This window comes from Microbacterium oleivorans, assembly GCF_013389665.1.
In the GTDB taxonomy this organism is placed as follows: domain Bacteria; phylum Actinomycetota; class Actinomycetes; order Actinomycetales; family Microbacteriaceae; genus Microbacterium; species Microbacterium oleivorans_C.
The window spans coordinates 2,613,102-2,727,098 of sequence record NZ_CP058316.1 but is presented as its reverse complement, the minus strand read 5'-3'; the positions used below and the strand labels follow the sequence as shown (position 1 = coordinate 2,727,098).

Below are 113,997 nucleotides of genomic sequence, written 5' to 3'. Positions count from 1 at the left end.
CGTGCCCGTCGACGTCGACGAGGAGGTCTCCGATGCGCAGCGACTCGGCCGCCGCCGAGACGGCCGGACGCAGCCGGGTTCGGATGCGGGCGACGAGTTCCTTCGGGTTGAAAGGCTTGACGATGTAATCGTCGGCGCCGGACTCGAGACCCCGCACGACGTCGGCCGTGTCGGTACGAGCGGTGAGCATGATGATCGGCACGCCGGACTCCGCTCGGATCTGCGTGCAGATCTCTATGCCGTCCACCCCCGGGAGCATGAGGTCGAGCAGGATCAGATCGGGCTTCTCGGTGCGCCAGGCCTCGACCGCCGCCGCGCCGTCGGCGCAGAAGGCGGTGTCGAATCCCTCGGTGCGCAGCACGATGCCGATCATCTCCGCGAGCGCGGTGTCGTCATCGACCACCAGGATGCGAGAAGTCATGGGCGGCATTCGTCTTTCGGCTCGGGCTCGCGCGCGACGTGCGCTCATTCACCGTACCCGACGCCCGACCGGTCGAGTCCGGGTGCCTCGCGCGGACGTATGACACGATGGGTGCGACCGAGCCGACTGTTCCAGGAGTGCATCGTGACGGCCTACCCCTCGTGGACACCTGCCCCGCGGCCCGGGATCATCCCGCTGCAGCCTCTGTCGTTCGGCATCATCCTGGGGCGGTCCTTCGCGGCCCTCCGGCAGAACCCCAAGGTGCTGCTCGGGTTCGCGCTGGTCGTGCAGACCCTCGCGGTGCTCGTGACCACGGCCGGTGTGGTGGCCGTGGGCTTCGCGACCTTCGGTCGTCTCGCGTCGCTGCGACCCGGCACCGACGAGTTCGAGACCGTCCTGGCCGGATCCATCGCGATCAGCGGCGTCACGGCGCTCGTCCTCTCCCTCGCCGCGGGGGCCCTCGGCGTCATCGTGCAGGGCATCGTCGTCAGCGAGGTCGCGCAGGCGGTCGTGGCAGAGAAGCACACCCTCTCGACCCTGTGGAGTCGGGTCAAGCCCGTCGCCTGGCGCCTCATCGGATACACCGCGCTCGTCTCGCTCATCGTCGCGGTGGTCCTCGGCATCCTCGCGACCGGCATCGTCCTGCTGGCCCTGAGCGCCGCTCCCCTCGCGATCGCCCTGACGATCCTGCTCGTGCTGTCGGCGATCCCGCTCAGCCTGTGGTTGAGCACGAAGCTCCTGCTGGTGACCTCGGCGATCGTGCTCGAGCGGGCGACGATCCTCGGAGCCATCGGCCGGTCGTGGCGGCTGACGCGTGGTCGGTTCTGGCCGACGCTCGGCATCGTGGTGGTCATCTCGCTGACCTTCAGCGTGCTCGCCCAGGTCGTCAGCATCCCCTTCTCGTTCGTGACGATGGGTCTGACGGCCGTCATCACGCCGACCGGCGATCCGGAGCCCGGCGAGATCATCGCCCTGCTCGCCGGCTCGTTGCTCGCGCAGGCGTTCGTCACCTTGATCCAGACGATCGCCGTCATCGTGCAGTCCACCGCGGGCGCTCTGGTCTACGTCGACTGCCGCATGCGCCGCGAGGGCCTCGACCTCGATCTGTCGTCGTACGTCGATCGACGCGATGCGGGCCAGAGCGATCTGCCCGACCCGTACCGTCAGCACGTCGGTCGCGATCTCGCCGTCCGCTGGCAGCAGCCGGTCGCCCAGCCGGGCGGCTACGGAGCGCCGCCCGCGTACCCGGCACCCGGCGGGTACGCCTCCCCCGTCCCGAGCGGAGACGGTTCCCCGGCGCCGGGCGAACCCACCCCGACGGCGCCGGGACCGGATGCCCCCGCATCGGAAGGCACCGCACCGACCCGCCCCGCCGCGACCGAGTGGACGGCGCCGGGCTCCGATCGCGCATGACCTCGACGCCGCCGCCGATCGCCCCCGACCCCGACGAAGCCCGTCGCTGGGCGGAGGAGGAGCTCTCGGGCGCGCTCTATCGCGAGGCCGAGCCCACCCCGATCGACCGCTTCGCACGCGGCGTGGTCGACACCATCGCGTCGATCTTCGCCGGCCGCGTGCCCGACTCCCTCGGCCCCTGGCTGGCCGTCGGGGCCATCGCCGTCGTCCTCGCGCTCATCGTCGTCGCGATCCTCATCTGGGGACGCCCCCGGTTGGCGGCGCGCTCACGGGCCCCGCTGGCCCTCTTCGGAGAGGATGAGGCGCGCAGCGCGGCCGAGTTGCGCGCCGATGCCGAGGCATGCGCCGACCGCGGCGCCTGGGACGAGGCCATCGTGCTGCGCGTCCGCGCGATCGCCCGCGGTCTGGTCGAGCGCACGATCCTCGATCCGGAGCCGGGCGCGACGGTGCACCGGTTCGCCGCCGACGCGGCGCGCGCGTTCCCCTCCTACCGGGTCGAACTGACGTCGCTGGCGCGGAGCTTCGACGACGTGCGGTACCTCCGCAGGCCCGGCTCCGCCGAGGCCTACGCGGCGGCGCGCACCCTGGACGCACAGCTCGCCGCAGCACGGGCGGAGGTCCTCGCGTGAGCGCGGTCGACACATCCCGCGCCCGCCGCGGTCGCTCGGGGCTCGCATGGGTCGGCATCGCCGCCGGCCTCGTCGTGGCCGGCATCGGTGTCGCCGCGATCGCGGGCATCGGCACCATGCCCGCGCAGGGGCTGCTGGATCCCGAGGCCGCCGGACCCGACGGCTCGCGCGCGATCGTCGAGGTGCTCCGCGACCGCGGCGTCGAGGTCGCCGTCGCGCGCGACCGGGCGAGCGCCGTCGGCGCGCTCGAGCGCGCCGACGCCATCCTCGCCATCGCCGACACCGCCCCCCTCGACGACGACACGCTCGAGGAGCTCCGCGACGCGGCCTCCGGTGTCGTGCTGCTCGAGCCGCGCAGCCGCGACCTGCGGCTCCTCGTCGGGGGTTCCGCGTCGGCCGGATTCGCCGACGCATCGGCCGACCCGCTGTGCGAGCTGCCGGATGCCGCGACGAGCGGTCCGGTGCGCCCCGGCGAGGTCTTCTCGGGTGACGGCGCCGACATCGCGTGCTACCCGGCGGCGGGCGGCTACGGTCTCGTCGGCCGCGGCTCCGGCGCGGACCGGGTGGTGGCGCTCGATGCGACGGCGCTCCTGGTGAACCAACGGCTGTCCGAGAACGGCAACGCGGCGCTCGGGCTCAATCTGCTCGGCGGCACCGGCCAGGTCGTCTGGTACGTGCCGGCTCTCGGCGACGGCTCGCTCGTCGCCGCTCCCTCGCTCGGAGAGCTCACCCCGCCCTGGGTGACGCCGAGCATCCTCCTGCTCCTCGCCGCCGCCGCGACCGCGGCGGCATGGCGGGGGCGGCGGTTCGGTCCGCTGGTCGCCGAGAACCTGCCCGTCACCGTCCGCGCCTCCGAGACGACCGAGGGACGCGCGCGCCTGTATGCCGCCGCCGCCGATCCCGTGCACGCGCTGGACCAGCTCCGCCGCGACAGCCTCCGCCGCCTCGGTCGACTGCTGGGCATGGGCGCCGCCGACGCCGGTGCGATCGCCGATGCCGCGGCCGCCCGCCTCGATGCCGAGCGCGCCCGCGTCCGCGGCATCCTGCTCGATGACCTTCCGCACACCGACCGAGAACTCGTCGACGCCGCCGACCGGCTGCGCGAGCTCGAGACGGCCGTGCTCCGAACCGTCCGTCCCGAAAGGAACACCCCATGAGCGAGACCGCATCCGGCGACCTCCGCGAGGCGATGAACCGTGTCCGATGGGAGGTCGGCAAGGCCGTCGTCGGTCAGGACGGTGCGGTGACCGGCCTGCTCATCGCGCTGCTCGGGCGGGGCCACGTGCTGCTCGAGGGTGTGCCGGGCGTCGCCAAGACGCTGCTCGTCCGCGCGTTCAGCCGCGCGGTGGGGCTGGACACCACCCGCATCCAGTTCACCCCGGACCTGATGCCCGGCGACGTCACCGGCTCGCTGGTGTACGACGCGCGGACGGGCGAGTTCGAGTTCCGCGCCGGCCCGGTGTTCACCAACATCCTGCTCGCGGACGAGATCAACAGAACGCCGCCCAAGACCCAGGCGGCCCTCCTCGAGGCCATGGAGGAGCGCCAGGTGTCGGCCGACGGCGAGTCCCGTGCGCTCCCCGACCCGTTCCTGGTCGCGGCGACCCAGAACCCGGTCGAGCACGAAGGCACGTACACGCTTCCGGAGGCGCAGTTGGACCGCTTCCTCCTCAAGCTGCGGATCGACGTTCCGGGCCGGGACGACGAGATCGCGGTGCTGCGCCGCCACGCCGACGGGTTCCGCCCCGGCTCGCTCGAGACGGCGGGGGTGAGCGCTGTCGTCAGCGCCGCCGAGATCCGCGCCGCGCAGCAGTCCGCCGCCGCCGTCGAGGTCTCGGACGACGTCCTCGGCTACGTTGTCGACCTCGCGCGCGCCACCCGCGACTCGCCGTCGGTGCAGCTGGGTGCGAGCCCGCGCGCGGCCACCGCGCTGCTCGCTGCGGCGAAGGCGTGGGCGTGGCTCGGCGGCTACCCCGCGATCACGCCGGACCACGTGCAGACGATGCTCGTGCCGGCATGGCGTCACCGCCTCCAGCTGCGTCCCGACGCCGAGATCGAAGGCGTCTCCGCCGACACGATCCTCACGTCGGTGCTGCAGCAGACCCGCGTCCCGATCTGAGCCGGCGATGTACGTCTCGGGTCTGTTCGCGCTGCTGGTCGCTGTCGGCGTCGTGCCGGTGGTGCTCGCCCCCGCGGCGGGCTGGGACGCGGCGTGGGCGGCGACGGCCTGGGCCGTGCTCTGCATCGCGCTGATGATCGTCGACGTCGCGGCCGCCGCGCCGCTTCGGCCCGTCGTCGTCGAGCGCCGCATCCCGACCCGGGCGCGCCTGGGCGAACCGGTCGAGGCGACGGTGCTGCTCCGCAATGACGGGCGCCGTCCGCTTCGGGGACGCCTCCGCGACGGCTGGCAGCCCACCGCCGGTGCCGGTGACGCGCGGATCGACGTCGAGGTCCCGGCCGGCGAGCGGAGGGCGTTCGTCCTGCGCCTCCTCCCCCGCCGACGGGGCGAGCTGCGCACCGGGTTCGTGGCGCTGCGCAGCCGCGGTCCGATGGGCCTCGCGGGCCGTCAGCGGGTGGCCCCGGCGCCCGGCGCGCTCCGGGTGCTGCCGCCGTTCGCCTCGCGACGACACCTCCCCTCGCGCCTGGCGCGCCTTCGCGAGCTCGATGGCAACACCAGCGTGCAGGTGCGTGGCCGGGGCACGGAGTTCGACAGCCTCCGAGAGTACGTGCGGGGCGACGATGTGCGCTCGATCGACTGGCGTGCCACGGCGCGGGCGGGCACGACCATGCTCCGCACGTGGCGTCCGGAACGCGACCGGCACGTCGTCATCGTGATCGACACCGGACGCACCAGCGCCACGCGGGTCGGTGACGGCGTGCGACTGGATGCCGCGATGGAGTCGGCGCTGCTGCTGAGCGCACTCGCGGCGCGCGCCGGAGACCACGTGCACCTGGTGATGTTCGATCGTGCCCGGCGGGCTCGGGTGACCGGCGTCGACGGCGCACGGCTGCTCCCGGCCCTCGTCGACGCGATGGCACCCGTGGAGCCCACCCTCATCGACACCGACTGGAGCGCCGTGCTGACCGAGGTGCGCTCGCTGACCTCGCGTCCCTCTCTCGTCGTGCTCCTCACCGCGCAGGACTCCCCCGAGGCCGCTCGCGGCTTCCTCGGGTCGCTGCCCTCCCTCACCGAGCGCACGACGGTGCTGGTGGGAGCGGCGATGGACGCGCCCGACCCGGCCCCGGGGGCGCGGACGGCCGAGGACGTCTACCGCGAGGCCGCCATCGCGCACGCCGACCGCGACGTCGAGCGCGTCGCGGCGGCCGTCCGCCGGGCGGGTGGCGAGGCGCTGACCGCGACGCCCGACGCGCTGCCCCCGGCCGTGGCCGACCACTACCTCGCGCTGAAGGCGGCCGGCCGCCTCTGACCCGCGCCCTCGCACACACAAACGTTCGGGGCGGTCTGCTCACCGCGGGGCGTGAATTACACGCCCCGAGGTGAAGCAGCCGCCCCGAACGAAGGGTGGACGCCGCTCAGCGCAGGTCGAACCGGTCGAGCTCGGTGACCTTGGTCCACGCGGCGACGAAGTCGCGCACGAACTTCTCGCTCGCGTCATCCGAGGCGTAGACCTCGGCGATGGCGCGGAGCTCGGAGTTGGAGCTGAACAGCAGGTCGACCCGCGTGCCGATGCCGATCTCGGAGCCGTCGGCGTTCACGCCGCGGAAGGCGTGCGAGCCGGGGTCGAGCGGCTTCCAGGTGGCCCCCAGATCGAGCAGCTTCACGAACACGTCGTTCGTGAGTACGCCGGGCCGATCGGTGAAGACGCCGAACGACGAACCGTCGTAGTTGGCACCGAGAGCCCGCAGACCGCCGACGAGCACCGTCATCTCGGGCGCGCTCAGGGTGAGCAGGTTCGCCTTGTCGATGAGGTGGTGCTCAGCGGGAAGCACCGCGTTCGGGCCGTAGTAGTTGCGGAAGCCGTCGGCCGCCGGCTCGAGGTGGCCGAAGGAGTGCTCGTCCGTCTGCTCCGCGGTGGCGTCGGTACGGCCGGCGCGGAAGGGCACCGTCACCTCGACGCCGCCGTCACGGGCGGCCTTCTCGACACCCGCGTTGCCGGCGAGCACGAGGAGGTCGGCCAGCGACACCTTCTTGCCGCCGGTCTGCTCGGCGTCGAAGGCGGCCTTGACGCCCTCGAGCGCCTCGAGCACGGTCTGCAGCTGGGCCGGGTTGTTGACCTCCCAGTCCTTCTGCGGCGCGAGACGGATGCGGGCGCCGTTGACGCCGCCGCGCTTGTCGCTGCCGCGGAAGGTCGAGGCCGCCGCCCACGTTGCGGACACGAGTTCCGACACGGTCAGGCCGGTCTCCAGGATGCGCTGCTTCAGGGCCGCGGCATCCGCGTCGTCGATCAGCTCGTGGTCGACGGCGGGCAGCGGGTCCTGCCAGATGAGCTCCTCCTGGGGCACCTCGGGGCCGAGGTAGCGGGCGATGGGGCCCATGTCGCGGTGCGTCAGCTTGAACCAGGCGCGGGCGAACGCGTCGCCGAACGCGACGGGATCGGCCTTGAAGCGACGCGAGACCTCGTCGTAGGCCGGGTCCATCCGCAGCGCCAGGTCGCTCGTGAGCATGCGCGGCTCGCGACGCCCGTTCGAGTGCGCGAGGGGCACCATGTCGGCGCCGCCGCCGTTGATCGGACGCCACTGATGGCCGCCGCCGGGGCTGCGCATGAGCTCCCAGTCGTACGCGTAGAGGATGTGGAAGAACTCGTTGTCCCAGCGCGTCGGGTGGTAGGTCCAGGTGACCTCCAGACCCGAGGTGATCGTGTCGTCCCCGCGTCCGGTGCCGTTGTTGTTCTTCCAACCGAGACCCTGCTGCTCGACGCCCGCGGCCTCGGGGTTGTCCTCGAGGTTCGAGTCGGGGGCCGCGCCGTGCGTCTTGCCGAAGGTGTGGCCGCCGGCGATGAGGGCGACGGTCTCCTCGTCGTTCATGCCCATGCGGCCGAACGTCTCGCGGATGTCGCGCGCCGACTTCAGCGGATCGGGCTCACCGTTGGGACCCTCGGGGTTGACGTAGATGAGGCCCATCTGCACGGCTGCGAGAGGCTTCTCGAGGTCGCGGTCGCCGGAGTAGCGCTCGTCCGCGAGCCAGGTGGTCTCGGGGCCCCAGTACACGTCGTCGTCCGGCTCCCAGACGTCGGGGCGTCCACCGGCGTAGCCGAAGGTCGAGAAGCCCATCGACTCGAGCGCGACGTTGCCGGCGAGGATCATGAGGTCGGCCCACGAGATCGACTGGCCGTACTTCTTCTTGACGGGCCACAGCAGGCGACGTGCCTTGTCGAGGTTGACGTTGTCGGGCCAGCTGTTCAACGGGGCGAAGCGCTGCTGGCCGGCACCGCCGCCACCACGTCCGTCGGTGACGCGGTAGGTGCCGGCGGAGTGCCAGGCCATGCGGATCATCAGCGGGCCGTAGTGGCCGAAGTCGGCGGGCCACCAGTCCTGGGACGTGGTGAGCACGTCCTCGATGTCCTTCTTGACGGCTGCCAGGTCGAGCGCCGAGAACGCGGCCGTGTAGTCGAAGTCCTCGCCCACCGGGTTGGCGACGGCGGGGTTCTTCTTCAGGATGCGCAGGTTGAGCTGGTTGGGCCACCACACGTGGTTGGCGTTGCCGACCGTCGGGTGGGGCTGACCGCCGTGCGAGCCGTGCCCGTGGCCGTGGCTCTGCTCGCCACCGTGGACGACGGGGCAGCCGACGGCGTCGTTCGGGCGCGGACGGGTCTCACCGTCGGCACGCTCGTCCTCGGGCGTGTCGATGGGGGTGACCGCCTGGTCGGTATCGGTCACGTCCTCGCCGATCGGTGCGGACTGCGGGTCGCGATCGCTCATGGTGATCCTTCCGTTGGGGGTTTGCGGGAGAGCTGGTGGACAGAAAGGCAGGGCGGCTCAGGCGGCGGTCGCCGCGCACGTGGCGCAGCGGCCCCAGTACGTCACCTCGGCGGCGGCGACCTGGAAGCCGTGATCGTCGGAGGGGTGCAGGCACGGCGCGTGTCCGAGAGCGCAGTCGACATCTTCGACGCGGCCGCATCCGGTGCATACGAGGTGGTGATGGTTGTCGCCCACGCGCAGCTCGAACAGCATCGACCGGCCGGCGGGTTCGATGCGCCGAGCGATCCCCGCGTCGGCGAAGTCGTTCAGCGCGTTGTACACCGATTGCCGGCTGGCCTGCGGCAGCTCCGCCACGACCGCGGTGTGGATGTCGTCGGCACTGGCATGCGGTCGCGTCCGCAGCGCCGCGTAGACGGCCGCCCGCGACTCGGTGACGCGCAGCCCGGAGGCTCGCATGACCTCGGGGGCGGTGGCATCGGGCATACGGACAGCGTACCCGGTTAATTTGATCGGATCAAAGGAAGGATGCCCTTACCCGGGACGCTCCGGTCAGCCCACGACGAGGCGGGGGGTGCCTGCCTCGTACTCCGTGAGGTCTCCGGTCTCGCCGCGGCGGGCCGCGACGCGGCCGAGGCCCAGCATGTACGCGAGGAAGACGCCGAGGGCGAGCGCGCCGATCCCGATCTTCACCGTCCAGGGCCACGGCTGAGCGGTGACGAAGCCCTCGACCAGACCGGCGAGCGCGAGGGCCAGGATCAAGCCGATCGCGACGGTGGCCAGCGATCGTCCCGCGGCCGCCAGCGCCTCGCCCCGGCCACGCCGGCCCGGCGCGACCCAGGCCCAGAAGATGTGGAAGCCCGTCGCACCGGCGACGAAGATGCACGTCAACTCGAGGAGCCCGTGCGGTGCGATGTGGAGCAGGAACACGTCGCCGCGGTCGAAGGCCATCAGGATGGCGGCGGCCTGTCCGATGCTCACGGCGTTCTGCATCAGCACCATCGCGGGCCACAGGCCGGTGATGCCGAAGAGGACGCACTGCGCCGCTATCCAGGCGTTGTTGGTCCAGACGGTGCCGGCGAACACCGCAGCCGGGTTGTCGCTGTAGTACGAGGTGAAATCGTCCTCGGCATACTGCTCCAGCTGCGCCTGCGAGCCGAGCGCCGCAACGGCCGCGGGATCGCCCGAGACCCAGAACGCGACGAGACCGCTGACGAGCACGAACGAGATCGCCACGCCGAGCGTCGTCCAGCGCACCCGGTACAGCGCGGCGGGGAGTTGCTGGAGGAAGAACCGCGGCAGCTGTCGCAGCACGTTCTCGGGTGCGCCGGTGAGGCGGAGCCGTGCCCGCGAGAGGGTCATCGACAGGCGATCGCCCTCCACACTGCGCCCGGCGGAGGTCTTGATGTCGGCGAGGTCGGCGGATGCCGCACGGTACCGCGCCACCAGCTCGTCGACGTCGCCGCTCGAGAGCCGCCGGGCGCGGGCGAGCTCGTCGAGGCGGTCCCATTCGGCACGACGGGCGGCGACCAGGGCGTCGAGATCCATTTGCTTAACTGTACCCATGACGACGCCAGCGACCACGGTGGAGATCCGTCAGGACGAGATCCTCACGGGCGAGGCGGTCGCTCTCGACGTGCAGCCGCTCGGCTTCTTCCTGCGGGCGCTCGGGGCGCTCATCGACGTGCTGTGCGGGGTGGCGCTGCTCGTCCTCTTCTTCTTCGTAGGGAGCCTGATCGTCGGCGGGCTGCGGTTGGACGCCCTGTCGCCGATCCTCACGATCACCATGCTGGTGCTCGTGCTGGTCGTGATTCCGACGGCCGTCGAGACGTTCTCCCGGGGCCGCAGCCTCGGCAAGCTCGCGGTCGGTGGCCGGATCGTCCGCACCGACGGCGGCGCGACAGGTTTCCGGCAGGCCTTCATCCGAGCGCTTCTCGGCGTGCTCGAGATCTGGTTCACCTTCGGCGCCCTGGCGGGGATCGTCGCGACCTTCACGCCCCGCTCCACGCGTCTGGGCGATCTGGTCGCCGGCACCTACTGCGAACGCACGCGGGCGCCGCGACTCCCCCCGCCTGCCGCACCGGTGCCCGCCGGGCTCGACGAATGGGCCGCCGTCGCCGACGTCGCGCGGCTGCCCGATCGCGTCGCGCGTCGCGCGGCGCAGTTCGCCCGCTCGGCCCCCGGGATGGAACCGGGTGCCCGCCAGCGTGCCGCGGCAGCGATCGCGGACGAGGTGCGGCCGTTCGTGTCACCGGTACCCCGCACCGACCCCGAGACGCTCGTCATAGCCGTCGTCGCCGTCCGGCGCGACCGCGAGTACGTCGCGCTGCAGCGCATCGACGATCGGGCGGCGACCCTCACCGGCTCGGCGGTCGAGGCTCCCCGCGGTTTCCCCGAGCGTTCTAGACGCGCAGCGTCTCGTGCCGGATGACGACCCAGCCCTTGGGCACCGAGAGCCGGTCGGTGTGGATGGCGCACAGGTCGTGGGCGTGCGGGTCCGTGCCGCCGCCGAGCGGACCGAGGGCGGCCATCTGGTCGCCGTAGTCGAAGGTCAGGGTCGTGACAGCCTCGCGGGCGCAGCCCACCTTCGAACACAGTCTCTCGCGCATCGGCTTCACGCTAGTCGCGACCCGGCGATCCGGGGGGATGCCGCGCCGTGGGCGCGACGAGTGACGCACGTAGGATGGCGTCATGATCCGCCGACGGTCGCGCCCGGTCCCCCCGCGTCGAGGTCGCCCCTCGCGGCACGGCCGTCACGGGCGGGACGGCCGCAGCCCCGTCGTGCGACCTCCGCTGCCCCCGCTCGAGACACGGTCGGAACGTTTCGACCTGTCGGTCGGGACGGCGGCGGAGTTCCTGCGCAGCGCCTGGCCGGAACTGCGCGAGGTGCGGTTCGAGGTGGCCGGGATGCCGGCAGCGAGCGACGAGGACGGCATCCCCAGGTGGCGCGTGCTGGCGGAGGAGAAGCGCATCATCCTCTTCCGTCTGCCGATCGAGAGACTGGGTCACCTGCACCGCGACGACGACCTGCATCGGCGCATGATGGTCGAGAGCTGCGTCTTCCGCGCCGCGGCCGAGTACCTGGGCCGCGACCCCTGGGACCTCGGCCCCGACCGCTTCCGCTTCCTCTGACCCGGGTGGCACGGCCGGCGCTCCTGCCCGTCAGGGGTAGACGGTGAGCTCCGCCGCCGCCGCCGCCGAGCCCGTCACCGGGTAGGTGCCGAGTTGCCCGGCTGCGGAGAACCCCACCGACGCGTGGACCACGCCGGCGCCCGGGTCGATCCGGTAGACCGCTCCGGCGGACACCTCGACCGTGCGCGATTGTCCGGCCGTGAGGTCGATGCTCTGCGACGCCCCACCTGCCAGCGGCGTCACGACGACAGTCGCGTCGGCGGCCGCACTGAGGGCGAGGGTCGGGTTCGGCCCGGCGGCGATCGCGACGGTCGTCGGCGCATCGACCGCGGGCGCTGCGACGGCCCAGGCGAAGTCGGCGGGGCCGGCGAGGTCGGTCGAGGTCCAGGCCGCAGCGACGACGGGCTCGGGTGCGGTCGCGGTGACGGTGTACGCACCCACCGGCATCCCCGTCACCTCGAGCTCCAGCGGACGGTCCGCCGCCAGGGCGATCCCCTCCTGCTGCGAGACCACGGTGCCGTCGTCGGCGGAGCGCACCACGACACTCGCCGTGGTGTCGACGGCGGGGGCGAGCAGCCGGACCGACATGCCACCCGCAGAGGCACCGGAGTCGGGGGCGACCGTGACGTCGACGGCGGGGATGATCTGGGTCGTGGCGGGCGGGGCGGCTGCCGACACCTGGTCGACGCCGCCCGCGATGAGCGTGCGGGTGAGGGCCGACTGCAACGACGCGCGTATCGGCGCGCCGGTCGCCGTCATGCGCACCACCGGGCTCTCCTCGCCGCGTTGCAGCGCGGCGAGCGGCACGATGCGCTGCGATCGGGCGGCGACGACGATCTCGCTGCCCGCGACCGGGTCGGCGGCACCCTCGGCACCGTAGATCCGAAGGTTCACGGTGGCGGGAACGGCCCCCGGGTTCGCCAGCAGGACGAGGTCGCTCGCCCCTGTGGCCGCCGAGCCGCCCACGATCCAGGACTCCATGACGGGGCGGCTGCAGTTCGAGACCGCGAGTCCGCGCAGGTCCGGCTCGTCGAGCAGCGACACCGAGGCCGCCGCGAGGTCTGTCGGCCGGCCGCCGATGGGCTCGGCGGTGAACACGGCTGGAGCCGAGCCCGCATCGGCGCGATCGGGGGTGGTGATCGCGGACTCGGTGGGCTCCGATCCGTCCGCCTGAGCGGTGACTGCGGCACCGGCCGCCTCCGTGATCGCGCCGGCAGCGGTCTCGTCGCGTCCGAGCGCGAGCAACGGACCGTCGCACGCTGCGACCGAGCGGGCCGCTTCGGGCACCACCTGCAGTCCGAGCGGCTCGCGCGCGAGGGTCGGCCACGGCGCGACAGCCGCCGCAGCCACACCACCGCCGACGATCACGGCGGTGACGACGCCGATCACGGCGCGGGTCAGGGCGGGACGAACGCTCATCGCTCTCTCCTCCGCAGCGCACGGGTGCCGACGGTCCGCGGAACGGCGCGCGACGCGGACCGGCTTCCGCGCGTGGGCAGCGCCAGCAGCACGGCGATCGCGAACACCACCGCGATGCCCGACCATGCCGCCGTCGCCGCTGCGCGGTCCGCGGGGTCCGCATCGGCGCGGGGCGGCACCTCGCCCGCCAGGCGCCAGAGCTCGCCCTTCTCGGTCGAACCGACGGCGTCGAGCCCGTCGCGGCTGTTCAACACCGTCATCGCCGCGAGCCGGATCGCGCGTGCTTCCGCGGACTCTCCGGCGCTTTCCGGGGCGATGAGGACGAAGGCGACACCCCGGTCGCGGAGCTCGGCGACGACGTCGTTGGCCGTGTCGGCGACGAGGTCGGCCGCCACCTGCGCGACTGTCTCGTCCGAGGAGTCGAGACCCGTGCGTGCGGTCTCGAGGGTCGACTGTCCGCCGAGGGTCGCGCTGGCGCCCCAGACCACGTCGACGGCGACGCCGTCGCCGGTGGGTGTGAGCACGATGGTCCCGAGCCCAGGGGTGCCGGCGCCCTCCGCCGCGACGAACGCCGGAAGTGTGCTGGTCTCACCGCGACCCACCAGCGCGGTGCCGCGCGGCTGCGAAAGCAGTGCGGGGACGGACCCGGCCACCAACCCGAGCACGACGAGGGCGGCAGCGACGGTGCGCAGTGCCCGCACGGCCACGACGCTGTCGAGGACGAGCAGCGCACCGCCGGCCGCACCGAGCCAGGCGAGGCTGAGCGCGGTTCCGGGCCAGAGGGCGATCGGTGTCGTCTCGTCGATCGCGACGGAGACATTCGCCGCTGCGAACGCCGTGACAGTTCCGAGCCCGGCGATCGCGAGGAGAACGATCCCCACGAAACGACGTGGCGAGGCTGCCGCGACGAGGGTGAGCGCGACGAGAGGTGCGGTGAACAGCATGAGCCACCACACGGGTCCCGCCGCTCCGGTGAACGCCGCCCAGCCGGCATCCGACGGAAAGCCCAGGGCGAGGAGCACGCGGCCCAGCGCGTCGGCCGGAAGCCGCGGACCCGCGAACGGGACACCGGGATCGGCAAGCAGCGACCACGGGTCGCGCGCGAGCAGGCGCGCGATCACGAGCGGTGCGGACAGCGCGAGCGAGGGCACGAGGATCCAGAGCCACCGGAATCCCGCGCGGCGGCCGCGCAGCGACATCGCCATGACGACGGCGAGGACCCAGATCACGACGGCGGGTGCCGCGAGCACCGGTGAGCAGGCCAGCACCACGGCGAGCAGGATGGATGCCGTTCCCGCGTTGCCCCACGAGCGGTGCGCCGCTGCAGCCGTGAACGCGAGCCACGGCAGCACGAGATGCACGATGACGGCGGCGGGGCGCCCGTCTGTGAGCGCGCTGAGGAATGCGGGGGCGAGCGCCCAGACGACGCCTCCGACGATGCGCAGCACGGGACGCTCGGTCACGCGGGTGGCGGCGAACCATCCGCCGAGCACGGCGAGGGGCAGCGCCAGCAGCCAGAGCACGACGAGGGCACGCGACGGGTCGGCGGGCGAGAGCGACCCGAGCGCGGCGACCACGACGCTGAACGGATCGGCCGGGCCCACGGCGTCCCAACCGAGTGGACGCTGGACACCGGTCGCCTCGGCCCACAGCCGCGAAACCGTCGGAGCCAGGGGCGCGAGCGCTCCCCCGCCGATGGTGGGCCAGCTGAGCGCCGCGGGCATCGACGCGATCGAGACGACGAGGGCCGCGAGCACCGCCCAGGCACCGCCGCCCGAGAAGAAGCCGAGCTCGGCGCGGCGCGGACCGGCGCCGCCCGGCTCGTCCTCGATCAGACGTTGGCGCATGATGCGGGTGCTCACCCGCAGCGGAGCGAGCTGCGTCCACGACGCTCGCCGGTGTCGCGCGATGCGACCGCGAGCACGTACGACCGCCGCGACGCGCACGAGGACGACCAGGGCTGCCGACCACTCGGGGCCGATCCGCGCCGGTCGCTTGCCGACGAGGTCGAGGATGGTGCGCCACAGCGCCAGCGGCAGCAGGCTGAGCCAGTGCAGGGGCACCAGCGGCGGCGGTGCGTAGACGAGCCGACGGTGCAGCTGGGCCACGCGTGCCGTATGGGTGATGCGCGCTCTCGAGCTCGTCGTGCGGGGCGCCGGCGGGCCGGCGACACCGTCGTGCGCGACCGCGATCCGGGCCGAGGGCGCGAGGACCACCCGGCCTCCTGCCAGGCGCACGCGCACGCCGAGATCGAGCCCCTCGTCGGCATCCGCGAGCGCCGCGTCGATGCCGTCGAGCTCGCGCCAGGCAGCGGTGTGGACGAGGAGCCCGCGCACGTCGCCGCCGAGCACGTCGTCGACACCGTCGTGCTGGCCCTGGTCGTGCTCTCCGTCCGCGAGGCCGATGGCCGAACCGAGCCGGGTCATCGACCGACCGAGCGAGACGATCCGAGTGCGGTCGTCCCATTCGACGAGCTTGGGCACCGCGACGGCCACCGAGGGCGCCGTCTCGAGCGCGGCGCCGAGCCGGGCGAGCGCATCGGGCTCGGGGGCCACGTCCTGCGCCAGCAGCCATACGGCGTCGCCGTCGAGGCGGCGGGATGCGAGACGGAGCGCAGCGGCATACCCGGTCCGGGCCGGTGCCGCGATGACCGCCTCGGCCCCGGATCCGTCCGCCAGCGCGCGCAGGCGCTCGTCCCCACCGCAGAGCACGATGGTGAGCACGTCCACGGCGCGCGTCTGCTCGCGCAGCGCGGCGAGCGTGCGCGTGAGATGGAAGGCCGCGGGCGCGCGTCCATCGGGACGCACGACCAGAAGCGCGTGTACTCGGGCGGGCATGACGGGGCCCAGCCTAGGCGGCGAGTCTGAGCACCCGAGTCAACGGTCGCGCGGTTCGCGCAGAAAGATCCGTCGCATCACGAGCGGGAAACCCGCACGTCGCCCGGACGTCGTCGATCAGACCGCTCGACGCTTGAGCTTGCGACGTTCGCGCTCACTCAGCCCGCCCCAGATGCCGAACCGCTCGTCGTTCTGCAGCGCATACTCCAGGCACTCGCCCCGGACATCGCACGAGGTGCAGATGCGCTTCGCGTCGCGGGTCGACCCGCCCTTCTCGGGGAAGAACGCCTCGGGATCGGTCTGCGCGCAGAGGGCATCGGTCTGCCAGGAGAGAGCGTTGTCGTCGCCGTCGGGATCGGCACGGCGGACCCCGGGGACCCCCAGGTTGACCGGATCGACGAACCAGTTGTCGGGAACGCCCGAACGGTATGCCGTCATATCGTGTTCCCTCCTCGCCGGCCGGCACGCGAGCCGCGTGTCTCGCATTAATTACACCCGTGTGATTCGCTCCGGTCAAGTCGCGGATCGTAAACCCTCAAGCGGGTGTTTAACCTTTGCGAAGGCTCGACGGCGTGTCGCGGCTTTCAGCCCAGGCCCGGCTGAGCCACGAAAGCCTCGCCCGCGCCCCCGACGGCCACCGAGTCCGCGATGACGACGACCGCCGTGCCCGGGACGAGCTCGACCCGGTCGCCGTCGGCTTCCACGACCACATCCCCGGAGGTGGCCAGCACGATCGCCGGGCCGCTCAACGCGATCTCGGTGACGGACTCGAAGGAGGCTTCGACGCGTGCGAGGCGGAAGTCGGGCACGCCGGCGTCGTAGGAGGAGACGCCCGGGGCCACGGTGGTGGGCTCAATGATGGGGGCCGGGCCGCTGGTCGTGTCGACGATGCGGAGCAGCTCGGCCACGTCGACGTGCTTGGGTGTCAGCCCCCCGCGCAGCACGTTGTCGCTGGCAGCCATCAGCTCGACGCCCAGCCCGTCCTGGTAGGCGTGCAGTACGCCGGCGGGGGCGAAGAGCGCCTCGCCGCGCCGCAACTCGACGAGATTCATGAGCGTCGCCACGATCAGACCAGGATCGCCGCGGAACTCCCCCGCGATCCGCGCGAGGACGACCCGCTCAGCGGCGAAGTCGGATGCCGCATCGCCACGGTCGGTGGACAGAGCCGCGGCCAGACCGTCCACGACGTCGGATGCGTCCCCCGAGAGGGCCCAGCCGAGTACACGGTGCAGCGTCGCAGACTCCTCCTCGCCGTCCGAGCGGTGCAGCGCGTCGGCGAGGGCGCTCAAGCCGGGGCCCGAGCCGAGCGAAGCGACGAGGCGCTGCGTCTGCTCCAGCGGACGCAGGCCCACGAGCGCGCGGAACCGGTCGGAGAGGGCGACGATGATCTCGGGCTTGTGGTTGTCGTCGCGGTAGAGGCGGTCGTCGGCGTCCCGCGGGATGCCGTCGGCCTCTTCCCGGGCGAATCCGGCCGCGGCCTCCGTGCGGGAGGGATGGGCCTGGATCGACAGCGACGTCGCGGCAGCCAGGATCTTGAGGAGGTAGGGCAGGCGCGCGACGCCTGCCTCCGCGAGCGCGTGATCGAGCGGACGCCCGGTGCCGTCGTCGACGCGCGACGGGCTCCCGGGGTGATCGCCGAACCAGATCTCGGCCTCGGGCTCGGGCGACGGCTCGCGCCCCTGCAGTTCGGCGATGAGCGTGGCGGAACCCCAGGCGTAGTTCCGGGCGACGTTCGAGATCGGAATCAGCACGGCACCAGCCTAGAGCGGGACCGTCGGCTGCGTCGGGCGAGCTCCCGCCCCGATGCGCTTTCGACGGGACCTCGACACGTCAGGGCGAGGCCCGGTGGATCATCGTGCCGCGGTCAGACTCGACGCTGTCAAAAGGGTGGTGGCGCGCCGGTGCCGTGACCGGGTGGGCCCGGTGAGTCCGGTGGGCGCGGTGGTGGTGTGGCGAGTTCTGGTGTGAAGCAGACGGTGGGGATGGGGACGTCTTCTCGGTAGACCCTGCCGTGGGGTGAGGTCCACACCAGCACCCCGCCGCCGGCCTGCCGGACCTGCCATTTCGTGAATTGCTTCATGGAGTGGTGTCGTTGGCAGAGGTGGGCGAGGTTGTAGATGTGGGTGTGGCCGCCGGTGGCGTGGTCGATGGTGTGGTCGATTTCGCAGCGGATCGCGGCTCTGCGGCAGCCGGGGAACCGGCAGTGCTGGTCGCGGGTCTGCAGCAGCCGCCGCATCGCGGGGAGGGGCCGGTAGGCGTCGGTTTCGACCGGTGTCCGGGTGACCGGGTCGATGAACATCCGGTCCCACGTCGCCGTCTGTGAGGCGAGTTCCCGGACCGTGTCGGCGTCGACCAGTCCGGTGCCGATCGCTTCGGCGGGGTGTTCGTCGTTTCCGGTGAGGGTGTCTGAGGTGATCACGACCTGCACTTTCGCGCGGAGCGCCCCGAGGGCACCACGCCCGTCCACGCCCACCGTCGGGTCGATGACGGGTGCACCACCGAGGACGAGGTCCGAGAGAACATCCGCGCGGAGCTGATCCATCGTCCGGGTGTCAGGGGTAGGGGCAGCGGCACCGGCATCTCGTTCGGCATCCACTCCGAAAGCGGCGCCGGCGCCGTCCACCGCGCCCGCGCCATCCACCGCGACCGCGCCAGCGCCCGCGGCATCCACCGCCACAGCATCCGCCCGGGCGTCCTTCACGGACTGCGCCATCTGCGTCAACCGGTCATAGATCCCCGCCGCGATCACCATCGGCACCGTCGCCGAAAGGTCGGCCATCCCATCCACCCCCGGCGACAACCGCACGCACCGCCCGGCCGCGGCCTCCCGGTGACGCTCGCTGAACGACCGCGGGTGCATCCGCTCCGCCAGGTTCTGCAACGCCCCGGCCACCCGCGTCGCGATATCGCGTTGACACACGGCCACCGCGGCGGCATCGAACTCCGGTCGCACCTCCTCCGGCACCACCCGCCCGACCTTCACGACAACGTCGATGTGCTCCCGGGTGACGAGGCGCTGCTCCCACGCCGCGAACATCGCCGGGTACTCGTCGACGACTGTCATCGCGTGGTCGATCTCCCATTGCACCCGCCTGTCCCCACGCCGCGCGATCCCCGCCGCTTCCGCAGCGACCGACCGCAGCTCCATGTCGGAGGCCATGCCCCGCACCCCGCCACGATGCGCCTCGCGCAGCGCGGACCGCCCGAGGTCGGCCAAGGCTCTGGCCGCGGCGATCTCGCCGGCGTGCACGAGAGCGAGGGCGTCGACGAACCCGGCGAACGCCGCGGCATGCGGCGATCCATCGACCGCCTCGCCGCCACCGCTCTCGTAGTTCGTCTTCATGTTCCCATCTTTGCAGCAACCACCGACACGGAAAGGGAACGCAAGGACGAATCATACAAGCCGCCGCAACGCGCCATCTGGGGAGGAATGGTCGTGTCGCGCCCGTGCGGTTCACGCGCGGCCGATCATCACTGACCCGCTCCCCGCGCGACCCGATGCCACCGAGGCCTCCCGTCGACTCCGCGGTAGCCTGTGACCACCATGGCCGTCTCCTCCCGTCATCCCGTTTCAGCACCGCCCACGGCGCCCGTGCGCGAGACGACCGGGCATCTCCTCCTGCGCGCGTGGTGCGTCTTCGTCATCGCCGCGTCGATGGCGGGGACGAGCTGGCTGATGGCCTTCGGCACCGTCGTGGCCGCCGTCGTGGTCGTGGCGACGGGCGTGGTCTCGACCATCCTGTGGGTGACGCTCCGCCCCCGGGTGCAGTGGCGGCGACTGCCCTGGTTCGCGCTCGCCTATGTCGCCTGGGCGGTCGCCTCGCTGCTGTGGTCCCACTGGCTCGCGGCGACCGAGCTGACGCTGATGCTGCTCGTGTCGACGACGCTGCAGGCGATGTTCGTGGCCGCTGTGTTCACCTGGCGCGAGATCGTCCGTGCGGTGGCCTCGGCCCTGAAGTGGATGCTGGCGCTGTCGATCCTCTTCGAGCTGTGGGTGGCGCTGATCTGGCGGGGCGACATCCTGCCCGGGTTCGTCCGTCCCGACGCCTCGTTCGAGGGGCACCCGATCACCCTGTGGTCGCGCGACAACCTCTTCAACGGCGGGCGCCTGCAGGGCATCTTCGGCAACGCCAACCCGCTCGCCTACATCGCCCTGCTGGCGATCATCGTCTTCCTCGTCCGCATCGCGTCGGACGCCCCGCGGAAGTTCCTACTCGTGCTGTGGACAGCCCTCGCCGTCTTCCTCTTCTGGCGGGCCGCGTCGGCCACCGCTGTGGTCTGCGCCGTCGCGGTGGTCGTCGTCCTCGTCACGATCCTGCTGATGCGCACGGCGCGTCGCCCCGGCGAGCGCACCCGCTTCTACGTCATGTACGTCGTGGTGGCCGGTCTCGGCGCCGCCATCCTCTGGCTCGCGCGCGACACCATCTTCGGGCTGCTCGGCCGCTCCCCCGATCTCACCGGGCGACAGCGCATCTGGGATGCCGTCGGCGAGCGCATCGCGCAGCATCCGGTGCTCGGCTGGGGCTACTCCACCCCGTGGGTCCCGTCGGAGCCACTGTTCGACGGCTGGATCATCGACCACGGCGTCAGCGTGATGCAGGCGCACAACATGTGGCTCGACGTCGCCCTGCAGCTGGGCGGAGTCGGGGTCCTGCTGATCGCGCTGGCGTTGCTGGCCTTCGTGTGGCGGTCGTGGTTCTTCGCCGTCGACCGGCCGCGATGGGACCTCGTCGCCGACCGCCCGTACACCGCGCTCACGCTGCTGCCGTCCCTCGTGGCGACGGTGCTCCTCGTGCAGGGCATCGCGGAGTCGGCGCCCCTGCTGAACTGGGGCTGGTTGCTCATCGTCATGTTCGCCTTCAAGATCAAGCAGGCCCCCCTCGTGGGGCGCGGCCCCTCGGAGCAGCGGCTCGACGGCGAACAGGGCGACCACCTGACCGAACACTCCCGGTGAGAGCCGCGCCCAGCAGGTTCCCGAGGGCGCTGAGGCTAATCTGAGACCATCATGGCCACCGAGACGCGCGCGCACGACGGGGCGGGTCCCGCTGTGGCATCCCGGTCCCGACGCATCCCGCAGCACGCGGTGCGGGCTTGGTGCGCTTTCGTCGTCGCGGCCTCGATGGGCGGCACCGCCTGGCTGATGGCTTTCGGTGTCGTCGGCGCGGGCGTCGTCGCGGCTGTGACGACCGCGGTCTCGGCCGCGATGTGGATCGCCCTGCGCCCCCGGCGGCGGTGGCGACGGCTCCCCTGGTTCGCGCTGGCGTACGTCGGCTGGGCCGCCGCATCGCTGCTGTGGACGGAATGGCCGCGGGCGACGCTGCTCACACTCGCGCTGCTGATAGCCACGACCGCCCAGGCCCTCTTCGTCGCTTCGGTCCTGACGGGTCGTCAGATCATCCAGGCCATCGCCGTGGCGATCAAATGGATGCTCGCGCTGTCGATCGTGTTCGAGCTGTGGGTGTCGCTCATCTGGCGCGGGCCGATGCTGCCGCAGTTCGTGCGCCCCGGCGCCGATTTCGACGGCGACCCGATCATGTTCTGGTCGCGTGACAAGCTCTTCACCGACGACCGCATCCAGGGGATCTTCGGCAACGCCAACTCGCTGGCCTACATCGCGCTGCTCGGCATCGTGGTGTTCGGGCTGCAGATCAACACGCGCGCGGCGCGGCGCGGACCGCTCGCGGCCTGGACCGCGCTGGCGGTGTTCTGCCTCTGGCGGGGCTCGTCGGCGACCGCCGCCATGTGCGCCCTCGCGATCGCGATCGTCATCGTCGTGGTGCTGCTGATGCGACGCGCGCGCACCGCGAACACGCGGCGCGTGCTGTATGTGGCGTTCGCCGCCGCGGGGATCGCGCTCGTCTACACCCTCTGGGTGCTCCGCGACGACCTGTTCGAGTTGCTCGGGCGCTCGTCCGACCTCAGCGGCCGGCAGGAGATCTGGGCGACCGTGGGCGAGCGGTTCATCGAGCGGCCCCTGCTCGGATGGGGCTACTCGGTTCCGTGGGTCCCGACGGATCCCTCCTTCGACGGCTGGATCATCGACCGGGGCGTGACCGTCATGCAGGCCCACAGCACCTGGTTCGACGTCGCGATGCAGCTCGGCATCGTCGGCCTGCTGTTCTTCGCGGTCGCGCTCGGGGTGTTCACGTGGCGGGCCTGGTTCCTCGCACTCGGACGCGTCCCCCGCCCCGGGGCGAAACACGAGCCACGATCTCGACTGCTGCTCATCCCCGCCCTGGTGGCGACGATCCTGCTCGTGCAGAGCATCACCGAGTCCTCGCCGCTGCTGAACTGGGGATGGTTCCTGCTCGTCGCGCTGGCCTTCGCGATCAAGCAGGCGCCGGCGGCCGTCCGCGGGACGCCCCCGCGACGACGCTCCACACTCGCCGCGGTGTGGCCGCTCGAGGGCGGCGCCGAGATCGAGCACGCGACACGGGCCGGGGACGCCGCGTGAGCACGCCACCGGCGCTGTCGGGATCCTGGCTCGTGCGCACCCTGGATTCCGCGGCGTTCGCCCAGGCGTTCGCGCAGGCCGCGCTGGCCGCGGTGTTCACCGAGCACCTCATCGAGCGCACGGCCGGCCGCATCGCCTACATCACGATCATCGCCGGGCTCTGCGTGTTCGGCGCTGCGATCCTGCTCGTGCGTCGGCGCGAGTTCGCGCTCGTGCGACTCGCCCCCACCACACTGGTCGTCTTCCTCGGCTGGGCCCTCGCCAGCGTCACCTGGACCACCGACACCGGCGGCACGGTGGGCGGGTGGCTCGGGCTCCTCGCCGTCGCCTTCCTCGCGGTGGTGATCGGCAACACCCGCGACACCCTGCAGACCGTGCGCGCCCTCGCCGACGTCTTCCGGCTCCTGCTCGTCGTCTCGTTGGCGTTGGAGCTCCTATCGGGCGTGTTCCTCGACATGCCGTTCACGTTCCTCGGCATCGAGGGCGACATCGCCTCCTTCGGCCCCGTGCAGGGCATCTTCGGCACGCGCAACGCGCTGGGCTTCATCGCGGTGCTGGCGCTCATCACCTTCTACGTCGAATGGCGCACGGTGTCGGTCCGCCCGGGGCTCTCGCTCTTCTCCGCCGCACTGGCCGCCCTGTTGGCGGCGTTCTCGGACTCCCCGACCGTGCTCGTGCTGGCTGTCGCCACCGCGATCGCGACGGCGGCCCTCGGCGCCGTGCGCCGCGCTCCGCGCGCCATCCGCCGCTCCGTGCAGTTGGGGCTCGGAGTCACCGTCGTCGTCGGCGCCATGGCCGGCTACCTGCTGCGCGAGCGGATCATCGCGTGGATAGGAGCGGGCACCGACTTCTCGATCCGATCGGAGCTGTGGGCCCAGGTGGCCTCGTTCGTGCGATTCGAGCCGGTTCGGGGCTGGGGCTGGTTCGGCCCCTGGTCGCGCACGGACTTCCCCTTCAACGCCATCAACTACGCGCTGACCGACCGCCACGCCTCCGCCCTCAGCGCCTACGTCGACGTCGTGCTGCAGCTCGGCTGGGTGGGACTGCTGATCTTCATCGTCTTCGCGGGGCTCGCCCTCGGTCGCGCGTGGCTCGTGGCCAGCGAGCGCCGTTCGATCCTCTACGCCTGGACCCCGCTCATCCTCGTCACGCTGCTGGTCGACTCGCTCTTCGAGAGCTTCACGCTCCACGGGTACGGCTGGCTCATGCTCGTGCTGTGCGCGCTGCGCGCTGGACAGTCGAAGTCGTGGCGCGAGCGGATCACCGATTCCTCGCGCACGCCGGATGCCGGCGGGGGCGGCCTCGACGACACCACGACGGGAACCCACCGCATCGCACGGTAGGATCGTGCCGGTGAGCGCGCAGGTTTTCGACCCGACATCGGCAACCATCGCCGTCGTCACATTCAACCGCTCCGCGCTCCTGTCGCGGCTGCTCGAGAGCATCGTCGGCATGGACCCGCGACCCGGCCGCGTGGTGATCATCGACAACGCCTCGACCGACGACACGACCGCCGTCGTGGACTCTTTCCGCGACCGGATCGGCACCGAGCTCGTCTACCGCCGGCTCGCGACCAACACCGGCGGCTCCGGCGGCTTCAGCGAGGGTGTCCGCGTGGCGTACGAGCTGGGCTCCGAGTGGATCTGGCTGATGGACGACGACGTCGAGGTGCTGCCCGACGGCCTCGCGAAGATGGGCCGCTGGGCCCCGCGGTTCCGCAGCATCCAGGGCCGTCGCTACGACTACGACGGCAGCGAGTTCTACTGGCAGTACCGCATCGCCGAGCGCATGGGCATCCCCATCCCCTTCGCTCCGGCCGGGTTCGGCGCCGCCGGTTACAAGGAGATGAACTCCGGCTGCTTCGAGGGCATGTTCATCCACCGCGACATCGTGGCCCGCATCGGACTGCCCGACCCGCGGTTCTTCATCTACTGGGACGACCAGCTCTACGGCTGGCTCGCGTCGCGCATCACAACGTCCGTGATCGTCGACGAGTTCGTCCTGCGGCGCACGCGCGAGATCCGGCAGTGGGACATGGGCATCCGGCACATGAACGCCTCGAGCGACGCCTACCGGTACTACATCATGCGCAACCGCGCGCACATCAAGCAGTACTACCGGACGAAGGGCGTCTACAACCGGGTCCTGTTCGGGCTGGGCACGACGCTGACCTTCATGAAGGAGCTCATCCGCCTCTTCTTCGTCGAACGCACCGTGCGCGGCACGTCGAACCTCTTCCGCGGCCTCCGCGACGGCGGGCGCATCGCGCGCGACCGATCGTGGCGACCCATGCAGCCGCTGATCGATCAGCCGCCGCTGTTGTAGTCCTCGTTGTAACGGTCCAGCACCTCGGCGATCGGGGCGTCGAGGACCAACGCGCCCTTGTCGAGGTAGAGGCCGCGGGTGCAGAAGCGCCGGAGATCCTTCTCGTTGTGACTGACGAAGAACAGGGTGCGCCCCTCGGCCAGCAGCTCGTCGATGCGGCGGTAGCACTTGGCGCGGAAGGCGCGGTCGCCGACGGCGAGCACCTCGTCGACGAGCAGGATCGGCTCGTCGAGCTGCGACACCACCGAGAAGGCCAGTCGCACCTTCATCCCGTTCGAGAGGTGCTTGTAGGGCGTGTCGACGAAATCGCCGATCTCGGCGAAGTCGATGATGCCGTCGAACCGCCGGTTGACCTCGGCCTTCGGCATCCCGTGCAGTCCTGCCGTCAGGCGCACGTTCTCGCGGACGGTGAGATCGCCGACGAAGCCGCCGGTGATCTCGATCAGCGGCGCCACGCCCCCGTTGACGTCGACCGCCCCCTCGTCCGAGAGCAGCACGCCGGCGACGAGTTTGAGGAGGGTCGACTTCCCCTGCCCGTTGCGTCCGACCACGCCGATCGACTCGCCCGGCGCGACGTCGAACGACACATGACGCAGCGCCCAGAACTCCCCCGGCCGGCTCCGCCGCGACGCGCCGCCGAAGAGGTCCTTGAGGTTGCGGCGCCCGCGCCGGTTGCGGCGGAAGCGCACGCCCAGGTCTCGCACCTCGATCGCCAGAGGCTCCATCACAGCTCCTTCAGCACGGGACGCTCGAGACGGCGGAACACCAGCACACCGAGCACGAACACGAGCACGCTCGACACGGCGCCGACGATGACCGACAGCGTGTCCCACTGGTCGGGGAAGAACCCGACCCGGTACAGCGTGAAGATGCCGGCGAGCGGGTTGAAGGCGCCCACCTCACGGGCCAGTCCCGGTAGATCGGCGACGCCGTAGATGATGGGCGACGCGTAGAAGAGCGCGCGCAGGATCAGACGCGTCGTGCGCTCGAGGTCTCCCCACAACACGCAGAGCGGCGCCACGATGAGACCCAGGCCGACGAGCAGGATCGCCTGCAACAGCACGGCGACGGGGAAGAGCAGCAGCGCCCAGCTGACGGTCGCACCACCGACGATCGCGAACATCGCGAGCACCGGCATCGAGAAGACGAACTCGATACCCTTGCTCAGCACGATCCGCCCGACCCAGATCGACCTCGGGATCGACGTCGACCGCACCAGGCGTGCGTCCTTGTTGAAGGCCCTGGTGAAGTCGGTGACCGCCGAGTTGAACCACACCCAGGGCAGCAGCGCGGTGATGAGGAACACGATGTAAGGGTTCTCCCCGACGTCCCGCTGGAACACCCGGGTGAAGACGAACCAGTAGATCCCGCTCATCACGAGGGGATCCAGGACCGACCACAGGTAGCCCAGAGCACTCGTGGAGTAGCGCACCCGCAGGTCGCGCGCCGACAGCAGCCACAACGAGTGGAAGTAGCGCCGGGGCGATCCGGGGGCGCCGACGACGGCAGAACTCACGATTCCGATCCTATGCGTCGCGCCATCACCCGAGCGGGACGCCGGGCATCTCGCGGAGCGCCGCGATGCCCGCCGGAGCCAGGGTGGCCGCGTAGGTGCCGGTGAGGTGATTGTCGTCGAGGAAGACGGCCACGTTGCCCACGACGGGGTTGCAGAGGCCGTCGGGGCAGATGTACTCGGTGAGGTCGAGGGCGAAGACCGACCCCTCGCGGGTCAGCGCCTGTGCCGGGTTCTCGGCGGCGAGCACATCGCCGACGGGGACGGCGCACGACTCCGATCCCTCGGCCTCCCAGCAGCGGTACATGTCGAAGTCGAAGCGGGGATTGTCGCGAAGCAGGATGACCTGCGACCCCGACGCCGCGATTGAGTCCACGACGGTGTCGAGCCCGTACGGGACGCGCTCCTCGGGCGACATCGAGATGGCTTTCGTCCCGACGACCGCCACGACGTCGACGTCCGCAGCCTCCGCGTACTCGGCCGCCTCGGTTCGCCAGGCGACGCAGTCCTCGTCACCGGCCTCGCCCGGCGCGAAGGCGCAGCCGCCCTTCATGACCGCGACCAGATTCCAGTTCGCCTCGTCGAGGATCGGGAGGAACATACCGATCCACTGCTGAGCGTGCGAGTCGCCGAGGATCAGCAGCGTCGGCGCACCCTCGACGACGTCGTTCTCCAGACAGCTCTCTGCAACGAGCGGCTGGTCGGGGATGCGGGATCCGGTGCAGCTCCGGCCGACCTCGACCCATTCGTCATCGAGCTGCGTACTCGTAGGCACGACGGGAGCGTCGTCGGCGGCGATGGCACCGAGCCACGGCATGAGGACCGCCGCGCCCGGATTGTTCTCAGGGTTCGCCGTCGCGGCGCGCACGCTGTCGGCCAGCTGCCAGCTGCCCAGTGGCACGGCGACCAGGAGCACGGCTGCGGACATGAGCGCCGCATTCCGCCGCACGCCCGCCATCATGCGTCCCGCGGGCTGCTCGACCGCGCGATGCAGAACGAATGCTGCAGCGACCGAGAGCGCGATCACGACGACGCCGCCGCCGATTCCTACGTCGGTCGAATCCGTGATGGTCATGTAACCGATGAGGATCGGCCAGTGGACAAGGTAGAGCGAGTACGCGATCTTCCCGACTGCGGCGAGGGGGCGCGAGGCCAGGAAGCGGGCGGACGACGCCGCCGCGGGCTTCTCGGTCTGCCCGGCCGCGATGATGGCCATCGCCGCGAGGGTCGGCCACAGCGCGGCGACGCCGGGGAAGCCGGCCCCGACGTCGAGCACGATGCCGCACGTGACGAGGGCGACGATGCCGCCCCAGCCCAGGGCGGCGGCCGCCCACCGCGGCAGACGGAGGGACGGGAGCAGAAGAGCGGCGAGAGAGCCGAGTGCGAACTCCCACAGCCGGGCGGGCGTGCTGAAGTAGGCCACCTGCTGGTCGGCTCCCACGAGCCAGGTCGAATACAGGAACGAGACGACGAACACGGCCGCGAAGACGACGCCCAGGACGAGCCGTGCCGATCGTCGGAGGGCGCGCGCGATCAGCACGGATACGAGGATGATCACGGGCCACAGCAAGAACACCTGGCCTTGCACCGAGAGCGACCAGAAGTGCTGCAGGATGCTGGGGAACGTCTCGGTACGTGCGTAGTAGTCGACGGAGCTGTCGGCGAGCTCGCGGTTCTGGACATAGAACAGCGAGGCCCACGACTGGCTCCACACGGTTCGCCACTGCGACCCGGGAAGCGCGGCCGCGGTGAACCCCAGCACCGCGAAGATCGTGACGGCGGCCGCCGGCAGCAGCCGCGCGAAGCGCCGGAACCAGAAGACCGGGAGATCGCTCGGCCGGAGACCGTCCGACCGGCGGAGGAAGGATGCCGTGAGGAAGTACGCCGAGACGAGGAGGAAGACGTCGACCCCGCCGGAAACCCGTCCGAGCCACACGTGGTAGACCACGACCAGGACGATCGCGAAAGCGCGCAGACCGTCGATGTCTGCGCGCCACTCCGTGGCAGCGGGCCGCCGACGCGTTCGCCGCGGGAGTTCGACCTGACTCACACCAGCTGGTTGTTCCACATCGACAGCGCCGAGCCGATCGCCATGTGCATGTCGAGGTACTGATAGGTGCCGAGACGACCGCCGAAGTGGACGTCCTGCTCACCCTTGGCGAGGTCGCGGTAGGCCAGCAGACCCGACCGGTCCTCGGCCGTGTTGACCGGGTAGTACGGCTCATCGGCTCGGGTGGCGAAGCGGGAGTACTCCCGGACGATGACGGTCTTATCGGTCGGGTACCGATCGGCGCGCTCGGGGTGGAAGTGCTTGAACTCGTGGATGCGCGTGTAGGGCGCTTCGGCATCGGCGTAGTTCATGACGCTCGTGCCCTGGAAGTCGGGGATGTCGAGGACGTCCTGCTCGAAGTCGAGCGTGCGCCACGACAGCTCGCCCGCGGTGTAGTCGAAGTAGCGGTCGACCGGGCCCGTGTAGACGATCGGCACCTGACCGACGGTCGCCCTCTTGTTCAGCGGCTGCGACTCGTCGAAGAAGTCGGCGTTCAGCTTCACATCGATGTTGGGGTGGTCGGCCATGCGCTCGAGCCACGCGGTGTAGCCTTCGACGGGCAGCCCTTCCCACGTGTCGTTGAAGTAGCGGTTGTCGTAGGTGTAACGAACCGGGAGCCGCGAGATGATCTCCGCCGGGAGCTCCTTCGGGTCGGTCTGCCACTGCTTCGCGGTGTAATCGCGGATGAACGCCTCGTAGAGCGGCCGCCCGATCAGGCCGATCGCGCGCTCCTCGAGGTTCTGCGCCTGCTTCGGGTCGAACTCGCCCGCGAGCTCCTGGATCAGGGCACGCGCCTCACCGGGCGTGTACGCGGCCTGGAAGAACTGGTTGATCGTCCCCAGGTTGATGGGCAGCGGGTACACGACGCCCTTGTGGGTCGTGTAGACGCGGTGCACGTAGCTCGTGAACTCGGTGAAGCGGTTGGCGTACTCCCAGACCGTGGGGTTCGAGGTGTGGAACAGGTGAGCTCCGTACTTGTGCACCTCGATGCCGGTCGTCGGCTCGTTCTCGGTGTAGGCGTTCCCACCGATGTGGTGGCGCCGATCGATGACCGTGACCTTGCGGCCCGCGGCGGCGGCGCGCTCGGCGATGGTGAGGCCGAAGAAACCGGAGCCGACGATGAGGAGATCCATGAGAGCACTTTCTGTGTGCGCGACCGGCCACGGGGCGGATGATCCAGCCCGGCGCCGCCGACGCGGGCGGAACACAACCCCGCGATTCTACTCAGGCGTACGTGAATGAACGCCGACAGCGTTCGGCATGCCCGCAACACCGGCCGCGATAGGATCGACCGACGCCCGCTCGAAGTGACCCCCAGAAGGCCGTGATGCAACGCGTATACGAACGTATCTTCGTTCTCTACCCGCGGGGGCAGCGAACGGGAGGCCCCGAGGCCCTCCACCAGCTCGTGGACTCGCTGCGACGCCAGGGCGCCGATGCCTCGCTCGTACCGCTCGAGTCGACGCGCCACGCCCCCCGGGTCGACGCGTACGAGCACTACGACGCCCCGGAGGCGGCGATCGTCGACCACCCCGAGTCGCTCGTGATCGCTCCCGAGAGCGCTGTGCACCGATTGTCCGCTGTGAACCGCGCCGGCACCGCGTGCTGGTGGCTGAGTATCGACTACTCGGTGCCCTTCTACTCGCGACAGGAGTACGCCGACCGCGCGTTCGCTCGGCGCATCGGCGTGGCGCACCGGGCCTGGGAGCCGAACCGTCTCGCCTCGACCTACCGGCATCTGCTCGCGCGCACCTTCCGCCGCAGCGAGCTGCGCCCCATGCACCATCTCGCGCAATCCGAGTACGCCCGGAGCTTCCTGCGCATCGAGGCGGACGTCGACGCCGCGCTCGTGAGCGACTACATCCCCCGCGCGAGCATCGATGCGGAGCTGAGCACGGCCACCGAACGTCGGCGCGCCGTCGCGTTCAACCCCAAGAAGGCGAGCTGGGTGCCGGACCTCCTCGGCCCCCACCTCGCAGACGTTGAGTGGATCCCGCTCACCGGCATGACGCCGGAGGGAGTGGCCCACGCACTGCACTCGTCCGCGGCGTACTTCGATCCCGGATTCCACCCCGGCCGCGACCGGATGCCGCGGGAAGCGGCACTCCTCGGCGCGGTCTCGGTCCTCGCACGCCGCGGGGCCGGCGCCTTCTGGGCCGATACCCCGCTCCCGTGGCAGCACAAGGTGGCCGTGACCGATGCGTTCGCCGCCGACGCGGCCGCCGCGCTCGAGACGGTGCTCGCCGCGCCCGCGCAGGCGGCCGCCGAGCAGGCCCCATACCGACGGTGGATCGACGGCGATCGCGAGCGTTTTGACGGCGAGGTGGCCGGGGTTCTCCTCGACGGACGCTGGGCGGACGACACTCCGATCCTGCCGGCGCGATGATCGCTGCCGTCAGGCGCTTCGGGGGCCTCGCGCTCCTTCCGTTCCTCTCCCTGGCGATCCCGTTCGCGATCCTCCCCGTGATCTCGCGGGGTGACGAGTCCGCATGGGCGGCCGTCGGCATCGGAGAGTCCGTCGGAGCCGTGGTCGCGCTCGTCATCGGCTACGGGTGGCCTCTCGTGGGCCCGTCGCGTGTCGCGGCGCTCGACGACGCGCGCGCACGCGAGCTCTTCACAATAAGTCTCGTCTCGCGCAGCATCGTGGCCGTCGTGGCGGCGGTGCCGGCGGCCCTGCTCACGGCGCTCCTGGCGCCCAGCGGCTCCGCCGGGCTCGCGGTGGCGGCGATGGCGGCCGTGGGCGCCGCCGGCCTCTCGCCCTCGTGGTTCCTCATCGGCCGCAGCGAGCCGCGGGCCATCGCGATCTACGACCTTCTCCCCCGTCTCGCGGGCGCTCTGCTCTCGGCCGCCCTCGTCCTCGCCGGCGCCCCGGTGATCTGGTACCCGGTCGTCATGCTGACCGTGACGCTCGGGGGCATCGTGTGGTTCTGCGCACGCCGCGCGGCGCGACCGCCGCGCGGCTCGGTCCGGGTCGGGTTCCGTTCGCTGCGCGACGACATCCAGCCCGCTCTCGCAGTCGTCGCAGCGGGCGTCTACAGCGCCGGCACGGTGGCAATCGTCTCCATCGCGGGCACGACGTCGGTCGTCGCCGTCTACGTCGTCGCCGACAAGGTGCTCAAGGCAGCCCTCACCGCGATCGTCGCCGCGACGAACGCCGTGCAGGGGTGGGTCTCCGAGGACGCGGACCGCGCGGTCATCCGGGCGCGCGGTTGGCGCGGCACGTACATCCTCGGCGGCATCGGCGTCGTGGGCGCACTGGGCATCGGCCTGCTCGGACCCTGGGCGACGACCGTCGTCTTCGGGCAGCGGGTCGCAATCGACGCGCTCACCTCGGTGGGCATCGGCGCCACGTTCTTCGCGATCGCGGTGAACTCGGCTTTCGGGCGCCTCCTGCTGACCCCCCTCGGCGCGATCCGCTGGGTCACGCGGAGCACGTTCGTCGGCGCGGCCGTCGGCGTCCCGCTCATCGTGCTCGGCACCGCCCTGGGGGGTGCCCCGGGGGCAGCCGCGGCGTTCGCCCTCTCCGAATTCATCGTGGTGGCGGTGCAGGTCGTGGGCTACCTCGCCGTACGTCGCGCCGACCGCGCGGCATCCGACACGCGCGCGAACGACGAAAGGGACTGACATGGCATCCGACGCATCCCGAGGCCACGTCGTCCTGGCCGCCTACCGGCCGGACCCCGAGCTTCTCCGCCGGCAGCTGCTGTCGATCCAGGCGCAGACGCTCGAGGACTTCGTCTGCCTCATCAGTGCGGACGGCGAGCCCGCGGACGTCGAGAGGCTCGTACACGACATCGTCGGCGAGGACGAACGTTTCCGTGTCATCGGCTTCGAGGACCGATCCGGCTTCTACGGCAATTTCGAGCGCGGGCTGTCCGCCGTGCCGGCGGACGCCGCCTGGATCGCACTGTCCGACCAGGACGACTACTGGTACCCCGCGAAGCTCGCGACCCTCGTGCCCCATCTCGCACGCGCGACGGTGGTCGCGGGGCAGGCTCGAGTGGTGACCTACCCCGAAGGGCGCGTGGTCGCGCCGACGACCGCGCGCAAGGACACCGCTCCGCTCGCGTTCTTCCTCGACAACCAGTTCACCGGTGGTCAGATGGTCTTCCTCCCGGCGGCGCTCCGGGTGGCACTGCCCTTCCCCCGCCTCGCGACCCCCGCCGAGGTGCACGATCACTGGATCGCCGTGTGCGGGGCGGCGGTCGGCGGCGCCCGCGTCGTCGACGAGGTCGTTCAGGACTACGTGCAGCACGGCAACAACGTCATCGGCGAGTCGACCGGCGGCGTCTCGCTACGCCGCTCGATCCGCACCGCTCGCTCGATCGCCGAGCGGTTCGAGGGGTCGGGCGGCGTCGCAGGCGTCCTGCGGGCCACCTATCGGGTCGGCGCCGGTTGGCGCGAGACCATGGCCGAGGCTCTGGCGACGCGACTGCCCGGCAACCCCACCGCGGAACGCGCGCGACGTCTTTACGGCGCGGGACGCCGAGACACGCGCACCGCCCGCGCCGTGATCCAGATGGCCGTGCGCGGACAGGTCTCGTACCGTTCCGCCCTGGAATACCTCGCGGGCGGCGTCGCCGGAGCGCTCGTCAGGATGCGGCGCGGATCCGACCGCGCCGCCGAGAACGTCGCATAGCCTCAGCTGCGGCGCGCGCCATCGCGACGCGGGCACCGAGCACCACGCGCACCGGACGGTTGCCGCGCGCCGAGGCGTTCGACGCATGCACCCGACGATCGATCGTGTCCTCGGTGAGATGCACGACGCCCCGGTTTGCGTTGCCGACGTATCCGATCCACTGGTCGTGCGTCTCGGTGACGTATGCCGGGAAGGGCAGCAACTGGTCCACGAGCTCGCGCCGGAAGGCCATGCAGCATCCGTAGTAGGGACGGAGGCCCGTCCACACCCAGAAGACGTTGGCGAGCCAGCGGCGCGGCGTCGTACCATGCAGCCGACGCGCCTGGACAGGCGTCAACGAGCCGCCGAACGCGGCGAAGTTGGACACCACGAGAAGGGAGTCGCGCAGGGCCTCGACCATGCGGTCCACGCGACCGGGCCGCCAGATGTCGTCCTGATCGCTGAGGAAGATCACGTCGCCGCGCGCGACGGAGATCGCCCGCTCGAATGCGCGAACATAGCCCTGATTCCGCGGCGACTCGTGGACGACGATGCGCGTATCGTCCAGGGCGCGGATGATCGCGACGGTGGTGTCGCGCGACGCGTCGTCGACGATCACCAGCTCGTCGTGAGGACCGAGCTGAGGCAGGATCGACTCGATCTGCTCGCGGACGTATTTCTCGCCGTTGTACGTCGCCATGCAAACGGAGACCGTCACCGCGCGAGAGGCGGCCTGACTGGACATGGGTGACCTCCGTTCACGAACTAGGATATTAGTCGACCGCTGCCCCGGCTTGGAGATCCCCTGTGCCCCTGAAGATCGATGTCATGCTGCCCTACTACGGCGACGTGGACCAGATGAAGCTGGCGGCTCGAAGCGTTCTGCAGCAGACCTACGAGGACTTCCGGCTCGTGGTGCTCGACGACGGCTACCCCGATCCCGAGCCGCAGCGATGGTTCGCCTCCCTCGATGACCCGCGGGTCACTTACCTGCGCAACGAGCAGAACCTCGGAGCCAACGGCAACTACCGCAAGGCGGTCGAGCTCGTCGAGGCGGAGTGGTTCGTCATGATGGGCGCCGACGACGTCATGCTGCCCGATTACCTCAAGGCGGTCGTCTCGGCCATCGGCCGATTCCCCGCCGACATCATCCAGCCCGGCGTGCGGGTCATCGACGAGCATGGCCGGATCGTCCAGCCGCTGGTGGATCGCGTCAAGGCCGTCCTCGCGCCGCGCGTCCCGGCGGGTGGGGGCGCCCTTGCGGGCGAGCCCGTCGCCGCGAGCCTCATGCGGGGCGACTGGGCATACTTCCCCTCGCTCGCGTGGCGCACCGAGCGGGTCCGCGGCATCGGGTTCCGCAACGGGCTCGACGTCGTCCAGGATCTCGCGCTCATCCTCGATATCGTCAAAGCCGGAGGAACCATGGCGGTCCTTCCCGAGGTCGTGTTCGAGTACCGTCGCCACTCGCAGTCCGATTCCTCGGTGCGCGCTCTCGACGGCCGCCGATTCGACGAGGAGCGGCGGTTCTTCTTGGAGGAGGCGGCGAGCTTCGACGCGCTCGGGTGGCGTCGTGCCGCCCGAACGGCCCGGCTCCACCTGACCTCGCGGCTCAACGCCGCCTCGTTGCTCCCCCGCGCGGTGCGCAAGGAAGCCGGCTCTCCGTCGGCCCTGCTGCGGCATCTGCTGCGCTGACGTCGCGCCGACGCTCACGGATGCGGTGACCGGGTCTCGACCGGGTCGCCGCATCCGTCATTCCGTGCCGGTGGACCGCGGCGGATCGATCCGCTGATCGGCTTCGAGCGCGTCGAGCCGGGCGCTGAGGATCGCGACGTCCTCGGCGAGTCTCCGGGTCTCGTCCTCACTCATCGACAGTTCCCACGACAGGTGCAGGGCAACACCCAGCAGCACCGCGAGCGCGGTCGCGAAGAGCAGGTTGACCGGCAGTTCGACGCCGAGCGCATCGGTCGCGGCCTCGAGGACTCCGGGGAAGACCCCGAGCACGAGGACGATCACGCCGAGCACCAGCCAGAGCACCGCGTACTTCTCGCGGATTCGTCTCAGAATGAGCAGTCGGACGACGATCGCGAGGAGCGCCAGTGAGAACACAACGCCCAGGACGACGATCACGGCCGGGTTCCTCTCTCGCGGAAGGCTCGGGGTTTGGGACGCACGATGGCGAGCGCTAGCGCGAAGACCGACCGGAACAGGTAGATCGTCGATCCGAGCGCCCCCTGGCTCGGCGTCCCGTGCTGGCGGGGTCGCATCGCGACGGGAACTTGTGTGACGCGTAGTCCCGCGTGTAGGGCAGCGACGAGCGAGTCGATGGTGTCCCCCAGGTACTCGGCCGGGTAGTACTGCACGTACTGCGCGATCGCACGCTCCCCGGCGGCACGGAAGCCGCTCGTGACGTCGGTCAGCCGCACCTTCGCAACACGCGAGAGCACAGCCGCCAGAGCCACCATCGCCCACCGGCGGGGACCGCGCACCGAGTAGTCGCCGACCTCCGCGAAGCGGGCACCGATCGAGATGTCCGCGTACTCCAGACCCGACAGGACCGACTCGATCTCGCTCGGATTGTGCTGACCGTCGGCGTCGACCTGGATGGCTCTGCGGTACCCCCGCCGCTGGGCGTAAGTGAATCCCGTGCGCATGGCGCCGCCCACGCCGAGGTTGAACGGCAGAGGCAGTACGACGGCTCCCGCATTCCGCGCCACGCTCTCCGTCTCGTCGAGGGAGCCGTCGTCGATGACGATGACGTCATAGTTCGAGCTGACCGCCTGGATCTCGCGGATCGTGACCGCAACGCCCTGGGCTTCATTCCACGCCGGCACGAGGACCGCGACGCGCTCGGGTGACACCGCCGGCATCTCTCAGCGCTCCGAGGCGACGTACGTCGCGAGGTGGTCGTCGGAGTCCGCTGTCACCAACCCGGCACGGCCGAGCTTGTCGAGCGCCAGCACGCTGCTCCGCGGGCGCGGCGCCACCGGACCTTTTGCTGCGGCGAAGTACTCGTCCGTGCTCACGGGCGAGACCCGCGAAGCCTCCTGGCCGCTCAGCTCGAACACTCGGGCGGCCAGCCGATCCCAGGTTCGGGCTTCCCCCGATCCGGTGAGGTTGTAGACCCCGGACTCGGCGTGCGTGTCGAGGAGGTGACGGATACCGCGGGCGATGTCGTCGGTGAACGTCAAACGCCCGATCTGGTCGTCGACGACCTTCGGATCGATGCCGCGTTCGGCGAGCGACGCCATCGTGCGGACGAAGTTTTTGCCGTCGCCGATCACCCAGCTGGTGCGGACGATGTAGTGCCGAGGAACGACGGAGACGACGGCATCCCCTGCGGCCTTCGTCTGGCCGTAGACGCCGAGCGGCGACACCGGGTCGTCCTCGGTGTAAGCGCCATCCTTCGTTCCATCGAACACGTAGTCGCTCGAGACATGCACCAGGGTGATGCCGTTCGCGGTCGCGATGCGCGCGAGCGCGGCCACCGCGGTGACGTTCGCGGCCCATGCATCCACGCGACCCTCGGGCGTCTCGGCGAGGTCGACCTTCGTGTACGCGGCCGCATTGATGATCGTGCTGTAATCCCTCCAGCGACGAGCCGAGGCGAGGTCAGGCGAGGTGAGGTCGAGTTCGTCCCGTCCGGCGTACTCGATCCACGAATGGTCACCGAATTCGGCACGGAGCGCACGGCCGAGCTGCCCCTTCGCGCCGGTCACGAGGATGCGCTGGGGCGGCATCGGGACGACATCCGACAGTCGAGGGTGGTTCTTGTCCTTCTCGCTGATCTCGACCTGATCGAGCGGGATCGGCCAGTCGACCGCCGCCGTCTCGTCGGCGAGGTTCAGGAACGTGTACGTCGCATCGGGTGACCAGTGATCGTTGACGAGGTAGGTGTACGCCGTATCGGCCTCGAGGGTCTGGTACGAGTTGCCCACACCGCGCGGCACGAAGATCGCGCGGGAGGCGTCGAGTTCCGTGGTGTAAACGGCGCCGAACGTGGGCCCCTCGCGGAGGTCGACCCAGGCGCCGAAGATCCGACCCGTGGCGACGGAGACGTATTTGTCCCACGGCTCGGCGTGGATGCCGCGGGTCGTGCCGACGGCGTCGTTGAAGGAGATGTTGTTCTGCACGGGACCGAAGTCGGGCAGATCGATCCCGGTGGCGGTCATCTTCTCTCGCTGCCAGTTCTCCTTGAACCAGCCGCGTGAGTCGCCGTGGACGGGGAGGTCGAGGACGACGAGGCCCGGGATGGGCGTCTCGGTCACCGTGAGCTTCTTGCCGAACTCGATGCCCACCGGCGTCACTGTCCCTTCGAGGCGTAGAAGGCTTCGACGCCGTCCTTGGCCGGCGCCCACCAGGCCTCGTTGTCGCGGTACCAGTCGATGGTGGCTTTCAGGCCGGCTTCGAAGTCCTGGTACCTCGGGGTCCAGCCGAGCTCGGTGCGGAGCTTGGTGGAGTCGATCGCGTAGCGCATGTCGTGCCCGGCACGGTCGGTGACGTGGTCGTACGCATCGGTGGGCTGGCCGCTGAGAGCGAGGATGAGCTCGACAACGGACTTGTTGTCCTTCTCGCCGTCCGCGCCGATCAGATAAGTCTCGCCGATGACGCCCTTGTCGAGGATCGTCAGCACGGCCGAGGAGTGGTCGTCGGCATGGATCCAGTCGCGCACATTCTCGCCCTTGCCGTAGAGCTTGGGGCGGATGCCGCGCAGGACGTTGGTGATCTGACGAGGGATGAACTTCTCGACGTGCTGGTAGGGGCCGTAGTTGTTGGAGCAGTTGCTGATCGTGGCCTTCACCCCGAATGATCGCACCCACGCGCGCACGAGCAGGTCGGAGCCTGCCTTGGTGCTGCTGTAGGGCGAGGACGGGTTGTACGGGGTGGACTCGGTGAAGCGTGCCGGGTCATCCAGCTCCAGGTCGCCGTACACCTCGTCGGTGGAGATGTGGTGGAACCGCTTGTCGTGCTTGCGTGCGGCCTCGAGCAGCGTGTACGTGCCGATGATGTTGGTGTCCAGGAACGGACGCGGATCATGAAGGGAGTTGTCGTTGTGCGACTCCGCGGCATAGTGCACGATCGCGTCGACCTGCCCGAACAGCTCGTCCACGAGCGCTGCGTCGGCGATGTCGCCTTCGACCAGCCGCACCCGGTCCTCGGGCAGTCCCGCGAGCGAGGCGGCGTTGCCGGCGTACGTGAGCTTGTCGAGCACGATCACCGAGTGATCGGTGTGCTCGATCACGTGGTGAACGAAATTCGAACCGATGAACCCGGCACCGCCGGTCACGAGAAGCGTTCCCATCAGCGTCCCCTCTCCAGAATCTCCAGCAGGTACGTGCCGTACCCGGACTTCACCAATTTGACCGCGCGCTCACGCAGCTCGTCGTCGGTGAGGAACCCCTGCCGCCACGCGACCTCCTCGGGCACCCCGATCCGCAGCCCGGTGCGACGCTCCATCGTGCGGACGTAGTCGGCGGCATCCGTCATCTGATCGAACGTTCCCGTGTCCAGCCACGCGGTGCCGCGAGGGAGGACCTCGACCTGCAGCTTCCCGCGCTGGAGATAGGCGCTGTTGATGTCGGTGATCTCGTACTCCCCACGGGGGGAGGGCTCGAGGTTCCGGGCGATGTCGATGACGTCGTTGTCGTAGAAGTACAGACCCGGCACGGCGAAGTTGCTCTTGGGCTGCGCGGGCTTCTCCTCCAGCGACACCGCACGGCCGTCCTCGTCGAACTCCACCACGCCGTACGCGGACGGCTCGCCCACCCAGTACGCGAACACCGCGCCGCCGTCGATGTCGGAGTAGCGCTTGAGCTGCGACCCCAGCCCGGGACCGTACAGCAGGTTGTCGCCCAGGACGAGGGCGACCTTGTCGTCGCCGATGAAATCCGCCCCGATCGTGAACGCCTGCGCCAACCCGTCGGGCGAGGGCTGCTGCGCGAACGTCAACGAGATGCCGAACTGCGACCCGTCCCCCAACAGGCGCTCGAAGAAGGGCGCATCGTGCGGCGTCGTGATGATCAGGATGTCGCGGATCCCCGCCAGCATCAGCGTCGACAGCGGGTAGTACACCATCGGCTTGTCGTACACCGGGATCAACTGCTTCGAGACGCCCAGAGTGATCGGATGCAGTCGCGTGCCCGAACCACCGGCGAGAATGATGCCCTTCACCCGTCAATCGTGCCACACGGCGCCCCCGGCTCCCGGGACCACGTCCGCCCGCCGCTCCCGGCGTTTTCGCAGCTGTGAGACACAATGGTGCTGTGTCGTCAACATCCCGAGCCAGCCGCGCGGGCGCCGCCGCGGCGCTGACCGTCTTCGCGCTCGTCCTCGCGCTCATTCCCGGAATGGCATCGGCCGCGGAGCCGACCGACGTGTCGGCAGCGACCACCGCGGCGACCGCGCCGGTGGCGGCGACCGCATCCCCGGTTCCCGCGGCGGTCGACATGTCGACCTTCAACCCCGGCAACATCATCAGCGACGAGGTGTTCTTCGATCGCACGACGATGGGCGAGATCGACATCCAGGCGTTCCTCAACGCGCGCGGCGAACGATGCTCCTCGGGTCACACCTGCCTGCGCAACTACCGCATGAACACGGTGACCAAGGCGGCGGACTCCTACTGCACCGGGTACTCGGGAGCCGCCAACGAGAGCGCGGCCCGCATCATCGCGAAGGTCGCGGCCTCGTGCAACATCAACCCGCAGGTCCTGCTCGTTACCCTGCAGAAGGAGCAGAGGCTCGTCACGCGGGGCGACCCGGGTTCGGGTCACTACCAGTTCGCCATGGGTCAGGGATGCCCCGACACCGCCGCGTGCGACAGCCGCTACTACGGCTTCCAGAATCAGGTCTACGGAGCAGCGCGACAGTTCCAGATCTACGCCGAAGGACGGTACTTCACCTGGTACGCCCCGGGTCGCACCTGGAACATCCTCTACCATCCCAACTCCAGTCTCGGCTGCGGCAGCTCGCCGGTATACATCGCCAACAAGGCCACCTCGGGGCTCTACTACTACACGCCGTACCAGCCCAACCGCGCGGCCCTCGCTGCCGGCAGCGGAGAGGGCGACCGCTGCTCGTCGTACGGCAACCGGAACTTCTTCCGGTTCTTCACGGACTGGTTCGGCAGCACTCAGGGCGCGCAGGGCAACCTCGTCCGCACCGCGTCGGCACCGCAGATCTACGTCGTCGTCAACGGTGTGCGCCGTCACGTGCAGTCGCAGGAAGATCTGTCGGTCCTGACCGCCCGCCTCGGCCCGGTCGCCGTGATCAGCGATGGGCGCATGGCGCAGCTCCCGCGCGGCGCCGCCATGACCCGCCTCGCCCGGGATGCGCGGGACGGTCGGATGTATCTTCTGCAGGCCGACGGGACGAAGCACCACTTCACGTCGGCGAGCCTGGTGACGCGCTACGGCTTCGCCATGGACAACTACCTCGACCTGCCCGCCGCGCAGCTCGACGCCTACAGCTCCGGCGCAGCCGTCGGCGACCTCTTCCGCGCCGACGACGGCCCCGAGGTCTTCAAATACGACGCCGGCTCCCGACGCCACATCTACAGCCAGATCGCGTGGGACCAGGAACGACGCACGCTCGGTGACTACGTCGCGGTCCTGCCGCGCACAACCGTGAACACGTTCCGCACGGCGGCACCGCTGCTCGGGGCCGGCGTCCTCGTGAAGGAGACGAGTTCCCCGGCCGTCTACGTCGCCGGATACGGCGACGAGCTCATGCACCTGCCTTCCTGGGCACTGGCCTCCGAGGCCGGGCTCAGTGCCCGCGCGGTGGTGCCCGACACGACGCTGCGCTCGCACCGCGTCGTCGGTACCCTCGCTCCGATGCTGCGCTGCGGCGATCGCACGGGCGTCGTCGGCGAGGGCGGCCTGAATCGCGTCACCGGCGCCTTCTCCGGCTCGCCTGCCACGGTCCCCGCCTCGATCTGCTCGGCGCTGACGTGGTCGTCCAAGGTCGTCGAGGGGCCGGTCTTCATCGGCACGAACGGTGGCTCGCGCATCTACACCGCCTCGACGACGACGCTGCGGCACGTCCGGGATGCCGACGTGCAGCGTCGTCTCGCCGACGGCAAGCCCATCCGCGTCGTCTCGTGGTCGCCGGACATGATCGCCACGATGGCCGCGGGCGCTCCGCACCTGTCCGACGGCAGCTTCGCGCAGTTCGGCGATGCCCGCGTCTTCGTGGCCGACGGCGCCGCGATCCGTCACGTCCGGAGCCTGGAGACCCTGCGCAGCCTGGCGGGCCCCGGCCCGATCGTCGTCGAGCAGCTCCCCGCCGCCTTCCTGGGGTCGTACGCCGAGAAGGCCGCGATCGACTGATCGGCCGGCGCCGCCACGGCCGGATCGGTCCGTCGCGGCGGGGTCTCCCAGGTCCCCTGCGATACCCTCGACGACGGTCCGAACACAGCAGGGAGCACGTGAATGTCCGATTGGTTCGGAGTCTGGCCGGTCATCCTCCTGACCATCGCGACCGTCTTCCTCCCGGGAGCGGTGCTCGTATCGGCTGCCGGGGCGCGCGGCCTCGACCGGCTCGGGCTCGCCGCGCCGACCAGCTTCGGACTCGCCGGAGTGGTCGCGGTGGCAGCCGGCCTGATCGGCATCCCGTTCACGCCGGTCACCTTCGCGATCGCCACCCTGGTGACCGCCGTCGTGGCGCTCCTCGTGCGCCTCTTTCTGCGCCGCCGACTGCCCGAGCGCGCCGCCCCCGTGCGCCCTCGTCGCGCACGCGGAGGCGTCGTCACCGGCGTCGTCGTGCTCGTGGCCGCGATCGCGATCCCCGCCGTACTGATCGGGCGACGAGTCCTCCGCGCGTTCGGCGGGCCCGAGAACATCGCGCAGCTGTTCGACAACGTCTTCCATCTGAACGCGGTCAAGCACATCGCCGAGACGCAGTCGGGTTCGTCGCTCACCCTCGGCAACCTGACCGAGGCGTCTCGCGGCTTCTACCCCGCCGCCATGCACGATCTCACCGCGGTCGTCGTCCAGCTGGGCGACTTCGCGGTGCCCACTGCCGCCAACGCCATGGCCCTCGTCATCGCGGCCGCGGTCTGGCCGATCTCGATGATCTTCCTCGTCACCCGCGTCTTCGGCGTCCGGCCGGCGCCCATCCTGCTCGCGGGCGTGCTCAGCAGCACGTTCGGCGCCTTCCCGCTGCTGCTGATGTCGTGGGGCTTGGTGGCTCCGCTCATCACCGCCACCGCCATGCTCCCGGTGGCCGTCGCACTCCTCATCCAGGCGTTCGGGCGCGACAGCCGACGCGGGCAGTCGCGCTGGACCGCGGTGCTCGCGCTCGTTCCGGTCTCGGCGGGAATGGCGCTCACGCATCCGAGCACGATCGTCGCGGCATCCGTGATCGCGTCGCCCTTCGTGATCGCACGCATCGTCGCGGACGTCCGCGTCCACGACGACGCGCGTCGCCTGCGACTGCTCGTGAGCGGGGCGTACCTGCTCGGCACCGTCGCCGCGTTCGTCGTCGCCCGTCCCGACCTGGGCGCCGCGGAGTGGAGCGCCGTCGAATCGACCACCGCATCGGTCGGTGCCGTCGTCACGTCGGCACCGCTCGGCCTCGCTCCGACCTGGGCGGTGACGGTCCTGGTGGCCCTCGGCGCCGTCGTCGTGGTCCGCTCCCCCCGCCGGTGGTGGCCGCTGCTGGCCGGATACCTCGGGGTCGGCCTGCTCTACATCGTCGTGGCCAGTTTCGCCGACGGGCCGCTGCGCGACGCGTTCTCGGGCGTCTGGTACCGCGACACTCCGCGCATCGCCGCGCTGATGCCGGTCGCCACGATCCCGCTGGCCGTCCTGGGGGGCCTCGCGGTGGTCCACGGGGCGACGACGCTGACGACACGCCTCGCTCGCCGCCGCGGACTGCCGTTGCGGCGCCCGGCACGCATCGCGCTGGCCGTCGGCACGGTGCTCGCCGTCGTCTTCGTGCCCCTCTCACAGGGCAATCAGCTGCGCGAGGCCGAGTCGCTCGTCCGCTACGTCTACACCTACAGCGACGACGCCCGGCTGATCTCGCCCGAGGAGCGCGAGCTGCTCGAAGAGGTCGACGCATACGTTCCCGCCGACGGCGTCGTCGTGGGCGACCCGGGCCTGGGCGCCTCGCTCGTCTACGTGTACTCCGATCGCACGCCGCTCGCGCCGCACATCTTCGGTCTGCGCAGCCCCGAGGAGGACCTGCTCCTCACCCGGTGGGACCGGGTGGGGCGCGACCCGGCGGTCTGCGAGGCCATCGAGGAGCTCAACGCGTACTGGGCTCTCTCCTTCCCCGGTCTCGACGCGCTGGGCCGTCGGGCGGACCTGCCCGGCCTGACGGACTTCGACGCTCCCGGCATCCGCGAGGTCGCGCGCGTCGGCGACGCGGTGCTTTACGAGGCGACGGCGTGCGGACCGGTGCCGCAGCCGGATGCCGGGCCCTGAGGCCCAACGGCCCGCCCGGACCGCACACCCCCCGTACAATCCTCTGGGACCCGCAAGGGGACCATCGATGAGAAGTGAGAACGCACTATGACGACGAGCCCGCGCGAACAGACGACCGCCGAGTGGGTCGCGGTCCACAACGTCGTCTTCCCCGTCGGCGGCGACTCCACCGTGCTCCCGCTCTACGTCGACGAGGGCTCGGGCACGCCCGCCCCCACACCCGACACGCTCCCCGCGAACCAGCGCCAGCTCTTCGGACTGCTCCGCGACTCGCTCCACGCCGAGGTCCGAGGATCCGGCGGCACCCGCATCTCCTACGAGCGGCGCGGCGTCCGCCTCGAGCCGCACACCCGCATCTCCTTCGCCACTTACTTCAACGCCTTCCCGGCGGCGTACTGGCAGGAGCACACCGACGTCGCCACCGTCCGTCTCGTCGTCGATGTCGAAGGATCGGCCCGGATCGATCTGTTCCGATCGAACGCACGCGGCAAGTACGTGCGCATCGAGTCGAGAAGCGCGCACGACGGTCGCGCCGAGTTCGAGATCCCGCTGCGCTCCTTCGGTGACGGCGGCTGGCTGTGGTTCGATCTCGAGACCGACGCCGAGGCGGCGTCGATGTCGGCCGCGGAGTGGTCCGTCCCGGCCAGCTCCCGCCACCGGGGGCCCACCCGGCTCACGGTCGCGATCCCGAGCTTCAACATGCCTGAGGCCTGCCTCGACCAGATCCGTCGCTTCGACGACCACCCCGAGACCATGGCCGTCGTCAATCGCGTCGTCATCGTCGATCAGGGCACCCGCCGACTGCGCGAGGCCCCCGACTTCGACGAGACCGCCGCTCGCCTGGGCGACCGGCTCACCGTCATCGAGCAGGCCAATCTCGGAGGCTCCGGCGGCTTCTCCCGCGGGATGGCGGAGATGCTCGCCGACGACACGTCCGATGCCGTCCTCCTGCTCGACGACGACGCCGAAGCGGAGCCGGAGAGCGTCATCCGCGCAGCCCGCTTCAACGACTTCACCCGCCAGCCGCTCATCGTCGGTGGCCACATGCTCAATGCGAATGCGCGCACCGTGCTCCACAGCTTCGGGGAGACGCTCAACTTCGACTCCTTCTGGTGGGAGCCCGTCGACCGGCAGCTCGCCATGCTCGACTTCCGCAATCGCAGCATCCGGACGACGCCGTCGCTGAGCAAGCGCATCGATGTCGCGTACAACGGATGGTGGATGTGCCTCGTCCCCCGCGAGGTCGCGGAGCGCATCGGCCTCTCACTACCGCTGTTCATCAAGTGGGACGACGCCGAATACTCGCTGCGCGCCGGCGCGGCGGGCATCGGGACCGTCTCGCTTCCCGGCATGGCCGCATGGCACGTCCCGTGGGACGAGAAGGACGACGGCCTCGACTGGCAGGCGTACTTCCACCAGCGCAACCGCTGGGTCGCTGCTCTCCTCCACTCGCCGCACCGCCGCGGCGGCTCACTCGTGCGCAAGAGCTTCGCGTCCGACCTCAAGCACCTGCTGTCGATGCAGTACACCGCGTCGAGGCTCCGCGGAGACGCGCTCACCGACGTGCTGCGCGGGCCCCGCCACATGGACGGCACGCTGGCGTCGAGCGCGGCCCGCGCCCGGCGTATCGCATCCGAGATGCGCGACGGCGCACTCATCACCGAGCGGGCCGCCTACCCTGCCGTGGCACCCCATCAGAAGGGCGTGCGCCACGTGCGCGTCCGCCCGCAGCGCAACATCGTGACGTTCGTCGTCAACGCCGTGCGCGGCATCGCGCACCAGCTGCGTCCGGTTCGCGCGAACGCACCGCAGGACCGCGTCCGGTCGGTCGACGCGAAGTGGTGGCGCCTGTCGGGCATGGACGTGGCCCTCGTGGGCAACGCGGCTGGATCCGGCGTCTGGGAGTATCGGCGCGACCGCACGACGTTCCGCCGCGAGCTGCGGCGCAGCATCCGTTCGCACGTTCTGCTGTACGTACGCTGGAATCGGGTCTCGGCGGCATATCGGGCCGACGCGGGCAACCTCGCGTCGGCCGAGCGATGGTGGTCGATCTTCCGGAGTGAGGACAAGGCGTGAGCGCGAGCCAGACGGCGACGGGTTCGGTGCTCACCGAACCCGGTCGCTCGGGGAGCCTCATCGAGGTCTTCCGTCGCCGGTACCTCCTCTCCCTCGTCGTGCGGAAGGAGGTCGGCATCCGGTACCGGGGCTCCGCTCTCGGCTGGTTGTGGTCGTACGTCAAGCCGCTCGTCCAGTTCGCGGTGTTCTTCGTCGCTCTCGGCGTGTTCCTGGGGCTCAACAAGAGCATCGACAACTACCCGATCTACCTGCTCGCCGGCATCACCGCCATCACCTTCTTCAACGAGGCGTTCTCGAACGGCACGCGATCACTCGTCGACAATGCCGCGCTGATCAAGAAGATCTACCTGCCGCGCGAGATGTTCCCCGTCGCCAGCACCCTCGTCGCCGCGATCAACACGGTGCCTCAGATCGCGGTGATCATCGTGATCGCGCTGTTCTTCGGCTGGGCGCCCACCGTGCTCAGCATCGCCGCCCTCCTTCTCGGGCTCGTGATCATCGCCCTGCTCGCGACCGGTCTCGGCATGCTGTTCGGTTCCATCAACGTGACCTTCCGCGACGCCCAGAGCTTCGTCGAGATCATCACGATGATGTCGGTGTGGGCGTCGCCGGTGATGTACCAGTGGGAGATGGTGCGCAACGAGGTGCCGGAGTGGCTCTTCGTGCTGTACCGCCTCAACCCGCTCACTTCCGCCGTCGAGCTCTTCCACTACGGACTCTGGTACCGCATGGGATCGGCGACGGCCGAGCCGATCCCCGATCTGTGGGGCTACGCCGGGTACGCCTTCGTGTTCTCCGTCGTGCTGCTCATCGTCGGGCAGTTCGTCTTCCGCCGATTGGAGGGGCGCTTTGCCCAGGATCTCTGAGCCCGACGCGCAGCCGCGCATCGTCGTCGACAGCGTCCGCAAGAGCTTCGTCCTGCGTCACACGCATTCCTTGAAGGAGACCTTCGTCGCCGCCGTGCGGCGCAAGCCGCTCACGACGCAGTTCCACGCACTCGACGGGGTGTCGTTCGAGATCGCCGAGGGCGAAGCAGTCGCCCTGCTCGGATTCAACGGCTCGGGAAAGTCGACGACGCTCAAGATGATCTCCGGCGTGCTCCGACCGGACACAGGCAAGGTCCTGACCCGCGGCCGAGTCGCCGGTCTCATCGAGGTGGGTGCCGGCTTCCACCCCGACCTGTCGGGTCGGGAGAACATCTTCCTCAACGCGGCCATCCTCGGCATGAGCAAGCGCGAGACGGAGGAGCGGTTCGACGAGATCGTGGCCTTCAGCGAGATCGAGCAGTTCATCGACACCGAGGTGAAGCACTACTCGTCCGGCATGTTCCTGCGGCTCGCCTTTTCGGTCGCCATCCACACCGAGGTCGACATCCTCCTCATCGACGAGATCCTCTCGGTCGGCGACGAGCCCTTCCAGCAGAAGTGCCTCGCGCGCATCCGCGAGCTGCACGCCGCAGGCAAGACGCTCGTCGTGGTCTCGCACGATCTGAACATGGTGTCGGACCTGTGCGAGCGCGGCGTGTTCCTCAAGGACGGGCAGATCGAGTTCGACGGCCCCAGCAAGGAGGCCGTCGCGCGGATGCGCGGCTGACGAAGCGCCCCCGACCGACTCACAACTCGGCGTGCAGGCTCCACACCCGCTCCGCGTGGTCGCGCCAGGAGAAGGCACGGCCGCGGTCACCGGAGCGGACCGCCCACCGGTGCAGTTCGTCCGCTGAGGAGAGCACCTCGCCGGCAGCGTCGCGGAGGTCGTCGAACGGGGCGATCCGCGCGCCGTCGAGGAGCACCTCCCGATGCACCGGCGAGTCGGCGGCGACGACGGGAACGCCGAGGGTCAGGGCCTCGACCGCCCGCCAGGGGAACGCCGAGCGCTCCGACAGTGCGATGAGCAGCACAGCGGCATCCAGCACCGCAGCGCGATCGGCGGCATCCAGGCGACCCGGAACGATCACGCGGCTCCGGTCGATGCCCGCCGCCGCGATCGCACCGGCGACGTCGGCGGGCTCGTCGAACACCACGACACTGGCCGTCTGCTCCCCCGCGATCGACGCGAGAACGGAGCGCAGCTGGTCTTCGGTGCCGCCGGCGACGACCGCGATCCGGTCGGGAACGCCGAGCTCGCGACGACGCCCGACCGCGTCGGTGGGCACGCGGAAGCCGGCGGGGGCGGCCCCGGGAATCACCCGGACGCGCGAGGCGAGCCGGGGGGCGATCTCGGCCAGACGATCGGCGATGGCGTGGGCGGGGACCACGACGGCGTCGGCGTGCTTCTCCGCGCGCTTGAGGAGCGCCCGGTGCGCCAGGACGGTGGCCCGCGGGAGGAGCCCGGGCGTCTCCCAGGCCGCGAGGTCCCACATCGTCACGACGGTCTGCTCGTTGTCGTGGGCGCGGTCGTGCTTGACCAGCGGCGCGGCGAGCGTCGGCGCGTGCAGCAGGCCGCCGGCGACACCGCCCGCGACACCCATCGGCCACGACGCGAGGAGCCCGCTGCGCGGGAACGGCGCGCGGAGAATCTGCGACAGTCCCGGGACGCCCGCTGCGGCCGCCACGCCGTCTGCGGGCACGACACCGGCCACCTCGCAGCGTGCGGGCGCGGTGGCCACGAGCGCCCGCGCCACCTCGAGGGAGGCTTCGGCGGCGTCCGCGTCGACGACGTCGACGAGCTGGTCGAGGATGACCTTGAGCACGGTGGTCACGCGATCAGCCCTCCGGCTCGGGTGCGGGCGTCGGCGGGTGCAGGGCGTCGCGCACCATCTGCTGGGCCAGCGCGAAGTCGGGCTCGCGCTCCTCGATGCCGTTCTCGGGCGTGAGCTCGATCGTGGTGACCGGCTGCTCCTTCGCCTTCATCGCGATGTCGGCGAGGAACGGCAGCAGGTCTGCGGGGATGTCGGTCTGAACGAGCACCTGCCCCGCGTCGGCGATCTCAGTGAAGCGGTCGAGGACGTTCTGCGGTGTCATCTGGGCGAGGATCGCCTGCTGCAGTTCACGCTGGCGCCGCATCCGGTCGAAGTCGCTCGTGGTGTACCGGGAGCGGGCGTACCACTGGGCAGTGTCACCGTCCATGTGCTGCTGTCCGGCCTCGATCCACCCCTCGGCCCAGTCCTCGGCGCTCTGGCCCTCGTAGGCGGGCCCGCCGCCCTTGGGTAGTCGCTCGACGACGTTGATGTCGACGCCGCCCAGAGCGTCGACGAGGTCCGCGAAACCCTTCATGTCGATGAAGACGTAGTACGGGATCGTGATGCCGAGGATGCCCTCCACGGCATCCTTGGTCGCCTCCACGCCCGGCGAGGAGCCGTCGGCCACCGCATCGGGGTAGAGCGCGTCGCCGTCGCGGCAGACCTCCACCTCGGTGCGCAACTGGTTGATGCCGCTGTTCCAGCCACAGGTCGGGTCGACCCGCCCTTCGTGCACATCCGGGTAGAGGTCCTTCATCGGTCCCTCTGCGAACGGGAAATGTCCCATGTCACGCGGTACGCCGGTGATCGTGGTGGCGCCGGTCTCGGCGTTGACCGAGACCACCGAGATCGAGTCGAACCGCATCGAGTCGCGGCCCTCGCCGCTGTCGGCGCCGAGCATGAGCACGTTGTAGTAGCCGTCCGACGGCGGCACGCTCGGACCGCTCGCTCCGAAGACGGTGCTCAGCGTCTCGCGCACCGAGTTGACCCGGTCGAAGGTCCACACCGCCGCCGAGGTCGACGCGACCGCGAGCAGGATCGCGAGCAGCGGGACGCCGATACGGGCGAGCGTTCCGGCGCGCACCAGCTTGACCAGTCGGAGGGTGTCGGCCGTCAGCACGATCCACAGCACCGCGTAGAAGGCGATGATCGCCTGCACGATCAGCAGCACGAACCAATTCGTCGCGAGCGAGAGCAGCAGGGGCCGCCAGAGCAGACCGGTGAGCACGACGAGCAGCGCGGCGACCCACATGACGACGGTCGCGCCGAGCCCGAAGCGCCCGAGCCGCCGGTTCCCCGCCAGCACCTGGGCCGACCCGGGCAGCACGAAATTGAGCACGACCAGCCACCAGCCGCGACGGCCCATGACCTCGGGCGACGACGTGTCGGGATGCCGCAGCGGGCGCTCCTCGATGAGACGGCCGCCCCGCGGGCGAACGGGAGCACTGACACTCACAGGGAGTCCTTCAGACGCCGGTTCTTCTCCTCGACCTGCTGCTCGAGCGAGCGCGCGTACTGCTCGAGCCGGTCGGCGACCTGCGCGTCGGCGGCGCCGAGGATGCGCGCGGCGAGGAGGCCGGCGTTCTTCGCGCCGTTGATCGAGACGGTGGCGACGGGGATGCCGCCCGGCATCTGCACGATGCTCAGCAACGAGTCCAGCCCGTCGAGGGTGGCCAGCTGCACCGGCACCCCGACGACCGGGAGCGGGGTGAGCGAGGCGAGCATCCCGGGCAGGTGCGCCGCGCCGCCCGCGCCGGCGATGATCACGCGCAGTCCGCGACCTCGGGCCTCACGTCCGTAGCTCAGCAGCTTGTCGGGCGTGCGGTGGGCCGAGACGACCTCGACCTCGTGCGCGATGCCGAGGTCCGACAGCGCCTGGGAGGCGTCGCTCATCACGCGCCAATCGGAGTCCGAACCCATGACGACGCCCACGAGGGGCGCGTCCGACGAATGCAGCGGCGAGGATGTCACCGACCCAGGTTAGGCGGGCGACCTGAGGAATCCCCGGAGCGGCGCGGAGACCCGCCGCGCTCAGTCGTCGAAGTGCGCCGCGGCCCCGCGGGCGTCCGAGACGACGGTGTCGAGGTCGTCCCCGGTGAGCGTGACGTGCCCGACCTTCCGACCGGGGCGCGGGTCCTTGCCGTACGTGTGCACCTTGACCCCGGGGTGCGCCTCGAGCGCCAGCGGGATGCGCGCGGCGAGGGGGTCGGACACCGGACCGCCGAGGATGTTGATCATGACCGCCCACGGTGCACGCGGCGCGGGGTCGCCCAGCGGCAGATCAAGCACCGCTCGCAGGTGCTGCTCGAACTGCCCCGTGACGGCGCCGTCCTGGCTCCAGTGACCGCTGTTGTGGGGACGCATCGCGAGCTCGTTGACGAGCAGCCGGTCATCGGCCGTCTCGAACAGCTCGACCGCGAGCATGCCCGTCACACCCAGACCCTCCGCGATCGCGACGCCGATCCGCTGGGCCACCTCGGCGAGGCGCTGCCCCGCGCGCGGAGCCGGGGCGATGACCTCGGCGCAGACACCGTCGCGCTGCACCGTCTCGACGACCGGATACGCCCGCCACGAACCCGAGGGTCGACGGGCGACCTGCTGGGCGAGTTCCCGCGTGAAGTCCACCAGCTCCTCGACGAGCAGTTCGCCGTCCGGGTCGAGCGCGTCGAGCCAGTCCGCGACCTCGTCCGGCGACGAGACGACGCGCACGCCCTTTCCGTCGTAGCCGCCACGGGGCGTCTTGACGACGGCTCGGCCGCCGTTGTCGTCGAGGAAGGCCTGCAGGCCGGCGGCATCCGAGATGGCGGCCCACTCCGGCTGCGGCATCCCGAGCTCGGCGAGCTTCGCGCGCATACGCAGCTTGTCCTGCGCGAAGAACAACGCGTCCGGTCCCGGATGCACGGCCACCCCCTCGGCGACGAGGGCCCGCAGCACCTCCTGCGGAACGTGCTCATGGTCGAAGGTCACGACGTCGACGTCGCGGGCGAAGGCGAGCACGGTGTCGAGGTCGCGGTAATCGCCGGTCGCGCTCGCGGCGAGCGCCGCCGACATGCCGGGCTGCTCGGCCAGCACCCGCACGTCCAGGCCGAGCTCGACCGCGGGTGCGATCATCATGCGGGCCAGCTGCCCTCCGCCGACGATTCCGACTCGCAACGACATGGCGCCTCCTCCGGGTTCTCCCCCATCATCTCGCACCGCCACCGCGAGATCCCACTCGGGCCGGGATGAGCCGCGCGTCGGCGAGACACCGGACCGACCGGCGGCCGGTTCAGCGCTCGGACGGGATCGTGGGGATGCTGTGCGAATCGCGGTGCGCCAGGATCTGGCTCACCTCGACCTGATCGGCGAGCACCTCGTGCACGAGCGCGACGTGCGGGATGTTGCGCAGCCGGAGCGACGGATCGACGCCGTTGGACAGCGTGAGCGTGCCGGTGCCTGCGAGCCGCTGCAGCGGACCGCGCCGCTCGTCGATGGTGTAGCCCCGGATGTGGCTGAGCTCGGTGCGGCGACGGACCATCAGCCCCGTCGTCTCGATGACGCGACGCGTGGTGATCGTGTACGCGTGGGACAGCCAGCGCAGGTAGGGCAGCACGACGAGCAGCAGGAGCACGACGCCCGCGCCGGACCACAGCATGAGGTCGGTGAACGGCTCGGGCAGGTTGCCCGAGAAGTACCCGACCAGACCGGCGAGGGCGATGAGCAGCAGAGCCGGCCACAGCAGCGCGCGGGCCTGGGGGCGTACCCGTGCCACCCGCAGTTCGGGGGCCGCCGCCCCCGGCGCCGGAGCGACGGGGCGGCCGAAGGATGCCGCTGGCTGAGTCACAGCACCATCATGACCCGCGCCCCCGACATCCCGGCGACGGCACGCGCGGAAGCGCCTCCTCAGCTCAGCGGACGCACGTGCACGACGTCGCCGGCGGCGATCACGGCCTCGCCCGTGGGCGTCCCGACCACGAGGCGCCCGTCCTCGTCCAGCCGCTGCGCCTCCCCCGTGATCACGTCGCCGTCCGGGAGCGAGACGGCGACCTCCGCGCCGAGAGTGAGGCAGGCTCGCGAGACCCGGTCGCGCAGTTCCGCTCCGGCGCCGCCCACGGCGAGTTCGGCGACGAGATCGCGCAGGCCGGTGAGGAAGTCCGCGAGCAGACGGTCCTCGTCGACGTCCGCCCCCATGGCTGCGAACGACGTCGCTGTCGAGACCGGGAGGTCGACCCGCGCCATCGTCGTGTTCACGCCCGCACCGACGATGACGTCGCCGGCCTGGCCGGGCAGCACCTCGGCGAGGATGCCGCTGATCTTCATCCCGTCGACGAGCACGTCGTTGGGCCACTTCAGCCCCACCCGGGCGTCGCGCAGCTGAGCGTCGACGGCCTCCGACATCGCGAGGCCGGCGAGCAGCGGGATCCAGCCGCGCGAGGCGACCGGGACGGCTTCGACCCGCAGCAGCACCGAGATCGCGAGCGCCGTGCCCGGCGGCGTGGTCCAGCTGCGGTCCAGCCGGCCGCGTCCGGCGCGCTGATCCCGGGTGACCAGCACCGACAGATGAGGGTGCGCGGCCGGATCGGCCTCGGCGTCGCGACGCAGGTGGGCATTCGTCGAATCGGCGTGCTCGATCACGTGCAGACGGGGCGATACCGCCGCCGCACGCGGATAGCCGCTCTCGGGGATCGTCATGCCGTCACCCTACGATGCCGGCCCCGAGCCGGGCGAGGGCTTGCACCGGAGTGATCCCACAGGGGATCCTGCCTGTCGTTGTGGGCGTGCTCCAACGGTGCGGGGTCCCCGCTGGATAGGGTGGAACGCGTGACCGACCAGCCCGACCTGTCCACGACCGCCGGCAAGATCGCCGACCTCCGCGCCCGCTATCAGACGGCCGTCGTCGACGCCGAGGCGACCGCGCTGCAGAAGCAGCACGCCAAGGGCAAGCTGACGGCCCGCGAGCGCATCGAGATGCTCGTCGATCCGGGCTCGTTCGTCGAGCTCGACGAGTACGTCCGCCACCGCACGACCGCCTTCGGCATGGACCGCGCCCGCCCCTACGGCGACTCGGTCGTCTCCGGAGTCGGCACGATCCACGGCCGCACGGTCGCGGTGTACTCGCAGGATTTCACGACCTTCGGCGGATCGCTCGGCGAGTCGGCGGGCGAGAAGATCATCAAGGTCATGGAGCTCGCCCTCCGCGGCGGCATGCCGATCATCGGCATCCTCGACTCCGGCGGGGCGCGCATCCAGGAGGGCGTCGTCGCGCTCGGCAAGTACGGCGAGATCTTCCGGCTGAACACCGCGGCATCCGGCGTCATCCCCCAGATCTCGATCATCATGGGGCCCGCCGCCGGCGGGGCGGTCTACTCCCCCGCACTGACGGACTTCGTCATCATGGTCGACAAGACCAGCCAGATGTTCGTCACCGGCCCCGACGTCATCAAGACCGTCACCGGCGAGGACGTCGGCATGGAGGAGCTCGGCGGCGCCCACACGCACAACACCCGGTCGGGCGTCGCGCACTACCTCGCCGAGGACGAGGACGACGCGATCGACTACGCCCGCTCGCTGCTCGGCTTCCTGCCCGACAACAACATGTCGGACGCCCCCGTCTACGAGACGTCGTTCGAGTGGGAGACCACCGACGGCGACCGCGCGCTGAACACGCTCATCCCCGACTCCCCCAACCAGCCCTACGACATCCACCAGGTGATCTCGGGCATCGTCGACGAGGGCGAGTTCCTCGAGGTGCAGCCGCTGTTCGCGCCGAACATCGTGATCGGATTCGGTCGGGTGGACGGCCGGACGGTCGGCATCATCGCGAACCAGCCCTCGCAGATGGCGGGCACGCTGAACATCGACGCGGGCGAGAAGGCGAGCCGCTTCGTCCGCTTCTGCGACGCCTTCTCGGTGCCGATCGTGACCCTCGTCGACGTGCCGGGCTACCTGCCGGGAACCGACCAGGAATGGACCGGCGTCATCCGCCGCGGCGCGAAGCTGCTCTACGCCTATGCCGAGGCGACGGTGCCCCTGGTCACCGTGATCCTGCGCAAGGCCTACGGCGGCGCCTACATCGTGATGGGCTCCAAGCAGCTCGGGGCCGACATCAACGTCGCGTGGCCGACGGCCGAGATCGCGGTGATGGGCGGTCAGGGAGCGGTCAACATCCTGTACCGCGGCGAGATCAAGCGGGCCGAGGAGGCCGGCGAGGATGTCGCTGCCGTCCGCTCTCGTCTGGCGTCGGAGTACACCTACAACGTGGCCTCGCCGTTCCTGGCCGCAGAACGCGGCGAACTCGACGGCATCATCGAGCCGGCGCAGACGCGCGTGTACGTCGCCAAGTCGCTGCGGGCCCTGCGCGGCAAGCGCGCCGAGCTGCCCGCCAAGAAGCACGGGAACATCCCGCTGTGACCGGCGGCGAGGCCGAACGGCCGCTGCACGTCGAGGTGCGGCGGGGCACGCCGACGGCCGAGGAGCTGGCCGCGGTGATCGCCGTGGTGAGCGACGCCTACGCCCAGGAGGCCGCGGCCGCCGTGGCCGACGACGGCCCGCCCGAGTCGGCCTGGCGCCGGTCCGCACGTGCGCTGCGGACACCGCTGCGGCGCGGCTTCGGCTGGGGCCGGTTCACCGGCTGAACTGTCCCCCGAAATACCTACAGACACCTCCTCGTCGCCTCACGCAGAATTGACCTGCTGGAACGCTTCTGCGTTCGGTCGCCCGTGCCTTGTGCCGGCGACTGCTGCGGGTCGGTTTTCGGGTAACCGCTCGCATGGCGAGGGGCGGGCGGCTTCGCCGCCCCTCGCCCCCATCTTCAACGGAGCGCGACCGCGTGCGCTGCACTCGGCGACGGAGCACGTCGGTCCGGGACAGGCGTCACTTCTTCGGTCGAGGGATCTCCCGCCACAGATCGACGTCCTCGTCGACACCGTCCTCGCGCCGCGAGCGTCCCACGACCGTGACGGCGGTGTCGGGGTGCGTCGAGGTGCGGATGTACAGGCGCTCCGACCGCGCGCCGTCGAGCACGTCGGCGAGCTCTGCACGGATAGCGGCGAGCTCGCGCTCATCGAGCCCGTCGAGTCCGCCCTCGTCGAGGAAGGTGACGTGCGAGCCCGAGCGGCGGACGTCCTCGAGCACGCGCCGCACGGCGTCGTCGAGCAGACGGGGGCCGCGCAGCTCGTCGCGCAGACGCCCCTCGGCCAGCCGCGCCTGCAGTCTCTCGTCGTCGTCGAGGTCGCCGTCGGCGGCGATGGTGCGCGAGAGCACGGGACCGGCGACGGCGAGCGCGCGCTGGACGCGCACCCGCCGCTCGCGCCGGCGACCCTCCTGCGTCGCGAGCCATTCCGACGCCTCGCGCTGCAGCCGGGTCAGCTCGGCGGTCTCCACGGCCGCGCGGTCGATCAACAGCACGATGATCTGCGCGCCGCCCACCCAGATGGCCGACCCCACGGCGCCGAGCGACAAGGTCGGACCGATGCCGATCCACATCACCGATTGGAGGAACATCACCGCGATGCCCGACCACGCCACGATCGACCGGCGGCGCACCACGAGCACGGCCATGAGCGCGCCCAGGCCGCCAAGACTCCAGGTCGCGAACGGCTGCAGGCGGCCCTCGTCGCCGGCGGCCCACCAGGTCGCGGTGGGAACGACGACGGCGACCGCGAACGCGAGCAGGGCGATCCACAGCGGCAGCGCTGCGGGCCGGCTCATCTCCGCGGTGACGGCCGTCACGGCGGAGCCGTCGACCGCGGGGCGCGCCGCACCCCGCGGGTCGGCACCCGTCATCGGACGCGTCGGCCAGAAGATGCACAGGCCGGTCACGGTGAGGTAGGTCACGAGCGAGAGGACGAGGACGATGGGGGCGTCGACGGGGCGGGTCCAGAACATGCCGCCGGTCGCGAGGTACGCGGTGAACGCGACCCCGAGAGCGGAGAGGACCCAGCGCACGGAGCGGTTCACGAGCGCTCCTGCCACTCGATCGCGACCGTCGTCCCGGCCGGCCCCGAATCGACCGTCGCCGTGCCGGCGACCGCGGCGACCCGCGCGATGATCGAGGCCCGGATGCCGAGGCGGTCCTCCGCGACGCGCTCGGCCTCGAACCCGGGACCGTCGTCGGACACCCGGATCTCGACCCCCGCGGCATCCGCTCGGAACGACACGGTCAGGTTCGCGCCGCGGGCATGCTCGACGACGTTCGTGATCGCCTGTGTGGCGGCCAGCTGCAGGGCACGCACGACGCGACCGGGCAGAGCGCGCGCATCGGGCTGGATCTCGCTCGACACCGTCGCATCCGGATGCAGCCGCCGCGCCGTCTGCGCGAGATCGGCGGCGATCGCGGCGGGGGTCACCGGGGCGTCCGGCCCCTCGCCGGCGTCCTGATCGACGTTCGCGAGGCGGGTCAACGCCTCACGCGCCATCGAGACCGCGAGGGCACGTTCGCGCTCGGTCTCGGCGCGCTCGGCGGCGATGAGCGCCGCCAGCACGCTGTCGTGCATCAGCGCCGCGACCGCGACGCGCTCCTTCTCCACCGCATCGGCGGCGGCGGCCTGCGCGAACGAACGCACCGCCCCTTCCCGCCCGGTGTCGATGCTGGCCGCGAGCGAACGCAGGATCCAGCCGATGACGATGAGCACGCTGGCGAGGATGATCGCGAACAGGGTGTCGAGTGCGACGTCGAGAACGGCCGTCGGCGCCGCCCCCAGCAGGATCAGCCGCATCGTGCCGTAGAGGACGGGGAGCAGGAAGGCCCAGACGATCTGGAACGGCAGCGGCGAGCAGAAGACGGCGGCGACCGTGCCGATGTTGATGAGGAACCACAGCCACGGCTGCTCGTCGAGCTGTGTCGTCTCGGCCGCGGCCAGCGGCCACAGCAGGATGGCGACGGGGAAGATCGCCGCGAAGATGCCCGAGAACAGCCGCACCCCGCGCGAGGTGAGCAGCGCGATGCACATCAGCAGCAGCGAGCCGAGGACGACCACCAGCAGGACGGTGTTCCAGGTGGGGTCGCCGACGGGCGCGTTGAGCGCACCGACGAGCGACTGCACCCCGATGACGGCGCTGCCCGAGCCCACGACGATGCCGAGGATCCGGTCGATGCGCGACTGCGTGAAGCGCTGGGTCTGGGCGAGGGCCTCACGAAACTCCGCGGCCCGCCGCGGCCTGGTCGATACCGTGTCGGAGAGCTCAGCGGCCATCGGAGGATTCGGACACGAGACCGTCTTCCATCGCGCGACGGAGCAGGTCGACCTTGGTGGGGGCGGGACGGCCGACCTCGACGTACTTGACGCGAACCCGCGTGATGTTCTCCTTCGCGGTCGAGTACGCGATGCCCAGACGCTCGGCCACCGACTTCAGCGGCAGCCCGGCGGCGTACAGGCGCAGGACCTCCCGCTCGCGGGCCGACAGCTGCGCGTCGGCGAACGCCCGGTCACCGTCGATCGCGCTGGCCCATTCGACGTTGTCCAGATGCTCGCCGCGCGCGACGGTGGCGATCGCAGCGACGACGTCGTCGGTGCGTGCGGACTTGCTGATGACGCCGAGCGCGCCCGCCGAGAGCGCCTCGCGCACCGCCGCCGGTCGATCCGCGACGCTGTGGATGATGACCTGGGAGCCGTTGCAGACGAGCTCCGTCACGTTCTCGGACACGGTCGCGCCATCGCCCAGCATGAGATCGAGGACGACGACGTCCGCCGGACTCGCGGCGGTCTCCGTGCGCCAGCGCAGGTACTCGGCCACCGTGCTGCCGGAGAAGACGACGTCGCCGACGCCGACGCCGGCGCGGGCGCACGCGGCGGCGAGTCCGAGCCGAACCGACTCGTGATCGTCGATGAGCGCCACCCGTGTCATGGGCTCAGCCTAGGACAGCGGACCCTCCGCGGTGAGCACCGCGACGGTCTCGACGTGGTGCGAGTTGGGGAACAGGTCGAGTCCTCGCAGCGTCCGCGGCTCGTACCCTCCCGCCCGCAGCTGTGCGAGGTCGCGCGCGAACGCGACCGGATCGCACGCGACGTAGACGATCGTCGCGGGCTGCACGCGCAGCAGGGCCTCGACGACCTCGCGGCCCGCACCCGAGCGGGGCGGGTCGAGCACGGTCACACCCGAACGGAGCCTGCCGCGCTCCGCGAGCGACGCGGCCTGCTCGAGCTGAGCGAGCCAGCGGTCGACCCGGCCGGTCTCGGCGCGTGCTCCCACCCACTCCGCCAGGTTCTCTCCCGCGTGGTCGGTGGCCCGGGAGTCGGATTCCACGCTCGTGATCCGGGTGGCGGGGCCGCCGAGCTCGGCGAGCGACGCCGCCAGCAGCCCCACACCGCCGTACAGGTCGAGGTGCCAGCCGTCGGGGTCGAGCTCGGCGCGCCCGGCGTCGCGGAGCCCCTGCTGGACCGCGCTCGAGAGCGCGGTCGCCGCCAGGCGGTGCACCTGCCAGAAGCCGCCGGCGTCGAGACGGAACCGACGGCCGCCGACGTCCTCGACCACGACCTCGCGCAACGCCGGGTCGGCCGGGATGCGTGCGGGGCCGCGTCCGCGGGGGGACCGCCGCTTCGTCTCGGGCCGGGGCAGCGCCCGCACCCGCCCGTCGGCGGGCTGGACGAGATCGAGCCGGCCGGGGGCGGCGGAGGGACCGCGACGCAGCGCCTCGACGATCGGCGCCGTCGCCAGGGGGTGATCGTCGACCTCGACGACCCGGTGCGAGCGCGCGGCGTAGGGACCGATGCGTCCCGCGTCGTCGACGTGCAGGCTCACGCGGGTGCGCCAGCCCGTTCCGTCCGCCGTCTCGTCGACGCCCGCGGCCTCGACGGTCACGTCGGCGCGGTAGCCGCCCATCCGCTCCAGTGCGTCCTGCACGACGCGCGCCTTCAACGCACGCTGGTGGTCGAGCTCGATGTGTCCGAAGTCGGCGCCGCCGGGCCGGCGTTCGGGAGCGTTACCGATGTCGGCCGGCGCCCAGACGTGCGATCGGCGGTGCGGTGAGGCGTCGAGCACCTCGAGCGCTTCGGCTCGCCAGAACGACGCCTTCGAGGTGTCGGTGAGTCGGGCACGGATGCGCTCACCCGGCAACGCGTCGGGGACGAAGACGACGCGTCCCTCGTGCCGGGCGACGAAGACGCCGCCGTGGGCGACGTCCGAGACGTCGAGGTCGATGCTGTCGCCGGGTCGCATCCCTCGATGCTCGCACACGACGACGTGCGGCGCCGGGCGGCCCGGTAGCGTGAGCGACATGCGCGTGTGCCTCGCCTCGACCTCCCCCGCCCGACTCATGCTCCTGCGTCAGGCCGGCATCGAGCCCGAGACGCGGTCGCCGCAGGTCGACGAGGAGGCGGTCGTCGCGGCGGTGGAGGCCGCCGAGGGACGCACCCTGCCGCCCGAGGAACACGTCCTGCTGCTCGCCCGCCGAAAGGCGGCCGACGTCGTATCGACGATCAGACGCCTCGACCCCGGGTTCGACGGCGTCGTCGTCGGGGGCGACTCGATGTTCGCCTTCGCGGGCGAGGTCCTCGGCAAGCCGCTCACCGCAGAGGTCGCGACCGAGCGGTGGGAGCGGATGCGGGGCGGCACCGGCATCCTGCACTCGGGTCACAGCGTGCATCGCCTCGTCCCCGGCCGGGAACCCCGAGAGGCGCACGCCGTCGCCGAGGCGGCCGTCACCTTCGCAGACGATGTCACCGCGGAGGAGATCTCGGCCTATGTGGCATCCGGCGAGCCACTGCAGGTGGCCGGCGCGTTCACCGTCGACAGCCTGGGGGGCGCGTTCATCACGCGCGTCGAGGGCGACCCCTCGACGGTCGTGGGGATGTCGTTGTCGACGCTGCGGCAGCTCGTGCGCGACCTCGGCGTCGCGTGGACCGACCTGTGGAACCGCGGCGCCTCTTCGTAGGCTTCCACCGAGGTTGGCGGCGTCGTTTTGTGCGAGTGATCCAAAAGCCGCGCCGATCCGCTCGCTAGGCTGGCACCCATGCCTCATATCGCCAAGGTCCTCATCGCGAACCGCGGCGAGATCGCCGTCCGTATCGTGCGCGCCGCTCGTGACAGCGGGAAGGCCTCGGTCGCCGTCTACGCCGACCAGGACCGCGACGCCCTCCACACCCGCCTCGCCGACGAGGCCTATGCGCTCGAGGGTGCGACCAGCGCCGAGACGTACCTCTCGATCGAGAAGATCCTCTCGGTCGCCCGCCGCTCCGGCGCCGACGCGGTGCACCCCGGCTACGGGTTCCTCGCCGAGAACGCCGAATTCGCCCGCGCCGTCATCGGAGCGGGCCTGGTCTGGATCGGCCCGTCGCCCGAGGCCATCGAGGCTCTCGGCGACAAGGTGACCGCCCGTCATGTGGCGGAGAAGGTCGGCGCCCCCCTCGCACCCGGCACCCCCGGCCCCGTCCAGGGCGCCGACGAGGTCATCGCGTTCGCGCAGGAGTACGGTCTGCCCATCGCCATCAAGGCCGCCTACGGCGGCGGCGGTCGCGGTCTGAAGGTCGCCCGCGAGCTCGACGAGGTCGCCGAGCTGTTCGAGTCCGCCACCCGCGAGGCCATCTCCGCCTTCGGCCGCGGCGAGTGCTTCGTCGAGAAGTACCTCGACAAGCCCCGCCACGTCGAGACCCAGTGCCTCGCCGACGGCGACGGCAATGTCGTCGTCGTCTCCACACGCGACTGCTCGCTGCAGCGACGGCACCAGAAGCTCGTCGAGGAGGCGCCGGCACCGTTCCTCACGCCCGAGCAGAACGACATCCTCTACACCGCTTCGAAGGCGATCCTGCGCGAGGTCGGCTACGTCGGCGCGGGCACGTGCGAGTTCCTCATCGGAGCCGACGGCACCATCTCGTTCCTCGAGGTGAACACGCGCCTGCAGGTCGAGCACCCCGTCTCGGAGGAGGTCACGGGCATCGACCTGGTGCGCGAGCAGTTCCGCCTGGCCGAGGGCGGCACGCTCGACTACGACGACCCGCAGCCGGTCGGCCACTCGATCGAGTTCCGCATCAACGGCGAGGACCCGGGGCGGAACTTCCTCCCCCAGCCCGGCAGCATCCACGTGTTCAAGACCTTCGGCGGGCCCGGCATCCGGCTCGATTCCGGCGTGACCGCCGGCGACGCGGTCTCGGGCGCCTTCGACTCGATGCTCGGCAAGATCATCGTCACCGGTCGCACGCGCGAAGAGGCGCTGGAGCGCTCGCGCCGCGCGCTCGACGAGTTCGAGGTCGCCGGCATGCCCACGGTGCTGCCCTTCCACCGCAAGGTGGTCCGGGACCCCGCCTTCACCGCCGAGGACGGCGTCTTCGGCGTCTACACGAGGTGGATCGAGACCGAGTTCGTCAACGACATCCCCGCCTGGGACGGCGAGATCGACGCGCCGGCCGAGCCCGCCGGTCGGCACACGGTCGTCGTCGAGGTCGCGGGCAAGCGCCTCGAGGTGAGCCTGCCCGACCGCATCACCGCAGCACCGGTCGCCGTGGGCCGACCCGCCCAGGTCCCGCCGTCGCGGCGATCGCATGCGGCCACGGCCAGCGCCGCGGCGTCCGGGGACGCCGTGAAGTCGCCGATGCAGGCGACTGTCGTCAAGCTCGCCGTCGAGGCGGGCCAGCAGGTCGTCAAGGGAGACCTGGTGGTCGTGCTGGAGGCGATGAAGATGGAGCAGCCCATCCAGGCGCACAAAGACGGTGTCGTCGGGGACATCGACGCGACCCCCGGCACGACGGTCGGCGCCGGGCACGCCCTGCTGACCATCTCCTGAGGCGGCTCACTCCGTCCTCGGTGCCGCAGGCTCCGCGGAGGTCGCGTTCATCGGAGAATGCCGCGGAAGTCGGAGCTTCTCACCGTGTTCGTCCGAGGATCGCGCGATCCTCCGCAGTCCGTGCGCCCGCACCGGGAGAGCGGATGCCGCGGCGCGCCGCTCAGGACAGCGGGTCCTCGTCGCGCTGGACCAGGTGCATCGCCCGGGCCGCGTCGGTGATGCTGCCCGTCAGCGAGGGGTACACCGCGAAGACGCGCGAGAGCTGGTCGACGGTCAGCCGCCGCTCGACGGCGATGGCGATCGGGTAGATGAGCTCGGAGGCCCGCGGGGCGACGATGACGCCGCCGACGACGGTGCCCGCACCCTCGCGCGCGATGATCTTCACGAAGCCGTCCTTGACCCCCATCATCTTCGCGCGCGGGTTCGCCGCCAGCGGGAGCTTGTGGACGTAGCCGTTGACCAGTCCCGACTCGACGTCCTTCTCCTGCTGGCCGACCGTCGCGATCTCGGGCGCCGTGAAGATGTTCGCGGTGATGCGGCGGCGATCGAGGGGGATCACCGTGTCGCCGAGCGCGTGGAAGACGGCCTGTCGTCCCTGCATCGAGGCGACCGAGGCCAGCGGGACGAAGGTGGTGCAGTCACCGGCGGCGTAGATGTTCGGGACCGAGGTGCGCGCCACCCGGTTGACCTGGATGTGCCCGGAGTCGGTGAGCTGCACTCCCGCCTCCTCGAGGCCGATGCCGGCGGTGTTGGGGATCGACCCGACAGCCATGAGGCAGTGGCTGCCCTCGACCGTGCGCCCGTCCGACAGCGTCGCCACGACGCCGTCGTCGGTGCGCTCGACCTTCTCGGCACGCGACTTCGAGAGCACCGTCATGCCGCCGCGCTTGAACACCTTCTCGATGACCGCGGCCGCGTCGACGTCCTCGCCCGGGAGCACCTGGTCGCGGCTCGAGATGAGGGTGACCTTCGCGCCGAGGTTCATGTAGGCCGAGGCGAACTCCGCCCCGGTGACACCCGAGCCGACGACGATGAGGTGCTCGGGCAGCGACTTCATGTCGTAGAGCTGCGTCCAGGTGAGGATGCGCTGACCGTCGGGCTTCGCGCTGGGCAGCTCGCGCGGCGATGCGCCGACCGAGACGACGAGGGTGTCGGCCTCGACGCGGTCGAAGTCCGTGCCGCCGGGGCCGGTCGCCGCGATGATGGCGTGGGTGCCGTCGAGACGTCCGTGCCCGGAGATGATCCGCACGCCGGCCTCGACCAGCTGGGCGCGCATGTCATCGGACTGCTGCCGGGCCAGCGCCAGCAGTCGCCGGTTGACGGCGGCCAGGTTGATGGCGATCTCGGGCTTGAGCGGGGTCCCCGAGTCGGAGCGTGCGAACAGCTGTACGCCCAGATCGGATGCCTCGCTGATGGCCACGGCCGCGTCGGCGGTGGCGATGAGCGATTTCGAGGGGACGACGTCGGTGATGACGGCCGAACCGCCCACCCCGGCGCGCTCCACCAGGGTCACCTCCGCACCCTGCTGGGCGGCGGCCAGCGCCGCCTCGTATCCACCGGGACCTCCGCCGAGGACGGCCAGGCGTTGGGTGCGCTCGAAGCTGAGAGGCGACATGACCTCCATTCTCCCCCAGGTGCGCCCGCCTGCCGCGCACGCCTGCCGCGCACGCCTGCGGCCGAGGGTGACGCGTCTTAGAGTGGTGGGATGTCCGACTCCTTCGCGCATCCCCTCGACGACCCCGCTGCCGACCCGCTCGAGGTGGCCCGGCAGGCGGCGGCCGACATCGCCCGCATCACGGGGGTCGAGCGCCACGACATCGCGCTGACGCTCGGGAGCGGGTGGGGACGCGCGGCCGAGCTGATCGGCGAGACGACGGCGGAGGTCGCGGCGACGGACGTCACCGGCTTCAGCAAGCCCGCGCTCGAAGGTCACGTGGGCACGCTGCGCAGCATCCTGACGCCCCAGGGCAAACGCGTCCTCGTCATCGGGGCGCGCACCCATTACTACGAGGGGCACGGCACGCGTCGCGTCGTGCACAGCGTGCGCACGGCCGCCGCGACCGGCGCGAAGATCATGGTGCTCACCAACGGCGCCGGCGGGATGAAGCCGGCGTGGAAGCCCGGGCAGCCGGTGCTCATCAGCGACCATCTGAACCTGACCGCCGACTCCCCCCTCGAGGGCGCGACGTTCGTGGACCTGACAGACCTGTACTCCTCGCGTCTGCGCGACCTCGCCCGCACCATCGACCCGACCCTCGACGAGGGCGTGTACTGCCAGTTCCGCGGCCCCCACTACGAGACCCCGGCCGAGGTGCGGATGGCGCGCACCATCGGCGGCGACATCGTCGGGATGTCGACGGCCCTCGAGGCCATCGCGGCGCGCGAGGCCGGCATGGAGATCCTCGGCTTCTCACTCATCACCAATCTCGCCGCCGGCATCCAGGAGTCCCCTCTCAGCCACGCCGAGGTCATCGAGGCCGGCCGCGAGGCCGAGCCCGTGATCTCCGCACTGCTGGCCCGTGTGATCGAGGCGCTGTGACCGGCCGGGACGCGGGCGTGGGAGCGGGAAGCACCGAGCCGGTGGTTCCCTTCGACGCCGCGCGCGCGTGGTTGGCGCAGGATCCCGATCCCGAGACGCGCGCCGAGCTGAGCGCCGTCCTGGCGGCGGCGGAGGCCGGCGACCGATCCGCGGCCGCCGATCTGGTCGACCGCTTCGCCGGGCGGCTCGCCTTCGGCACCGCGGGCCTGCGCGGCCGGCTCGGGGCGGGCAGCAACCGGATGAACCGCGTGCTCGTGACGCAGGCGGCCGCAGGACTGGCGGGGTACCTCCTGGAGAAGGCCGGCCCCGACGCGCCCCCGGTCGTCGTGATCGGCTTCGACGGCCGCCGGGGCTCGGCGCAGTTCGCTCGCGACTCCGCCGAGGTCTTCGCCGGCGCCGGGCTGCGCGCGATCCTGCTGCCGCGCCTCCTGCCCACGCCCGTCCTCGCCTTCGCGGTGCGTCATCTCGGTGCCGATGCCGGCGTCATGGTGACCGCGAGCCACAACCCGCCCGATGACAACGGCTACAAGGTCTACCTCGGCGGCGCTGACGACGGCGCCCAGATCGTCCCGCCCGCCGACGCCGACATCGCGGCGCACATCCAGCGGATCGCGGACGCGGCCGACATCTCGCTCCTCCCGCGCTCCGAGGCCTACGAGACGGTGGGTGACGAGGTCGTCGAGGCCTACGTCGCCCAGACCGCCCTGGTGGCCCCGGCGCCGGCGGGCGCGGCCGGGATGCGCTGGGTCTACACCGCGATGCACGGCGTGGGAACCGAGACGCTGCTGCGCATCCTCGACACGGCCGGGTACCCGCGCCCCGTCGAAGTGGCCCAGCAGGCCGAGCCCGACGGCCGGTTCCCCACCGTCGCGTTCCCCAACCCCGAAGAGCCCGGGGCGATGGATCTCGCTTTCGAGACGGCCCGGGCCGCAGACGCCGAGTTCGTGCTCGCGAACGACCCCGACGCCGATCGCCTCGCCGTCGCGATCCCGGATGCCGCTGCCGAGGGGGGCTGGCGCCGACTCACCGGCAACCAGATCGGGCTGCTGCTCGGATGGCGTGCCGCCCGGCGCGCGGCCGAGGGCGGCACGGCATCCGGCGCGTCGTTGGCGTGCTCGCTGGTGTCGTCTCCGGCACTGCAGGTCGTCGCCGAGCGGTACGGCCTGGAGTTCCACGCGACGCTGACCGGGTTCAAGTGGATCTCGCGCGCCCCCGGCCTCGTCTTCGGGTTCGAGGAGGCGCTGGGTTACCTGGTCAATCCCGAGACGGTCAAAGACAAGGACGGCATCTCCGCAGCCATCGCGATCCTCGGGCTCGCGGCGGAGGCCCGTGAGCAGCAGCGGACCCTGGCCGATCTGCTGGCGGACTTCGACGCGGAGTTCGGCCATGTCGCGAGCGGTCAGGTCTCGGTGCGCGTCGACGACCTCGCGGTCATCGGACGCATCATGACGGCGCTGCGCTCGGCGCCGCCGACGCGCATCGGCGCGGCCGCTGTCGTGTCGTTCGAGGACCTCGCCGCGCCCGTCTCCGGCCCGCCGATCGGCGACATCCTGCGCCTGTGGCTCGACGGCGAGGCGCGGATCCTGGTGCGCCCCAGCGGCACCGAACCCAAGCTCAAGCTGTACCTCGACGTCCGGGGAGACTCGTCCGGCGATGCGGCCGCACGCCTCACCGAACTCGAAGCCGGCGTGCGGGAGCTGCTCGCGACCCTCGGCTGATCCCGGAGACCGCACGTCGCTCAACGGCGGACGCCCGCGCGTCTCGCATGCGGCGGGTTGGGGTGGGTTCGGTGGGTTCGGGGTGCTCGAGCTCCCCGCGGCTGTGGGTTTGGGGTGCTCGGGCTCCCCGTGGTCGGGGTTCGGAGTGCTCGGGCTCCCCGCGGCCGTGGGTTTGGGGTGGCTCGGGCTCCCCGCGGCCGTGGGTTTGGGGTGGCTCGATCACGCCGGGGCGTGAACGCCCTGCGCCGAGGTGAAACCGGCGCCCCGATCACGGCGGGGCGTGCGCGCTTCACTCGGGCTGTGAGTTTGGGGTGGCTCGGGGCCCTTCGGGGTGCTCGGGCCCCCGCGGCCGTGGGTTTGGGGTGGCTCGATCACCCCGGGGCGTGCCCCCCCCCCCCCCCCCCCCCCCCCCCCCCCCCCCCCGCGCCCGGGTGAAACCGCCGCCCCGATCCCGCACCTCAGCTGCCGGTGAGGACCGGCGACCTGCGCCGGCGACCAGCGCCGACGAGCGGGCATCGACGTGCGGGGCGCACTCTCTTCCACAGTCGCATCACGGACGCGGCGATCCACAGCTGGCCGACTCTCGAGCGCACAAGTCGCCGGCGGCCGCAAGGCTTGTCGTGTGATGACCGAGCTTCTGGATCGACACCGCCTTGCGTCAGAGGGCGTGGGGTGGCGCCGCGTCGCCGAGTTGCGACGACAGGGCTCGCTCCTCCGCCTCCGGCCGGGGATCTTCGTGCGGGCCGAACAGTTCACGCGCGCCCCGACTGCCACGCGGGCGTTGCTGCGCGCACATGCGCTTGCCGCGACCACGCACGAACCGGGTGTCTTCTCGCACACGACGGCGGCCGCGGCGCACGGGCTTCCGGTCGTGCGCACCGATGACCGGGTGCACACGACCGACATCGACGCGCGGGGTGCGGCCCGGGTCGGGGTCGTCCGACATCGCGGTCCGCTGGCCGACGACGACATCGTCCGGCTCGGGCCGCTCCGCTGCACGAGCCTGGCTCGGACGCTCGCCGATCTCGCTCGAACCGCACCGTGCGAGACCTCGATCGCAGCAATGGATGCCGCATTGCGCGCGGCCGGCCCGAACGCTCAGGCGCTCCGTGAGACGGTCGGCTTGATCGCACGACGCTCTGCTCACGGGGTCTCGCGGGCGATGGGCCGTCTCGCCTTCGCCGATGGCGGCGCCGAATCGCCCGGTGAGTCGATCAGTCGCATCCACCTGGTGCGCGTCGGATTCCGAGTGCGGACGCAGATCGTCGTCGCCGGGCCGCGCGGGCGCGAGTACCGCGTGGATTTCGAGATCGACGACGTCCTCGGGGAGTTCGACGGCGCAGCCAAATACAGCGATCCGAACCTGCTCGGGGGTCGCACGCCTGAGCAGGCTCTGCTCGCCGAGAAGCGCAGAGAAGACGAGATTCGCGGAGTCACCCAGCGCCGCCTGGTGCGCTGGCAGTGGCCCGAGATCGCCTCGAGCGACGCACTGGAGAATCACCTTCGCGGACTCGGGGTTCGTCCGCGGCAGACCCGGGGGGCCTTTCTCACGTTGGGGACGGAGCTCGGCCCGCCGTGGTGAGACGGCGGGGTGCCCTCCCGGTTTGGGGGCGGGAGGGCACCCCGCGAATCTAGGATCGGGATGTGCTGCTGACCGATCCGATCGAACTCGCCGACGACCACGTCCGCCTCGTGCCGCTCGGCGCCGAACACACCGACGACCTCACCGAAGCCAGCCGGGGCCTGGAGTATGCGTGGTACACCTCGGTGCCGACATCCGTCTCCGAGGAGATCGAGCAACGACTCGCCTGGCGGGACGACGGATCGATGAACCCGTTCGCGGTGCTGCGCGACGGGAGGGCGGTCGGGATGACGACGTTCTGCAACATCGACCAGGCGAACCGTCACGTCGAGATCGGTCACACCTGGCTGTCGCCTGAGGTCCAGCGGACTGCCGTCAACACCGCAGCCAAGCTGCTGCTGCTCGGGCACGCGTTCGAGACCTGCGACGCGATCGCGGTGGAGCTTCGCACCTCGTGGCACAACAGGCAGTCGCGCACCGCGATCGAGCGGCTCGGCGCGAGGCAGGATGGCGTGCTCCGCAACCACCGCATCGGACCGTCCGGGACGCTGCGCGACACGGTCGTGTACTCGGTGCTCCCCCACGAGTGGCCCGCGGTCAAGCTCGGCCTGCAGGCGCGCCTCGCACGCTGACCCGCCGCGGCCACGGGCACCGGAACCCGACCCGCTCGGCTCAGGCGAGACGCTCGGCTCAGGCGAGACGCTCGGCTCAGGCGAGACGCTCTGCTCGCGGGGCGCCGCTTTCACCTGGGGGCGCTTGCGTCACGCCCCACCGTGACGCAAGCGCCCCAAACCGAACCACACCGTGACGCAACCGCCCCAAACCGAACCCCACGTGACGCAACCGCCCCAAACCGAACCACACCGTGACGCAAGCGCCCCAAACCGAACCACACCGTAACGCAAGCGCCCCGAGGCCGGCCGCCCAGCGCGTCGACGCGGCTGCCGGGCTGAACGACGGACTCAGCCGTCGACGACGGCGACGAGCTCGTCGAGGAATGCGCTGAACGTCGTCCCGCGCCTCACGATCCGCTGCACGCTCTCGCGTTCGCTGAACACCTCGACGAGCTGCTCGAACACCGTCTGGAACGCCGCGCGGTCGGATTCCGAGAACGCCACCATCGCCACGACCTGCACCCGCCCGTCGCCCCAGGCGATCGACGGGTCGGCGATGCCGAGTGAGATCGCCGTGCGGGTCGCCGTCATCCCGATCGCGTGGGGCACCGCGAGAGCGTCGGTGAACGCCGTCGACGACAGCGCCTCGCGCTCGATCGTCCGGTCGATGTAGTCGTGGTCGATGACGCCCTGCTCGACGAGGAGCGACCCGAGGCGCCGGATGACGGCATCCTCCCCCGCGCTTCCGTCCAGCCCCCGGACGAAGGCGTCGGCGTCGAAGTAGCGCTCGAGCTCGGCGCGCAGCCGGGCCAGCCGCCGCGCGCGGCGCAGACGAGCCGCCGCGGTCTGCACCCGGTCGACGTCGGCGTCGGTGAGGAAGGGCTGGATGTGCACGATGCGATCGCTCATGACGGGCGGGGCGATCGTCGACAGGATGAGGTCGGTGTCGATCGAGGCCCAGTCGGGATCCACCCGCGTCTCGACACCCACGACGTCGACCGACTGGCCGAGCGAACGGTCGACGCTGGAGCGCAGCAGCTCGTGGAGCTCGTAGTACCCCGGGCAGACGATCGTCGCCGTCAGCGTCTGCGCCGACAGGCGGCTGCGCTCGAGCCGCCCGCCGACGTGCATCGCGATGTAGGCGATCTCGTCGTCGAGCAGCGGGATGCCCAGGAGCCCGCGCAGCGCGTCGGCGATGTAGACGGCCACCTCGAAGATCATCGGATACGTCGTCTTCAACGACCGCGTGAGCGGGTTGCGCGACCAGGCCTGCTCCCGCGCACGGTGTTTGAGGTTCTGCACGTGCAGCGACAGGCGCAGGACGAAGTCCTCCTGGTCGATGTCGACGAGGAACTCCGCCGCCGCGCGGCGTACGACATCGCGGACCGCGGCACCGACGTCGGGGTCGATCCGCTCGCGGATCAGCGCCGCGGGCTCGGTGGCGCCGGGGGCGACGACCCGGGTGAGGACGAGCGCGGCCAGATGCTGGCGATCGCCCGAGCCGAGCACGACCCCGAGGTGGCGCCGGGTGAGGCGGTCGAGGATGTCGCCCACCTCGGCGCGGAACGCCGCGTCGTCGGCCGCGGCGACCTCGAGCGCGCGCCCGCGCGTGATGCGATCGGCCGCGATGGCGATGTGCATCACGACGTCGCCGATGCCGAACTCGTTCACGAAGTAGCCGAGCCCGGTCAGCTCCGCCACGAGCTCGTCCTTGAAGGGACCGAACGCCACCGCCCCCACCGATCGCTCGCCGAGGGTGCGGCGCAGACTCTCGAGATCGAACGACCCGTCGTCGGTCTCGTCGTGCGCGAGACGGCTCAGCAGACGCCGCTGCGCCATCTCGGTGCCGCGGAGCCGAGCGCGCGAGGCCGTGCGCTCGAGGCTCAGCTCGGTGCCCCCGAGCAGGCCGCGCACCCGCCCGAGGTCGCCGTCGATCGTCGCGGGACTGACGAAGAAGGCATCCGCCGTCTCGAAGACGTCGATGCCCTCGGGCGCGTCGAGAAGCGACCGCACGAGCCGGTGAAGACGGTCGCGCGGCGTGCCGGTGTCGCCGATGTGGACGGCGGCGGCGCTGTCGGGACCCACGCGGTATCCCTGCGGACCCGATTCGACGACGACGCCGTCGGGCACACGGGCGTTCAGCGCGGTGACATAGGTGCGGATCGACCGCGGGGTGACGCCGATCGCGTCGGCGAGGGAGGCGGCGGTCACCCAATCGCCTCCGCGCGAGAGGATCGCGAGGACGCGGTCCTGCCGGCTCCTGGTCACGCTCCCATTCCATCACGGACCGACACACCTTCCGCCCCCGCGGAAGCAGGAATGGGTTGTCTCCTCCCAGCCTTCTCACAACAATTGTCCGAGGAGGAGGCGGGTCGATGAGGATCCTGGTCGTATGCGGCGCTGGCGCGTCGAGTACCTTCGTCGCACAGCGGGTTCGCCATGCGGCGCAGGCGCGCGGCCTCGACATCACCGCCACCGCCGGAACCGAGCAGTCACTGCCGATCGATCTCGACGCGGCGGATGTCGTCCTCGTCGGCCCCCAGCTCATCCCGAAGCTGGACCGGATCACCGAGGCCGCGGCTGCTCGCGGGACGCGTGTCATCCTGATGCCGGCCGACATCTTCCGAGATCTCGACGGCTCGCGGACGCTCGCGCTGATCACCGCCCCGGCATCCCCCACCCCACGTTCCAGCACCGACATCCCTTCGACGGAGAGGACCCGCTCATGAGCGAGGCATCGCGCACCGTGCGCATCGGATCGTCGAACGGACTCCACGCCCGACCCGCGAAGCTCTTCGCACAGGCGGTCAAGCAGTCGGGTGCGAACGTGACGATCTCCAAGGGCTCGGGCTCGCCGGTCAACGCCGCGAGCATCCTCGGTGTCATCGCACTCGGTGTCGAGTACGGCGACTACGTCACCCTGACGGCCGACGGCGCGCAGGCCGAGAACGTCCTCGACGAGCTGGCCGACCTGCTGGCCACCGATCACGACGAGTGACCACGAACGACCATCGATACGAACACGGACGATACGAAGGAGATCGAGAGCAATGAGTGAGCTTCGCGGAGTGGGCATCGGCCTGGGAGTCGCGCAGGGACCGGTCGCACGGATGGCGGAGCCGCTTCCCGCACCGAAGGACGAGAAGTCCGAGCGCTCCCTCGACGAGGAGACGGCGCGCGTGAAGGATGCCGTCGCCGCGGTCGCCCGCGAGCTCGAGCAGCGCGGCGCGCAGGCCGGCGGTGCCGCGCGCGACGTCCTCGAGGCCCAGGCCATGATGGCCGAGGACCCGAGCCTCGAGGCCGAGGTCGCCGCGCGCCTGCAGGCCGGCAAGACCGGCGAGTTCGCCGTCCACGACGCCTTCGCCTCGTTCCGCGATCAGCTCTCCGCCATGGGCGGCTATCTGGGCGAGCGTGCCGCCGACCTCGACGACGTCGCGCAGCGCGTCATCGCGAATCTCCGGGGCGTCCCGGCCCCCGGTGTTCCGGAGCCCGGTCACCCGTTCGTGCTCGTCGCGAAAGACCTCGCCCCCGCCGACACGGCACTGCTCGACCTCGACATGGTGCTCGCACTGGTGACCTCCGACGGCGGCCCGACCTCGCACACCGCGATCCTCGCCCGCGAGAAGTCGATCGTCGCCGTCGTGGGAGCCACCGAGGCCTCCGCCCTCGCCGACGACGGGCAGACCGTGATCGTCGACGCCGCGAAGGGCGTCGTGACCACCGAGCCGAGCGCGGACGAGCTCGCCCAGGCGCAGAACCGCGCCGAGGAGCGCAAGTCCGCGGCATCCGCACCCCTCACCCCCGGTGCTCTCTCCGACGGCACGGCGATCCCCCTCCTGGCCAACCTCGGCAAGCCCGAAGGGGCCGCGCAGGCGGTCGAGCTGGGCGCCGAGGGCGTCGGGCTGTTCCGCACCGAGTTCCTCTTCCTCAGCTCGGCGCAGGCGCCGACCGTCGCCCAGCAGCGCGAGGCGTACACCAAGCTCCTCCAGGCCTTCCCCGGACAGAAGGTGGTCGTGCGCGCCCTCGACGCCGGCGCCGACAAGCCGCTGGCCTTCCTCAACGACGCGCACGAGGAGAACCCCGCTCTGGGCCTGCGCGGACTCCGCGCCCTTCGCGCGAGCGAGGACATCCTCCGCGAGCAGCTCACGGCCCTCGCCGAGGCCGACGCCGCCACCGACGCCGATCTCTGGGTGATGGCCCCGATGGTCTCGACGGTGGAGGAGACCGACTACTTCGTCTCGATCGCCCGCGAGTACGGCATCAAGACCGCCGGCGTCATGGTCGAGGTGCCTTCCTCGGCCCTGCTCGCCGACCACGTGCTGAAGATCGCCGACTTCGCCTCGATCGGCACCAACGACCTCACCCAGTACACCCTCGCCGCCGACCGGCTGCTCGGGTCGGTGTCGTCGTTCCAGGACCCCTGGCACCCCGCCGTGCTGCGTCTCATCCACGAGACCGGCAAGGCCGGCCAGGCCAACGGCAAGCCCGTGGGCATCTGCGGCGAGGCCGCCGCCGACCCGCTGCTGGCCGTCGTGCTCGTGGGCCTCGGCGCCACGAGCCTGTCGATGGCGCCCACCGCGCTGGCCGACGTCCGCGCCACCCTGCTGACCCACAGCCTCGACGACGCCCGTCGCATCGCCGAGGCAGCCCTGACCGCGACCGACGCGGCATCCGCACGAGCCGCGGCCCAAGAAGCCGCCGGCATCTGACGAACACACACCTGCACCAGAAGGAGAACCAGAAATGACAACGACGTCTGCAGCACCATCGGGAGGTGGGGTTCGGGTCCGCGTGCAGCGGTTCGGCACCTTCCTCTCGGGCATGGTCATGCCCAACATCGCGGCCTTCATCGCGTGGGGCCTGATCACCGCCCTGTTCATCGACAGCGGTTGGGTCGGACAGGACGGCCCCATCGAGGCGTGGCAGTGGGCCGACTCCCGCATGCTCGGTGGCGGGGTCACCCCTGACGGGACCGAATGGACCGGTCTCGTCGGACCCATCATCACCTACCTCCTGCCCAGCCTGATCGCCTACACCGGTGGCCGCATGGTCTTCGGCGTGCGCGGCGGCGTCGTCGGCGCCGTCGCCGCGATGGGCGTCATCGTCGGCGCCTCGGGAACCGTCATGTTCCTCGGCGCCATGGTGGCGGGTCCGCTGACAGCCCTCGCCCTGAAGTGGATCGAGAAGCTGTGGGCGGGCAAGGTCCGCGCGGGCTTCGAGATGCTCGTCGACAACTTCAGCGCCGGATTCGTGGCGTTCTTCGCCGCCCTCGCCGCCTTCTTCTGGCTCGCACCGGTCATGAAGTTCATCACCGACATCCTCGGCGGTGCCGTGGGCTGGCTCGTCGACAACGGCCTGCTCCCCCTCGCGAGCGTCATCGTCGAGCCGGCGAAGGTCCTGTTCCTCAACAACGCCATCAACCACGGCGTGTTCACCCCGCTGGGGACCCAGGAGTCGCTCGAGACCGGGCGCAGCCTGCTGTTCCTCGTCGAGGCGAACCCCGGCCCCGGTGCCGGTCTGCTGCTGGCGATCGCCGTCTTCGGCGTGGGCATCGCGCGGGGAACCGCGCCGGGCGCGTTCATCATCCAGTTCTTCGGCGGCATCCACGAGGTGTACTTCCCGTACGTGCTGGCCAAGCCGCTCCTGATCGTGGCCCTCATCGCCGGTGGCGCCAGTGGTGTGGCGACCAACGCGATCTTCCAGTCGGGCCTCGTCGCCGCGGCATCGCCCGGCTCGATCTTCGCGGTGCTCATCCAGACCGCACCGGGCAGCCACCTCGGCGTCATCCTGTCGGTCGTCATCTCGGCCGGCGTGACCTTCGCCGTCTCCGCCGCGATCCTCCTCGCCAGCCGCAAGCGCGACCTGGCTCGTGAGGCCGACGGTCAGGGCGGTTTCGCCGACGCCGTCGCTCGCACCGAGGCCAACAAGGGCAAGAGCTCGGAGGCCCTCTCCGGCCTGCGCGCCTCGGGCGTCGCCGCCGCCGGTACCGCGGCGAGCGCCGAGAGCGGAGCTACCACGGCCACCAAGCCGATCCAGTCCATCGTGTTCGCGTGCGACGCGGGCATGGGCTCGTCGGCGATGGGCGCCAGCGTCCTGCGCAACAAGATCAAGAAGGCCGGCGTCGAGGGCGTCACGGTGGTCAACAAGGCCATCGCCAACCTCGACGGCACCGCCGACCTGGTCATCACGCAGCAGCAGCTGACCGACCGTGCCCGGGCGCAGAACCCGGACGCGCTGCACGTATCGGTGGACAACTTCATGAACTCGCCGAAGTACGACGAGGTCGTGGAGATGGTCCGCAAGCAGCACGACGCCGACGCGTAGGCTCGAAACCCAGACCCGGGGCCGGGGCGGTCCGTCCGCCTCGGCCCCGCGTCATCCCCCGCAACACCACTCAGAGGAGACAGACATGGCACGTGAGGTCCTGAACATCGATCAGATCCGCATCCACTCCGGAAGCGTCACCCGCGAGGAGGCGATGAAGGAGGCGGCCGGCATCCTCGAGTCCGCCGGCGCCGTCACCGGGGCCTACTTCGACGCCATGCAGCAGCGCGAGCAGACCGTGTCGACGTACATGGGCAACGAGCTCGCCATCCCCCACGGCACGAACGAGACCAAGGACGCCATCCTCGACTCGGCCCTGTCGTTCGTCCGCTACGACGGCGGCGTGGACTGGGGCGGCGAGCAGGTCAGCTTCGTCGTGGGCATCGCCGGCAAGGGCGACGAGCACCTCGACATCCTGTCGCAGATCGCGCTGCTGTTCTCCGAGGACGACGACGTCGCCCGCCTGAAGGCCGCCCAGACCCCCGATGAGCTCTACGCCCTGCTCGCGTCGGTGAACCAGTGAGCACCGCCGTCCACTTCGGAGCGGGCAACATCGGTCGCGGCTTCGTCGGCCTGCTGCTGCACGAGGGGGGCTACGACCTGGTCTTCTCCGACGTCGCCGCGCCTCTCGTCGACGCGATCAACGCCGCATCCGAGTACACCGTCCACGAGGTGGGCGAGGGCGGCGTCGACAAGGTCGTGACCGGCTTCCGCGCCCTCAACAGCGCCGCGGACCCGCAGGCCGTGGCCGATGCAGTCGCGTCGGCGGATGTCGTCACGACCGCGGTGGGACCCACCGTGCTGCGGTTCATCGCCCCACACATCCTCGCCGGCCTGCGCCTGCGGGATCCCGACGCCGCGCCCCTCGCCGTCATGGCGTGCGAGAACGCGATCGGCGCGACCGACCTGCTGCGCGACGAGATCCGCTCGCAGGCCGGCGCCGACTGGGAGACGGTGTCGCAGCGCGCCGTCTTCGCCAACACCGCCGTCGACCGCATCGTCCCGGCCCAGCCCGCCGGCGCCGGCGTCGACGTCACGGTCGAGCCCTTCTTCGAGTGGGCCATCGAGGCGACGCCCTTCGGCGGTGCGCTGCCGAACATCCCCGGCGCGCACTTCGTCGACGACCTCGAGCCCTACATCGAGCGCAAGCTCTTCACCGTGAACACCGGGCACGCCACCACCGCCTACTTCGGCGCGCAGGCCGGCGCCGCGACGGTGGCCGAGGCGCTGGCCGTTCCCGAGATCGCCGCGGGCGTCTCCGCGGCCCTCGAGGAGACGTCTGCGCTGCTCGTGCACAAGCACGGTCTCGACGCCGCCGAGCTCGCCGAGTACCGCGCCACGATCCTCCGCCGGTTCGCGAATCCCGAACTTCCCGACACCGTCGGACGCGTGGGACGCCAGCCGCTGCGCAAGCTCTCGCGCCACGAGCGCTTCGTCGGGCCCGCCGCCGAGGCGGCCGAGGCGGGGCTCTCCGTCGAGGCGCTCGTCGCCGCGATCGGCGCCGCGCTGGCCTTCGACGACGCGGAGGACCCGCAGTCGGTCGAGCTGCAGCAGCGCCTGCGCGCCGCCGAGGACGCGGCATCCCTCACCGCATCGGTGACCGGGCTCGAGCCCGAGCACCCCCTGTTCCCGTTGGTCGAGGCGGCCGTTTCCGAACGGCAGGCCGCGATCGGCGCCGACGCTCGGTGACCGACGCTCCCCGCACGCCGGACCCGCGGCCACGGTCGCGGGTCCGACGTGTGCTCGTCGTGGTGGGGCTCGCGGTGCTCGGCATCCTGCTCGCCGGCGTCATCGGCATCCTGGTCTGGAGCCAGGTCGGCGTGATGGACGCCGAGCAGGGACCGCTCGACGAGGTGCGTGCCGACGAGCGCATCACGATGACCGAGATCGACGGCAGCCTGGTGCTCGAGCCCGCCGCGGGCGACTCGGAGGTGGGGCTCGTCTTCGTGCCGGGGGCGAAGGTCGAGGCCGAGGCGTATGCTCCCCTGCTCTCGGGTGTCGTCGCCGGCGATGGCGTGACCGTCGTCATCACCCGCCCCTGGCTGAACCTGGCGTTCTTCGATCCGCGGCCGCTGTCGTCGTTCACCGACCTGGCGCCGGGGGTGTCGACGTGGCTCGTGGGCGGGCACTCCCTGGGAGGCGTTCGCGCGTGCCAGCTCGCGGACGACGCGGACGGCCTGGTGCTCTTCGCCTCGTACTGCGCCACCGACCTGTCGGGGTCGAGTGAGCCCGTGCTGAGCCTGTCCGGCTCGGAGGACGGCCTGACCACGCCCGAGAAGGTCGACGACAACCGCGGTCTGCTCCCCGACGACGCCGTCTTCGTCGAGATCCCCGGAGCCTCCCACGCCTCGTTCGGCGACTACGGCCCGCAGGCCGGCGACGGCACCCCGACGATCTCCGATGCCGACATGCGCGCGGACGTCACGGCGGCCCTGTCCCGCCTGGTCGCCGCCCTCCCCCGCTGATCGGTCGGGGGCCCGGGGCGCCGCCTTTCCGAGGTCCCAGTCCGGCCGGAAACTCGGCGGCCATACCCGGCTCAAGTGGGACCTCGGTGAGAACTTCGGACGTCAGGGACGCCAGCCGGCTCGGAGAAGGGCAGACCGGACCATATCGACCGCCGGCCGGCCCTCACCGCGAAGGTGGTGGCGCAGAATCCGCACATGCTCCCAGCCGCTCGCTCGGATCGCATGCCAGCGGTCGGCGTCGCGCGCGAACTGCGCGTCGTCGAAGGCATGCTGGCGGCCGTCGTACTCGACAGCCAGTCGCCATCGCCGATACGCCAGGTCGAGCCGTGCGATGAAGACACCAGACGCCCGTCGCAGTTCCTGATTCAGCTCGGGCTCGGGAAGCCCCGCTCGCTGGAGGACCAGACGCAGACGCGTCTCTTCCGATGACTCCGAATCCGGCCGGATGTCGGCCAGCGCACGGATGAGCCGGCTGCGCCCACGCGTTGCGTGCAGCTCGACCTCCTCGTTCAGCTGCTCGAGGGTCACGAGCCCGCCGCGGCCGATGAGGTAGTCGCCCGCCGCGACGAGGTCGTCGTGCTGCCACACCGCACCGACATGTCGCCACGCGCGGGCGGGATGTTCGAACGGGATGCCGCTGACAGTCCACACCGCCGGTGAACGTTCGCCGAGGCGATGCCCGATGACTCCGGCGGCTCGCGGCTCGCGCTTCGGCCGGTGGGCCGCTACGTGCAGGGCGAGGGCGTCGCTACCGAAGGGGAGCGGTGCCCCGAATCGCGCGAGCGCGGTGTCGTGGCTGAAGAACTGCCAGGGCCGCAGCCGCACCGCATACTGCGCGCACTGCTCGGCGACATCCGCGGCTCTGGCGCCGCGCGGTACGCGGAGACCGCGAAACGGGATCTCGAGGTCGCTCGCATCGAGTCGCCCCGCCGTCACGCCCATCGCCCGGGCAGCTCCGACCGAGAACGGAACTCCCCGCAGCGGTTCGGGGAGGGGCTGGGGCCGACGCATCCCAACAGCCTCTGCCCGCTCGCCGCTCTCGCGGCCGCGGCCCCCGCGTCTGTGAGTATCGGGCTGCTCTCCGGCCGCTGGGCAGAAACCGCGAGGTCCCAGTTCGGCCGGGAAGAGGTCCCAGTTCGGCCGAGTAGAGGTCCCAGTTCGGCCGGGAATCAGACGCTGGAACCCGGCCCAACTGGGACCTCGAGGGAGTCAGACCCGGGTCAGGCTCCGAAGCCCTCGGCGATGACCTCGATGAGCTCCTCACGCTCCTCGACCGAGAGGAACGCGCCGGCGGCGGCGTTGAGCTGGAAGGCCTGCAGGTCGTCGAGATCGTACTCGAACGTCTGGGCCAGGGTCGCGAGCTCGCGGGTGAGGGACGTGCGGCTCTGCGTGCGGTTGTCGACGTTCACGGTCACCGAGAAGCCCAGCTGATACAGCAGGTCGAAGGGGTGGTCCTCCCATTGCGTCCCCCACGCCTCGATGGCCCCGGTCTGCAGGTTGGAGGACGGCGAGAGCTCGAGCGGGATCTCGCGGTCCCGCACCCAGCGCGCGAGGTCGCCGAACTGCACGAGCACCTCTTCGCCGGCGCGGGAGACGACGTTCAGGTCCGAGGCGAGACGCACGCCGTGCCCCAGGCGCAGCGCGCGACCGTCGATCAGCGCCGAGCGGATCGAGTCGAGCCCGGCCGCTTCGCCGGCGTGCACGGTGACGGGGAAGAACTCCGAAGCGAGGTAGTCGAACGCGGCGCGGTGCTGGGCGGGCGGATAACCGTCCTCCGGGCCGGCGATGTCGAACCCGGAGACACCGCGCGAACGGTTCTCCACCGCGAGGCGGGCGATCTCGAGCGAACGGCCCGCCTGACGCATCGCCGACAGGATCTGACCGACGCGGATGTCGTGCCCCTCGCCCTCCGCGGCATCCTCGCCTTCCTCGATGCCCTCCTGCACGGCGTCGACCGCGTCCTGGAGCGACAGCCCGCGCTGCAGGTGCTGCTCGGGCGCCCAGCGCACCTCGCCGTACACCACGCCGTCTGCGGCGAGGTCGGTGACGAACTCGCGCGCTATCCGGCGCAGTCCCTCGCGGGTCTGCATGACCCCGAGCGTGACGTCGAAGGTCTTGATGTAGTCGACGAGCGACCCGGAGTCGCTCTGGTCCTCGAACCAGTCCGCGAGGTCGTCGGCATCGGTCTCGGGCAGGTCGAGTCCGAGCTCGTCGGCCAGCTCGACGATGGTCGCGGGCCGCACGCCGCCATCGAGGTGGTCGTGCAGCGAGACCTTCGGCAGCGACCGCACCGAGACACCCTGCAGTTTCGCGTCGGCGTGCTGTTCGATCGGCATGGCGGGCTCCTCCGGGTGGAACGGTCGGGATGGAACGGTCGGGATGGAACGGTCGGGATGGAACGGTCGGGATGGAAGGTGGGGTCGGCGTACGAGGCTCGGATGCCGCGCGCGGCGGCTCTCAGGCGGTGATGCGTTCGAGCACGAGCGGGCCGGCCGGGGGCGCCGCGTCGTCGATCTCCCACGCGCCGTGCAGGGCGTCGAGTGCGCGGTCGAACCGGGCACCATCGTCGGCCAGCAGGGTGAACAGCGGCTGACCGGCGGCCACCTCGTCGCCGGGTTTGACGTGCAGGTCGATGCCCGCCGCGTGGATGACGGGGTCCTGCGCGCGCGCACGCCCGGCACCCAGGCGCCAGGCGGCGATGCCGAACGGCAGCGCCTCCACGCGCGAGACGATGCCGGCGGCGGGAGCGGTGACCGTGTGGGTCTCGCGGGGAGCGGGGAGGGCCGCATCCGGATCGCCGTCCTGGACGCGGATCATGCGGCGCCAGACGTCCATCGCCCGCCCGTCGGCGAGGGCGCCCTCGACGTCGGCGTCGGGCTGTCCGGCGAGCGCGAGCATCTCGCGCGCGAGCGCGACCGTCAGCTCCACGACGTCGGCGGGGCCGCCGCCGGCGAGCACCTCGACCGATTCGCGCACCTCGTTGGCGTTGCCGATGGCGAGACCGAGCGGGGCGTTCATGTCGGTGAGCAGGGCGGTCGTCGCCACGCCGGAGTCGGCGCCGAGCGCGACCATGGTGCGGGCGAGCTCGCGGGCCTTGTCGACGTCCTTCATGAAGGCGCCCGAGCCGAACTTCACGTCGAGCACGAGCGACTCGGTGCCCTCGGCGATCTTCTTCGACATGATGCTCGACGCGATGAGGGGGATCGCCTCGACCGTGCCGGTCACGTCGCGCAGGGCGTACAGGCGCTTGTCGGCGGGCGCGAGACCCGACCCGGCGGCGCAGATGACCGCTCCGACGTCGCGCAGCTGGTCGAACATCTCGTCGTTCGACAGCGCGGCACGCCACCCCGGGATGGACTCGAGCTTGTCGAGGGTCCCACCGGTGTGGCCGAGTCCACGACCCGACAGCTGCGGCACCGCGACGCCGAACGCGGCGACCAGGGGCGCCAGGGGCAGGGTGATCTTGTCGCCGACGCCTCCCGTCGAGTGCTTGTCGACGGTGCGCTTGCCGAGACCTGCGAAGCTCATCCGCTCGCCCGAGGCGATCATCGCGTCGGTCATCACCCGGATCTCGCTGCGCTCCATGCCGTTGAGCAGCACGGCCATGGCGAAGGCGGCCATCTGCGAGTCGGCGACGTACTCGCGGGTGTACGCGTCGACCATCCAGCGCAGCGCCTCCTCGGGCACCACGCCACCGTCGCGCTTGGCGCGGATCACGTCGACGGCGTCGAAGGCCTCGACGGCGGCGGGCGTGGCGGGGCTGGTGGGATCGGCGCTCATCGGGCGGCCTCCTCGAGGTCTCGCGGGCCGAACGCGTCGGGCAGCACCTCGTCGATCGTGCGGATGCCCGAGACGGTCTCGAGCAGCATTCCGGGCAGGGCGAACTCGTTCAGCAGCTGACGGCAGCGGCCGCACGGCATGATCGTCTGCCCGTCGTTGTTCACGCACACGAAGGCGACGAGTCGGCCGCCGCCCGACATGTGCAGGTCGCCGACCAGGGCGCACTCGGCGCACAGTCCCACGCCGTAGGAGGCGTTCTCGACGTTGCATCCCGAGACGATGCGCCCGTCGCTGACGAGCGCGGCCGCGCCGACCCGGTAGCGCGAATAGGGCGCGTAGGCGCGGGTCATGGCGTCGGTGGCGACGGAGCGCAGCTCGTCCCAGTCGATGTCGGTCACGAGGGGTCTTCCTTGTCCGGATGAGGATGCGTCGGCATCCGTCATCCCTTGATGTAGGGCTTGCCGGCAGCGGCCGGCCCGCGGATCTGGCCGGCGAAACCGGCGACCGCGAGGATGGTCACCACGTACGGGAGCATGAGCATGAACTCGCTGGGGATCGGCGTCCGCAGGACCGTGAGCAGGTTCTGCAGGTTGGTCGCGAAGCCGAACAGCAGTCCTGCGAGCGCTGCCCGCAACGGATCCCACCGGCCGAAGATCACCGCGGCCAACGCGATGAAGCCGAGGCCGGCCGTCATCTCCTTGCCGAACTGCGGCACCGAGACGAGCGTGAAGTAGGCGCCGCCGATGCCGGCGATCGCTCCCGCGAGCGAGACGTTCCAGAACCGCGAGCGGTTGACGTTGATGCCGACCGTGTCGGCGGCCTGCGGGTGCTCGCCGACCGCGCGGAGCCGCAGGCCCCAGCGCGTGCGGTACAGCGCCCACGTGACGACGGCGACCGTGACGAACATGAGGTAGACGATGATCGTCTGGTTGAACAGCACGGGACCGAGGATCGGGATGTCGCTGAGCAGCGGGATCTCGAGACGGGTGAAGCGCACCGGGCGGTTCAGCTCGCTCTCGTTGGGAACGAGCAGCGCGCCGTAGAGGAAGCCGGTGAGACCGGTGACGAGCACGTTGAGCACGACGCCGACGATGACCTGCTCGACGAGGTACTTGATCGCGAATGCGGCCAGCACGAACGACACCAGCACGCCGCCGATCATCGCGCCGATCAGGCCGACGAACGGGTTGCCGGTGATGCTCGACAGCAGCGCCGCGGAGAACGCGCCGAGGAGCAGCTGCCCCTCGATGGCGACGTTCACCACGCCGACGCGTTCGCCGATGACACCGCCGAGCGCCCCGAACACCAGCGGGACCGAGAGTGAGACCGCACCGAAGAGCAGCCCGGTCACGGGTACGAGACCCCCGGCGGCCGCCCAGGTGAGGAAGGCGAAGACGCCGAGCACGCCGAACAGCAGCGTCAGCCACAGCGGTACCGGCCGGTACGCCCCGGCCAGCCAGAACGCGAGCGCCGTCAGCGCGACGAGCACGACGAGAACCGACCATGACGTCACCGCGGTCGGCACGGCCACGTCGGGAAGGCCCAGGGCAGCGGAGGCGTCACCGAGTCGGAACGTGCTGAGGCCGTCGCGCGGCGCGAAGGCGAACAGGGCTGCCAGCAGCACCGACACGACGCCGAGCGTGATGGGCACCTTCAGGCGCCGCTGCCGGACGGTGGCGAGCTGGATCGTGCCGTCGGCGGATTCCGCGGGGCTGAGCGTGGTCATGCCGTCACCGCCTTCTTCGCCGCCTTGGCTCTCGCCTTGGCCGCCTTCTCGAGGTCCGTCTTGGGGAGGAAGAACACTGTGCGCAGCAGGGGCGGCGCGGCGATGAACAGCACGATCAGAGCCTGCACGACCAGCACGATGTCGACGGGGATGCCCTGCGCCTGCATCGAGAACGAGCCCGCCTTCATCGCACCGAACAGGATGCCGGCGGCGAACACGCCCCACGCACGACTGCGACCGAGGAGGGCGACGGTGATCGCGTCGAAACCGATGCCGGCGTCGATCGTGCCGCTGAAGCCCGTGGTGATCGATCCTTGGATCTGGTTCATGGCGGCGAGGCCGGCCAGTCCCCCGGCGAAGAGCATCGCGTAGACGTAGATGCGTTCGACGCCGATGCCCGCGGCGCGGGCCGCGTGCGGGTTCTCACCGACGGCGCGCATCCGGAGTCCGAGGCTCGAGCGTTCGATCACCCACCACACGAGCACGGTGGCGGCGATGACGACGACGAAGCCCCAGTCCAGGGAGGGGAAGCCCGACCCGAGCAGGTCGGGGAACTGCGCCGACGCCGGCGTCTCGGCGGTGATGGGCTGATTGGTGCCCTCTTTCTGCAATAACCCGGGGGTGCGGATCATCCAGGTGACGAAGTAGAACGCCACGTAGTTGAGCATGATCGTGAGGATGACCTCGTGCGCCCCGGTGCGGGCCTTGAGCACACCGACGATGCCGCCCCAGATCGCACCGCCGGCGATGCCGGCGAGCAGGGTCAGCGGCAGGTGGATCCACATGGGCAGGTCGAGACCGAAGGTCACGAGTGCGGCGAATCCCGCGCCCACGAGGATCTGCCCGCGGGCGCCGATGTTGAACAGCCCGACCCGGAAGGCGAGCGCCACGCCCAGGCCTGCGGCGATCAGCGGCGCAGCGAAACCGAGGGAGTTCGTCAGGGGGCGGATCTGCGCGGCGAAGCCGTCGACCCGCGGGTTGAAGACCGCTCCGCGGAACAGCGCCTCGTAGCCGCCGTAGACGGCGCTCCAGATGGCAGCGACGGTGTCGCCGGGCCGGGCGAAGAAGTACCCCGCCGCCTCCTGCACGTCGTCGTCGGTGAAGGCGATCAGCACGCCTCCGGCGATCAGGGCGAGCACGACCGCGAGGATCGTGGTGACGGGGTTGCCGCGCATCAGCTCCTTGATCAGGACGTTGGCGCGCGGCGCCTCGGGCGCGGTCTGGCCGGTCAGCGGGCTCGAGGCGGCGGGGAGCTGCTCGGGCGCGCCGCCGCGCGCGGTCTCGTGGGCGCCGGGTGTCGAGTCGCTCATGCGGCCACCTCCGGGTGGGGTTCGCCGGCCATCATGAGGCCGAGGATGTCGCGGGGGGTGTCGCCGGGGACGATGCCGACGATCGCACCCCGGTACATGACCGCGATGCGGTCGGCGAGGGCGGTCACCTCGTCGAGCTCGGTCGAGACCACGACGACCGGCACGCCGGCATCCCGCGTCTCGATGATGCGCTTGTGGATGAACTCGATCGAGCCGACGTCGACGCCGCGGGTCGGCTGCGCCGCCACGAACAGCTGCAGGTCGCGGCTCATCTCGCGTGCGATGACGACCTTCTGCTGGTTGCCGCCCGACAGCGTGCCCGCGGCGGTGTGGGGGCCCTGGGTGCGGATGTCGTACTCCGCGATGCGGTCGCGCGCGAAGGCCTCCAGCGCGGAGCGCCGGACGGTGCCGGCCGTCACGAACTCCGGGTCGTTGGACCGATCGAGGATGAGGTTCTCGGCGACCGAGAAGCCGCCGACGAGGCCGTCCTCCTTGCGGTCCTCGGGCACGAACCCGACGCCGGCGTCGAGGATGCCGCGGACACTGCGGCCGACCAGCTCGGTGTCGCCGAGGCGGATCGAGCCCTCCACCTTGCTCGCGAGACCGACGATGGCCTCGACGAGCTCGGTCTGGCCGTTGCCCTGCACTCCCGCCACGCCCAGGACCTCGCCCGGGCGCACATCGAAGCTCACACCGTCGACGACGACGGCGCCGCCGGGGGTCAGCACGCGGAGGTCTCGCACCGCGAGGCCGCCGTCGCCCAGCCGCGGCGCGCCCTTGCGGACGGTGAGCTCGACGGCGCGGCCGACCATGAGGGAGGCGAGCTCGGCGTTGGTCGCGGTCGGAGACGCCTCACCGACGACCGTGCCCAGTCGGATGACGGTGATGCGGTCCGCGACCTCGCGGACCTCCCGCAGCTTGTGGGTGATGAAGACGATGGAGGTGCCTTCGTCGCGCAGCTGGCGCATGATCGCCATGAGCTCGTCGGTCTCCTGCGGGGTGAGCACCGCTGTGGGCTCGTCGAAGACCAGGACCTTCGCGTCGCGCGAGAGCGCCTTGATGATCTCGACCCGCTGCTGCACGCCGACGGGCAGGTCCCCGACGAGGGCGTCGGGGTCGATCTGGAAGCCGAACCGGTCGGCGACCTCGCGCACGTGGCGACGGGCCTTGGCGAGGTCGAGGGCGCCGATGCCCTTGGTGTCCTCGTGTCCGAGCATGACGTTCTCGGCGACCGTGAAGACGGGGATGAGCATGAAGTGCTGGTGCACCATGCCGATGCCCGCCGCCATGGCGTCGCCGGGGCCGCGGAAGTTCTGAGGGGCGTCGTCGAGCAGGATCTGACCGTCGTCGGCCTGGTACAGGCCGTAGAGGACGTTCATCAGCGTCGACTTGCCGGCACCGTTCTCGCCCAGCAGGGCGTGGATCTCGCCGGGCTGGACCACGAGGTCGATGTGGTCGTTCGCGACGAGGGTGCCGAAGCGCTTGGTGATGCCCCGGAGTTCGAGCTTCATGGTCGCCAATCTATGTGACGTTGAGGGACGGCGGACAGGGGTCGGGGCCGGGAGACGACGTCTCCCGGCCCCGACCGAAGAACCGACTCACGGGGAGTTCGGCGACTCCACGGTGATGTCACCGGCGATGATGGCCTCCTGGAGGGTGGCCAGCTCGTCGGCCAGACCGTCCGGCAGCTGCGACTCGAAGTCGTGGAAGCTCGAGAGCTTCACACCCTCGTTCTCGAGGTCCCCGACGTAGGGCTCGACGCTGAAGTCGCCGCCGGCGGCCTCGATGGTCGCGTCGTGGACGGCGACGTCGATGGCCTTCATGATCGAGACGAGCACGAGGTCGGCGACGGTGTCGTCGGCGACGGCGAGGTCGGTGTCGACACCGAGCATGAGCGTGTCAGTGCCGCCGTCGTTGATGGCCGCTGCCGCGCTCTGGTACACCGGACCGCCGACGGGCAGGATGACGTCTGCACCCTGGTCGAGCAGGTTCTGCGCGGTCTGCTTGGCGGTGTCGTTGGCCGCGAAGCCGCCGGTGAAGAGCCCCTCTTCGGTGGCCATGTCCCAGCCGAGCACCTCGACGGCGCCGCCCTTGTCCTCGTTGTACTTCTCGACGCCGAGCTGGAAACCGTCCATGAACACGGCGACCGACGGGATCTGCATGCCGCCGAAGGTGCCGACCTTGTTCACGCCGCTCTGCTCCGACCACGAAGCGGCGGCGTATCCGCCGAGATAAGCGGCCTCGGCCGTGTTGAACACGAGGGGCTTGATGTTCGGGGCGTCGGTCTCGCCGTTGAAGTCATTGTCGGCGAGGTCGTCGATGATCGCGTAGTCGATGTCGGGGTTGGCCAGCGCCGACTCGACCGTGGCGGCGGAGAGGTTGAAACCCACCGAGACGATGAACGTGCAGCCCTCGGCGACGAGCTGCTCGAGGTTCGGCGCGTAGTCGTTGGGGGTGGTCGACTCGAGCTCGATGCCCTCGACGTCGAGCTCCTCCAGGGCCGAGTCCATGCCGGTCTTGGCCGACTGGTTGAACGACTTGTCGTTCCAACCGCCCTCGTCCGAGATCAGGCAGGGCATGAAGCCGTCGACGGCTTCGCCTGCAGCGGCGTCGCCGGTGGATTCCGCGTCGGGTGCGGATCCGCAACCGGCGAGGGCGACGAGAAGGCCCGCGGCAGCTGTGATGCCGACGAGCTTCTGGGGGGTCGAGAGTGTCAATGCAGCCTCCACATTGAAGGCGCCGCGGACTTCGCGGCGGCTGGAAAGAAGTTACCTACTGTTTCGCCCGGGTTGCACCCCGGACGCACTCCGCCTCGCGAATGGTTACAAAGACGCAATACGAGCGTCACAGAACGTCGCCGCGACCCGTCAGCTTGAGAGCGTCCACGACGTGCTTGACACGCTGGGCGTTCTCGCTCGTGGTGACCAGGAGCGCGTCGGGGGTGTCGACCACGACGATGTCCTTGACGCCGATGAGGCTGATGACGCGCGAGGTGTGGCTCACGACGATGCCGCTGGCCGCGTCCGAGAGGATGCGGGCGTTCTCGCCCAGGATGGCGAGGTCGTTCTTGCGTCCGTTGGAGTTCAGCTTCGCCAGGCTGGCGAAGTCGCCGACGTCGTCCCAGTCGAAGTGGCCCGGAACCACGGCCAGCTTGCCCTTCTTGGCCGCGGGCTCGGCGACGACGTAGTCGATCGCGATCTTCTCGAGCGTCGGCCAGATGCGGTCCACCGCCGGGCCCCGTCGGTCGCGGTCGTCCCAGGCCTCGGCGAGCTCGAGCAGTCCGGCGTGCAGCGCGGGGTTGTTGGCCTCGATCTCGGCGAGCAGCACGTCGGCGCGCGAGATGAACATGCCGGCGTTCCACAGGTACGACCGGTCCGAGACATAGGAGCGCGCCGTCTCGAGATCGGGCTTCTCGACGAAGTGCTCCACGAGCGAGGCATCGCGCGCTCCCTCGACGATGAGCTCTCCGCCCCGTTTGATGTAGCCGAAGCCGACCGCCGGCTCCGAGGGGGTGATGCCGATCGTGCAGATGTACCCCTCGCGGGCGACCTCGACGGCATCGCGCACGGCGAACTCGAACACGCGGCTGCCGCGGATGACGTGATCGGCGGCGAACGATCCGATGATCACGTCGGGGTGGCGACGATGCAGGATGGCGGCTGCGAGGCCGATCGCGGCCGCGGAATCGCGCGGCTCGGACTCGAGGAAAACGTTCTTGTCGGGGATGCCGGGCAGCTGCGACTCGACGGCGGCGCGGTGCGCCCGCCCGGTCACCACCGCGATGCGGTCCTCACCGGCGAGCGGCGCGAGCCGGTCCCAGGTGTCGCGCAGCAGCGAGTGCCCCGAGCCGGTGAGGTCGTGCAGGAACTTCGGGGCGTCGGCGCGCGAGAGCGGCCACAGCCGACTGCCCACCCCTCCGGCGGGGATGACGGCGTAGAAGTCCGGGATCTCATCGATCATGCTCCGAGCGTAGCGGCGTCGGGGCCGCCTCCCATCCGTCAAGAACGCCGCTTCTTTAGGGTGCCCTTCGTCGCCGCGCCCGTTTTTCCCGGCCTAGAATCGATGTGCGCCCATGTGACGCCGGGGGTCAACCGCCCCACCGGGGCATCGATCGCCCCCACGAACCGTGTTCGATCCAGGGAGGACGACCGTGTCTGCACCAGCACGCGTCACACCGTCGGTAGCCCAGACCACATCCAAGACCCCGCGCGGCACGCTGTACCGGGGCAACGAGGGCATGTGGTCGTGGGTGCTTCACCGCATCACCGGCGTCGCCATCTTCTTCTTCCTCTTGGTCCACGTGCTCGACACCGCGCTGATCCGCGTGTCGCCCGAGGCCTACGACGCCGTCATCGGCACCTACAAGAACCCGATCATGGGGCTGGGCGAGGTCGCCCTGGTCGCCGCGATCGTCTACCACGCGTTCAACGGCCTGCGCATCATCGCGGTCGATCTGTGGCCGTGGGCGACCCGTCACCAGCGGCAGCTCTGGTGGGGCGTGCTGGCGGTCTGGGCCGTCACCGTCATCGGATTCTCGGCGCGCCATGTGCCGATCGTTCTCTCCGAGATTGGAGGGGGTCACTGATGACCGCCGACACCCTGGCCGCACCCCGCAGCCCGCAGGTCCGCAAGAAGGGCGCCAACCTCGAGAAGTGGGGCTGGGTCTACATGCGCGCCTCCGGCGTGCTCCTGGTCGTCCTCATCTTCGGGCACCTCTTCGTCAACCTGATGCTCGGCGAGGGCATCAAGGGCATCGACTTCGCCTTCGTCGCCGGCAAGTTCGCCAGCCCGTTCTGGCAGTGGTGGGACGTGCTGATGCTCTGGCTCGCCCTCATCCACGGCGCGAACGGCATGCGCACGATCGTCAACGACTACGTGTCCGGTCCGACCGCCCGCAAGGTCCTCGTCTGGGCGATCTGGCTCTCCGCCGGTCTGCTGATCCTGCTGGGCACGCTCGTCGTGTTCACGTTCGACCCCTGCCTGGGAGTGACGTCGGACAGCATGCTCTGGGAGATGTGCCAGGGCTGACCCGGCGCATCGACGACGTGATTCACAGCAACGAAAGGCTCGCCGAGTGAGCACCCCCACCGAAGAGGTCGTCGTCAAGGACGGCATCCACTACCACCAGTTCGACATCGTCATCGTCGGCGCCGGCGGCGCCGGCATGCGCGCCGCGATCGAGGCCGGTCCGGGAGCCCGCACGGCGGTCATCTCCAAGCTCTACCCGACGCGCTCGCACACCGGCGCAGCTCAGGGCGGCATGGCGGCGGCGCTGGCGAACGTCGAAGAGGACTCCTGGGAGTGGCACACCTTCGACACCGTCAAGGGCGGCGACTACCTGGTCGATCAGGACGCCGCGGAGATCCTCGCCAAAGAGGCCATCGATGCGGTCATCGACCTCGAGAACATGGGACTGCCGTTCAACCGCACCCCCGAGGGCAAGATCGACCAGCGCCGTTTCGGCGGTCACACCGCCGACCACGGCAAGTCGCCGGTGCGTCGCGCCTGCTACGCCGCCGACCGCACCGGTCACATGATCCTGCAGACGCTGTTCCAGAACTGCGTCAAGCTGGGCATCAACTTCTTCAACGAGTACTACGTGCTCGACCTCATCACGATCACCGCGGAGGACGGATCCACCCAGACCGCCGGCGTCGTGGCCTACGACCTCGCCACGGGCGACCTGCACGTCTTCCACTCGAAGGCGGTGATCTTCGCCACCGGCGGCTTCGGCAAAATCTACAAGACCACCTCCAACGCCCACACCCTCACCGGCGACGGCGTGGGAATCGTCTGGCGCAAGGGACTGCCGCTGGAGGACATGGAGTTCTTCCAGTTCCACCCGACCGGGCTCGCCGGCCTCGGCATCCTCCTCACCGAGGGCGCGCGCGGCGAGGGCGCGATCCTCCGCAACGCCTCGGGCGAGCGCTTCATGGAGCGCTATGCCCCGACCATCAAGGACCTGGCGCCGCGCGACATCGTCTCGCGCTGCATGCAGCAGGAGGTCGCCGAGGGGCGCGGTGCCGGCCCGCACCGGGATTACGTGCTCCTGGACTGCACCCACCTGGGCGCCGAGGTGCTGGAGACCAAGCTCCCCGACATCACCGAGTTCGCGCGCACCTACCTCGGTGTCGACCCCGTGGTCGAGCCCGTGCCGGTCATGCCCACCGCCCACTACGCGATGGGCGGCATCCCGACCAACGTCAAGGCCGAGGTGCTCTCCGACAACACCACCGTCGTCCCCGGGCTGTACGCCGCGGGCGAGTGCGCCTGCGTCTCGGTGCACGGCTCCAACCGCCTGGGCACCAACTCGCTCCTGGACATCAACGTCTTCGGCAAGCGCGCCGGTCGCAATGCGGTCGAGTACGTCAAGACCGCGGACTTCGTGCCGCTGCCCGAGAACCCCGCCGCCGCGGTGCGCGACCTCATCGAGAGCGTCCGCGACAACCCCGGCACCGAGCGCATCGCGGTGCTCCGCAAGACCCTCCAGGACGAGATGGACAAGGGCGCTCAGGTGTTCCGCACCGAGGAGTCGCTCCTGCACGTCATGGATGTCATCGCCGATCTGCGCGAGCGGTTCAAGAACATCCACGTCGACGACAAGGGCAAGCGGTTCAACACCGACCTGCTCGAAGCCGTCGAGCTCGGCTTCCTCCTCGACATCGCCGAGGTGGTCGTGGTCGCCGCCCGCAACCGCAAGGAGAGCCGCGGCGGACACATGCGCGACGACTTCCCCACGCGCGATGACGAGAACTACATGAAGCACACGATGGCCTACCTCTCGGGCGACCCGCACTCGTCGCACGCCGAGGACCACATCCGGCTCGACTGGAAGCCCGTCGTGTTCACCAAGAACGAGGCGGGCGAACTGCGGTACCCGCCGCTGGAAAGGAAGTACTGATGACCCTCGTCGCTCCCGAGACGGAAGTCACGAACGACACCGGCATCCAGTCGTTCCTGGTCACCTTCATCATCCGCCGCTTCGACCCCGAGGTCGACGACGAGCCCCGCTGGGTCGACTACGACGTCGAGCTCTACTCGACCGACCGCGTTCTCGATGCGCTGCACAAGATCAAGTGGGAGGTCGACGGCTCGCTCACCTTCCGCCGGTCGTGCGCGCACGGCATCTGCGGCTCTGACGCCATGCGCATCAACGGACGCAACCGGCTCGCGTGCAAGACGCTGATCAAGGACCTCGACATCTCGCAGCCGATCTACGTCGAGGCGATCAAGGGCCTGCCGCTGGAGAAGGACCTCGTCGTCGACATGGAGCCGTTCTTCGCCTCCTACCGCGACGTGCAGCCGTTCCTCATCGCCAACTCCAAGCCAGAGGCGGGCAAGGAGCGCGTGCAGTCGATCGCCGACCGGGCGATCTTCGACGACACCACCAAGTGCATCCTGTGCGCCGCCTGCACCTCGTCGTGCCCGGTCTTCTGGACCGACGGGCAGTACTTCGGCCCCGCGGCCATCGTCAACGCGCACCGGTTCATCTTCGACTCGCGCGACGACGCCGGCGACGTGCGCCTGGACATCCTCAACGACAAGGAGGGCGTCTGGCGCTGCCGCACGACCTTCAACTGCACCGAGGCGTGCCCCCGCGGCATCGAGGTGACCAAGGCCATCGCCGAGGTCAAGCAGGCGGTTCTGCGCGGCCGGTGATCGGATCGGGCCTGAGCCCGATCGGGTCGCCGACGCGCTGCCGGTACATTCGAGGACGTGAGCTCCGACCCCGCCGACACCGAGGCGCTGCGCGAGAAGTGGGAGTCCTCACGACTGCGTGAGCGGCTCGATCAGCCCATCGAGCGTGCGACGACGATCACCCGTCGCACGCTCGGCTGGTTCCCCATCCGCGTGTGGCGGCACTTCCTGCAGCACAACGGGTTCCTCCTCGCTGCGAGCATCAGCTACCAGTCGCTGTTCGCACTGTTCGCGACGATCTACAGCGCCTTCGCCGTGGTGGGCCTGTGGCTCGGCGGGTCGTCGATGGCCATCGACGCCCTCATCGGCGTGGTCAACTCCTACATCCCGGGCCTGATCTCCGGCGCCGGGCCCGTCGCGCCCGAGGACGTCGCCGACATCGCCCGCAACAGCGGCAGCGTGCTCGCCGTGACCGGTGCGGTCGCGCTGGGTGTGGCCGTCTGGACCGCCATCGGGTTCGTCACCTTCACCCGCCGCGCGGTGCGCGACATCTTCGGCCTCCCCTTCGACACCCGCAACTACGTGCTGCTGAAGCTGCGCGACTTCGGCGCCGCGCTGCTGTTCGGACTCGCTCTCGTGCTCGGCGCCGCGCTCGGGCTGATCGCCGGCGGCATCGTACGGCAGCTGTTCGACCTGCTCGACGTCCCCTACGAGTCCACCACGATCGACGTGCTCAGCCGTCTGGCATCGGTGCTCGTCGCCATCGTTCTCAACTCCGCGGCGCTGACCGCGCTCATCCGCTTCCTCACCGGAACCTCGCTGCCGTGGCGCAAGATCATGCCCGGCTCGCTCTTCGGCGGCGCGGCTCTGAGCATCCTGCAACTGGGAGCCGGCTTCCTCGCCGTCTACTCCCCCACCAACCCGCTGCTGGCGACGTTCTCCGTGCTGATCGGCTTCCTGCTGTGGCTGCGACTGGCGGGCATCGTCATCCTCGTGGCTGCATCCTGGGTCGCCGTATCGGCCGCCGACGACGGGATCCCCCTCGTCGTGCGAACGGACGCCGAGCGCCGAGCCGACGAACGCCGTGCGCTCCGGGTGGTGGCGCAGGCCCAGGTCCGCGACGCCGAGCACGCCCTCGCCGACGCCGACTGGTGGCACCGGATGTCGGCGCGTCGCGATGTCCGGCGCGCGCGCGAGCTGCTCGCGCGCCTCGACGACGAGCCACGACGCTCGGATTGAGCGTCCGAGCCTCCGATTACGCTGGAAGGCGTGCCCCGTGACCTCCGCATCGCCTCCGTCAACGTCAACGGCATCCGCGCCGCCGCCCGCAAAGGGATGCACGCCTGGCTCGAGACCGCCGATGTCGACATCCTGACCCTGCAGGAGGTGCGCGCCGCGGCATCCGACCTGGCGGCGGCACTGCCCGGGTGGCACATCGTCTCGGACGAGGCGCTCGCCAAGGGCCGGGCCGGCGTCGCGATCGCGGCGCGCGAGCCGCTCGACGTCTGGCGCGTCGAGCTCGGCGACGACGACGTCGACTCGAAGGGGCGGTGGGTCGAGGCCGACATCGAGGTGGCCGGCGAGCACCTCACCGTCGTGAGCGCGTACGTGTTCACCGGAGAGGCCGACACCGAGAAGCAGATCGCGAAGTACGCCTTCCTCGACGCGATGGAGAGGCGGATGCCGCAGCTCGGCGACCTCGCCGTCATCACCGGCGACCTGAACGTCGGCCACCGCGAGTTCGACATCCGCAACTGGCGCGGCAACCGCAAGAAGGCGGGCTTCCTCCCCCGCGAGCGCGCCTACTTCGACCGCTTCACCGCGCCCGCGGGCGAGCCGGTCGACACCGTCGACGGCGAACGCGGCACCGGACTCGGCTGGGTCGATGTCGGGCGTCGGTTCGCCGGCGAGGTCGACGGCCCGTACACGTGGTGGTCCAACCGCGGGAAGGCCTTCGACACCGACACCGGATGGCGCATCGACTACCACCTGGCGACCCCGGCCCTCGCAGACCGCGTGAGCGACTACCGCGTCGTCCGCGCGCCCTCGTGGGACACCCGGTGGAGCGACCACGCCCCGGTCGTCGCCGACTACGGCCTCCCGGGCTGAGACCGCACGCAGGGTGGCGAGCGGTCGGCGTCTCGCCGCGCGCCCGCGAGTGGCCCTGTCGCGCCCGTAGACTCGTGGGGTGACCAAGCCCCGCCTGTACTCCGGAATGCAGCCGTCCGCCGATTCGCTCCAGATCGGCAACTACATCGGGGCTCTCATGCAGTGGCGCGATCTGCAGGAGACCTACGACGCGTACTTCTCGGTCGTCGACCTGCACGCTCTGACGCAGCCGAACGATCCGGCCGAGCTGCGCGCGAAGACGCGCCGGACGGCCGCGCAGTACATCGCCGCGGGCATCGAGCCCTCGCGGTCGACGCTGTACGTGCAGTCGCACGTCCGCGCTCACGCCGAGCTCGCGTGGATCCTCTCCACCCTCACCGGTTTCGGGGAGGCGGGGCGGATGACGCAGTTCAAGGACAAGTCGCAGCGCTACGGCGCCGACGCGACGTCGGTGGGGCTGTTCACCTACCCGGTGCTCATGGCCGCCGACATCCTGCTCTACCAGACCGACATCGTGCCCGTGGGCGACGACCAGAAGCAGCACGTCGAGCTCACGCGCACCCTCGCCGAGCGCTTCAACTCCCGCTACGGCGAGACCTTCCGCGTGCCGATGCCCGTGATCCAGCAGGACACCGCACGCATCTACGATCTGCAGAACCCGACGTCGAAGATGTCGAAGTCGGCCGAGTCGGATGCCGGCGTGCTGTGGCTCCTGGATGATCCGAAGGTCTCGGCGAAGAAGGTCATGCGGGCCGTCACCGACTCGGAGGGCACGGTGCGGTACGACCGCGAAAACAAGCCCGGGGTGTCGAACCTCCTGGTGATCTACGCGGCGCTGACGGGGCGGCAGATCCCCGCGATCGAAGACGAGTACGCCGGCCGCGGCTACGGCGACTTCAAGAAGGGTCTGGCCGACGTGGTCGTCTCGGAGTTCGGTCCCGTCCGCGAGCGCGCCCTCGAGCTGCTGGACGACCCCGCCGAGCTCGACCGGGTTCTCGCAGCCAACGCCGCGCGCGCCGACGAGGTCGCCGATCGCACCCTCGCCGAGGTGTACGACAAGATGGGGCTGCTGCGACGTGTCTGAATCCGAGGCATCGGCGCCGCAGGGTCTCCCGGCCGAGCCCGCCCCGGAGCTCCTGGCCGAACTCGATGCCGCCGCCGCGGCGTCCCGGCAGGCGCCGGCCGACGCCGCGGTGCAGGAACGCCTGTGGCGCGCGGCTTTCGCGCTCGAACGCTGGCTCTTCCTGGCGCGCGGATCCGACGACGAGCCGACGCCCTTCGCCCTGAGCACGGACGAGGGGGCGGTGATCTTCGCCTTCTCCACGGCGGACCGCGCCCACGAGGCGGCACTCGGGTTCGGCCTCCCCGAGGACGAGGCGTCGAGGATGCTCGCCGTCCCGCTGCCCGCCGCCGCCGCATGGGTGGCCTCGTACGCGGAGGCGGGCGTGGAGGCGCTGGTGTTCGATGCGCCGGGGAACGGAGCGATGGCGCCGCTGTCGAACCTCGCCGCGATGGCGGTCTACATCTCGCAGAACCCCTCGACCTGACCCGGCGGGCGGCGCGGCCGCTCGCGACGCGGGGGCGGCGACCATCGGCACCCCCACGGAGCTGGGTAGGGTCGGGGCATGCATCCGGTGACCCTCCGCGGCACGAGCCCGGGCGGCGCGGCCGAGATCGGGTTCTGGATGGATGCCGCCGCCCGCGGCAACGGCTACATGGGCGAGGCCGCCCGGGTCGTGGTCGACTTCGGCTTCTCCCGCTCGCTGTCGCTGGCCCGCATCGAGTGGCGGGCCATCGTCGGCAACGTCGCGTCGGCGCGGACGGCCCGCAGCCTGGGCTTCCGCTACGAGGGACTGGTGCGCCGGGGGCTCTCGGACCTCCGGGGCCGCCACGACGGGTGGATCGCCGGCATCCTGCCCACCGATGACCTCGCGCCGCAGCCCTGGCCGGTACTCCCCGACTGACTTATCGCCGGGCCGCAGCGGCGTCCCCGGCTCGGGATGCAAGGCCCTGCTCCGCGGCCACGGGGCATGGCAGGATGACGCCATGCCCGAGATGCCGGAAGTGCAGGGGCTCGTCGACTACCTCGGCGAGCGACTCTCGGGGCGGCGCATCGTCCGGGCCCGGGTGAGCGCGATCGCCGCCCTGAAGACCTACGACCCGCCGATCGAGGCACTCGAGGGGACGACGGTGACGGCGGCCGCCCGCCACGGGAAGTTCGTCGACCTCGCCACCGATGCCGGCTCGCACCTCGTGTTCCACCTCGCCAAGGCCGGCTGGCTGCGCTGGTACGACCAGCTCCCCGCCACCGTCATCCGCCCCGGCAAGACCCCGATCGCGCTCCGGGTGGGGTTCGACGACGACTCCGGGTTCGACCTCACCGAGGCGGGTACGAAGAAGTCCCTCGCCGTCTACGTCGTCCGCGATCCCGCCGAAGTGCCCGGTATCGCGCGGCTGGGTCCCGATCCCCTCGATCCCTCGTTCGACCGCGACACGCTCGCGAGCCTGCTCGCGGGCCGGCGCACCCAGATCAAGGGCGTGCTGCGCGACCAGTCGATCGTGGCGGGGATCGGGAACGCCTACTCCGACGAGATCCTCCACGCCGCGAAGATGTCGCCCTACGCCCTGGCCGCGACCCTGGACGACGCGGAGATCGACCGGTTGTTCGCCGCCCTCTCGGCGACGCTGACCGAGGCCGTCGCCGCGGCATCCGGCAAGCCGCCCGCCGATCTCAAGGATGCCAAGCGCCGCGGCATGCGGGTCCACGGCCGCCGCGGCGAGGCGTGTCCCGTCTGCGGCGACGAGGTGCGCAGCGTCTTCTTCGCCGACAACAGCCTGGAGTACTGCCCCACCTGCCAGACCGGCGGCAAGCTGCTCGCCGACCGGCGCCTCTCCCGGTTGCTGAAGTAGCCGCGGGTACCGCCGTTCGATGACGCCGTGAGACGGGAATGCCGCCGCGTCCCCCGCGTTGAGTACGATCGGAGTATTGAACGTGCTCCGGGGTCGGTGAGAATCCGAACCGGCGGTGAGAGTCCGCGACCCCCGCGGCCTTCGGGCCTCGAGGTTGATCCGGTGGAATTCCGGGACCGACGGTGATGCGACGCGAGTCGCTAGTCCGGATGAGAGGAAGCACGGCAGCGTTCGCGCTGCGCGCGCCCACCCGCGTCCCCGGAGTCTGAACGAGGGACGAACAGGATGCCGGGCACGACCGATCGCGAGACCGCGGCGATGCGGCGCGCGTTCGAGCTGGCCGGCAATGGGCCACGGGGCCTGAATCCGCAGGTCGGTGCCGTCCTGCTGGCCGCCGACGGATCACTGCTCGCCGAGGGGTGGCACCGCGGTGCGGGCACCCCCCACGCCGAGGTCGACGCCCTGTCGCGGCTGCCCGCGGGGGCGGCGCGCGGGGCGACGGCGGTGGTGAGCCTCGAGCCCTGCAACCACACCGGACGCACCGGCCCGTGCGCGGTCGCCCTGATCGAGGCGGGTGTCGCACGCGTGCTCTACTCCGTCTCCGACCCCGGCGACGCCTCGGCGGGCGGTGCCCGCCGGTTGCGGGAGGCCGGCGTCGAGGTCGTGGGCGGCGTGCTCGAGGCCGACGGCCGCCGGCTGATCGAGGGCTGGCTGACGGTGCAGCGCCTGGGCCGGCCGCACGTCACCGTGAAGTGGGCGCAATCCCTCGACGGGCGCGCCGCAGCGGCCGACGGGACGAGCCAGTGGATCACCGGTGCCGTCGCCCGAGCGGACGTGCACCGGCGGCGGAGCGCGGCCGACGCGATCGTCGTCGGCACCGGAACGCTCCTCACCGACGACCCGGCCCTGACGGCGCGCCGTCCCGACGGAACCCTCTTCGATGCCCAACCGATGCCCGTCGTGCTCGGGCAGCGCGCGGTGCCCGACGACGCCCGCGTCCTCGGACACCCCCGCCCGCTGCTGCACCGGGACGGCGAGAACCTCGGCGGCGAGAGCCCGAACGGGCCCTCGCTGATGGCGGAGCTGCGCGGACTGGGGGTGCAGCGCGTGTTCGTCGAGGGCGGCCCGACGATCGCCAGCGCGTTCCTGCGCGCCGGTCTCGTCGACGAGGTCCTCGCCTACATCGCCCCCACCCTCCTCGGGTACGGAGCCGCCGGCGATGACCGACCGGCATTGCGGTCGTTGGGCGTCGAGACGATCGCCGACCAGCGTCGTCTGCGGGTGGCCTCCGTGCAACCCCTCGGCGATGACCTCCTGATCGTCGCCTCCCCCCTGCCCCCGACATCCCCGATCGAAGGAGACGCCTGATGTTCACCGGAATCATCGAAGAGGTCGGCGAGGTCGTCGCCGTGGACCCGTCCGGCGACGGCGTCCGCATCACCGTCCGCGCGCCGCGCGCCGTATCGGATGCCGCGCACGGCGACTCGATCGCCGTCAGCGGGGTCTGCCTGACCGTCGTCGATCAGGGCGCCGACTGGTTCACCGCCGACGTCATGCGTCAGACCTTGGACGTGTCGAGCCTCGCCGGCGTCGCCGCCGGGCGCCCGGTCAACCTCGAGCGCGCTCTCGCGGCGCACACGCGCCTGGGCGGGCACATCGTGCAGGGCCACGTCGACGGCCTCGGCCGCATCCTCGAGGTGCGGCCCGGCGAGCAGTGGCGGGTGCTGCGCATCTCGCTGCCCGCCGACCTCGCGCCGCTCGTCGTCGACAAGGGCTCGATCACCGTCGACGGCGTCTCGCTCACCGTCAGCGCCGTCAGCCCGGCCGATGCGGCCGACGCCTGGCTCGAGGTGTCGCTCATCCCCGAGACGCTCGCAGCGACCACGCTCGGCGTCCGTGTCGCCGGCGACGCCGTCAATCTCGAGACGGACATCCTCGCCCGTCACGTCCAGCGTCTGCTGGCATTCACCACCCCCACCTCTGACGAAGGAGGCTCGCGATGAGCCTTTCTCCCCTCTCCGAGGCGCTCGACGCGCTGCGGGCCGGCAAGCCGATCATCGTCGCCGACGATGAGAACCGCGAGAACGAGGGCGACGTGATCCTCTCGGCCGCCCTCGCGACGCCCGAGTGGATCGCCTGGACGGTCCGCCACTCCAGCGGATTCATCTGCGCACCCATGCCCGCCGAGTGGGCCGACCGTCTCGATCTGCCGCCCATGGTCGAGACGAACGAGGACGCCCGCGGAACTGCCTACACCGTCTCGGTCGACGCGGCGCACGGTGTGACCACCGGCATCAGCGCCGCCGACCGCGCTCGTACGCTCACGGTGCTGGCCGACCCCGCGTCGACGCCGAGCAGCCTCATCCGTCCCGGACACATCCTGCCGCTGCGCGCTGTCGAGGGCGGCGTGCGCGAGCGGAGCGGACACACCGAGGCCGCCGTAGAGCTCATGCAGCTCGCCGGCCTCGATCCGGTCGGCGCCATCGCCGAGATCGTCGCAGAGGACGGCTCGATGATGCGGATGCCGGGTCTGCTCGAGCTCGGCGAGCGCGACGGCATCCCGGTCATCACGATCGAGCAGCTCATCGCGCACCTCGACGAGGTCGACCCCCGTCCTGCCGAGGCCGTCGCCGGCTACCGGCGCCGCGTGAGCCTGCGGGCCGAGGCGCACGTGCCCACCTCGCACGGCGCCTTCCGCTTCCTCGCCTACAAGGACCGCGTCACCGGCACCGATCACATCGCCGTCGTCTCGGGCGACTTGACCGACGCGAGCCCGCTCGTCCGCGTGCACTCCGAGTGCCTGACCGGTGAGGCCTTCGGCTCTCTCAAGTGCGAATGCGGCCCGCAGCTCGACGCGGCGCTAGATGCGATCGACCAGGAGGGCGGCATCGTCATCTACATGCGCGGTCACGAAGGGCGTGGCATCGGCCTGATCAACAAGCTGCGCGCCTACCAGCTGCAGGAGCGCGGCCTCGACACGCTCGATGCGAACCTCGCCCTCGGGCTGCCCGCCGACGCGCGCGACTACGCCGCGGCCGCCGGCATCCTCGCCGACCTCGGCGTCGGCAGCATCCGCCTGCTGACGAACAACTCCGACAAGGTCTCGCAGCTGCGCACCCTCGGACTCGACATCGCCGAGCAGGTTCCGCTCCTGGTGGGGGTGGGCGCCAACAACCACCAGTACCTCGCGACCAAGCGCGATCGCATGGGGCACATCATCGACGACGCCGACCTGGATGCCGCCCTCGCCCGCGGCGTCGCGCAGGCCGCCGAGCTCGACACCACCGACCACCGACAGAACTCGGAGAACATCGCATGAGCGGACACGGAGCACCCGATCGGCAGCAGGTCGACGCGAGCGAGCTGAAGATCGTCGTCGTCGCCGGTCAGTGGCACGACGTGATCACGGACGGGCTCATCGCGGGCGCGGAGCGCGTCCTCGAGGAGTCCGGCGCGGCGTGGCGGCTCCTGCGCGTTCCCGGGTCGTTCGAGCTCCCGGTCGTCGCGAAGGCGGCCCTCGACGCCGGTGCCGACGCGGTCGTGGCCCTCGGCGTGATCATCCGGGGCGGCACCCCGCACTTCGACTTCGTCTCGTCTGCCGCGACCGACGGGCTCACACGGGTCGCGCTCGACACCGGCAAGCCCGTGGGCTTCGGCGTCCTGACCCTCGACGACGAGCAGCAGGGCATCGACCGGGCGGGTCTCGCCGGGTCGAAGGAGGACAAGGGCGCCGAGGCCGCAGACGCGGCGCTGCGCACCGCCCTCACGCTGCGGGAGCTGCGCGGCTGACGAGCGCCTCCGACGGGCTCCTGCGGGCGTCGGGATCGCGTCCTCGGACGACGGCCCGACGCCCGCGTCGTTTCCCGCACCACATACCTTCAGTTAGGCTGAGGGTATGGAAACCCTTCGCGGAATCGTGCTCGTCGTCCACCTCGTGGGATTTGCCACCCTCTTCGGCGCATGGGTGGTCGAAGCGCTCGGCGCCCGCCGCATCACCCGCGTCATGAGCTGGGGGCTGCTGGTGGCGGGGATCGCCGGGCTGGCCCTGGCCGCGCCGTGGGGCACGGACCACGACCTCGACTACACCAAGATCGCCGTCAAGCTCGTCGTCCTCCTCGTCATCGGTGCACTGCTGGGCATCGGCTCGGCACGGCAGAAGCGTGGGAAGGACGTTCCCCCGGTGATGTTCTGGATCATCGGCGCGGCCACCGTCGCCAACGTCGCCATCGCCGTGCTCTGGCGCTGACCGGAGCCGGTGCGTCCGGCATCCGTCATCCGTCATAGGATGGACGATCGTGCGTCGCCGACACCGTCGACGCCGCCGGTGATCCCCGCGTCGAACGTCCCCCGCACCACCCCGCCTCGGACGTCCGCCCACCGGCACGCTCCCACGAGGGCGCTCACCCGTTCTCCCAGACAGGCATCACACCGCACATGTCCTCCGCCACCGCGGCCCCTGCCGCGCCCGCGAACCCCCGTTCCCGCGTCATCACGGCCAGCCTCATCGGCACCACGATCGAGTTCTACGACTTCTACGTCTACGCGACCGCGGCCGTCCTGGTCTTCCCGATCCTCTTCTTCCCCAGTGACGACGACACCGCGTCGCTGCTCGCCTCCTTCGCGGTCTTCGGCGCCGCCATGATCGCCCGACCCATCGGCGCCGTCGTGTTCGGACACTTCGGCGACAAGTTCGGCCGCAAGGCGACGCTCGTCGCTTCGCTGCTGACGATGGGCATCGCGACCGTCCTCATCGGCTGCCTCCCCACCTTCAACGACATCGGCTGGTGGGCCGCCCTCCTGCTGCTCGTGCTGCGCCTCGCGCAGGGCTTCGCCCTGGGCGGTGAGTGGTCGGGTGCCGCGCTGGTCGCGACCGAGAACGCCCCGAAGGGCAAGCGCGCCTGGTACGGCACGTTCCCGCAGCTCGGCGCGCCGATCGGCTTCATCATCGCGAACTCCGTGTTCCTCGCGATCTACTTCGCACTGCCCCATCCGGACGGGCCCGCTCAGCGCTCCGAGGAGTTCCTCGCGTGGGGCTGGCGCGTGCCGTTCCTGTTCTCGGCGGTGATGGTCATCGTGGGCCTCTGGGTCCGTCTGAGGCTGGTCGAGTCCTCGACGTTCTCAGCGGCGGAGAAGACCGGCGCGATCCGCAAGTTCCCGCTCGGATCCGTCATCCGCGGTCACTGGCGGGCCCTCATCCTCGGCACGTTCATCATGCTCGCCACGTACGTGCTGTTCTACCTGATGACGAGCTTCACGCTCGCCTACGGCACCAAGCCGACCCTCGAGAGCGCGCAGGCGACCGCCGAGGCGTCCGGCGCCGCGTTCGATGCCGCCGCGTACGTGCCCGGGCTCGGGTTCGGGTTCACCGACTTCGTGATCATGCAGATCGTCGGTGTGATCTTCTTCGGCATCTTCACGCTGCTGTCGGGTCCCGTCGCCGACTCGATCGGACGCCGCCGCCTGCTCCTGTGTGTCACCGGCGTCATCGCCGCGTTCGGCCTGCTGTTCGCGGTCTTCCTCAGCCCGCAGCTCGACCCGAAGTTCACCGGCGCGCTGGTTCAGGCCTTCCTCGTGCTCGGCTTCATGCTGATGGGCGCCACCTTCGGGCCGATGGGCGCTCTGCTGCCCGAGCTGTTCCCCACGAACGTCCGCTACACCGGCTCGGCGATCTCGTACAACGTCGCCTCGATCCTCGGCGCCGCCGTCGCACCGAGCATCGCGACCACGCTGTGGGCCCTCGCGAACGGCTCGACCTGGCTGGTGGGCGTGTACCTGACGGGCTCCGCCGTCCTGACCTTCATCGCCCTGTGGCTGTCGAAGGAGACGAAGGACACCGACTACGACACCAACATCGGCGAGGCCTCCGTCACCCGCTGACGCTCCCCGACCCACGGATGCCGTGGCTCCCCCGCAGGGTGGAGCCGCGGCATCCGCCGTAGCGAGCTCCGCCGACGGTCGGGTCGGTCCGTCGCGGAAACGGGTCGCCGGTCAGCCGAGGAAGAGCGCGCGCAGCCGCTTGGTCGTGAACACGAGGCCGAGGCCGATCATCACGACGAAGTACAGCACGTGCCAGAGCATGCCGATCGAGAGCAGCCCCGTCGTCAAGCCGCGGATCAGCTCGACGCCGTGCCACAGCGGCAGGGCCTGCACGATGGCCTGCACCCACTCGGGGTAGACGGTGATCGGGTAGAAGGTCGCCGAGAAGAGGAACATCGGCAGCAGCACGAAGTTGATCCAGTCCATGTGCTGGAACGTCTTCATATAGCTCGTCACCGCCATGCCGACGCTCGCGAAGCCGAAGGCGATGAGCAGCACCGCCGGGAGAGCGAGCACCGCCGTCCAGGCGAGGTTCAGCCCCAGCACCTGCATGATGATCATGAAGCCCGTGGCGTACACGAGCCCGCGCAGCAGGGCGTACAGGATCTCACCGAGGGCGACATCGAGCGGCCCGAGCGACGTCGACAGCATCCCCTCGTAGAGCTTGCCGTAGTTGAGCTTGAAGAAGACGTTCCAGGTGGAGTCGTACACCGCACCGTTCATCGCCGAGACCGCCAACAGGGCGGGCGCGATGTAGGCGGCGTAGGGCACCTCGGCACCGGCCGTCGTCTCGACCTCGCCGATGAGCGCACCGAGCCCGATGCCGAGCGAGGCGAGGTAGAACACCGGCTCGAAGAACCCCGAGAGCACGACGATCCAGCTCGACGAGCGCGCCGCGATGAGGCCGCGCTGCACGACCGCTCCCGGGTTGCCCGCCCAGAGAGCACGGACCCCGCCGCGGCCGCGCGCCGACACGGCGCCGCCCTCGGTCGCGGCGCTCACTTCGCGAGCCTCTCGGTGAACACGCGTCGACCCCACAGATAGCCCGCCAGCGCGAGCGCGACGAGGTACAGCGCGTGCACGAGCAGCATGCCCGCGGCGATGTCGGCTCCGTAGGTCGCGGCGCGGCCGAGCTCGGCCCCGTGCCACAGGGGTGAGATCCACGCGATCCACTGCAGGCCGATCGGCAGCGTCTCGACGGGGTAGAACGTGCCCGAGAACAGGAACATCGGCATGAAGACGAATCGCTGCACGAGGGCGAACTGCCCCTTGTCGTCCTGGATCGAGCCGGCGTAGGCCATGAGCGGGATGCCGAACGCGACCCCGGCCGCAACACCGGCGAGGATGGACAGCCACCCGGTCTCGGGCGCGGGAACAGCCCCGAACGGCAGCAGCCAGATGAACAGGTAGTAGGCACCGACGGCGACGACCATGCGGGCGACGGCGCCGGCGATCACACCGTTGGCGATCTGCGGGCTCGACAGCGCCGAGGCGTTGAAGCCGTAGAAGTAGCGCCGCCACTTGAAGCCGGCCATCACGGGGTAGGTCATCTCCTCGGATGCCACGGCGATGGCCGCCGTCACCAGCAGGGCCGGCGCGACGAAGGGGAGGTAGTCGACCTCCTGGCCGTGCGACGAGATCGGCACGGTGATGAGGGCGGCCAGACCCACGGCGAGCCCGAGCAGGTACATGATCGGCTGTCCCACGGCGCCGACCACGATCGTCCAGCCGTAGGCACGCATCGCCCGCACCATGTGCTCGGCGACGTACCACGACCCATAGCGCCGGGGTCGTCTACCCCCGGCCATCGCCTCGGCGCGCAGCTCGTCGAGCGTGGGGTGCGCGGTCTGGGCGGTCATTCGATCAGCGACCGTCCGGTCAGGCGCAGGAAGACGTCCTCGAGGCTCGAACGCCGGACGAGGCTCGTGATGGGGGTGAGACCGGTGGCCATGACGCGCTCGAGCGCGGCCTCGCCGTCGCCGGCGTAGACGAGGATGCGGTCGGGCAGCACGTCGACGCGGTCGCCGATCCCCCGCAGCTGCCGCGCCGCCTGCTCGTTGCGGTCCGAGCCGAAGCGGACCTCGAGCACCTCGCGGCTCGAATGCTCGCGAATGAGCGAGGCGGGCGTGCCCTCGGCCATGATCCGCCCCTTGTCGACGACGATCAGCCGATCGCACAGCTGCTCGGCCTCGTCCATGTAGTGGGTCGTCAGCACCAGGGTGGTGCCGCGCTCCTTCAGCCGGAACAGCCGGTCCCACAGCACATGACGAGCTTGCGGGTCCAGACCCGTCGTCGGTTCGTCGAGCAGGAGGATCCGCGGGTCGTTGATGAGGCCGCGGGCGATGGTGAGGCGCCGCTTCATGCCGCCGGAGAGCTGATCGACCTTGGCCTTGGCCTTGTCTTCGAGCTGCGCGAACGCGAGCAGCTCGTCGGCCTTCCGGTGGCAGACGCGGCCCGGGAGACCGAAGTACCGGCCATAGATGTAGAGGTTCTCGCGGGCGTTCAGTTCCCCGTCGAGGTTGTCCTGCTGCGGCACGACGCCCAGGCGTGAACGGATCTCGGGACCGTAGCGGTCGGGGTCGAGCCCGAGGATCTCGAGGTCGCCCGCGCTCCGGGTCGAGACCGCGCCGATCATCTTCATCGTCGTGGACTTTCCCGCGCCGTTCGGGCCGAGCAGACCGAACGACTCCCCCGGCGCCACCTCGAACGAGAGGTCGTCCACGGCGACGAAATCGGGTTTGCCCTTGACGGCGTATGTCTTCCGCAGCGAGCGCGCGGAGATGACGGATTCTGGCACCCGACCAGAGTAGCCACGACCGCCGACGCGCGTCCGCGGGGCACAATCGCAGGGTACGCATCGAGAGGAGACACCATGTCCCACGTCCTGACCACGGCCGCCGAGCTCCACGACGCCCTCGTCTCGGGACGGTACGCCGACGGCGGCCCGGTCCGCGTCCTCGACGTGCGCTGGCGCCTCGACCGGCCCGACGGCCGCCCGGCCTTCGTCGCCGGTCACATCCCCGGGGCGCGGTACGCCGACCTCGACACGCAGCTCGCCGAGCACGGCGACCCCCGCGCGGGGCGGCATCCGCTCCCCTCGCCCGGGCGCCTGCAGGCCGCGGTGCGGGAATGGGGCATCGACGACGGAGACACCGTCGTGGTCTACGACGAGGCGGGCAACCTCTCCAGCGCCCGGGCATGGTGGGTGCTGCGCGATGCCGGGATGACCGACGTGCGCATCCTCGACGGGGCGCTGCCCGCGTGGACCGAGGCGGGCTTCGATCTCGCCGAGGGCGAGCCGGGCGCCGCGCGGCCGGGCACCGCGATGATCTCTCCGGGATCGATGCCGGTGCTCGACGTCGAGACCGTCCTCGCCCACGCTCGCGACGGGGTGCTGCTCGACGCGCGAGCCGGCGAGCGTTTCCGCGGCGAGACCGAGCCGGTCGACCCCCGGGCCGGTCACATCCCGGGGGCGGTGTCGGCCCCGACCACGGCGAACCTCGACGAGACGGGACGGTTCCGCCGACCGGACGACCTGCGCTCGCGCTTCGCCGCGCTCGGCGCCGAACCCGGCACAGCGGTCGGGGTCTACTGCGGCTCCGGCGTCACCGCCGCCCACGCGGCCGTCGCGCTCGTCCTCGCCGGATACGATCCGGTGCTCTACCCCGGCTCGTGGAGCCAGTGGTCGCAGGATCCCGGCCGCCCCGCCGCCACCGGGGCCTGATTCCGCGACCGGCGGCGCGGCGGTCGGGCCCGTCGCACCTCCCGCTACGCTGTGCCCATGACGATGTCGACGGCCGACACCTACGACGCCCGCGGCGACGAACTCGATTCGCTTCCGCTGCAGCATCGGCCCTCGTCGGCGACCTCATCGCGGCATCCGCGGTCGAGAACGGGTGGTCCGGCGTGATCGTCAACGGGGCCGTCCGCGACCGAGCCGCGATCGCGTCGCTGCCGTTGGGCGTCAAGGCCCTCGGCTCGAACCCTCGCACGAGCGCGAAGGACGGCATCGGCGACATCGACGTTCCGGTCACGATCGCGGGCGTCGTCTTCGCCCCGGGCCGGCACGTGTGGGCTGACGTCGACGGCGTCCTCGTCGAGCGGTGATCGGGCGGGCCACGTCGCGCCCCGCCGGTGGTCAGTCCGTGCGCACCAGCGAGAGCGCGTAGACGGTCGGGTCGCCTTCGAGGTCGAGCACCACACTCATACCGGTCTGCTCGATCGTGACGTCGAAGGCGGTGGTGCCGTCGGCGCAGACGACCGGGCCAGATGAGGGATCGCTGTCGACCTCGCCCGCGCCGAGGGTGACGGTGCCGGCACCGCGACAGGCGATCTGGCCCTGGTAGCTGCCGGGGGCGAGGGAGGAGAAGGTGGTCAGGTGGTGCGCGGAGGTGTTCTGGCTGAGCCATCCCGAGAGGACGCCTGTCCCGGTCACGCTCGTGGACGACGGCACCGCCGTGGTCGCCCAATCGCGGATGTCCTCGACGGGCATCGGCAGCAGCTCCTCGTCGCCGGCCGCATCCGCCGTCGGCGTGGGAGAGGCGCTGACGCTCACGGATGGTCGCGGCGTCTCCGCCTCGGACGGCTGCGCCGTGCATCCGACGAGCGAGATGCCCACCAGCGCGAACACTCCGATCATCGACCGTGTCTTGTGCGTCTTGGTCCATCGCATCAGGAAACCCTTGCATCAATCCCGCGCGCCGACAACCGGGGGAAGGCGACAGAGGCTCCCACAGGGAATCGGCGGTCCCTGCGGCCCCCGGGTCCGTGACGCACGAAGTACGGTCGAGGTACCGCTTCGCCGAACCGAGGGAACCGCATGTCCGACACCCGCAGCCGCCCGCGTGGACGGCGCCGCGACGACGAGGGGCCGCGCGCCCGACTGTCGCAGCTGCTCCCCTATCTCTTCGAGCACAAGGGCGTCCTGGTCGCCGTCGCCGTACTCAGCGTGATCGAGGCCGTCGCGACACTGGGGCAGCCGCTGATCGTCGGACAGGTGATCGAGCGCGTGCAGGCTGCCGACCCCCTCGGCATCCTCGTCTGGGCGCTCGTCGCCCTCGTGGTGGTGTCGTCGGTGATCGGCGCCTTCCAGCACTACCTCCTGCAGCGCACCGGCACCGCGGTGGTGTTCTCGAGTCGGCGCCGGCTCATCGCCCGCCTGCTGCGCCTGCCGATCTCGGAGTTCGACGCCCGCCGCACCGGAGACCTGGTCTCGCGCGTGGGCACCGATACGACGCTGCTCTACGCCGTCCTGACGCAGGGCCTCGCCGACTCGGTCGGCAACGCGCTGATCTTCGTGGGCGCGATCGTGGCGATGTTCTTCATCGACCCGCTGCTGCTGCTGCTGATCGTCGTGGTCATCGGGGCCTCGGTGGCCGTCGTCGTGGCCCTCAGCACCCGCATCCGCAAGGCGACGCGCGAACAGCAGGAACGCGTCGGCGAGCTGGCCTCGGGTGTCGAGCGTGCGATCGGCTCGATCCGGACCATCCGTGCCGCCGGCGCCACCGAACGCGAGGAGGCCGCCGTCACCGGTGCCGCCCGCGACGCCTACGACGCCGGCGTGCGCGTGGCGAAGGCGTCTGCACTGGTCGTGCCGGTGGCGGGCATCGCCCTGCAACTGTCGCTCCTCGTGGTGCTGGGCGTCGGCGGGTTCCGTGTGGCGTCGGGGGCGATCTCGATCGCGAGCCTCGTGACGTTCGTGATGTTCCTGTTCTTCCTGGTGCAGCCGCTCGCGTCGTTCCTCGGCGCGATCACCTCCGTCAACCAGGCGCTCGGCGCGCTCGGGCGCATCCAGGAGGTGCTCGATCTGCCCACCGAGGACGCCCTCGACGATGCGGATGCCGCCGCGCGCGGCATCGGGGGCGGGGACGGCGACGCGGCGATCGAGTTCCGCGACGTGCGCTTCCGCTATCCCGAGGCGGTCGTCGCCGCCCGCCGCTCCGCCTCGACGGAGGCGCTGCGCACCCTCGCCGACGCGCGCGTCGACACCTCCGCGGTCGCGGAGGCCGCCGCCGCCGCGAGCGGATCGGCTCCTGCCGCGGCTCTCGACGCGCCGGACGCACCGGACGCCGACGCCGCCGAGACGGCAGGCGACGTGCTCCAGGGGGTCAGCTTCCGGGTGCCCCGCGGTTCCCGCGTGGCACTGGTCGGCCCCTCCGGCGCCGGCAAGTCGACGACGCTCGCGCTCATCGAGCGCTTCTACGACGTCACCGGCGGCGCGGTGCTGCTCGGAGGCGACGACATCCGCTCGCTGCCGCGCGATGGGCTGCGCGCGCAGCTGGGTTACGTCGAGCAGGACGCCCCCACCCTCGCCGGAACGATCGCCGACAACCTGCGGCTCGCGTCGCCCGACGCCACCGATGACGAGTGCGAGCGCGTGCTGCGTGCGGTGAACCTCGGCGACGTGCTCGAGCGCAGCGAGCTCGGCCTGGACGCCCCCGTGGGTGAGGCCGGGGTCATGCTCTCGGGCGGTGAGCGCCAGCGTCTCGCGATCGCACGGGCACTGCTGGCCGCGCCGCCCATCCTGCTGCTCGACGAATCGACCTCGTCGCTCGACGGACTGAACGAGCAGCGCATGCGCGAGGCGATCGACGCCGTCGCGACCGGTCGCACCCTCGTGGTCATCGCCCATCGGCTCTCGACGGTCGTCGACAGCGACCTGATCGTCGTGCTCGACGGCGGCCGGGTGGTCGGACAGGGCACGCACTCCGAGCTCGTGGCGACGGTGCCCCTCTACCGCGACCTCGCCAAACACCAGCTGCTGGTGTGACCCGCGATGCCCCCGTCCCGCCCCGCGGCGCCCGGTGAAGCCCCCGCTCTCGGGACGAGACCGACGTCTCGCGGTTGCGGGAGCGGGGGCGGCCGGGTCAGGCGCGGTGGCCGAGTCGGTAGCGCAGAGCCGCGAGCTCGGATCGCAGCGCGGCGGGCAGGCGGTCGCCGAAGGTCCCGTAGAACTCCTCGGTGAGGTCGGCCTCGCGCAGCCACGACGCGGTGTCGACGGCGAACAGCTCGTCGAGGTCGCGCTGCGGCACGTCGATGCCGTCGAGATCGAGGTCCGCGGTGCGGGGCAGGCGTCCGATGGGGCTGTCGACGGCGTCGACATCGCCGTTCAGGCGCCGGACGATCCAGTCGATCACGCGCGCGTTGTCGCCGAACCCGGGCCAGAGGAAGCGGCCGTCGGCACCCTTGCGGAACCAGTTCACCTGGAAGACCCGCGGTGCGCGGTCGAAGCGCAGCTTCTGCCCCACCGTGAGCCAGTGCGCGAAGTAGTCGCCCATGTTGTAGCCGCAGAACGGCAGCATCGCGAACGGGTCGCGACGCAGCTCGCCGACCGTGCCCTCCGCGGCGGCCGTGCGCTCGGACGAGATGTTCGACCCGATGAACACGCCGTGGGTCCAGTCCGTGGCCTCGACCACCAGCGGCACGTTGGTCGCCCGCCGCCCGCCGAACAGGATCGCGTCGAGGGGCACGCCCTCGGCGGCATCCCAGTCCGGGGCGATCTGCGGGCACTGCGCGGCCCTGACGGTGAAGCGCGAGTTCGGGTGCGCGGCGGGCCGGCCCGATGCCGGCCTCCAGGGCTTGCCCTCCCAGTCGGTCAGCTCGGCCGGAGCCTCGTCGGTCAGCCCCTCCCACCACACGTCGCCGTCGGGTCGCAACGCCACGTTCGTGAAGATCGTGTTGCCCCACAGCGTCTCGACCGCCGTGACGTTGGTCGACTCGCCGGTCCCCGGGGCCACGCCGAAGAACCCCGCCTCCGGGTTGATGGCCCACAGCCGTCCGTCGGCGCCGGGGCGCAGCCAGGCGATGTCGTCGCCCAGCGTCTCGACCCGCCACCCCGGGATCGTGGGGCGGAGCATCGCCAGGTTCGTCTTGCCGCACGCCGACGGGAAGGCGGCGGCGACGTGGTAGGCCTTGCCCACGGGGTCGATGACGCGAATGAGCAGCATGTGCTCTGCGAGCCAGCCCTCATCGCGCCCGATCACCGAGGCGATGCGCAGCGCGAAGCACTTCTTGGCGAGGATGGCGTTGCCGCCGTACCCCGAGCCGAACGACCACACCTCGAGGGTGTCGGGGAAGTGCACGATGTACTTCTCGTCGTTGCAGGGCCACGCGGCATCCTGCTCCCCCGCAGCCAGCGGTGCGCCGACCGAGTGGACCGTCCGGACCCACGGCTTGCCGGCGGCGATCTCGTCGAGCACGGCCGATCCGACGCGGGTCATGATCCCGATGGATGCCACGGCGTACGCGCTGTCGGTCACCTGGACGCCGATGTGCGAGAGCGGGCCGCCGACCGCCCCCATCGAGAACGGCACGACGTACATCGTCCGCCCGCGCATCGACCCGGCGAACAGCGGTGTGATCGTCGCTCGGATCTCGTCGGGCGCGGCCCAGTTGTTGGTGGGTCCGGCGTCCTCTTCGCGCTCGGACGCGATGAAGGTGCGCCCCTCGGTGCGGGCGACGTCGCTGGGGTGCGAACGGGCGAGGTACGAACCCGGCCGCCACTCCGGATTGAGCTTGATGAGCTTGCCCTCGTCGACCATCTGCCGCAGGAGCGCGTCGTTCTCGGCCGCCGAGCCGTCGACCCAGTGCACGTGATCGGGGCGGGTGAGTGCTGCGATCTCGTCGACCCAGGCGGCGAGCTCGGCGAGCGCGTCCGTCGTCGCCTCGGGACGGGCGCCGTGGGTGCTTCGCGAGGGGCGGGCGGCGGGCGAGCCGGTGGGGGCGGGGCGGGTGAAGAGGTCGGCGATGGCCATGTCGGTCTCCTACGTCGGCGGCGAGTTCGGGGCGTGAGACGATTCGACCGCATGATCTACGTGTCTTCCGGCCTGAATCTGCCGCAAAAAGCTTGAATCTTTCGATATGCTGAAACAATGGCCGCATCCGGACTCCAGCTCGCGACCCTCGGTCACCGCATCCGTCATCACCGGGTCGCCCGGGGACTGACCCTCGACGAGCTCGGCGCTCAGGTCGGGGTCGCCGGCAGCCAGCTCAGCCTGATCGAGAACGGACGCCGCGAGCCCAAGCTCTCGCTGCTGCAGGCGATCGCATCCGCCACCGGCACCGACGTGACCGACCTGCTCTCGCCCGAGCCGCCGAACCGGCGGGCGGCGCTCGAACTGGAACTCGAGCGATCGCAGTCCAGTCCCGTCTTCCGTCGTCTCGGCATCGCGCCGATCAAGGCGGGCAAGACGATGACCGATGACACGCTCGAATCGGTCCTGGGCCTGCACCGCGAGCTGCAGCGGCGCGAGCGCGAGGCCATCGCCACCCCCGAGGAGGCGCGGCGCGCCAACACCGAGCTGCGCCTGCGCATGCGCGAGGCGGCGAACTACCTGCCCGAGATCGAGCGCCTGGCCGAGAAGCAGCTGAAGGCGGCGGGACACATCTCCGGCGCCCTCACGCACCGGACGGTGAGCATCATGGCCGAGCAGCTCGGCTTCGAGCTGCTGTACGTCACCGACCTGCCGCACTCGGCCCGTTCGGTCACCGACCTCGAGAACGGGCGCATCTATCTGCCGCCCGCCTCCATCCCCGGCGGGCACGGACTGCGGTCGATGGCCCTGCAGGCCATGGCGCACCGGCTGCTCGGACACACCCCGCCCAGCGACTACGCCGACTTCCTGCAGCAGCGTCTCGAGATCAACTACTACGCCGCATGCTGCCTCATGCCCGAGACGGCAGCCGTCGCCTTCCTCGCCCAGGCCAAGAAGGACCGGAACCTCGCCGTCGAGGACTTCCGCGACGCCTTCGGCGTCACACACGAGGCAGCGGCCATGCGGATGACCAACCTCATGACCACGCACCTCGGCATCCCGTTGCACTTCCTGCGGGTCGATGGCGCGGGCGCGATCACGCGCGCGTACGAGAACGACGGCCTGCCGCTCCCGATGGACGTCACCGGGAGCGTCGAGGGCCAGGTCGTCTGCCGCGCGTTCTCGGCACGCACCGCCTTCGAGGAGCAGAACCGCACCGTCGAGCACTACCAGTACACCGACACCCCCGCGGGAACCTTCTGGTGCTCGAGCCAGACCGGCACGACCGCCGAGGGCGAGTTCTCGATCACGGTGGGCGTTCCGTTCGACGACGCGCGATGGTTCCGCGGGCGCGAGACGCAGAAGCGTGCGGTGTCGACCTGCCCCGACGAGTCGTGCTGCCGGCGCGCCGACCCCGAGCTGACCACGAGGTGGCAGGGCAAGGCGTGGCCGAGCGCGCGGGTGCACATGCAGATGTTCTCGCCGCTGCCTCGCGGCGCCTTCCCCGGCGTCGACGACAACGAGGTCTACGCCTTCCTCGACCGCCACGCCGGGCGCTGAGCCGCGGCGCCGCCCCGTAACTCCTCGGATCCATGCCGGTGGCGGAGCGGATACGCCAAACAGCGCGGGTGCGCGTCAGCAGACGCGGCAGATCCGAGGACTCGGCGCGCCGCGGTCCGGGCCTCAGGAGGCGAGGAAGCGGGAGACCCGGGCGAGCGACGCGTCGATCGCGGATGCCGACACGCCGACGTCGGTCACGAGCACAGGCTCGGGTGGCAGATGGTGCCGTCCCGCGGCGACGGAGTGCCGCCAGGTGCCGATGACCCGCCCGCCCGACACGAGGACCGGCGCGACCTGGCCGTTCTGGGTGGGGCCGATCCGCGCGGCGAGGTCGGGTTCGCAGACGATCGTCCGGTCGGCGTAGGAGAGGTAGTACTCGTCGAAGGCCGGGAGGGCGACGACATCCTCTCCGGACGCGCGCGGGCCGACGACCGACGTTCGCACGGCGAACGATCCGACCTCGATCTCGACGACCCGGTCGCCCGCGGCTTCGGCCGCGCGCCGAGACGTCCCGATCGGCAGACCCGCCCACCAGCCGAAGTCCGTGATGCGAGCCGGTCCGTGCGAGCGGACGTAGCCCGCGAACACGTCGGCCAGCGGATCGTCGGGCATCCCGGCCGACGGCAGGTCGTCGACGGCGACGAGGAACTGGTCGCGGCTGACGCCGCCCTCGCGTGGCACGACCGGCCCCAGAGCGAGGACGCCGCGGACGGCGAGCGCTGAGAGGATGTGGTTGCCGCGCGAACCCGCGGGGTCGACGTCCGCCGCCCGCAGAACGTCGGCGAACTCCCCGCGGGTGAGCCGCCCGCCGGGCCGCAACGCCCGCCGGACGGCTCGTTCCGCCGCACGCAGCACCGCGTCGTCCACGCCGACCCGGCGCCAGATGCCGGCAGCCGCGCGCTCCTGCCGCTCGGCCGTCACCGCGAGCAGCCCCGGCAGGTCGACCGCGCGCACGATGTGCAGGGTGCCTCGCTGGGTCCACGAACGCACGAGCGTGCCGTCCTCGAACGCCGCATCCACGTCGCCGATGCGCGCGTCGCCGACGGTCCGCACGCCGAGCGCCCACCGACCGGACCAGAACTCCTGCGCCTGCACGGCGAGCATGTGGCCCGCGGCATCGGCCGGCGTCGGTGCGGGCGTGCTCAGCAGCTGCGACCGCAGGCGCTCCGTCGTGATCTCTTCCGGTCCCATCCGCCGATCCTGCCCCACCTCCTCCCCGCTTCGCAGCCCGGCCCCGCGCGGCCCGCGCGCGCCCGCCCCGAAAGTCCGGCATCGACCCGGAACGGACGGCCCCTACGCGGCCGAAGGGTCACTTCGCGAACGACGACGCGTAACACGGAGACCTCGGGCACCGCCCACGCGCGGGGCAGGCGAGAATGGATGCAGCCGCCGGTGACAGCACGCCGATGCGCGGCATCATCCGCACCCGGAGGTTCCCCGATGTCCCGCTCTCTCATCCGCGCCGCATCCGTCGGCGTCGCAGCGCTCGCGATCGTCCTCGCCGGCTGCTCGTCATCCCCCGCTCCGGCGGCATCCGGTGACGCCGCCTCCGGCCCCGCCGCCGAGGACTACGTCACGCCGGGCAAGT

General features: G+C 70.9%; 103 protein-coding genes, 1 pseudogene and 1 riboswitch (2 of these 105 running past the window's edge). Of the genes and pseudogenes, 57 read left to right on the top strand and 47 right to left on the bottom strand.

What is annotated here, in order from left to right; genetic code table 11:
- Positions 1–421, bottom strand: partial view of an MtrAB system response regulator MtrA gene (mtrA, locus tag HW566_RS12885; RefSeq protein ID WP_178013466.1) — the 5' portion only. Its footprint begins 260 nt before the window's first position; only the first 421 of its 681 coding nucleotides appear in the window; the start codon lies at positions 419–421; its stop codon lies beyond the left edge, outside the window.
- A 144-nt stretch (positions 422–565) separates the two neighbouring features.
- On the opposite strand from mtrA, the gene HW566_RS12880 reads away from it, so the two are divergent.
- Genes HW566_RS12880 through HW566_RS12860 form a run of 5 tightly spaced genes read left to right on the top strand, consistent with a single transcriptional unit; the run spans position 566 to position 5,891 of the window.
- Positions 566–1,834, top strand: a complete 1,269-nt coding sequence (locus HW566_RS12880) for a glycerophosphoryl diester phosphodiesterase membrane domain-containing protein (protein ID WP_178013464.1) — start codon at positions 566–568, stop codon at positions 1,832–1,834.
- Positions 1,831–2,463, top strand: coding sequence for a DUF4129 domain-containing protein (locus HW566_RS12875; RefSeq protein WP_178013462.1), 633 nt, complete (start codon positions 1,831–1,833; stop codon positions 2,461–2,463). Before HW566_RS12880 ends, HW566_RS12875 begins: the two co-directional genes overlap by 4 nt.
- On the top strand, positions 2,460–3,620 hold the full coding sequence (locus tag HW566_RS12870) for a DUF4350 domain-containing protein (protein ID WP_256728713.1): 1,161 nt from the start codon (positions 2,460–2,462) through the stop codon (positions 3,618–3,620). Before HW566_RS12875 ends, HW566_RS12870 begins: the two co-directional genes overlap by 4 nt.
- On the top strand, positions 3,617–4,582 hold the full coding sequence (locus tag HW566_RS12865; RefSeq protein WP_178013460.1) for an AAA family ATPase: 966 nt from the start codon (positions 3,617–3,619) through the stop codon (positions 4,580–4,582). The genes HW566_RS12870 and HW566_RS12865 overlap by 4 nt, the downstream gene beginning before the upstream one ends.
- Positions 4,583–4,589: 7 nt before the next feature.
- Positions 4,590–5,891: a DUF58 domain-containing protein gene (locus HW566_RS12860; RefSeq protein WP_178013459.1), complete on the top strand. Its 1,302-nt coding sequence runs from the start codon at positions 4,590–4,592 to the stop codon at positions 5,889–5,891.
- Between the two features lie 106 nt (positions 5,892–5,997).
- Here the strand turns inward: HW566_RS12860 and katG are convergent, their stop codons facing one another.
- From katG to HW566_RS12845, 3 genes are all read right to left on the bottom strand, one after another.
- On the bottom strand, positions 5,998–8,343 hold the full coding sequence (gene katG, locus HW566_RS12855) for a catalase/peroxidase HPI (RefSeq protein WP_178013457.1): 2,346 nt from the start codon (positions 8,341–8,343) through the stop codon (positions 5,998–6,000).
- 57 nt (positions 8,344–8,400) lie between these two features.
- Positions 8,401–8,826, bottom strand: a complete 426-nt coding sequence (locus HW566_RS12850; RefSeq protein WP_178013455.1) for a Fur family transcriptional regulator — start codon at positions 8,824–8,826, stop codon at positions 8,401–8,403.
- A gap of 66 nt (positions 8,827–8,892) precedes the next feature.
- Positions 8,893–9,888, bottom strand: coding sequence for a stage II sporulation protein M (locus HW566_RS12845; protein ID WP_178013453.1), 996 nt, complete (start codon positions 9,886–9,888; stop codon positions 8,893–8,895).
- A 16-nt stretch (positions 9,889–9,904) separates the two neighbouring features.
- Between HW566_RS12845 and HW566_RS12840 the strand changes: the two genes are divergently transcribed.
- On the top strand, positions 9,905–10,771 hold the full coding sequence (locus HW566_RS12840; RefSeq protein ID WP_178013451.1) for an RDD family protein: 867 nt from the start codon (positions 9,905–9,907) through the stop codon (positions 10,769–10,771).
- On the opposite strand, the gene HW566_RS12835 is transcribed toward HW566_RS12840, so the two are convergent.
- Entirely contained in the window at positions 10,743–10,949 is a 207-nt protein-coding gene (locus tag HW566_RS12835; RefSeq protein WP_178013449.1) for a DUF3499 family protein, read from the bottom strand. The two genes, HW566_RS12840 and HW566_RS12835, sit on opposite strands and share 29 nt — an antisense overlap.
- Positions 10,950–11,031: 82 nt before the next feature.
- Between HW566_RS12835 and HW566_RS12830 the strand changes: the two genes are divergently transcribed.
- On the top strand, positions 11,032–11,472 hold the full coding sequence (locus HW566_RS12830; RefSeq protein WP_178013447.1) for a metallopeptidase family protein: 441 nt from the start codon (positions 11,032–11,034) through the stop codon (positions 11,470–11,472).
- A gap of 30 nt (positions 11,473–11,502) precedes the next feature.
- On the opposite strand, the gene HW566_RS12825 is transcribed toward HW566_RS12830, so the two are convergent.
- The 5 genes from HW566_RS12825 to HW566_RS12805 all read right to left on the bottom strand — a co-directional run bounded on the left by HW566_RS12825 (position 11,503) and on the right by HW566_RS12805 (position 19,071).
- Positions 11,503–12,891 (bottom strand): DUF5719 family protein, encoded by a 1,389-nt coding sequence (locus HW566_RS12825; protein WP_178013445.1) that lies wholly within the window; start codon positions 12,889–12,891, stop codon positions 11,503–11,505.
- Positions 12,888–15,728, bottom strand: a complete 2,841-nt coding sequence (locus tag HW566_RS12820) for a glycosyltransferase (RefSeq protein ID WP_178013443.1) — start codon at positions 15,726–15,728, stop codon at positions 12,888–12,890. Before HW566_RS12820 ends, HW566_RS12825 begins: the two co-directional genes overlap by 4 nt.
- Before the next feature lie 117 nt (positions 15,729–15,845).
- A complete protein-coding gene (locus tag HW566_RS12815) occupies positions 15,846–16,166 on the bottom strand; it encodes a WhiB family transcriptional regulator (protein WP_178013442.1) in 321 nt (106 codons plus the stop codon).
- A 146-nt stretch (positions 16,167–16,312) separates the two neighbouring features.
- Positions 16,313–17,479 carry a mannose-6-phosphate isomerase, class I gene (gene manA / locus HW566_RS12810; RefSeq protein ID WP_178013440.1) on the bottom strand — a complete coding sequence of 389 codons (1,167 nt, stop codon included), beginning with the start codon at positions 17,477–17,479 and terminating at the stop codon, positions 16,313–16,315.
- Between the two features lie 128 nt (positions 17,480–17,607).
- Entirely contained in the window at positions 17,608–19,071 is a 1,464-nt protein-coding gene (locus tag HW566_RS12805) for an HNH endonuclease signature motif containing protein (RefSeq protein ID WP_178013439.1), read from the bottom strand.
- A 201-nt stretch (positions 19,072–19,272) separates the two neighbouring features.
- Here HW566_RS12805 and HW566_RS12800 point away from each other — a divergent pair, with 201 nt between their 5' ends.
- Genes HW566_RS12800 through HW566_RS12785 form a run of 4 tightly spaced genes read left to right on the top strand, consistent with a single transcriptional unit; the run spans position 19,273 to position 24,507 of the window.
- A complete protein-coding gene (locus tag HW566_RS12800) occupies positions 19,273–20,682 on the top strand; it encodes an O-antigen ligase family protein (RefSeq protein WP_178013437.1) in 1,410 nt (469 codons plus the stop codon).
- A gap of 51 nt (positions 20,683–20,733) precedes the next feature.
- Positions 20,734–22,182 carry an O-antigen ligase family protein gene (locus HW566_RS12795; RefSeq protein WP_178013435.1) on the top strand — a complete coding sequence of 483 codons (1,449 nt, stop codon included), beginning with the start codon at positions 20,734–20,736 and terminating at the stop codon, positions 22,180–22,182.
- Complete coding sequence (locus HW566_RS12790) at positions 22,179–23,525, top strand: O-antigen ligase family protein (RefSeq protein WP_178013433.1); 1,347 nt, start codon at positions 22,179–22,181, stop codon at positions 23,523–23,525. The genes HW566_RS12795 and HW566_RS12790 overlap by 4 nt, the downstream gene beginning before the upstream one ends.
- A 10-nt stretch (positions 23,526–23,535) precedes the next feature.
- Positions 23,536–24,507, top strand: coding sequence for a glycosyltransferase (locus HW566_RS12785; protein ID WP_256728712.1), 972 nt, complete (start codon positions 23,536–23,538; stop codon positions 24,505–24,507).
- Here the strand turns inward: HW566_RS12785 and HW566_RS12780 are convergent.
- The 4 genes from HW566_RS12780 to glf are packed head-to-tail and all read right to left on the bottom strand — an operon-like array spanning position 24,489 to position 29,203.
- A complete protein-coding gene (locus HW566_RS12780) occupies positions 24,489–25,232 on the bottom strand; it encodes an ABC transporter ATP-binding protein (RefSeq protein ID WP_178013430.1) in 744 nt (247 codons plus the stop codon). The two genes, HW566_RS12785 and HW566_RS12780, sit on opposite strands and share 19 nt — an antisense overlap.
- The gene (locus HW566_RS12775; protein ID WP_178013428.1) at positions 25,232–26,023 is read right to left on the bottom strand and encodes an ABC transporter permease; all 792 of its coding nucleotides are present in this window, start codon (positions 26,021–26,023) and stop codon (positions 25,232–25,234) included. Before HW566_RS12775 ends, HW566_RS12780 begins: the two co-directional genes overlap by 1 nt.
- Positions 26,024–26,048: 25 nt before the next feature.
- Positions 26,049–28,070, bottom strand: coding sequence for an acyltransferase family protein (locus HW566_RS12770; RefSeq protein ID WP_178013426.1), 2,022 nt, complete (start codon positions 28,068–28,070; stop codon positions 26,049–26,051).
- Entirely contained in the window at positions 28,067–29,203 is a 1,137-nt protein-coding gene (gene glf / locus HW566_RS12765; RefSeq protein WP_178013424.1) for a UDP-galactopyranose mutase, read from the bottom strand. The genes HW566_RS12770 and glf overlap by 4 nt, the downstream gene beginning before the upstream one ends.
- Positions 29,204–29,397: 194 nt before the next feature.
- On the opposite strand from glf, the gene HW566_RS12760 reads away from it, so the two are divergent.
- The 3 genes from HW566_RS12760 to HW566_RS12750 are packed head-to-tail and all read left to right on the top strand — an operon-like array spanning position 29,398 to position 32,709.
- Complete coding sequence (locus tag HW566_RS12760; protein ID WP_178013422.1) at positions 29,398–30,456, top strand: hypothetical protein; 1,059 nt, start codon at positions 29,398–29,400, stop codon at positions 30,454–30,456.
- Positions 30,453–31,694 (top strand): hypothetical protein, encoded by a 1,242-nt coding sequence (locus HW566_RS12755; RefSeq protein WP_178013420.1) that lies wholly within the window; start codon positions 30,453–30,455, stop codon positions 31,692–31,694. Before HW566_RS12760 ends, HW566_RS12755 begins: the two co-directional genes overlap by 4 nt.
- A gap of 1 nt (position 31,695) precedes the next feature.
- Complete coding sequence (locus HW566_RS12750) at positions 31,696–32,709, top strand: glycosyltransferase (RefSeq protein ID WP_178013418.1); 1,014 nt, start codon at positions 31,696–31,698, stop codon at positions 32,707–32,709.
- Here HW566_RS12750 and HW566_RS12745 read toward each other — a convergent pair.
- A complete protein-coding gene (locus tag HW566_RS12745) occupies positions 32,663–33,433 on the bottom strand; it encodes a glycosyltransferase (RefSeq protein WP_178013416.1) in 771 nt (256 codons plus the stop codon). The genes HW566_RS12750 and HW566_RS12745 overlap by 47 nt on opposite strands.
- Positions 33,434–33,501: 68 nt before the next feature.
- Between HW566_RS12745 and HW566_RS12740 the strand changes: the two genes are divergently transcribed.
- Positions 33,502–34,380 carry a glycosyltransferase family 2 protein gene (locus HW566_RS12740; RefSeq protein ID WP_178014945.1) on the top strand — a complete coding sequence of 293 codons (879 nt, stop codon included), beginning with the start codon at positions 33,502–33,504 and terminating at the stop codon, positions 34,378–34,380.
- Between the two features lie 57 nt (positions 34,381–34,437).
- Here the strand turns inward: HW566_RS12740 and HW566_RS12735 are convergent, their stop codons facing one another.
- Genes HW566_RS12735 through rfbA form a run of 5 tightly spaced genes read right to left on the bottom strand, consistent with a single transcriptional unit; the run spans position 34,438 to position 38,856 of the window.
- Positions 34,438–34,815 carry a DUF2304 domain-containing protein gene (locus tag HW566_RS12735; RefSeq protein WP_178013414.1) on the bottom strand — a complete coding sequence of 126 codons (378 nt, stop codon included), beginning with the start codon at positions 34,813–34,815 and terminating at the stop codon, positions 34,438–34,440.
- Positions 34,812–35,555 (bottom strand): glycosyltransferase family 2 protein, encoded by a 744-nt coding sequence (locus HW566_RS12730; RefSeq protein ID WP_178013412.1) that lies wholly within the window; start codon positions 35,553–35,555, stop codon positions 34,812–34,814. Before HW566_RS12730 ends, HW566_RS12735 begins: the two co-directional genes overlap by 4 nt.
- 3 nt (positions 35,556–35,558) lie before the next feature.
- On the bottom strand, positions 35,559–36,983 hold the full coding sequence (locus HW566_RS12725) for a sugar nucleotide-binding protein (RefSeq protein WP_178013410.1): 1,425 nt from the start codon (positions 36,981–36,983) through the stop codon (positions 35,559–35,561).
- 5 nt (positions 36,984–36,988) lie between these two features.
- Entirely contained in the window at positions 36,989–37,987 is a 999-nt protein-coding gene (gene rfbB, locus HW566_RS12720) for a dTDP-glucose 4,6-dehydratase (RefSeq protein ID WP_178013408.1), read from the bottom strand.
- Complete coding sequence (gene rfbA, locus HW566_RS12715; RefSeq protein ID WP_178013406.1) at positions 37,987–38,856, bottom strand: glucose-1-phosphate thymidylyltransferase RfbA; 870 nt, start codon at positions 38,854–38,856, stop codon at positions 37,987–37,989. Before rfbA ends, rfbB begins: the two co-directional genes overlap by 1 nt.
- A gap of 92 nt (positions 38,857–38,948) precedes the next feature.
- On the opposite strand from rfbA, the gene HW566_RS12710 reads away from it, so the two are divergent.
- From HW566_RS12710 to HW566_RS12690, 5 genes are all read left to right on the top strand, one after another.
- Entirely contained in the window at positions 38,949–41,015 is a 2,067-nt protein-coding gene (locus HW566_RS12710) for a hypothetical protein (protein ID WP_178013405.1), read from the top strand.
- A 102-nt stretch (positions 41,016–41,117) separates the two neighbouring features.
- Positions 41,118–43,115, top strand: a complete 1,998-nt coding sequence (locus HW566_RS12705) for a DUF6541 family protein (protein ID WP_178013403.1) — start codon at positions 41,118–41,120, stop codon at positions 43,113–43,115.
- 87 nt (positions 43,116–43,202) lie between these two features.
- Positions 43,203–45,191, top strand: coding sequence for a glycosyltransferase (locus HW566_RS12700; protein ID WP_178013401.1), 1,989 nt, complete (start codon positions 43,203–43,205; stop codon positions 45,189–45,191).
- On the top strand, positions 45,188–46,057 hold the full coding sequence (locus tag HW566_RS12695; RefSeq protein WP_178013399.1) for an ABC transporter permease: 870 nt from the start codon (positions 45,188–45,190) through the stop codon (positions 46,055–46,057). Before HW566_RS12700 ends, HW566_RS12695 begins: the two co-directional genes overlap by 4 nt.
- The gene (locus HW566_RS12690) at positions 46,041–46,784 is read left to right on the top strand and encodes an ABC transporter ATP-binding protein (protein ID WP_178013397.1); all 744 of its coding nucleotides are present in this window, start codon (positions 46,041–46,043) and stop codon (positions 46,782–46,784) included. Before HW566_RS12695 ends, HW566_RS12690 begins: the two co-directional genes overlap by 17 nt.
- Positions 46,785–46,803: 19 nt before the next feature.
- Here HW566_RS12690 and HW566_RS12685 read toward each other — a convergent pair whose 3' ends face one another.
- The 6 genes from HW566_RS12685 to HW566_RS12660 all read right to left on the bottom strand — a co-directional run bounded on the left by HW566_RS12685 (position 46,804) and on the right by HW566_RS12660 (position 52,539).
- A complete protein-coding gene (locus HW566_RS12685) occupies positions 46,804–47,889 on the bottom strand; it encodes a glycosyltransferase (RefSeq protein WP_178013395.1) in 1,086 nt (361 codons plus the stop codon).
- A gap of 4 nt (positions 47,890–47,893) precedes the next feature.
- Entirely contained in the window at positions 47,894–49,324 is a 1,431-nt protein-coding gene (locus tag HW566_RS12680) for an LCP family protein (RefSeq protein ID WP_372955778.1), read from the bottom strand.
- Positions 49,321–49,788: a 5-(carboxyamino)imidazole ribonucleotide mutase gene (gene purE / locus HW566_RS12675; RefSeq protein WP_178014942.1), complete on the bottom strand. Its 468-nt coding sequence runs from the start codon at positions 49,786–49,788 to the stop codon at positions 49,321–49,323. Before purE ends, HW566_RS12680 begins: the two co-directional genes overlap by 4 nt.
- Positions 49,789–49,899: 111 nt before the next feature.
- The gene (locus tag HW566_RS12670) at positions 49,900–51,027 is read right to left on the bottom strand and encodes a 5-(carboxyamino)imidazole ribonucleotide synthase (protein WP_178013393.1); all 1,128 of its coding nucleotides are present in this window, start codon (positions 51,025–51,027) and stop codon (positions 49,900–49,902) included.
- 109 nt (positions 51,028–51,136) lie between these two features.
- Positions 51,137–51,691, bottom strand: coding sequence for a PH domain-containing protein (locus HW566_RS12665; protein WP_178013392.1), 555 nt, complete (start codon positions 51,689–51,691; stop codon positions 51,137–51,139).
- 59 nt (positions 51,692–51,750) lie between these two features.
- Entirely contained in the window at positions 51,751–52,539 is a 789-nt protein-coding gene (locus HW566_RS12660) for a biotin--[acetyl-CoA-carboxylase] ligase (protein WP_178013390.1), read from the bottom strand.
- Positions 52,540–52,668: 129 nt separating this feature from the next.
- On the opposite strand from HW566_RS12660, the gene HW566_RS12655 reads away from it, so the two are divergent.
- A complete protein-coding gene (locus HW566_RS12655; protein ID WP_178013388.1) occupies positions 52,669–54,258 on the top strand; it encodes an acyl-CoA carboxylase subunit beta in 1,590 nt (529 codons plus the stop codon).
- Positions 54,255–54,482 carry an acyl-CoA carboxylase subunit epsilon gene (locus tag HW566_RS12650; RefSeq protein WP_178013386.1) on the top strand — a complete coding sequence of 76 codons (228 nt, stop codon included), beginning with the start codon at positions 54,255–54,257 and terminating at the stop codon, positions 54,480–54,482. Before HW566_RS12655 ends, HW566_RS12650 begins: the two co-directional genes overlap by 4 nt.
- 238 nt (positions 54,483–54,720) lie before the next feature.
- On the opposite strand, the gene HW566_RS12645 is transcribed toward HW566_RS12650, so the two are convergent.
- Genes HW566_RS12645 through HW566_RS12630 form a run of 4 tightly spaced genes read right to left on the bottom strand, consistent with a single transcriptional unit; the run spans position 54,721 to position 59,004 of the window.
- Positions 54,721–55,806 carry a hypothetical protein gene (locus tag HW566_RS12645; RefSeq protein ID WP_178013384.1) on the bottom strand — a complete coding sequence of 362 codons (1,086 nt, stop codon included), beginning with the start codon at positions 55,804–55,806 and terminating at the stop codon, positions 54,721–54,723.
- Positions 55,803–57,041: a sensor histidine kinase gene (locus tag HW566_RS12640; RefSeq protein WP_178013382.1), complete on the bottom strand. Its 1,239-nt coding sequence runs from the start codon at positions 57,039–57,041 to the stop codon at positions 55,803–55,805. The genes HW566_RS12645 and HW566_RS12640 overlap by 4 nt, the downstream gene beginning before the upstream one ends.
- The gene (locus tag HW566_RS12635) at positions 57,031–57,693 is read right to left on the bottom strand and encodes a response regulator transcription factor (RefSeq protein ID WP_178013381.1); all 663 of its coding nucleotides are present in this window, start codon (positions 57,691–57,693) and stop codon (positions 57,031–57,033) included. The genes HW566_RS12640 and HW566_RS12635 overlap by 11 nt, the downstream gene beginning before the upstream one ends.
- 9 nt (positions 57,694–57,702) lie before the next feature.
- A complete protein-coding gene (locus HW566_RS12630) occupies positions 57,703–59,004 on the bottom strand; it encodes a class I SAM-dependent RNA methyltransferase (protein WP_178013379.1) in 1,302 nt (433 codons plus the stop codon).
- Between the two features lie 58 nt (positions 59,005–59,062).
- Here HW566_RS12630 and HW566_RS12625 point away from each other — a divergent pair, with 58 nt between their 5' ends.
- Both HW566_RS12625 and HW566_RS12620 read left to right on the top strand, forming a co-directional pair.
- Positions 59,063–59,719 carry a Maf family protein gene (locus tag HW566_RS12625; protein WP_178013377.1) on the top strand — a complete coding sequence of 219 codons (657 nt, stop codon included), beginning with the start codon at positions 59,063–59,065 and terminating at the stop codon, positions 59,717–59,719.
- A gap of 78 nt (positions 59,720–59,797) precedes the next feature.
- Positions 59,798–61,564 (top strand): acetyl/propionyl/methylcrotonyl-CoA carboxylase subunit alpha, encoded by a 1,767-nt coding sequence (locus tag HW566_RS12620; RefSeq protein ID WP_178013375.1) that lies wholly within the window; start codon positions 59,798–59,800, stop codon positions 61,562–61,564.
- Positions 61,565–61,724: 160 nt separating this feature from the next.
- On the opposite strand, the gene HW566_RS12615 is transcribed toward HW566_RS12620, so the two are convergent.
- Entirely contained in the window at positions 61,725–63,188 is a 1,464-nt protein-coding gene (locus tag HW566_RS12615) for an NAD(P)H-quinone dehydrogenase (RefSeq protein ID WP_178013373.1), read from the bottom strand.
- Between the two features lie 81 nt (positions 63,189–63,269).
- Between HW566_RS12615 and HW566_RS12610 the strand changes: the two genes are divergently transcribed.
- The 4 genes from HW566_RS12610 to HW566_RS12595 all read left to right on the top strand — a co-directional run bounded on the left by HW566_RS12610 (position 63,270) and on the right by HW566_RS12595 (position 68,035).
- Positions 63,270–64,103 (top strand): purine-nucleoside phosphorylase, encoded by an 834-nt coding sequence (locus HW566_RS12610; RefSeq protein WP_178013371.1) that lies wholly within the window; start codon positions 63,270–63,272, stop codon positions 64,101–64,103.
- Positions 64,100–65,821 (top strand): phospho-sugar mutase, encoded by a 1,722-nt coding sequence (locus tag HW566_RS12605; RefSeq protein WP_372955777.1) that lies wholly within the window; start codon positions 64,100–64,102, stop codon positions 65,819–65,821. Before HW566_RS12610 ends, HW566_RS12605 begins: the two co-directional genes overlap by 4 nt.
- Before the next feature lie 625 nt (positions 65,822–66,446).
- Positions 66,447–67,403 carry a hypothetical protein gene (locus tag HW566_RS12600; RefSeq protein WP_178013370.1) on the top strand — a complete coding sequence of 319 codons (957 nt, stop codon included), beginning with the start codon at positions 66,447–66,449 and terminating at the stop codon, positions 67,401–67,403.
- 62 nt (positions 67,404–67,465) lie between these two features.
- The gene (locus HW566_RS12595) at positions 67,466–68,035 is read left to right on the top strand and encodes a GNAT family N-acetyltransferase (RefSeq protein ID WP_178013368.1); all 570 of its coding nucleotides are present in this window, start codon (positions 67,466–67,468) and stop codon (positions 68,033–68,035) included.
- Positions 68,036–68,365: 330 nt separating this feature from the next.
- Here the strand turns inward: HW566_RS12595 and HW566_RS12590 are convergent, their stop codons facing one another.
- Positions 68,366–70,285, bottom strand: a complete 1,920-nt coding sequence (locus tag HW566_RS12590) for a BglG family transcription antiterminator (RefSeq protein WP_178013366.1) — start codon at positions 70,283–70,285, stop codon at positions 68,366–68,368.
- Between the two features lie 107 nt (positions 70,286–70,392).
- On the opposite strand from HW566_RS12590, the gene HW566_RS12585 reads away from it, so the two are divergent.
- The 7 genes from HW566_RS12585 (at position 70,393) to HW566_RS12555 (ending at position 76,806) form a co-directional block, all read left to right on the top strand.
- Positions 70,393–70,746, top strand: coding sequence for a PTS sugar transporter subunit IIB (locus tag HW566_RS12585; protein WP_178013364.1), 354 nt, complete (start codon positions 70,393–70,395; stop codon positions 70,744–70,746).
- The gene (locus HW566_RS12580; RefSeq protein WP_178013362.1) at positions 70,743–71,015 is read left to right on the top strand and encodes an HPr family phosphocarrier protein; all 273 of its coding nucleotides are present in this window, start codon (positions 70,743–70,745) and stop codon (positions 71,013–71,015) included. Before HW566_RS12585 ends, HW566_RS12580 begins: the two co-directional genes overlap by 4 nt.
- Positions 71,016–71,067: 52 nt before the next feature.
- Positions 71,068–72,726 carry a phosphoenolpyruvate--protein phosphotransferase gene (gene ptsP / locus HW566_RS12575; RefSeq protein ID WP_178013360.1) on the top strand — a complete coding sequence of 553 codons (1,659 nt, stop codon included), beginning with the start codon at positions 71,068–71,070 and terminating at the stop codon, positions 72,724–72,726.
- Between the two features lie 34 nt (positions 72,727–72,760).
- Positions 72,761–74,341, top strand: a complete 1,581-nt coding sequence (locus HW566_RS12570) for a PTS mannitol transporter subunit IICB (protein WP_178013358.1) — start codon at positions 72,761–72,763, stop codon at positions 74,339–74,341.
- A gap of 85 nt (positions 74,342–74,426) precedes the next feature.
- Positions 74,427–74,864: a PTS sugar transporter subunit IIA gene (locus HW566_RS12565; protein WP_178013356.1), complete on the top strand. Its 438-nt coding sequence runs from the start codon at positions 74,427–74,429 to the stop codon at positions 74,862–74,864.
- Complete coding sequence (locus HW566_RS12560; protein WP_178013354.1) at positions 74,861–76,030, top strand: mannitol-1-phosphate 5-dehydrogenase; 1,170 nt, start codon at positions 74,861–74,863, stop codon at positions 76,028–76,030. The genes HW566_RS12565 and HW566_RS12560 overlap by 4 nt, the downstream gene beginning before the upstream one ends.
- Positions 76,027–76,806: an alpha/beta hydrolase gene (locus tag HW566_RS12555; protein ID WP_256728710.1), complete on the top strand. Its 780-nt coding sequence runs from the start codon at positions 76,027–76,029 to the stop codon at positions 76,804–76,806. The genes HW566_RS12560 and HW566_RS12555 overlap by 4 nt, the downstream gene beginning before the upstream one ends.
- Positions 76,807–76,908: 102 nt before the next feature.
- Here HW566_RS12555 and HW566_RS12550 read toward each other — a convergent pair whose 3' ends face one another.
- The 9 genes from HW566_RS12550 to HW566_RS12510 form a co-directional block, all read right to left on the bottom strand.
- The gene (locus HW566_RS12550; protein ID WP_178013353.1) at positions 76,909–77,817 is read right to left on the bottom strand and encodes a hypothetical protein; all 909 of its coding nucleotides are present in this window, start codon (positions 77,815–77,817) and stop codon (positions 76,909–76,911) included.
- Between the two features lie 209 nt (positions 77,818–78,026).
- The gene (locus tag HW566_RS12545; RefSeq protein WP_178013351.1) at positions 78,027–79,142 is read right to left on the bottom strand and encodes an adenosine deaminase; all 1,116 of its coding nucleotides are present in this window, start codon (positions 79,140–79,142) and stop codon (positions 78,027–78,029) included.
- A 121-nt stretch (positions 79,143–79,263) separates the two neighbouring features.
- Positions 79,264–80,586 carry a thymidine phosphorylase gene (locus tag HW566_RS12540; protein ID WP_178013349.1) on the bottom strand — a complete coding sequence of 441 codons (1,323 nt, stop codon included), beginning with the start codon at positions 80,584–80,586 and terminating at the stop codon, positions 79,264–79,266.
- Entirely contained in the window at positions 80,583–80,984 is a 402-nt protein-coding gene (locus tag HW566_RS12535; protein WP_178013347.1) for a cytidine deaminase, read from the bottom strand. The genes HW566_RS12540 and HW566_RS12535 overlap by 4 nt, the downstream gene beginning before the upstream one ends.
- Positions 80,985–81,025: 41 nt before the next feature.
- A complete protein-coding gene (locus tag HW566_RS12530) occupies positions 81,026–82,312 on the bottom strand; it encodes an ABC transporter permease (RefSeq protein WP_178013345.1) in 1,287 nt (428 codons plus the stop codon).
- Positions 82,309–83,622, bottom strand: coding sequence for an ABC transporter permease (locus HW566_RS12525; RefSeq protein ID WP_178013343.1), 1,314 nt, complete (start codon positions 83,620–83,622; stop codon positions 82,309–82,311). The genes HW566_RS12530 and HW566_RS12525 overlap by 4 nt, the downstream gene beginning before the upstream one ends.
- Positions 83,619–85,133 carry an ABC transporter ATP-binding protein gene (locus tag HW566_RS12520; RefSeq protein ID WP_178013341.1) on the bottom strand — a complete coding sequence of 505 codons (1,515 nt, stop codon included), beginning with the start codon at positions 85,131–85,133 and terminating at the stop codon, positions 83,619–83,621. Before HW566_RS12520 ends, HW566_RS12525 begins: the two co-directional genes overlap by 4 nt.
- Before the next feature lie 87 nt (positions 85,134–85,220).
- Positions 85,221–86,339, bottom strand: coding sequence for a BMP family lipoprotein (locus tag HW566_RS12515; protein WP_178013339.1), 1,119 nt, complete (start codon positions 86,337–86,339; stop codon positions 85,221–85,223).
- A gap of 127 nt (positions 86,340–86,466) precedes the next feature.
- Positions 86,467–87,582 (bottom strand): mannose-1-phosphate guanylyltransferase, encoded by a 1,116-nt coding sequence (locus HW566_RS12510; protein ID WP_178013337.1) that lies wholly within the window; start codon positions 87,580–87,582, stop codon positions 86,467–86,469.
- Between the two features lie 190 nt (positions 87,583–87,772).
- Between HW566_RS12510 and sdhC the strand changes: the two genes are divergently transcribed.
- The 16 genes from sdhC to HW566_RS12430 all read left to right on the top strand — a co-directional run bounded on the left by sdhC (position 87,773) and on the right by HW566_RS12430 (position 102,156).
- Positions 87,773–88,207, top strand: a complete 435-nt coding sequence (gene sdhC, locus HW566_RS12505; protein ID WP_091502543.1) for a succinate dehydrogenase, cytochrome b556 subunit — start codon at positions 87,773–87,775, stop codon at positions 88,205–88,207.
- Positions 88,207–88,650 carry a succinate dehydrogenase hydrophobic membrane anchor subunit gene (locus HW566_RS12500; RefSeq protein ID WP_178013335.1) on the top strand — a complete coding sequence of 148 codons (444 nt, stop codon included), beginning with the start codon at positions 88,207–88,209 and terminating at the stop codon, positions 88,648–88,650. The genes sdhC and HW566_RS12500 overlap by 1 nt, the downstream gene beginning before the upstream one ends.
- A 46-nt stretch (positions 88,651–88,696) precedes the next feature.
- Positions 88,697–90,523 carry a succinate dehydrogenase flavoprotein subunit gene (gene sdhA / locus HW566_RS12495; protein ID WP_178013333.1) on the top strand — a complete coding sequence of 609 codons (1,827 nt, stop codon included), beginning with the start codon at positions 88,697–88,699 and terminating at the stop codon, positions 90,521–90,523.
- Positions 90,523–91,281, top strand: coding sequence for a succinate dehydrogenase iron-sulfur subunit (locus HW566_RS12490; protein ID WP_178013331.1), 759 nt, complete (start codon positions 90,523–90,525; stop codon positions 91,279–91,281). Before sdhA ends, HW566_RS12490 begins: the two co-directional genes overlap by 1 nt.
- Before the next feature lie 57 nt (positions 91,282–91,338).
- Positions 91,339–92,499 (top strand): YihY/virulence factor BrkB family protein, encoded by a 1,161-nt coding sequence (locus tag HW566_RS12485; RefSeq protein WP_178013329.1) that lies wholly within the window; start codon positions 91,339–91,341, stop codon positions 92,497–92,499.
- A gap of 30 nt (positions 92,500–92,529) precedes the next feature.
- Positions 92,530–93,369, top strand: coding sequence for an exodeoxyribonuclease III (locus tag HW566_RS12480; RefSeq protein ID WP_178013327.1), 840 nt, complete (start codon positions 92,530–92,532; stop codon positions 93,367–93,369).
- Between the two features lie 106 nt (positions 93,370–93,475).
- A complete protein-coding gene (gene trpS, locus HW566_RS12475; RefSeq protein ID WP_256728962.1) occupies positions 93,476–94,453 on the top strand; it encodes a tryptophan--tRNA ligase in 978 nt (325 codons plus the stop codon).
- Positions 94,446–94,916, top strand: a complete 471-nt coding sequence (locus HW566_RS12470) for a hypothetical protein (RefSeq protein WP_256728708.1) — start codon at positions 94,446–94,448, stop codon at positions 94,914–94,916. The genes trpS and HW566_RS12470 overlap by 8 nt, the downstream gene beginning before the upstream one ends.
- Positions 94,917–94,994: 78 nt before the next feature.
- Positions 94,995–95,333 carry a GNAT family N-acetyltransferase gene (locus HW566_RS12465; protein WP_178013324.1) on the top strand — a complete coding sequence of 113 codons (339 nt, stop codon included), beginning with the start codon at positions 94,995–94,997 and terminating at the stop codon, positions 95,331–95,333.
- Between the two features lie 82 nt (positions 95,334–95,415).
- Positions 95,416–96,279: an Fpg/Nei family DNA glycosylase gene (locus HW566_RS12460; RefSeq protein WP_178013322.1), complete on the top strand. Its 864-nt coding sequence runs from the start codon at positions 95,416–95,418 to the stop codon at positions 96,277–96,279.
- 79 nt (positions 96,280–96,358) lie between these two features.
- Positions 96,359–96,505: riboswitch (FMN riboswitch) on the top strand.
- A gap of 59 nt (positions 96,506–96,564) precedes the next feature.
- Positions 96,565–97,647 carry a bifunctional diaminohydroxyphosphoribosylaminopyrimidine deaminase/5-amino-6-(5-phosphoribosylamino)uracil reductase RibD gene (ribD, locus tag HW566_RS12455; protein ID WP_178013321.1) on the top strand — a complete coding sequence of 361 codons (1,083 nt, stop codon included), beginning with the start codon at positions 96,565–96,567 and terminating at the stop codon, positions 97,645–97,647.
- A complete protein-coding gene (locus HW566_RS12450; protein ID WP_178013319.1) occupies positions 97,647–98,282 on the top strand; it encodes a riboflavin synthase in 636 nt (211 codons plus the stop codon). The genes ribD and HW566_RS12450 overlap by 1 nt, the downstream gene beginning before the upstream one ends.
- Positions 98,279–99,598, top strand: coding sequence for a GTP cyclohydrolase II (gene ribA, locus HW566_RS12445; RefSeq protein WP_178013317.1), 1,320 nt, complete (start codon positions 98,279–98,281; stop codon positions 99,596–99,598). The genes HW566_RS12450 and ribA overlap by 4 nt, the downstream gene beginning before the upstream one ends.
- Entirely contained in the window at positions 99,595–100,068 is a 474-nt protein-coding gene (ribH, locus tag HW566_RS12440) for a 6,7-dimethyl-8-ribityllumazine synthase (protein ID WP_178013315.1), read from the top strand. The genes ribA and ribH overlap by 4 nt, the downstream gene beginning before the upstream one ends.
- A 106-nt stretch (positions 100,069–100,174) precedes the next feature.
- Positions 100,175–100,525: a Fe-S protein gene (locus HW566_RS12435; RefSeq protein ID WP_178013313.1), complete on the top strand. Its 351-nt coding sequence runs from the start codon at positions 100,175–100,177 to the stop codon at positions 100,523–100,525.
- Between the two features lie 188 nt (positions 100,526–100,713).
- Complete coding sequence (locus tag HW566_RS12430; protein WP_178013311.1) at positions 100,714–102,156, top strand: MFS transporter; 1,443 nt, start codon at positions 100,714–100,716, stop codon at positions 102,154–102,156.
- Positions 102,157–102,267: 111 nt separating this feature from the next.
- Here the strand turns inward: HW566_RS12430 and HW566_RS12425 are convergent, their stop codons facing one another.
- The 3 genes from HW566_RS12425 to HW566_RS12415 are packed head-to-tail and all read right to left on the bottom strand — an operon-like array spanning position 102,268 to position 104,893.
- Positions 102,268–103,098 (bottom strand): ABC transporter permease, encoded by an 831-nt coding sequence (locus HW566_RS12425; RefSeq protein ID WP_178013309.1) that lies wholly within the window; start codon positions 103,096–103,098, stop codon positions 102,268–102,270.
- Positions 103,095–103,955 (bottom strand): ABC transporter permease, encoded by an 861-nt coding sequence (locus HW566_RS12420; RefSeq protein WP_178013307.1) that lies wholly within the window; start codon positions 103,953–103,955, stop codon positions 103,095–103,097. Before HW566_RS12420 ends, HW566_RS12425 begins: the two co-directional genes overlap by 4 nt.
- The gene (locus HW566_RS12415) at positions 103,952–104,893 is read right to left on the bottom strand and encodes an ABC transporter ATP-binding protein (protein WP_178013305.1); all 942 of its coding nucleotides are present in this window, start codon (positions 104,891–104,893) and stop codon (positions 103,952–103,954) included. The genes HW566_RS12420 and HW566_RS12415 overlap by 4 nt, the downstream gene beginning before the upstream one ends.
- 75 nt (positions 104,894–104,968) lie before the next feature.
- On the opposite strand from HW566_RS12415, the gene HW566_RS12410 reads away from it, so the two are divergent.
- From HW566_RS12410 to HW566_RS12405, 3 genes and pseudogenes are all read left to right on the top strand, one after another.
- Positions 104,969–105,820, top strand: a complete 852-nt coding sequence (locus tag HW566_RS12410; RefSeq protein ID WP_178013304.1) for a sulfurtransferase — start codon at positions 104,969–104,971, stop codon at positions 105,818–105,820.
- Positions 105,821–105,877: 57 nt separating this feature from the next.
- Positions 105,878–106,006, top strand: a complete 129-nt coding sequence (locus HW566_RS16150) for a hypothetical protein (RefSeq protein WP_256728984.1) — start codon at positions 105,878–105,880, stop codon at positions 106,004–106,006.
- A pseudogene (locus HW566_RS12405) lies at positions 105,946–106,203 on the top strand (ribonuclease E activity regulator RraA); the annotation flags it as partial. The gene HW566_RS16150 and the pseudogene HW566_RS12405, both read left to right, overlap by 61 nt.
- A 31-nt stretch (positions 106,204–106,234) precedes the next feature.
- Here the strand turns inward: HW566_RS12405 and HW566_RS12400 are convergent.
- Entirely contained in the window at positions 106,235–106,768 is a 534-nt protein-coding gene (locus HW566_RS12400; RefSeq protein WP_178013302.1) for a hypothetical protein, read from the bottom strand.
- Positions 106,769–106,915: 147 nt separating this feature from the next.
- On the opposite strand from HW566_RS12400, the gene HW566_RS12395 reads away from it, so the two are divergent.
- Positions 106,916–108,865, top strand: a complete 1,950-nt coding sequence (locus HW566_RS12395; protein ID WP_178013300.1) for an ABC transporter ATP-binding protein — start codon at positions 106,916–106,918, stop codon at positions 108,863–108,865.
- A 97-nt stretch (positions 108,866–108,962) separates the two neighbouring features.
- Here the strand turns inward: HW566_RS12395 and HW566_RS12390 are convergent, their stop codons facing one another.
- A complete protein-coding gene (locus HW566_RS12390; protein WP_178013299.1) occupies positions 108,963–110,849 on the bottom strand; it encodes a phosphoenolpyruvate carboxykinase (GTP) in 1,887 nt (628 codons plus the stop codon).
- A gap of 117 nt (positions 110,850–110,966) precedes the next feature.
- On the opposite strand from HW566_RS12390, the gene HW566_RS12385 reads away from it, so the two are divergent.
- Positions 110,967–112,409: an XRE family transcriptional regulator gene (locus HW566_RS12385; RefSeq protein WP_178013297.1), complete on the top strand. Its 1,443-nt coding sequence runs from the start codon at positions 110,967–110,969 to the stop codon at positions 112,407–112,409.
- A gap of 123 nt (positions 112,410–112,532) precedes the next feature.
- On the opposite strand, the gene HW566_RS12380 is transcribed toward HW566_RS12385, so the two are convergent.
- Positions 112,533–113,600: a winged helix DNA-binding domain-containing protein gene (locus HW566_RS12380; protein WP_178013295.1), complete on the bottom strand. Its 1,068-nt coding sequence runs from the start codon at positions 113,598–113,600 to the stop codon at positions 112,533–112,535.
- A 249-nt stretch (positions 113,601–113,849) separates the two neighbouring features.
- Between HW566_RS12380 and HW566_RS12375 the strand changes: the two genes are divergently transcribed.
- On the top strand, positions 113,850–113,997 hold the beginning of the coding sequence (locus HW566_RS12375) for an ABC transporter substrate-binding protein (protein ID WP_178013293.1). It continues 710 nt past the right edge of the window; only the first 148 of its 858 coding nucleotides appear in the window; it begins with the start codon at positions 113,850–113,852; its stop codon lies beyond the right edge, outside the window.

What these genes read in the sequence shown, in the direction of transcription:
- HW566_RS12875 (WP_178013462.1), top strand. Translation starts at nt 1,831, where the DNA reads ATGACCTCGACGCCGCCGCCGATCGCCCCCGACCCCGACGAAGCCCGT.
- HW566_RS12865 (WP_178013460.1), top strand. Translation starts at nt 3,617, where the DNA reads ATGAGCGAGACCGCATCCGGCGACCTCCGCGAGGCGATGAACCGTGTC.
- HW566_RS12860 (WP_178013459.1), top strand. Translation starts at nt 4,590, where the DNA reads ATGTACGTCTCGGGTCTGTTCGCGCTGCTGGTCGCTGTCGGCGTCGTG.
- katG (WP_178013457.1), bottom strand. Translation starts at nt 8,343, where the DNA reads ATGAGCGATCGCGACCCGCAGTCCGCACCGATCGGCGAGGACGTGACC.
- HW566_RS12850 (WP_178013455.1), bottom strand. Translation starts at nt 8,826, where the DNA reads ATGCCCGATGCCACCGCCCCCGAGGTCATGCGAGCCTCCGGGCTGCGC.
- HW566_RS12845 (WP_178013453.1), bottom strand. Translation starts at nt 9,888, where the DNA reads ATGGATCTCGACGCCCTGGTCGCCGCCCGTCGTGCCGAATGGGACCGC.
- HW566_RS12840 (WP_178013451.1), top strand. Translation starts at nt 9,905, where the DNA reads ATGACGACGCCAGCGACCACGGTGGAGATCCGTCAGGACGAGATCCTC.
- HW566_RS12835 (WP_178013449.1), bottom strand. Translation starts at nt 10,949, where the DNA reads ATGCGCGAGAGACTGTGTTCGAAGGTGGGCTGCGCCCGCGAGGCTGTC.
- HW566_RS12830 (WP_178013447.1), top strand. Translation starts at nt 11,032, where the DNA reads ATGATCCGCCGACGGTCGCGCCCGGTCCCCCCGCGTCGAGGTCGCCCC.
- HW566_RS12825 (WP_178013445.1), bottom strand. Translation starts at nt 12,891, where the DNA reads ATGAGCGTTCGTCCCGCCCTGACCCGCGCCGTGATCGGCGTCGTCACC.
- HW566_RS12820 (WP_178013443.1), bottom strand. Translation starts at nt 15,728, where the DNA reads ATGCCCGCCCGAGTACACGCGCTTCTGGTCGTGCGTCCCGATGGACGC.
- HW566_RS12815 (WP_178013442.1), bottom strand. Translation starts at nt 16,166, where the DNA reads ATGACGGCATACCGTTCGGGCGTTCCCGACAACTGGTTCGTCGATCCG.
- HW566_RS12805 (WP_178013439.1), bottom strand. Translation starts at nt 19,071, where the DNA reads ATGAAGACGAACTACGAGAGCGGTGGCGGCGAGGCGGTCGATGGATCG.
- HW566_RS12800 (WP_178013437.1), top strand. Translation starts at nt 19,273, where the DNA reads ATGGCCGTCTCCTCCCGTCATCCCGTTTCAGCACCGCCCACGGCGCCC.
- HW566_RS12795 (WP_178013435.1), top strand. Translation starts at nt 20,734, where the DNA reads ATGGCCACCGAGACGCGCGCGCACGACGGGGCGGGTCCCGCTGTGGCA.
- HW566_RS12780 (WP_178013430.1), bottom strand. Translation starts at nt 25,232, where the DNA reads ATGGAGCCTCTGGCGATCGAGGTGCGAGACCTGGGCGTGCGCTTCCGC.
- glf (WP_178013424.1), bottom strand. Translation starts at nt 29,203, where the DNA reads ATGGATCTCCTCATCGTCGGCTCCGGTTTCTTCGGCCTCACCATCGCC.
- HW566_RS12760 (WP_178013422.1), top strand. Translation starts at nt 29,398, where the DNA reads ATGCAACGCGTATACGAACGTATCTTCGTTCTCTACCCGCGGGGGCAG.
- HW566_RS12755 (WP_178013420.1), top strand. Translation starts at nt 30,453, where the DNA reads ATGATCGCTGCCGTCAGGCGCTTCGGGGGCCTCGCGCTCCTTCCGTTC.
- HW566_RS12750 (WP_178013418.1), top strand. Translation starts at nt 31,696, where the DNA reads ATGGCATCCGACGCATCCCGAGGCCACGTCGTCCTGGCCGCCTACCGG.
- HW566_RS12745 (WP_178013416.1), bottom strand. Translation starts at nt 33,433, where the DNA reads ATGTCCAGTCAGGCCGCCTCTCGCGCGGTGACGGTCTCCGTTTGCATG.
- HW566_RS12730 (WP_178013412.1), bottom strand. Translation starts at nt 35,555, where the DNA reads ATGCCGGCGGTGTCACCCGAGCGCGTCGCGGTCCTCGTGCCGGCGTGG.
- rfbB (WP_178013408.1), bottom strand. Translation starts at nt 37,987, where the DNA reads ATGGGAACGCTTCTCGTGACCGGCGGTGCCGGGTTCATCGGTTCGAAT.
- HW566_RS12705 (WP_178013403.1), top strand. Translation starts at nt 41,118, where the DNA reads ATGTCCGATTGGTTCGGAGTCTGGCCGGTCATCCTCCTGACCATCGCG.
- HW566_RS12700 (WP_178013401.1), top strand. Translation starts at nt 43,203, where the DNA reads ATGACGACGAGCCCGCGCGAACAGACGACCGCCGAGTGGGTCGCGGTC.
- purE (WP_178014942.1), bottom strand. Translation starts at nt 49,788, where the DNA reads ATGGGTTCGGACTCCGATTGGCGCGTGATGAGCGACGCCTCCCAGGCG.
- HW566_RS12670 (WP_178013393.1), bottom strand. Translation starts at nt 51,027, where the DNA reads ATGTCGTTGCGAGTCGGAATCGTCGGCGGAGGGCAGCTGGCCCGCATG.
- HW566_RS12660 (WP_178013390.1), bottom strand. Translation starts at nt 52,539, where the DNA reads ATGACGATCCCCGAGAGCGGCTATCCGCGTGCGGCGGCGGTATCGCCC.
- HW566_RS12640 (WP_178013382.1), bottom strand. Translation starts at nt 57,041, where the DNA reads ATGGCCGCTGAGCTCTCCGACACGGTATCGACCAGGCCGCGGCGGGCC.
- HW566_RS12635 (WP_178013381.1), bottom strand. Translation starts at nt 57,693, where the DNA reads ATGACACGGGTGGCGCTCATCGACGATCACGAGTCGGTTCGGCTCGGA.
- HW566_RS12630 (WP_178013379.1), bottom strand. Translation starts at nt 59,004, where the DNA reads ATGCGACCCGGCGACAGCATCGACCTCGACGTCTCGGACGTCGCCCAC.
- HW566_RS12625 (WP_178013377.1), top strand. Translation starts at nt 59,063, where the DNA reads ATGCGCGTGTGCCTCGCCTCGACCTCCCCCGCCCGACTCATGCTCCTG.
- HW566_RS12620 (WP_178013375.1), top strand. Translation starts at nt 59,798, where the DNA reads ATGCCTCATATCGCCAAGGTCCTCATCGCGAACCGCGGCGAGATCGCC.
- HW566_RS12615 (WP_178013373.1), bottom strand. Translation starts at nt 63,188, where the DNA reads ATGGAGGTCATGTCGCCTCTCAGCTTCGAGCGCACCCAACGCCTGGCC.
- HW566_RS12610 (WP_178013371.1), top strand. Translation starts at nt 63,270, where the DNA reads ATGTCCGACTCCTTCGCGCATCCCCTCGACGACCCCGCTGCCGACCCG.
- HW566_RS12600 (WP_178013370.1), top strand. Translation starts at nt 66,447, where the DNA reads ATGACCGAGCTTCTGGATCGACACCGCCTTGCGTCAGAGGGCGTGGGG.
- HW566_RS12585 (WP_178013364.1), top strand. Translation starts at nt 70,393, where the DNA reads ATGAGGATCCTGGTCGTATGCGGCGCTGGCGCGTCGAGTACCTTCGTC.
- HW566_RS12580 (WP_178013362.1), top strand. Translation starts at nt 70,743, where the DNA reads ATGAGCGAGGCATCGCGCACCGTGCGCATCGGATCGTCGAACGGACTC.
- ptsP (WP_178013360.1), top strand. Translation starts at nt 71,068, where the DNA reads ATGAGTGAGCTTCGCGGAGTGGGCATCGGCCTGGGAGTCGCGCAGGGA.
- HW566_RS12570 (WP_178013358.1), top strand. Translation starts at nt 72,761, where the DNA reads ATGACAACGACGTCTGCAGCACCATCGGGAGGTGGGGTTCGGGTCCGC.
- HW566_RS12565 (WP_178013356.1), top strand. Translation starts at nt 74,427, where the DNA reads ATGGCACGTGAGGTCCTGAACATCGATCAGATCCGCATCCACTCCGGA.
- HW566_RS12550 (WP_178013353.1), bottom strand. Translation starts at nt 77,817, where the DNA reads ATGCGTCGGCCCCAGCCCCTCCCCGAACCGCTGCGGGGAGTTCCGTTC.
- HW566_RS12545 (WP_178013351.1), bottom strand. Translation starts at nt 79,142, where the DNA reads ATGCCGATCGAACAGCACGCCGACGCGAAACTGCAGGGTGTCTCGGTG.
- HW566_RS12540 (WP_178013349.1), bottom strand. Translation starts at nt 80,586, where the DNA reads ATGAGCGCCGATCCCACCAGCCCCGCCACGCCCGCCGCCGTCGAGGCC.
- HW566_RS12530 (WP_178013345.1), bottom strand. Translation starts at nt 82,312, where the DNA reads ATGACCACGCTCAGCCCCGCGGAATCCGCCGACGGCACGATCCAGCTC.
- HW566_RS12525 (WP_178013343.1), bottom strand. Translation starts at nt 83,622, where the DNA reads ATGAGCGACTCGACACCCGGCGCCCACGAGACCGCGCGCGGCGGCGCG.
- HW566_RS12520 (WP_178013341.1), bottom strand. Translation starts at nt 85,133, where the DNA reads ATGAAGCTCGAACTCCGGGGCATCACCAAGCGCTTCGGCACCCTCGTC.
- HW566_RS12510 (WP_178013337.1), bottom strand. Translation starts at nt 87,582, where the DNA reads ATGATCGATGAGATCCCGGACTTCTACGCCGTCATCCCCGCCGGAGGG.
- HW566_RS12500 (WP_178013335.1), top strand. Translation starts at nt 88,207, where the DNA reads ATGACCGCCGACACCCTGGCCGCACCCCGCAGCCCGCAGGTCCGCAAG.
- HW566_RS12490 (WP_178013331.1), top strand. Translation starts at nt 90,523, where the DNA reads ATGACCCTCGTCGCTCCCGAGACGGAAGTCACGAACGACACCGGCATC.
- trpS (WP_256728962.1), top strand. Translation starts at nt 93,476, where the DNA reads ATGCAGCCGTCCGCCGATTCGCTCCAGATCGGCAACTACATCGGGGCT.
- HW566_RS12465 (WP_178013324.1), top strand. Translation starts at nt 94,995, where the DNA reads ATGCATCCGGTGACCCTCCGCGGCACGAGCCCGGGCGGCGCGGCCGAG.
- HW566_RS12460 (WP_178013322.1), top strand. Translation starts at nt 95,416, where the DNA reads ATGCCCGAGATGCCGGAAGTGCAGGGGCTCGTCGACTACCTCGGCGAG.
- ribD (WP_178013321.1), top strand. Translation starts at nt 96,565, where the DNA reads ATGCCGGGCACGACCGATCGCGAGACCGCGGCGATGCGGCGCGCGTTC.
- HW566_RS12450 (WP_178013319.1), top strand. Translation starts at nt 97,647, where the DNA reads ATGTTCACCGGAATCATCGAAGAGGTCGGCGAGGTCGTCGCCGTGGAC.
- ribA (WP_178013317.1), top strand. Translation starts at nt 98,279, where the DNA reads ATGAGCCTTTCTCCCCTCTCCGAGGCGCTCGACGCGCTGCGGGCCGGC.
- ribH (WP_178013315.1), top strand. Translation starts at nt 99,595, where the DNA reads ATGAGCGGACACGGAGCACCCGATCGGCAGCAGGTCGACGCGAGCGAG.
- HW566_RS12435 (WP_178013313.1), top strand. Translation starts at nt 100,175, where the DNA reads ATGGAAACCCTTCGCGGAATCGTGCTCGTCGTCCACCTCGTGGGATTT.
- HW566_RS12430 (WP_178013311.1), top strand. Translation starts at nt 100,714, where the DNA reads ATGTCCTCCGCCACCGCGGCCCCTGCCGCGCCCGCGAACCCCCGTTCC.
- HW566_RS12420 (WP_178013307.1), bottom strand. Translation starts at nt 103,955, where the DNA reads ATGACCGCCCAGACCGCGCACCCCACGCTCGACGAGCTGCGCGCCGAG.
- HW566_RS12410 (WP_178013304.1), top strand. Translation starts at nt 104,969, where the DNA reads ATGTCCCACGTCCTGACCACGGCCGCCGAGCTCCACGACGCCCTCGTC.
- HW566_RS16150 (WP_256728984.1), top strand. Translation starts at nt 105,878, where the DNA reads ATGACGATGTCGACGGCCGACACCTACGACGCCCGCGGCGACGAACTC.
- HW566_RS12400 (WP_178013302.1), bottom strand. Translation starts at nt 106,768, where the DNA reads ATGCGATGGACCAAGACGCACAAGACACGGTCGATGATCGGAGTGTTC.
- HW566_RS12395 (WP_178013300.1), top strand. Translation starts at nt 106,916, where the DNA reads ATGTCCGACACCCGCAGCCGCCCGCGTGGACGGCGCCGCGACGACGAG.
- HW566_RS12390 (WP_178013299.1), bottom strand. Translation starts at nt 110,849, where the DNA reads ATGGCCATCGCCGACCTCTTCACCCGCCCCGCCCCCACCGGCTCGCCC.
- HW566_RS12385 (WP_178013297.1), top strand. Translation starts at nt 110,967, where the DNA reads ATGGCCGCATCCGGACTCCAGCTCGCGACCCTCGGTCACCGCATCCGT.
- HW566_RS12380 (WP_178013295.1), bottom strand. Translation starts at nt 113,600, where the DNA reads ATGGGACCGGAAGAGATCACGACGGAGCGCCTGCGGTCGCAGCTGCTG.